The 113,020-nt window shown below is 62.9% G+C and carries 112 protein-coding genes, 1 tRNA gene and 1 riboswitch (1 of these 114 cut by a window edge); of the genes, 48 read left to right on the forward strand and 65 right to left on the reverse strand.

What is annotated here, in order from left to right:
- Positions 1-124 precede the first annotated feature (124 nt).
- Positions 125-901: an enoyl-CoA hydratase gene (locus JMY24_RS29215; protein ID WP_128585933.1), complete on the reverse strand. Its 777-nt coding sequence runs from the start codon at positions 899-901 to the stop codon at positions 125-127.
- A 132-nt stretch (positions 902-1,033) separates the two neighbouring features.
- Here JMY24_RS29215 and paaN point away from each other — a divergent pair, with 132 nt between their 5' ends.
- From paaN to paaK, 5 genes are all read left to right on the forward strand, one after another.
- Entirely contained in the window at positions 1,034-2,734 is a 1,701-nt protein-coding gene (gene paaN / locus JMY24_RS29220; protein ID WP_128595877.1) for a phenylacetic acid degradation protein PaaN, read from the forward strand.
- Between the two features lie 123 nt (positions 2,735-2,857).
- Positions 2,858-4,060, forward strand: a complete 1,203-nt coding sequence (gene pcaF, locus JMY24_RS29225; RefSeq protein ID WP_201703391.1) for a 3-oxoadipyl-CoA thiolase — start codon at positions 2,858-2,860, stop codon at positions 4,058-4,060.
- 53 nt (positions 4,061-4,113) lie between these two features.
- Positions 4,114-4,905, forward strand: a complete 792-nt coding sequence (gene paaG, locus JMY24_RS29230; RefSeq protein WP_128595878.1) for a 2-(1,2-epoxy-1,2-dihydrophenyl)acetyl-CoA isomerase PaaG — start codon at positions 4,114-4,116, stop codon at positions 4,903-4,905.
- Between the two features lies 1 nt (position 4,906).
- Entirely contained in the window at positions 4,907-5,395 is a 489-nt protein-coding gene (gene paaI, locus JMY24_RS29235; RefSeq protein WP_128585930.1) for a hydroxyphenylacetyl-CoA thioesterase PaaI, read from the forward strand.
- A gap of 208 nt (positions 5,396-5,603) precedes the next feature.
- Positions 5,604-6,908, forward strand: a complete 1,305-nt coding sequence (gene paaK, locus JMY24_RS29240) for a phenylacetate--CoA ligase PaaK (RefSeq protein WP_128585929.1) — start codon at positions 5,604-5,606, stop codon at positions 6,906-6,908.
- A 151-nt stretch (positions 6,909-7,059) separates the two neighbouring features.
- Here the strand turns inward: paaK and mltA are convergent, their stop codons facing one another.
- Positions 7,060-8,292, reverse strand: a complete 1,233-nt coding sequence (mltA, locus tag JMY24_RS29245; RefSeq protein WP_128585928.1) for a murein transglycosylase A — start codon at positions 8,290-8,292, stop codon at positions 7,060-7,062.
- On the opposite strand from mltA, the gene JMY24_RS29250 reads away from it, so the two are divergent.
- Positions 8,213-8,392: a hypothetical protein gene (locus tag JMY24_RS29250; RefSeq protein WP_128585927.1), complete on the forward strand. Its 180-nt coding sequence runs from the start codon at positions 8,213-8,215 to the stop codon at positions 8,390-8,392. The genes mltA and JMY24_RS29250 overlap by 80 nt on opposite strands.
- Before the next feature lie 67 nt (positions 8,393-8,459).
- On the opposite strand, the gene apaG is transcribed toward JMY24_RS29250, so the two are convergent.
- Positions 8,460-8,834, reverse strand: coding sequence for a Co2+/Mg2+ efflux protein ApaG (gene apaG / locus JMY24_RS29255; RefSeq protein ID WP_128585926.1), 375 nt, complete (start codon positions 8,832-8,834; stop codon positions 8,460-8,462).
- A gap of 288 nt (positions 8,835-9,122) precedes the next feature.
- On the opposite strand from apaG, the gene rpe reads away from it, so the two are divergent.
- From rpe to JMY24_RS29295, 8 genes are all read left to right on the forward strand, one after another.
- The gene (gene rpe / locus JMY24_RS29260; RefSeq protein WP_027779421.1) at positions 9,123-9,806 is read left to right on the forward strand and encodes a ribulose-phosphate 3-epimerase; all 684 of its coding nucleotides are present in this window, start codon (positions 9,123-9,125) and stop codon (positions 9,804-9,806) included.
- 12 nt (positions 9,807-9,818) lie between these two features.
- Entirely contained in the window at positions 9,819-10,535 is a 717-nt protein-coding gene (locus JMY24_RS29265; RefSeq protein WP_128595879.1) for a phosphoglycolate phosphatase, read from the forward strand.
- 365 nt (positions 10,536-10,900) lie between these two features.
- Positions 10,901-12,394 (forward strand): anthranilate synthase component I, encoded by a 1,494-nt coding sequence (gene trpE / locus JMY24_RS29270; protein ID WP_128595880.1) that lies wholly within the window; start codon positions 10,901-10,903, stop codon positions 12,392-12,394.
- 13 nt (positions 12,395-12,407) lie between these two features.
- Entirely contained in the window at positions 12,408-13,001 is a 594-nt protein-coding gene (locus JMY24_RS29275) for an aminodeoxychorismate/anthranilate synthase component II (RefSeq protein WP_128585923.1), read from the forward strand.
- A 17-nt stretch (positions 13,002-13,018) separates the two neighbouring features.
- On the forward strand, positions 13,019-14,050 hold the full coding sequence (trpD, locus tag JMY24_RS29280; protein WP_027779424.1) for an anthranilate phosphoribosyltransferase: 1,032 nt from the start codon (positions 13,019-13,021) through the stop codon (positions 14,048-14,050).
- Positions 14,051-14,080: 30 nt separating this feature from the next.
- A complete protein-coding gene (gene trpC / locus JMY24_RS29285) occupies positions 14,081-14,878 on the forward strand; it encodes an indole-3-glycerol phosphate synthase TrpC (RefSeq protein WP_128585921.1) in 798 nt (265 codons plus the stop codon).
- Positions 14,879-14,920: 42 nt separating this feature from the next.
- Positions 14,921-15,547 (forward strand): CYTH domain-containing protein, encoded by a 627-nt coding sequence (locus tag JMY24_RS29290; RefSeq protein WP_128595882.1) that lies wholly within the window; start codon positions 14,921-14,923, stop codon positions 15,545-15,547.
- A 94-nt stretch (positions 15,548-15,641) separates the two neighbouring features.
- Entirely contained in the window at positions 15,642-16,484 is an 843-nt protein-coding gene (locus tag JMY24_RS29295) for a uracil-DNA glycosylase (RefSeq protein ID WP_128595883.1), read from the forward strand.
- A 233-nt stretch (positions 16,485-16,717) separates the two neighbouring features.
- Here the strand turns inward: JMY24_RS29295 and JMY24_RS29300 are convergent, their stop codons facing one another.
- The 4 genes from JMY24_RS29300 to JMY24_RS29315 form a co-directional block, all read right to left on the reverse strand.
- Entirely contained in the window at positions 16,718-17,314 is a 597-nt protein-coding gene (locus JMY24_RS29300) for an FMN-dependent NADH-azoreductase (protein ID WP_128585918.1), read from the reverse strand.
- Positions 17,315-17,463: 149 nt separating this feature from the next.
- Positions 17,464-19,260, reverse strand: a complete 1,797-nt coding sequence (locus tag JMY24_RS29305; RefSeq protein WP_201703417.1) for a M61 family metallopeptidase — start codon at positions 19,258-19,260, stop codon at positions 17,464-17,466.
- A gap of 94 nt (positions 19,261-19,354) precedes the next feature.
- Complete coding sequence (locus tag JMY24_RS29310) at positions 19,355-20,080, reverse strand: DsbC family protein (protein ID WP_128585917.1); 726 nt, start codon at positions 20,078-20,080, stop codon at positions 19,355-19,357.
- A gap of 167 nt (positions 20,081-20,247) precedes the next feature.
- Positions 20,248-21,420: a UbiH/UbiF family hydroxylase gene (locus tag JMY24_RS29315; RefSeq protein WP_201703392.1), complete on the reverse strand. Its 1,173-nt coding sequence runs from the start codon at positions 21,418-21,420 to the stop codon at positions 20,248-20,250.
- Positions 21,421-21,678: 258 nt separating this feature from the next.
- On the opposite strand from JMY24_RS29315, the gene ychF reads away from it, so the two are divergent.
- The 8 genes from ychF (at position 21,679) to JMY24_RS29355 (ending at position 31,450) form a co-directional block, all read left to right on the forward strand.
- Positions 21,679-22,773, forward strand: coding sequence for a redox-regulated ATPase YchF (ychF, locus tag JMY24_RS29320; RefSeq protein ID WP_128595887.1), 1,095 nt, complete (start codon positions 21,679-21,681; stop codon positions 22,771-22,773).
- Positions 22,774-23,391: 618 nt separating this feature from the next.
- Positions 23,392-24,726: a sn-glycerol-3-phosphate ABC transporter substrate-binding protein UgpB gene (gene ugpB / locus JMY24_RS29325; RefSeq protein ID WP_128588298.1), complete on the forward strand. Its 1,335-nt coding sequence runs from the start codon at positions 23,392-23,394 to the stop codon at positions 24,724-24,726.
- Between the two features lie 149 nt (positions 24,727-24,875).
- A complete protein-coding gene (gene ugpA, locus JMY24_RS29330) occupies positions 24,876-25,760 on the forward strand; it encodes a sn-glycerol-3-phosphate ABC transporter permease UgpA (protein WP_114197645.1) in 885 nt (294 codons plus the stop codon).
- The gene (ugpE, locus tag JMY24_RS29335; protein WP_128588296.1) at positions 25,757-26,602 is read left to right on the forward strand and encodes a sn-glycerol-3-phosphate ABC transporter permease UgpE; all 846 of its coding nucleotides are present in this window, start codon (positions 25,757-25,759) and stop codon (positions 26,600-26,602) included. Before ugpA ends, ugpE begins: the two co-directional genes overlap by 4 nt.
- 88 nt (positions 26,603-26,690) lie before the next feature.
- Positions 26,691-27,779, forward strand: coding sequence for a sn-glycerol-3-phosphate import ATP-binding protein UgpC (locus tag JMY24_RS29340; protein ID WP_201703393.1), 1,089 nt, complete (start codon positions 26,691-26,693; stop codon positions 27,777-27,779).
- Positions 27,780-27,812: 33 nt separating this feature from the next.
- On the forward strand, positions 27,813-28,112 hold the full coding sequence (locus JMY24_RS29345; protein ID WP_201703394.1) for a DUF3761 domain-containing protein: 300 nt from the start codon (positions 27,813-27,815) through the stop codon (positions 28,110-28,112).
- Between the two features lie 272 nt (positions 28,113-28,384).
- Positions 28,385-30,052, forward strand: coding sequence for an energy-dependent translational throttle protein EttA (gene ettA, locus JMY24_RS29350; protein WP_128595888.1), 1,668 nt, complete (start codon positions 28,385-28,387; stop codon positions 30,050-30,052).
- Between the two features lie 273 nt (positions 30,053-30,325).
- A complete protein-coding gene (locus tag JMY24_RS29355) occupies positions 30,326-31,450 on the forward strand; it encodes a DUF748 domain-containing protein (protein WP_128595889.1) in 1,125 nt (374 codons plus the stop codon).
- A gap of 133 nt (positions 31,451-31,583) precedes the next feature.
- On the opposite strand, the gene JMY24_RS29360 is transcribed toward JMY24_RS29355, so the two are convergent.
- The 3 genes from JMY24_RS29360 to JMY24_RS29370 are packed head-to-tail and all read right to left on the reverse strand — an operon-like array spanning position 31,584 to position 34,353.
- A complete protein-coding gene (locus JMY24_RS29360) occupies positions 31,584-32,207 on the reverse strand; it encodes an HAD family hydrolase (protein ID WP_128595890.1) in 624 nt (207 codons plus the stop codon).
- A gap of 48 nt (positions 32,208-32,255) precedes the next feature.
- Entirely contained in the window at positions 32,256-34,070 is a 1,815-nt protein-coding gene (locus JMY24_RS29365) for an aminopeptidase P family protein (RefSeq protein ID WP_201703396.1), read from the reverse strand.
- A gap of 19 nt (positions 34,071-34,089) precedes the next feature.
- A complete protein-coding gene (locus tag JMY24_RS29370) occupies positions 34,090-34,353 on the reverse strand; it encodes a hypothetical protein (RefSeq protein ID WP_128595891.1) in 264 nt (87 codons plus the stop codon).
- Between the two features lie 201 nt (positions 34,354-34,554).
- Between JMY24_RS29370 and JMY24_RS29375 the strand changes: the two genes are divergently transcribed.
- The 7 genes from JMY24_RS29375 to JMY24_RS29405 all read left to right on the forward strand — a co-directional run bounded on the left by JMY24_RS29375 (position 34,555) and on the right by JMY24_RS29405 (position 40,786).
- On the forward strand, positions 34,555-35,265 hold the full coding sequence (locus JMY24_RS29375) for a response regulator transcription factor (protein ID WP_128587798.1): 711 nt from the start codon (positions 34,555-34,557) through the stop codon (positions 35,263-35,265).
- 65 nt (positions 35,266-35,330) lie between these two features.
- Entirely contained in the window at positions 35,331-36,617 is a 1,287-nt protein-coding gene (gene hemA / locus JMY24_RS29380; protein ID WP_201703397.1) for a glutamyl-tRNA reductase, read from the forward strand.
- A gap of 119 nt (positions 36,618-36,736) precedes the next feature.
- Positions 36,737-37,819, forward strand: a complete 1,083-nt coding sequence (gene prfA / locus JMY24_RS29385; protein ID WP_128587803.1) for a peptide chain release factor 1 — start codon at positions 36,737-36,739, stop codon at positions 37,817-37,819.
- A 6-nt stretch (positions 37,820-37,825) separates the two neighbouring features.
- Positions 37,826-38,695 carry a peptide chain release factor N(5)-glutamine methyltransferase gene (prmC, locus tag JMY24_RS29390; RefSeq protein WP_128595892.1) on the forward strand — a complete coding sequence of 290 codons (870 nt, stop codon included), beginning with the start codon at positions 37,826-37,828 and terminating at the stop codon, positions 38,693-38,695.
- 138 nt (positions 38,696-38,833) lie between these two features.
- Positions 38,834-39,145, forward strand: coding sequence for a Grx4 family monothiol glutaredoxin (gene grxD / locus JMY24_RS29395; protein ID WP_006052757.1), 312 nt, complete (start codon positions 38,834-38,836; stop codon positions 39,143-39,145).
- Positions 39,146-39,185: 40 nt separating this feature from the next.
- On the forward strand, positions 39,186-39,785 hold the full coding sequence (locus tag JMY24_RS29400) for a UbiX family flavin prenyltransferase (RefSeq protein WP_201703398.1): 600 nt from the start codon (positions 39,186-39,188) through the stop codon (positions 39,783-39,785).
- Positions 39,786-40,000: 215 nt separating this feature from the next.
- The gene (locus JMY24_RS29405; RefSeq protein WP_201703399.1) at positions 40,001-40,786 is read left to right on the forward strand and encodes a DODA-type extradiol aromatic ring-opening family dioxygenase; all 786 of its coding nucleotides are present in this window, start codon (positions 40,001-40,003) and stop codon (positions 40,784-40,786) included.
- Between the two features lie 121 nt (positions 40,787-40,907).
- Here JMY24_RS29405 and JMY24_RS29410 read toward each other — a convergent pair whose 3' ends face one another.
- Positions 40,908-42,503, reverse strand: coding sequence for an APC family permease (locus tag JMY24_RS29410; RefSeq protein WP_128595893.1), 1,596 nt, complete (start codon positions 42,501-42,503; stop codon positions 40,908-40,910).
- Positions 42,504-42,932: 429 nt separating this feature from the next.
- On the opposite strand from JMY24_RS29410, the gene JMY24_RS29415 reads away from it, so the two are divergent.
- Positions 42,933-43,136, forward strand: coding sequence for a cold-shock protein (locus JMY24_RS29415; protein ID WP_007180251.1), 204 nt, complete (start codon positions 42,933-42,935; stop codon positions 43,134-43,136).
- Positions 43,137-43,250: 114 nt separating this feature from the next.
- On the opposite strand, the gene JMY24_RS29420 is transcribed toward JMY24_RS29415, so the two are convergent.
- Positions 43,251-44,501, reverse strand: a complete 1,251-nt coding sequence (locus tag JMY24_RS29420) for an Hsp70 family protein (RefSeq protein WP_128595894.1) — start codon at positions 44,499-44,501, stop codon at positions 43,251-43,253.
- A 262-nt stretch (positions 44,502-44,763) separates the two neighbouring features.
- Here JMY24_RS29420 and JMY24_RS29425 point away from each other — a divergent pair, with 262 nt between their 5' ends.
- Complete coding sequence (locus tag JMY24_RS29425; protein ID WP_128595895.1) at positions 44,764-46,239, forward strand: MFS transporter; 1,476 nt, start codon at positions 44,764-44,766, stop codon at positions 46,237-46,239.
- A gap of 70 nt (positions 46,240-46,309) precedes the next feature.
- Here the strand turns inward: JMY24_RS29425 and JMY24_RS29430 are convergent, their stop codons facing one another.
- Complete coding sequence (locus JMY24_RS29430; RefSeq protein ID WP_193425174.1) at positions 46,310-46,903, reverse strand: nitroreductase family protein; 594 nt, start codon at positions 46,901-46,903, stop codon at positions 46,310-46,312.
- A gap of 166 nt (positions 46,904-47,069) precedes the next feature.
- Complete coding sequence (locus JMY24_RS29435) at positions 47,070-48,353, reverse strand: MFS transporter (protein ID WP_128595897.1); 1,284 nt, start codon at positions 48,351-48,353, stop codon at positions 47,070-47,072.
- Positions 48,354-48,505: 152 nt separating this feature from the next.
- Here JMY24_RS29435 and JMY24_RS29440 point away from each other — a divergent pair, with 152 nt between their 5' ends.
- On the forward strand, positions 48,506-49,192 hold the full coding sequence (locus JMY24_RS29440; RefSeq protein WP_128595898.1) for a TetR/AcrR family transcriptional regulator: 687 nt from the start codon (positions 48,506-48,508) through the stop codon (positions 49,190-49,192).
- A 193-nt stretch (positions 49,193-49,385) separates the two neighbouring features.
- Positions 49,386-49,940 carry a DUF1415 domain-containing protein gene (locus JMY24_RS29445; RefSeq protein WP_128595899.1) on the forward strand — a complete coding sequence of 185 codons (555 nt, stop codon included), beginning with the start codon at positions 49,386-49,388 and terminating at the stop codon, positions 49,938-49,940.
- A gap of 1 nt (position 49,941) precedes the next feature.
- Here the strand turns inward: JMY24_RS29445 and JMY24_RS29450 are convergent, their stop codons facing one another.
- Positions 49,942-50,784 (reverse strand): class I SAM-dependent methyltransferase, encoded by an 843-nt coding sequence (locus JMY24_RS29450; protein ID WP_128595900.1) that lies wholly within the window; start codon positions 50,782-50,784, stop codon positions 49,942-49,944.
- Between the two features lie 384 nt (positions 50,785-51,168).
- Between JMY24_RS29450 and JMY24_RS29455 the strand changes: the two genes are divergently transcribed.
- Positions 51,169-51,489, forward strand: coding sequence for a type II toxin-antitoxin system HicA family toxin (locus tag JMY24_RS29455; protein WP_013589753.1), 321 nt, complete (start codon positions 51,169-51,171; stop codon positions 51,487-51,489).
- Between the two features lie 115 nt (positions 51,490-51,604).
- Here JMY24_RS29455 and JMY24_RS29460 read toward each other — a convergent pair whose 3' ends face one another.
- Positions 51,605-51,814: a DUF1059 domain-containing protein gene (locus JMY24_RS29460; RefSeq protein WP_128591236.1), complete on the reverse strand. Its 210-nt coding sequence runs from the start codon at positions 51,812-51,814 to the stop codon at positions 51,605-51,607.
- A gap of 832 nt (positions 51,815-52,646) precedes the next feature.
- Between JMY24_RS29460 and JMY24_RS29465 the strand changes: the two genes are divergently transcribed.
- Positions 52,647-53,942: a TIGR03862 family flavoprotein gene (locus tag JMY24_RS29465; RefSeq protein ID WP_128595901.1), complete on the forward strand. Its 1,296-nt coding sequence runs from the start codon at positions 52,647-52,649 to the stop codon at positions 53,940-53,942.
- A 32-nt stretch (positions 53,943-53,974) separates the two neighbouring features.
- On the opposite strand, the gene JMY24_RS29470 is transcribed toward JMY24_RS29465, so the two are convergent.
- The 8 genes from JMY24_RS29470 to JMY24_RS29505 form a co-directional block, all read right to left on the reverse strand.
- Positions 53,975-55,102 (reverse strand): methyltransferase, encoded by a 1,128-nt coding sequence (locus JMY24_RS29470; protein WP_128595902.1) that lies wholly within the window; start codon positions 55,100-55,102, stop codon positions 53,975-53,977.
- A gap of 358 nt (positions 55,103-55,460) precedes the next feature.
- Positions 55,461-55,536: transfer RNA gene (locus JMY24_RS29475), tRNA-Thr, on the reverse strand.
- A gap of 19 nt (positions 55,537-55,555) precedes the next feature.
- Complete coding sequence (locus JMY24_RS29480; protein WP_128595903.1) at positions 55,556-56,074, reverse strand: ClpXP protease specificity-enhancing factor; 519 nt, start codon at positions 56,072-56,074, stop codon at positions 55,556-55,558.
- A gap of 70 nt (positions 56,075-56,144) precedes the next feature.
- The gene (locus JMY24_RS29485) at positions 56,145-56,756 is read right to left on the reverse strand and encodes a glutathione S-transferase N-terminal domain-containing protein (protein WP_006052302.1); all 612 of its coding nucleotides are present in this window, start codon (positions 56,754-56,756) and stop codon (positions 56,145-56,147) included.
- A 96-nt stretch (positions 56,757-56,852) separates the two neighbouring features.
- Positions 56,853-57,608 carry a cytochrome c1 gene (locus JMY24_RS29490; protein WP_201703400.1) on the reverse strand — a complete coding sequence of 252 codons (756 nt, stop codon included), beginning with the start codon at positions 57,606-57,608 and terminating at the stop codon, positions 56,853-56,855.
- 23 nt (positions 57,609-57,631) lie between these two features.
- Positions 57,632-59,011 carry a cytochrome b gene (locus JMY24_RS29495; RefSeq protein WP_128595904.1) on the reverse strand — a complete coding sequence of 460 codons (1,380 nt, stop codon included), beginning with the start codon at positions 59,009-59,011 and terminating at the stop codon, positions 57,632-57,634.
- Complete coding sequence (petA, locus tag JMY24_RS29500; RefSeq protein ID WP_020070659.1) at positions 59,011-59,631, reverse strand: ubiquinol-cytochrome c reductase iron-sulfur subunit; 621 nt, start codon at positions 59,629-59,631, stop codon at positions 59,011-59,013. Before petA ends, JMY24_RS29495 begins: the two co-directional genes overlap by 1 nt.
- Before the next feature lie 230 nt (positions 59,632-59,861).
- Positions 59,862-60,608, reverse strand: coding sequence for a Nif3-like dinuclear metal center hexameric protein (locus JMY24_RS29505; RefSeq protein WP_128590040.1), 747 nt, complete (start codon positions 60,606-60,608; stop codon positions 59,862-59,864).
- Positions 60,609-60,627: 19 nt separating this feature from the next.
- Between JMY24_RS29505 and JMY24_RS29510 the strand changes: the two genes are divergently transcribed.
- The gene (locus JMY24_RS29510; protein WP_128590043.1) at positions 60,628-61,842 is read left to right on the forward strand and encodes a Do family serine endopeptidase; all 1,215 of its coding nucleotides are present in this window, start codon (positions 60,628-60,630) and stop codon (positions 61,840-61,842) included.
- Between the two features lie 185 nt (positions 61,843-62,027).
- On the opposite strand, the gene tatC is transcribed toward JMY24_RS29510, so the two are convergent.
- The 29 genes from tatC to JMY24_RS29655 all read right to left on the reverse strand — a co-directional run bounded on the left by tatC (position 62,028) and on the right by JMY24_RS29655 (position 84,322).
- On the reverse strand, positions 62,028-62,807 hold the full coding sequence (gene tatC, locus JMY24_RS29515) for a twin-arginine translocase subunit TatC (protein ID WP_027779461.1): 780 nt from the start codon (positions 62,805-62,807) through the stop codon (positions 62,028-62,030).
- A gap of 34 nt (positions 62,808-62,841) precedes the next feature.
- Complete coding sequence (tatB, locus tag JMY24_RS29520; RefSeq protein WP_128595905.1) at positions 62,842-63,360, reverse strand: Sec-independent protein translocase protein TatB; 519 nt, start codon at positions 63,358-63,360, stop codon at positions 62,842-62,844.
- Positions 63,361-63,399: 39 nt separating this feature from the next.
- The gene (tatA, locus tag JMY24_RS29525; protein ID WP_128588598.1) at positions 63,400-63,636 is read right to left on the reverse strand and encodes a Sec-independent protein translocase subunit TatA; all 237 of its coding nucleotides are present in this window, start codon (positions 63,634-63,636) and stop codon (positions 63,400-63,402) included.
- A 223-nt stretch (positions 63,637-63,859) separates the two neighbouring features.
- A complete protein-coding gene (locus JMY24_RS29530) occupies positions 63,860-64,225 on the reverse strand; it encodes a histidine triad nucleotide-binding protein (RefSeq protein WP_128588600.1) in 366 nt (121 codons plus the stop codon).
- Between the two features lie 89 nt (positions 64,226-64,314).
- Entirely contained in the window at positions 64,315-64,710 is a 396-nt protein-coding gene (locus tag JMY24_RS29535; RefSeq protein ID WP_128595906.1) for a DUF4870 family protein, read from the reverse strand.
- Positions 64,711-64,816: 106 nt separating this feature from the next.
- The gene (locus JMY24_RS29540) at positions 64,817-65,209 is read right to left on the reverse strand and encodes a phosphoribosyl-ATP diphosphatase (RefSeq protein ID WP_128595907.1); all 393 of its coding nucleotides are present in this window, start codon (positions 65,207-65,209) and stop codon (positions 64,817-64,819) included.
- The gene (gene hisI, locus JMY24_RS29545) at positions 65,206-65,616 is read right to left on the reverse strand and encodes a phosphoribosyl-AMP cyclohydrolase (protein WP_193414856.1); all 411 of its coding nucleotides are present in this window, start codon (positions 65,614-65,616) and stop codon (positions 65,206-65,208) included. The genes JMY24_RS29540 and hisI overlap by 4 nt, the downstream gene beginning before the upstream one ends.
- 1 nt (position 65,617) lies before the next feature.
- Entirely contained in the window at positions 65,618-66,391 is a 774-nt protein-coding gene (gene hisF, locus JMY24_RS29550; RefSeq protein ID WP_020070649.1) for an imidazole glycerol phosphate synthase subunit HisF, read from the reverse strand.
- A gap of 237 nt (positions 66,392-66,628) precedes the next feature.
- Positions 66,629-67,381 carry a 1-(5-phosphoribosyl)-5-[(5-phosphoribosylamino)methylideneamino]imidazole-4-carboxamide isomerase gene (gene hisA, locus JMY24_RS29555; protein ID WP_020070648.1) on the reverse strand — a complete coding sequence of 251 codons (753 nt, stop codon included), beginning with the start codon at positions 67,379-67,381 and terminating at the stop codon, positions 66,629-66,631.
- Positions 67,382-67,595: 214 nt separating this feature from the next.
- Complete coding sequence (gene hisH / locus JMY24_RS29560) at positions 67,596-68,237, reverse strand: imidazole glycerol phosphate synthase subunit HisH (protein ID WP_128588606.1); 642 nt, start codon at positions 68,235-68,237, stop codon at positions 67,596-67,598.
- A complete protein-coding gene (locus JMY24_RS29565; RefSeq protein WP_020070646.1) occupies positions 68,234-68,854 on the reverse strand; it encodes a MarC family protein in 621 nt (206 codons plus the stop codon). Before JMY24_RS29565 ends, hisH begins: the two co-directional genes overlap by 4 nt.
- A 51-nt stretch (positions 68,855-68,905) precedes the next feature.
- Positions 68,906-69,493, reverse strand: coding sequence for an imidazoleglycerol-phosphate dehydratase HisB (gene hisB / locus JMY24_RS29570; RefSeq protein ID WP_006052285.1), 588 nt, complete (start codon positions 69,491-69,493; stop codon positions 68,906-68,908).
- Between the two features lie 77 nt (positions 69,494-69,570).
- Positions 69,571-70,641, reverse strand: a complete 1,071-nt coding sequence (gene hisC / locus JMY24_RS29575; protein ID WP_201703401.1) for a histidinol-phosphate transaminase — start codon at positions 70,639-70,641, stop codon at positions 69,571-69,573.
- Positions 70,642-70,940: 299 nt separating this feature from the next.
- Complete coding sequence (gene hisD / locus JMY24_RS29580; RefSeq protein ID WP_201703402.1) at positions 70,941-72,263, reverse strand: histidinol dehydrogenase; 1,323 nt, start codon at positions 72,261-72,263, stop codon at positions 70,941-70,943.
- A gap of 61 nt (positions 72,264-72,324) precedes the next feature.
- Positions 72,325-73,023, reverse strand: coding sequence for an ATP phosphoribosyltransferase (hisG, locus tag JMY24_RS29585; protein ID WP_128588609.1), 699 nt, complete (start codon positions 73,021-73,023; stop codon positions 72,325-72,327).
- On the reverse strand, positions 73,020-74,282 hold the full coding sequence (murA, locus tag JMY24_RS29590; protein ID WP_128595911.1) for a UDP-N-acetylglucosamine 1-carboxyvinyltransferase: 1,263 nt from the start codon (positions 74,280-74,282) through the stop codon (positions 73,020-73,022). Before murA ends, hisG begins: the two co-directional genes overlap by 4 nt.
- Before the next feature lie 111 nt (positions 74,283-74,393).
- Entirely contained in the window at positions 74,394-74,633 is a 240-nt protein-coding gene (locus JMY24_RS29595) for a BolA family protein (RefSeq protein ID WP_006052280.1), read from the reverse strand.
- Between the two features lie 14 nt (positions 74,634-74,647).
- The gene (locus tag JMY24_RS29600; protein ID WP_128592149.1) at positions 74,648-75,412 is read right to left on the reverse strand and encodes an ABC transporter permease; all 765 of its coding nucleotides are present in this window, start codon (positions 75,410-75,412) and stop codon (positions 74,648-74,650) included.
- Positions 75,409-76,341 carry an ABC transporter ATP-binding protein gene (locus JMY24_RS29605; RefSeq protein WP_128595909.1) on the reverse strand — a complete coding sequence of 311 codons (933 nt, stop codon included), beginning with the start codon at positions 76,339-76,341 and terminating at the stop codon, positions 75,409-75,411. Before JMY24_RS29605 ends, JMY24_RS29600 begins: the two co-directional genes overlap by 4 nt.
- Before the next feature lie 195 nt (positions 76,342-76,536).
- Complete coding sequence (locus JMY24_RS29610; protein ID WP_128595910.1) at positions 76,537-76,830, reverse strand: STAS domain-containing protein; 294 nt, start codon at positions 76,828-76,830, stop codon at positions 76,537-76,539.
- The gene (locus tag JMY24_RS29615; RefSeq protein ID WP_201703404.1) at positions 76,827-77,459 is read right to left on the reverse strand and encodes an MlaC/ttg2D family ABC transporter substrate-binding protein; all 633 of its coding nucleotides are present in this window, start codon (positions 77,457-77,459) and stop codon (positions 76,827-76,829) included. The genes JMY24_RS29610 and JMY24_RS29615 overlap by 4 nt, the downstream gene beginning before the upstream one ends.
- A gap of 114 nt (positions 77,460-77,573) precedes the next feature.
- Positions 77,574-78,629 carry an MlaA family lipoprotein gene (locus JMY24_RS29620; RefSeq protein WP_201703405.1) on the reverse strand — a complete coding sequence of 352 codons (1,056 nt, stop codon included), beginning with the start codon at positions 78,627-78,629 and terminating at the stop codon, positions 77,574-77,576.
- A gap of 11 nt (positions 78,630-78,640) precedes the next feature.
- Entirely contained in the window at positions 78,641-79,183 is a 543-nt protein-coding gene (mlaD, locus tag JMY24_RS29625; RefSeq protein ID WP_128592100.1) for an outer membrane lipid asymmetry maintenance protein MlaD, read from the reverse strand.
- 87 nt (positions 79,184-79,270) lie between these two features.
- The gene (gene mlaE / locus JMY24_RS29630; RefSeq protein ID WP_128595913.1) at positions 79,271-80,038 is read right to left on the reverse strand and encodes a lipid asymmetry maintenance ABC transporter permease subunit MlaE; all 768 of its coding nucleotides are present in this window, start codon (positions 80,036-80,038) and stop codon (positions 79,271-79,273) included.
- 8 nt (positions 80,039-80,046) lie between these two features.
- Positions 80,047-80,868 carry an ABC transporter ATP-binding protein gene (locus JMY24_RS29635; protein WP_128592102.1) on the reverse strand — a complete coding sequence of 274 codons (822 nt, stop codon included), beginning with the start codon at positions 80,866-80,868 and terminating at the stop codon, positions 80,047-80,049.
- 93 nt (positions 80,869-80,961) lie between these two features.
- Positions 80,962-82,074 carry a thiamine phosphate synthase gene (gene thiE / locus JMY24_RS29640; RefSeq protein ID WP_201703406.1) on the reverse strand — a complete coding sequence of 371 codons (1,113 nt, stop codon included), beginning with the start codon at positions 82,072-82,074 and terminating at the stop codon, positions 80,962-80,964.
- Positions 82,071-82,886 carry a thiazole synthase gene (locus tag JMY24_RS29645; RefSeq protein WP_201703418.1) on the reverse strand — a complete coding sequence of 272 codons (816 nt, stop codon included), beginning with the start codon at positions 82,884-82,886 and terminating at the stop codon, positions 82,071-82,073. Before JMY24_RS29645 ends, thiE begins: the two co-directional genes overlap by 4 nt.
- Before the next feature lie 36 nt (positions 82,887-82,922).
- Positions 82,923-83,120, reverse strand: coding sequence for a sulfur carrier protein ThiS (gene thiS, locus JMY24_RS29650; RefSeq protein ID WP_020070630.1), 198 nt, complete (start codon positions 83,118-83,120; stop codon positions 82,923-82,925).
- A gap of 71 nt (positions 83,121-83,191) precedes the next feature.
- Positions 83,192-84,322 carry an FAD-dependent oxidoreductase gene (locus tag JMY24_RS29655; RefSeq protein ID WP_201703407.1) on the reverse strand — a complete coding sequence of 377 codons (1,131 nt, stop codon included), beginning with the start codon at positions 84,320-84,322 and terminating at the stop codon, positions 83,192-83,194.
- 218 nt (positions 84,323-84,540) lie between these two features.
- A riboswitch (TPP riboswitch) is annotated at positions 84,541-84,664 on the reverse strand.
- A gap of 350 nt (positions 84,665-85,014) precedes the next feature.
- Between JMY24_RS29655 and JMY24_RS29660 the strand changes: the two genes are divergently transcribed.
- From JMY24_RS29660 to JMY24_RS29680, 5 genes are all read left to right on the forward strand, one after another.
- Positions 85,015-86,766: an ABC transporter ATP-binding protein/permease gene (locus JMY24_RS29660; RefSeq protein WP_128595915.1), complete on the forward strand. Its 1,752-nt coding sequence runs from the start codon at positions 85,015-85,017 to the stop codon at positions 86,764-86,766.
- Positions 86,763-87,638, forward strand: a complete 876-nt coding sequence (locus JMY24_RS29665; RefSeq protein WP_201703408.1) for an SDR family NAD(P)-dependent oxidoreductase — start codon at positions 86,763-86,765, stop codon at positions 87,636-87,638. Before JMY24_RS29660 ends, JMY24_RS29665 begins: the two co-directional genes overlap by 4 nt.
- Before the next feature lie 237 nt (positions 87,639-87,875).
- The gene (locus tag JMY24_RS29670) at positions 87,876-88,337 is read left to right on the forward strand and encodes a hypothetical protein (RefSeq protein WP_128595917.1); all 462 of its coding nucleotides are present in this window, start codon (positions 87,876-87,878) and stop codon (positions 88,335-88,337) included.
- Between the two features lie 85 nt (positions 88,338-88,422).
- Complete coding sequence (locus tag JMY24_RS29675) at positions 88,423-89,064, forward strand: hypothetical protein (RefSeq protein WP_193414915.1); 642 nt, start codon at positions 88,423-88,425, stop codon at positions 89,062-89,064.
- A gap of 101 nt (positions 89,065-89,165) precedes the next feature.
- Positions 89,166-89,909: a response regulator gene (locus JMY24_RS29680; RefSeq protein ID WP_128592005.1), complete on the forward strand. Its 744-nt coding sequence runs from the start codon at positions 89,166-89,168 to the stop codon at positions 89,907-89,909.
- Positions 89,910-90,021: 112 nt separating this feature from the next.
- Here the strand turns inward: JMY24_RS29680 and JMY24_RS29685 are convergent, their stop codons facing one another.
- From JMY24_RS29685 to JMY24_RS29695, 3 genes are all read right to left on the reverse strand, one after another.
- Complete coding sequence (locus tag JMY24_RS29685; RefSeq protein WP_128592007.1) at positions 90,022-90,690, reverse strand: flagellar basal body L-ring protein FlgH; 669 nt, start codon at positions 90,688-90,690, stop codon at positions 90,022-90,024.
- A gap of 66 nt (positions 90,691-90,756) precedes the next feature.
- The gene (locus tag JMY24_RS29690) at positions 90,757-91,506 is read right to left on the reverse strand and encodes a hypothetical protein (protein ID WP_201703409.1); all 750 of its coding nucleotides are present in this window, start codon (positions 91,504-91,506) and stop codon (positions 90,757-90,759) included.
- 3 nt (positions 91,507-91,509) lie between these two features.
- Positions 91,510-91,677, reverse strand: coding sequence for a DUF6726 family protein (locus JMY24_RS29695; RefSeq protein ID WP_328809285.1), 168 nt, complete (start codon positions 91,675-91,677; stop codon positions 91,510-91,512).
- A 269-nt stretch (positions 91,678-91,946) separates the two neighbouring features.
- Between JMY24_RS29695 and JMY24_RS29700 the strand changes: the two genes are divergently transcribed.
- From JMY24_RS29700 to JMY24_RS29710, 3 genes are read left to right on the forward strand one after another with little or no spacing between them, the layout of a single operon-like run.
- Positions 91,947-92,300 (forward strand): hypothetical protein, encoded by a 354-nt coding sequence (locus JMY24_RS29700; protein ID WP_128595921.1) that lies wholly within the window; start codon positions 91,947-91,949, stop codon positions 92,298-92,300.
- Between the two features lie 56 nt (positions 92,301-92,356).
- Positions 92,357-93,097: a response regulator gene (locus JMY24_RS29705; RefSeq protein WP_128595922.1), complete on the forward strand. Its 741-nt coding sequence runs from the start codon at positions 92,357-92,359 to the stop codon at positions 93,095-93,097.
- A complete protein-coding gene (locus JMY24_RS29710) occupies positions 93,094-94,416 on the forward strand; it encodes an ATP-binding protein (RefSeq protein WP_128595923.1) in 1,323 nt (440 codons plus the stop codon). The genes JMY24_RS29705 and JMY24_RS29710 overlap by 4 nt, the downstream gene beginning before the upstream one ends.
- A gap of 241 nt (positions 94,417-94,657) precedes the next feature.
- On the opposite strand, the gene JMY24_RS29715 is transcribed toward JMY24_RS29710, so the two are convergent.
- Positions 94,658-95,602 carry a tyrosine-protein phosphatase gene (locus JMY24_RS29715; protein WP_128595924.1) on the reverse strand — a complete coding sequence of 315 codons (945 nt, stop codon included), beginning with the start codon at positions 95,600-95,602 and terminating at the stop codon, positions 94,658-94,660.
- 348 nt (positions 95,603-95,950) lie between these two features.
- Here JMY24_RS29715 and JMY24_RS29720 point away from each other — a divergent pair, with 348 nt between their 5' ends.
- Together JMY24_RS29720 and JMY24_RS29725 are read left to right on the forward strand one after the other, a co-directional pair.
- Positions 95,951-97,210 carry an MFS transporter gene (locus JMY24_RS29720; protein WP_128595925.1) on the forward strand — a complete coding sequence of 420 codons (1,260 nt, stop codon included), beginning with the start codon at positions 95,951-95,953 and terminating at the stop codon, positions 97,208-97,210.
- A gap of 55 nt (positions 97,211-97,265) precedes the next feature.
- Positions 97,266-98,558, forward strand: a complete 1,293-nt coding sequence (locus JMY24_RS29725; RefSeq protein WP_128595926.1) for a D-amino acid dehydrogenase — start codon at positions 97,266-97,268, stop codon at positions 98,556-98,558.
- Positions 98,559-98,765: 207 nt separating this feature from the next.
- On the opposite strand, the gene JMY24_RS29730 is transcribed toward JMY24_RS29725, so the two are convergent.
- The 3 genes from JMY24_RS29730 to JMY24_RS29740 all read right to left on the reverse strand — a co-directional run bounded on the left by JMY24_RS29730 (position 98,766) and on the right by JMY24_RS29740 (position 106,074).
- On the reverse strand, positions 98,766-100,235 hold the full coding sequence (locus JMY24_RS29730) for a glutamate synthase subunit beta (protein ID WP_128595927.1): 1,470 nt from the start codon (positions 100,233-100,235) through the stop codon (positions 98,766-98,768).
- A gap of 132 nt (positions 100,236-100,367) precedes the next feature.
- Complete coding sequence (locus tag JMY24_RS29735) at positions 100,368-105,071, reverse strand: glutamate synthase-related protein (RefSeq protein ID WP_128595928.1); 4,704 nt, start codon at positions 105,069-105,071, stop codon at positions 100,368-100,370.
- Between the two features lie 295 nt (positions 105,072-105,366).
- Positions 105,367-106,074, reverse strand: a complete 708-nt coding sequence (locus tag JMY24_RS29740) for a transposase (RefSeq protein ID WP_110405672.1) — start codon at positions 106,072-106,074, stop codon at positions 105,367-105,369.
- 187 nt (positions 106,075-106,261) lie between these two features.
- On the opposite strand from JMY24_RS29740, the gene JMY24_RS29745 reads away from it, so the two are divergent.
- Entirely contained in the window at positions 106,262-106,987 is a 726-nt protein-coding gene (locus tag JMY24_RS29745) for an OmpW/AlkL family protein (protein WP_128590950.1), read from the forward strand.
- A gap of 354 nt (positions 106,988-107,341) precedes the next feature.
- Positions 107,342-107,722, forward strand: coding sequence for an ElaB/YgaM/YqjD family protein (locus JMY24_RS29750; protein ID WP_020070608.1), 381 nt, complete (start codon positions 107,342-107,344; stop codon positions 107,720-107,722).
- A 486-nt stretch (positions 107,723-108,208) separates the two neighbouring features.
- Here JMY24_RS29750 and JMY24_RS29755 read toward each other — a convergent pair whose 3' ends face one another.
- The 5 genes from JMY24_RS29755 to pilO all read right to left on the reverse strand — a co-directional run.
- Positions 108,209-109,414, reverse strand: a complete 1,206-nt coding sequence (locus tag JMY24_RS29755) for a deoxyguanosinetriphosphate triphosphohydrolase (protein WP_128595929.1) — start codon at positions 109,412-109,414, stop codon at positions 108,209-108,211.
- 70 nt (positions 109,415-109,484) lie between these two features.
- Entirely contained in the window at positions 109,485-110,561 is a 1,077-nt protein-coding gene (gene aroB / locus JMY24_RS29760) for a 3-dehydroquinate synthase (RefSeq protein ID WP_164853615.1), read from the reverse strand.
- An 8-nt stretch (positions 110,562-110,569) separates the two neighbouring features.
- Positions 110,570-111,121, reverse strand: a complete 552-nt coding sequence (locus JMY24_RS29765) for a shikimate kinase (RefSeq protein WP_128595931.1) — start codon at positions 111,119-111,121, stop codon at positions 110,570-110,572.
- A 106-nt stretch (positions 111,122-111,227) separates the two neighbouring features.
- Positions 111,228-112,946, reverse strand: a complete 1,719-nt coding sequence (locus JMY24_RS29770; RefSeq protein ID WP_201703410.1) for a type IV pilus secretin PilQ — start codon at positions 112,944-112,946, stop codon at positions 111,228-111,230.
- Positions 112,946-113,020 carry the end of a type 4a pilus biogenesis protein PilO gene (pilO, locus tag JMY24_RS29775; RefSeq protein WP_128595932.1) on the reverse strand. Its footprint extends 870 nt past the window's final position, so only the last 75 of its 945 coding nucleotides appear in the window; its start codon lies off the right edge, out of view; it ends in the stop codon at positions 112,946-112,948. Before pilO ends, JMY24_RS29770 begins: the two co-directional genes overlap by 1 nt.

The following is a 113,020-nucleotide window of genomic DNA, read 5'->3' on the forward strand; positions in this document are numbered from 1 at the left end:
GCGACCGCTGGAAGCCTTGCCACTGCTGGCTCTCCCGCTTCCCGTGCCCCGGCGTCCGGAGCACGAAAGAGCGAGATTCTAGCGAGCCGACCAGCGCCTTGCAAGCGTTATTTTGACAAGCATATTAACGGTGCTTAAAAGCCGGTTTGCGCTTTTCCACGAACGCCGCCATCCCCTCCTTTTGATCTTCCGTGGCAAAGAGCGAATGGAAGAGGCGACGCTCGAAATGCACGCCTTCTGCAAGCGTCGTTTCGTATGCCCGATTGACCGACTCCTTCACCATCATGACTGCCGGCAGCGGAAACTCCGCGATCGTCGCGGCGGCGGCGATCGATTCGTCTATCAAAGACGCGGCGGGAATGACGCGCGACACCAATCCTGCGCGCTCGGCTTCAGCGGCATCCATGAAACGCGCCGTCAAGCACAGGTCCATTGCCTTGGCCTTGGAGACTGCGCGCGGCAGGCGCTGCGTGCCACCAGCACCTGGCATGATGCCTAGCTTGATTTCCGGCTGGCCGAACTTCGCCGTGTCTGCAGCGAAGATCATGTCGCACATCATCGCCAGTTCGCAGCCGCCGCCAAGTGCAAACCCCGCGACCGCTGCAATGATCGGCTTACGAATGGAGCGAACCGTCTCCCAGTTGCGCGTGATGTAGTCGCCTTTGTACACGTCCATATACGTGTAGGTCGACATCATCCCAATGTCGGCGCCCGCCGCGAACGCCTTTTCGCTGCCCGTCAACACGATCGCGCCGATCGCGTCGTCCGCGTCGAACTCGCGCAGCGCCGCCCCAAGTTCGTCCATCAAAGCATCGTTCAAAGCGTTCAATGCCTTCGGACGATTCAACGTGACGAGGCCCACCCGCCCCCGCGTTTCGACCAGAATGTTCTCGTAAGCCATGCCGCCTCCTAGTGGTTAATCGAACGCGAAAACGCTTCGCGCCGCCATCCTAATAATGCTAACATTCCCCAACCAACCGGTCGGTCAATTATTCGACAGGCTTTTCCCCAACGTACAGCCACGCCCTCTGCCATGACACATCCGTTATTCACCAAGCACGAAGACACGCTGCAAAAGGCGCTCGCCGCGGTCGAGACGCGCGGTTACTGGAGCCCTTTCGTTGAAATGCCCAGTCCGAAAGTGTACGGGGAAACAGCCAACGCGGACGGTGAAGCCGCATTCAAAGCGCATCTGAACGCCACCTTCGAGTTAGATCAGCCGTCCACCGGAGAATCCGTTGGCGCCGAGGTATCGCCGTTCGGGTTTCCGCTCGGCATTCGTTACCCCAAATCAGATCCCGGCGCCCTGCTCGCAGCCGCCGCGACCGCGCAACGCGAGTGGCGCGCCGCGGGCCCGCAAGCCTGGATCGGCGTATCGCTCGAAATTCTCGCGCGGTTGAATCGAGCCAGCTTCGAGATCGGCTATAGCGTGATGCACACAACCGGCCAGGCCTTCATGATGGCCTTCCAGGCTGGGGGCCCGCACGCGCAGGACCGGGCGCTCGAAGCCGTCGTGTACGCGTGGGACCAGTTGCGTCGCATCCCCGCCGACGCCCACTGGGAAAAACCGCAAGGCAAGAACCCGCCGCTCGCCATGCACAAGCGCTACACGATCGTACCGCGAGGCACCGCCCTCGTCCTCGGCTGCTGCACCTTCCCGACGTGGAACGGCTATCCGGGCCTGTTCGCCGACCTCGCGACTGGCAACGCCGTGATCGTCAAGCCACATCCCGGCGCGATTCTGCCGCTCGCCGTGACCGTGCGAATTGCGCGCGACGTTCTACGTGAAGCCGGGTTCGATCCAAACGTCGTCACGCTGCTGGCAACCGAACCGAACGACGGCGCGATCGTCCAGAGCCTCGCCGTGCATCCGGAGATCAAGCTGATCGATTTCACCGGCAGCACGCAAAACGGCACGTGGCTCGAACGCAATGCGCATCAGGCGCAGGTCTACACCGAGAAAGCCGGCGTGAATCAGATCGTGATCGATTCGGCCGACGACATCAAAGCCGTGGCTCGCAACATCGCCTTCTCACTCGCGCTCTACTCCGGCCAGATGTGTACCGCACCGCAGAACATCTACGTGCCGCGCGGCGGCATCCGGACTGCGGACGGCACGCTCACGTTCGACGAAGTCGCGCAGGCCATCGCCGGCGCCGTGCAGAAACTGGTTGCCGACCCGGCCCGTGCCGTGGAACTGCTGGGCGCCATTCAGAACGAAGGCGTCGCCCAGCGCATTGACGAAGCCGCCGGGCTCGGCTGCGCGCTGGTCGAAAGCCAGGCGCTCGAGCACCCGGCTTTCCCGGGTGCCCGCGTACGCACTCCACTCGTGCTGCAACTCGACGCCGCAACCGACCGCGAGCAGTTCACCAAGGAATGGTTCGGCCCGATATCGTTCGTTATCGCGACCGACTCGACCGCTCACTCGCTCGATCTCGCCGGTGACATCGCAGCCAAGCACGGCGCACTTACCCTGTCGGTATACAGCACCGACGAAGCCGTGCTCGACGAGGCGCACGAGGCGTCGATCCGCGGCGGCGTCGCGCTATCAATCAATTTGACGGGCGGTGTGTTCGTCAACCAGTCGGCAGCCTTCTCTGACTTTCATGGCACCGGTGCGAATCCGGCTGCGAACGCGGCGCTCGCCGATGCCGCCTTCGTCGCCAATCGCTTCCGTGTAATTCAGAGCCGCGTTCATGTTGAACCGAAAGCCGCGCCGGCGGTAGCTGGCTGAACGTCATAAGACAGAAGCACGGCTCTCGTCCTATGCCGTTTGGCCGAATGGACCACGCCGTGCGCGCCAACTAACATGAGACATCGGATCGGCCCACCCGCCGGTCCTCCCAGCAGGAACTATATGAACGACGCCTTTATCTGCGACGCGATTCGCACTCCCATTGGCCGCTATGGCGGCGCCCTGAAAGACGTCCGGGCCGACAACCTCGGCGCCGTGCCGATCAAGGCATTGATCGAGCGTAATCCCGGCGTGGACTGGCATGCCGTGGACGACGTGATCTACGGCTGCGCCAATCAGGCCGGCGAAGACAATCGCAATGTCGCTCGCATGTCGGCGCTGCTCGCGGGGCTGCCTGCAGACGCGCCCGGCGCGACGATCAACCGGCTGTGCGGCTCTGGCATGGACGCCGTCGGAACAGCCGCGCGCGCCATCAAGGCAGGTGAAGCGCGACTGATGATCGCCGGCGGTGTCGAAAGCATGACTCGCGCGCCGTTCGTCATGGGCAAGGCGGCGAGCGCTTTCGCGCGGCAAGCGGAAATCTACGATACGACGATTGGCTGGCGTTTCGTCAATCCGTTAATGAAACGCCAGTACGGCGTAGATTCAATGCCTGAGACCGCGGAGAACGTGGCTGTGCAGTTTGGGATCAGCCGTGCCGATCAGGACGCGTTCGCGTTGGCCAGCCAGCAAAAGGCGGCCCGCGCGCAACGCGACGGTACGCTGGCGCAGGAGATCGTCGGCGTTGAAATCGCACAGAAAAAGGGCGATGCGATTCGTGTGACGCTCGACGAACATCCGCGTGAAACTTCGCTCGAAAGCCTGGCCAGGCTCAAGGGCGTCGTCCGTCCGGACGGCAGTGTGACCGCAGGCAATGCGTCGGGAGTGAATGACGGCGCTTGCGCACTGCTCATCGCCAATCAACAAGCCGCCGACCAATATGGCCTGCGCCGCCGCGCACGTGTGGTGGGCATGGCAACGGCGGGCGTGGAACCGCGCATCATGGGCATTGGGCCGGCACCGGCCACGCAAAAGCTGCTCAAGCAACTCGGTATGACGCTCGATCAATTGGACGTGATCGAGCTGAACGAGGCGTTCGCGTCGCAAGGCCTCGCGGTTCTGCGCATGCTCGGTCTGCGCGACGACGACCCGCGCGTCAATCCCAACGGGGGAGCAATTGCGCTCGGCCATCCGCTCGGCGCATCGGGCGCGCGCCTTGTCACGACCGCGCTGTACCAGCTGGAACGCAGCAACGGCCGATTTGCGCTTTGCACGATGTGCATCGGCGTCGGCCAAGGCATCGCGCTCGTAATCGAACGGCTCTAACCTCTCGCATAAGCGCTGCAGTCCGGCGAAAAGAGACTTTGAGGAGACACCCAATGTCATATGAAGCGATCGGCCTCGACATCGACGCATCGAGCCGCGTAGCAACCATCACGTTGAACCGCCCGGACAAGCTGAACAGCTTCACGCGCGCGATGCATCAGGAGTTGAACGCGGCGCTCAGCGAGGTCGAAACGTCCGGTGCCCGCGCTCTTGTTCTGACCGGCTCGGGGCGCGGATTCTGCGCGGGACAAGACCTCGCCGACCTGGACTTCACGCCCGGCGCGATGACCGATCTGGGCGAATTGATCGACTTGCATTTCAACCCGTTGATCCGCCGTCTGCAAGCATTGCCGTTGCCCGTAATAGCGGCAGTCAACGGGACGGCCGCGGGCGCCGGTGCAAACCTCGCGCTCGCTTGCGACATCGTGCTCGCGGCCCGTTCGGCCAGCTTTATCCAGGCTTTCGTAAAGATCGGCCTCGTGCCGGATTCGGGCGGCACGTGGTTCCTGCCGCAGCGGGTCGGCATGGCACGCGCATTAGGGCTCGCCATCACCGGCGACAAACTCAGCGCGGAAAAAGCCGAAAGCTGGGGACTCATCTGGCAAGCGGTCGACGATCAGGAACTCGCGGGAACTGCCGCCAAACTGGCGGCGCAACTCGCGCAGCAACCCACGCGCGCCATCGCCGCAATCAAGCAGGCCATGCGCGCCGGCGCAACCCAAACGCTCGATCAGCAACTGGATCTCGAACGCGATCTGCAACGTGAACTGGGTTCCTCGCACGACTACGCAGAGGGCGTGCAAGCCTTTGTCGAAAAACGCGCACCGCGTTTCGAGGGCCGCTGATATGTCGACGCAACCTTTGTATCCCGCCGAAATGACGCCCGACGAACTCGCCCGTGCAACCGCCGCCGCGATGTACGAAAACGATGCGTGCAGCCGCGCGCTCGGTCTCGAAATCATGGAAGTGCGCGCCGGCTATGCGCGTTTGCGCATGGCCGTACGCGACGACTTCCTGAATGGTCATCAGATCTGCCATGGCGGCCTGATATTTACCCTCGCTGATTCGACCTTTGCGTTTGCCTGCAACTCGTACAACCTGAACACGGTCGCGTCCGGCTGCTCAATCGAGTTTCTGCGCCCCGTGCATGGTGGCGACGTGCTCACCGCAGAGGCGGTCGAGCAGACATTGAACGGGCGCACGGGAATTTACGATATTCGCGTAACCAATCGCGCGGGCGATACAGTCGCGATGTTTCGCGGCAAATCGGCGCAAATCAAAGGTAGTGTGATCCCGCCGATAGCGTCCGGCACGGCAGCGACGTCACGGGAGTAAGGCGCTGGAGCGTCGACACGACAGACAAAGAGGCGCACGCCAGGCGCTCCCCGCGAGACTCGTGAGTCGCAGCACCTTTGAGCGGTGACACCGGTAACCGAGCCACCGCAGAGGGGCCAGCCGGCGAACGCCGCACCGCCGCACCAAGCTTCGCGCGTGAGCACAACGCATATCAGACCCAAGCATTGAAGCAGCAAGGAGACATTCGATGACCACCGCCCTTCCGCTCGATCCGATCGAGACCGCCAGCCGCGACGAGCTATGCGCGCTTCAACTTGAACGGCTCAAATGGTCGCTGAACCACGCGTACGAAAACTCGCCGGTCTATCGTCGCAAGTTCGACGAAGCCGGCATTCACCCGAGCGAACTGACCACGCTTGCGGACCTCGCCCGCTTCCCGTTCACGACGAAAAAAGATTTGCGTGACAGCTATCCGTTCGGAATGTTCGCCGTGCCGCAAGACCGAATCTCGCGCATTCATGCTTCGTCGGGCACGACCGGCAAGCCCACCGTGGTGGGCTACACCGCTCGCGACATCGACACATGGGCAAATCTGGTTGCGCGTTCAATTCGCGCCGCCGGCGCCAAACCCGGCGACAAGGTTCATGTGAGCTACGGTTACGGTCTGTTCACGGGCGGCCTCGGCGCCCACTACGGCGCGGAGCGCGCGGGCCTTACCGTCATCCCGTTCGGCGGCGGGCAGACGGAAAAACAGGTGCAACTGATCCAGGACTTCCGGCCCGACATCATCATGGTGACGCCGAGCTACATGCTCTCGATCGCCGACGAACTCGAACGCCAGGGCGTCGACCCGGCCAATTGTTCGCTCCGTATCGGCATTTTCGGCGCGGAGCCGTGGACCAACGACATGCGTCACGCAATCGAAAAGCGCATGGGCATCGACGCTGTCGACATCTACGGCTTGTCGGAAGTGATGGGCCCCGGCGTGGCGTCGGAATGCGTCGAGACGAAAGACGGCCCGACCATCTGGGAAGATCATTTCTACCCGGAAATCATTGATCCCGAAACCGGCGAGGTGCTTCCGGACGGCGAACTGGGCGAACTGGTGTTCACGTCGCTGACCAAGGAAGCTTTGCCGATCATCCGTTACCGGACGCGCGACCTCACGCGCCTTTTGCCGGGCAGCGCGCGCACCATGCGTCGCATGGAAAAGATCACCGGCCGCTCAGACGACATGATGATCGTGCGCGGGGTCAACGTGTTTCCCACGCAGATCGAGGAACTGCTGCTGAAGCAACACGCTCTTGCGCCTCACTATCAGATCGTACTAACCAGGGAAGGCCCGCTCGACGTTTTGACACTGAACGTGGAGCCTTGCCCGGAAACGGCGCCGGATACGTCCGCGCTGAACACGGCTAAGCAGGCGCTGGCCTATGACATCAAAGCGTTGATCGGCGTCAGCGCCGTGGTGAATGTGCTTGCGGTGAACGGGATTGAACGGTCGGTGGGCAAGGCCCGCCGGGTAGTCGACAAGCGCAAGTCGGGGCTTTGAGCCGAGGCCGGGGGACACCGCGAGGCTACGCGGCGGTAAAAGCGGCGGTCAGCCGGGCCGCCGCACGACCGCCACATGCGCCACATGCGCCACATGCGCCACATGCGCCACATACGCCACCTCCGCCACGCCTCGCGCCCCGTAGCCCAGGTCAAGAATTCGGCAGCAACAACCACATCCGGCCGCCCTGCTTCATCTTGCCGGCGAGATCACCGGCGTCGTCGCCGAGACCCCAGAAGTAGTCTGCGCGCACTCCGCCCTTGATCGCGGAGCCGGTGTCCTGCGCAAACACGAGACGGTTCATCGGCGAGTTCGTCAGCGGGCGCGTGGTCTGCAAAAACACCGGTGTACCGAGAGGAATCGAAGTCGGATCGACGGCAATCGAGCGCTCCGGCGTCAGCGGCACACCCAACGCGCCGATAGGACCATCGGCGCCGCCTTTCGGCACGTTCTCTCCTGACGGCATCTCGCGGAAAAACACGAAGCGCGGGTTCGTATCGAGCAGCGCATCCACGCGAGTCGGGTTCGCGCGCGCCCATGCCTTGATGCCTTGCATGGTGGCCTGCGCGGGTGTGAGTTCGCCGCGATCCAGCAGCCACCGTCCGATGGATTTATACGGCTGGTTGTTGGTGCCGCCAAAGCCGAGGCGCATCACACTACCGTCTTCCATCACGATGCGCCCGGAGCCCTGCACTTGCAGGAAGAACGCTTCGATCGGGTCGTCCACCCACACGAGTTCATTGCCGTTGAGCACGCCCATGCGTTCGAGCTGGGCCCGCGGCGGCATCGCCGCGCCAGGGCGATAGCTGGAAGGCCAGCGATACAGCGCCGTTTGATACACGCCGTGGCGCGTGCGCGAGCCGCGCAGCAACGGCTCGTAGTAACCGGTGACGAGTCCGTCGAGCGTGCCGTCGTTATTCGCTAGCTGAAAAGGCGTGAAATACGCTTCAAAGAATGCGCGGGCGCTAGTGGCGTCGAGATCGTCGAGTTGCGCCGCCGCCGCGCATGCCCGCGCCCAGTTCGCTTGACGCGCAAGCCTCACGCAGTTCTGCCGCAAAGCGGCTGTTGCGCCGATCAGCGAATCGTCCTGCCAGCCGGGGACCTGCTGCCAAGCCACCGCCGTGAGTCGCGTCGCGGCGATCTGGCCAGGAATGATCGCCGCGCCCGTGGGCGGCGAAACCACAGGCCGAACCGCGCCGCCGCCACCGCAAGCGGCCAGTATTGCCGCAACTGAAAGCGCGCTGAGCCAGGCTCCGGTCGCGCGGACAAAACGCCTACAATGTTCGTTCTTGATGGAAACCGCCATGTCTGATCTGTTCGACGAATACCCAATGCTCATCTTCGCGCTGGAATCGCTTCTCGCGCTGTTCCTGCTCGTGTTCATCGTCGTGTGGACGTCGTCTGGTAAAAAGAAAGCGGCACGCGCCAGCAGCCAGGAAACACCCAGCAGCAAGGAAACACAGAAGCCGCAACAACCGCACTGAGCGGCGCCGGTTCACGCATTCCACGGCGCGCATAGAACCGTTAAAGACCGTGGACCGCGCTCACGGTTCAATGCAATGTGCGCGGCATGCGCAGAATGAACTCCGGCACGGGCGCGTCGAAACGCTCACCGTCCTCGGCCACGCAGAAATATTCCCCGCGCATCGTGCCGACCGGCGTGGCAATGACCGCCCAACTCGTATATTCGAACTGCTCGCCGGGTTTGAGCAACGGCTGGTGCCCAACCACGCCCAGACCCTTCACTTCCTGCACGGTCTTGTCGCTATCCGTGATCACCCAATGCCGCGCGATCAATTGCGCGGGCACCTGACCGGTGTTGCGGATGGTCAGCGTATAGGCGAACGCGTACTGGCGGCGCTCCGGGTCCGACTCTTCGGGCAGGAATTGCACCTGCGACGCCACGCTGAATTCGTACTGGCTCATCCTGATTCCAATCTGGTGACACGGGGCGACAAAATCGCTGGAAAGCCCGAGTGCCAATGACTTAAGCGGCCATTGGCGACGCAGCGCCATGGTTTGGCATTCTGCGTCATGCGCGACACGCCCGCAACCGGACATATCCTTTGGCCAAGGACGCTTAAGGCGTTTTGTCGTCCTCGCGGCTCAAACCCGAGGCTGCGCTGCGCATCGTTCGGGCACCCGCCGCCGCTTCGCGCGTGCGCAGCACAAAACGGTAAAATGACGGTTTCCCGCTTGCATCCGCCCGCCGCCATGACGCAATTCCGAATCGCCCCCAGCATTCTGTCCGCCGACTTCGCCCGCCTCGGCGAAGAAGTGCGCAATGTCGTCGCCGCCGGCGCCGACTGGATTCATTTCGACGTGATGGACAACCACTACGTGCCGAACCTGACCATCGGTCCGCTCGTGTGCGAGGCCATCCGTCCGCATGTGGACGTGCCCATCGACGTGCATCTGATGGTACGCCCCGTCGACCGCATCGTGCCGGACTTCGCGAAGGCGGGCGCGAATCTGATCAGCTTCCACCCGGAAGGCTCGGACCACATCGACCGCACGCTGTCGCTGATTCGCGATCACGGCTGCAAGGCGGGCCTCGTGTTCAACCCCGCCACTTCGCTGAACTATCTCGATCACGTGATGGACAAGCTCGACCTCGTGCTGATCATGTCGGTGAACCCGGGATTCGGCGGCCAGTCGTTCATTCCCGAAGCGCTGAACAAGCTTCGCGAAGCGCGCAAGCGTATCAACGCGTACAAGGAGCGCACCGGCCGCGAGATTCACCTGGAAGTGGACGGCGGCGTGAAAGTGGACAACATCGCCGAAATTGCGGCCGCAGGCGCGGATACCTTCGTGGCTGGCTCGGCGATCTTCGGCCAGCCGGATCACAAGGTCGTGATCGACAAGATGCGCGCCGCGCTCGCCAACATTCAGCACTGACAACCGCGCCACATGACTGCTCCGTTCCCCGCCCCGACTTTCAACGGCCCGCGCCTGCAAGCCGCGATCATCGACCTTGATGGCACGATGATCGACACCGCCGACGACTTCACCGCCGGCCTGAACGGCATGCTCGCGCAACTCGACGCAGTTGAAACCTCGCGTGAAGAAGTGGTCGGCTACGTCGGCAAAGGCTCCGAGCATCTGATCCGCAGCGTGCTGGCGCCGCGCTTCGAAGCGGAGCACGCGCAAGACCGTTTCGACGAAGCGCTTGCCATTTATCAGGCCGAGTACGCGAAGATCAACGGCCTGCACACGCGCGTTTATCCAGATGTGGAAGCCGGCCTCGCCGCGATGCGCGACGCCGGTCTGAAGCTCGCGTGCGTGACCAACAAGCCGCATCGCTTCGCGCTCGAACTGCTGCAGCAATATGGGCTCGCACAATATTTCAGCGTCGTCCTCGGCGGCGACAGTCTGCCGAAGAAGAAGCCGGACCCGCTGCCCATGCTCACGGCCGCAGCGCAACTCGGAGTGGAACCGCGCGCCACGGTCGCCATCGGCGATTCGGAAAACGACGCGCTTGCGGGCCGCGCGGCAGGCATGGCGACGCTCACCGTCCCCTATGGCTACAACCATGGGCAAGCTATACAAACAATAAAATCCGATGGTATAGTTGCCTCGCTGCTGGGCGCCGCCAAGGCGATCGCAGCGCACCAATCCACGACTTGAAAAGTCCTTCATCCTCATGTTTCTGAATAAAAAACGGAGTCTGATTAGCATCGACCGGGGAGCCTGGCCCTGGCGTCGCTGGTCGCGCTAACCTCGCCTGAGGTACGCTGAAGCTCGTCTTCGGCAACCGTTTTTTACTTCACTGCGCTCACGCGTTTTTCCATCGTTTTGTTTCGCTGCATCGGCTGATTCCGCCTGCGTGTACCCACAAGGTACGTCTGTGGCTAGAACTCCGTGCTCGCGTCGATGGGAAAATCGCGCCGGTCGGTTCATCATCGAAAAAACGCACGAACGCCTGACCGGCCGCGCAATGCCCCGCTTTGTCCGACGCACGCTGCCGCCGGACCTACGTACAGGATCGGAACATGACCGAACTCGAATTTCAGTCCCTCGCCAACGAGGGCTTCAACCGCATTCCGCTGATCGCCGAAGCGCTCGCCGACCTCGAAACGCCGCTCTCGCTGTATCTGAAGCTCGCGCAGCCCGAGCGCAACGGCGCGAACTCGTTCCTGCTGGAGTCGGTAGTGGGTGGCGAGCGCTTTGGCCGCTATTCGTTTATCGGTCTGCCGGCGCGCACGCTGCTGCGCACCCGTAACGGCGTGTCGGAAGTGGTGCGCGACGGCAAGGTTGTCGAAACGCACGAGGGCGATCCGCTAGAGTTCATCCAGCAATTCCAGGGCCGTTTCAAGGTCGCGCAGCGGCCCGGCTTGCCGCGTTTCGCCGGCGGCCTCGCCGGTTATTTCGGCTACGACGCGGTGCGCTACATCGAGAAAAAGCTCGCTCATACCGCGCCGAAAGACGATCTGAATCTGCCGGACATCCAGTTGCTGCTGACCGAAGAAGTCGCGGTGATCGACAACCTCGCGGGCAAGCTGTACCTCGTGATCTACGCCGACCCGACGCAGCCCGAGGCGTACACGAAGGCGAAGCAGCGCCTGCGCGAACTGCGTCAGCGTTTGCGCGCAACAGTCGAGCCGCCGGTCACCTCGGCGAGTGTGCGCACCGAGACGTACCGCGAGTTTGCGAAAGACGATTACCTGACCGCCGTGCGCAAAGCGAAGGAATACATCGCCGCGGGCGAACTGATGCAGGTGCAGGTCGGTCAACGTCTGACGAAACCGTATCGCGACAACCCGCTGTCGCTGTATCGCGCGCTGCGTTCGCTGAACCCGTCGCCGTACATGTACTACTACAATTTCGGCGACTTCCACGTGGTGGGTGCGTCGCCGGAAATTCTCGTGCGCCAGGAAAAGCGCGGCGAAGATCGTATCGTCACGATTCGTCCGCTCGCCGGCACGCGTCCGCGCGGCAACACGCCCGAACGCGACGCCGAGCTCGCCACCGAACTGCTGAACGACCCGAAGGAAGTCGCCGAGCACGTCATGCTGATCGACCTCGCGCGCAACGACGTAGGCCGCATCGCGCAGATCGGCTCGGTGGTCGTAACCGACAAGATGGTGATCGAAAAGTACTCGCACGTGCAGCACATCGTGAGTTCGGTTGAAGGCAAGCTGAAGCCCGGCACGACCAATTTCGACGTGCTCCGCGCCACCTTCCCGGCCGGCACGCTGTCGGGCGCGCCGAAAGTTCGCGCAATGGAATTGATCGACGAGCTCGAACCCGTGAAGCGCGGCCTCTACGGTGGCGCAGTCGGCTATCTGTCGTTCACCGGCGAAATGGATCTGGCAATCACGATCCGCACCGGCGTGATCGCGAACGGCAATCTGTATGTGCAGGCGGCAGCGGGTGTCGTCGCGGATTCGGTGCCGGAATCCGAATGGCAAGAGACCGAGAACAAGGCGCGCGCCGTGTTGCGCGCGGCCGAGCAGGTCCAAGACGGCCTCGATAGCGACTTCTGACCGGAGACACACCATGCTGCTCATGATCGACAACTACGACTCGTTCACTTACAACCTGGTGCAGTACTTCGGCGAACTCGGCGAAGACGTGCGCACCTATCGGAACGACGAAATCACGCTCGACGAAATCGCGAAACTCAACCCCGAGCGCATCTGCCTGTCGCCCGGCCCGAGCAATCCGCAACACGCCGGCATCACGCTCGACGTGCTGCGCGAGTTCTCCGGCAAGACGCCGATTCTCGGCGTGTGCCTCGGCCATCAGGCGATCGGCGAAGCGTTCGGCGGCCGCGTCGTGCGCGCGCAAACCATCATGCACGGCAAGGTCAGCACGATCGAGACCGATTGCAAAGGCGTGTTCGCGGATCTGCCGAAACATTTCGTCGTGACGCGCTACCACTCGCTTGCGATAGAACGTGAATCGCTGCCCGACTGTCTCGAGGTGTCGGCATGGACCGAAGACGGCGAAATCATGGGCGTGCGTCACAAGGAACTGGCCGTCGAAGGCGTGCAGTTCCATCCGGAATCGATTCTTTCCGAACACGGCCACGCGCTGCTCGAAAACTTCGTGAAGCAGTCAAAAACGAAGCCGGCCCAACGCACCGCCTGATGAAGCGAGACGACATCATGACAATCACGCCGCAAGAAGCGCTGCAACGGACCATCGAGCACCGCGAGATTTTCCACGACGAAATGCTGCATCTGATGCGGCTCATCATGCGCGGCGAACTTTCGCCGGTCATGGCCGCCGCGATCATTACAGGCTTGCGCGTCAAAAAAGAGACCATCGGCGAAATCACCGCCGCCGCCACGGTGATGCGTGAATTTGCCCGGCACGTGGAGGTGCAGGACAACTCGAACTTCGTCGATATCGTCGGCACCGGCGGCGACGGTTCGCATACCTTCAACATCTCCACGGCGACAATGTTCGTGTCCGCCGCAGCCGGCGCGAAAGTCGCGAAGCACGGCAATCGCGGCGTCTCGAGCAAGTCGGGCAGCGCGGACGTGCTCGAAGCGCTCGGCGTGAATATCGACCTGCAGCCGGAACAAGTGGCGGCTTCGATTGCCGAAACCGGCATGGGTTTCATGTTCGCGCCGAATCATCATCCGGCGATGAAAAACATCGCGCCGGTGCGCCGTGAACTCGGCGTGCGGACCATCTTTAACATTCTGGGTCCGCTCACGAATCCGGCCGGCGCGCCGAATCAACTGATGGGCGTGTTCCATGCGGACCTGGTCGGCATTCAGGTTCGCGTGATGCAGCGCCTGGGCGCAAAGCACGTGCTCGTGGTGTACGGTATGGACGGCATGGACGAAGTGTCGCTCGGGGCGGCCACGCAAGTCGGCGAGTTACGCGACGGCGAAGTCCGCGAGTACGAGATTCATCCGGAAGACTTCGGCATGCAGATGGTGTCCAATCGAACGCTGAAAGTAGCGGACGCCACGGAATCGAAAGCGATGCTGCTCGAAGCGCTCGATAACAAACCGGGCGTCGCGCGCGAGATCGTCACGTTGAACGCGGGCACGGCGCTGTATTCGGCGAACGTGGCGTCGTCGATTGCTAACGGCATCGAGCTTGCACGCGAAGCCATCGCCAGCGGCAAGGCTCGAGCAAAAGTCGACGAACTGATCCGCTTCACGCAGCAATTCAAGCACTAATCAGGTAGCAACCAACGTAGCGAGATTCTTATGAGCGACATCCTCGACCGTATCATCGCGGTCAAACGCGAAGAAGTCCGCGCAGCCGAACAAAGCGCGCCGCTCGAAGAGCTGCGCCTCGAAGCGTCCTCGCGCGATATTCGCGATTTCGTCGGCGCTTTGCGTGCAAAGCATGCAGCCGGACTCGCCGCGGTGATCGCAGAGGTGAAGAAAGCGAGTCCGTCCAAAGGCGTCCTGCGCGAGAACTTCGTCCCTGCGCAAATCGCGCGTTCGTATGAAACGCACGGCGCGGCCTGTCTGTCCGTATTGACCGACGTGCAGTTCTTCCAGGGCAGCGTCGCGTATCTGGAACAGGCGCGCGCCGCGTGCCAGTTGCCGGTGCTGCGCAAAGACTTCATCGTCGATCCTTATCAGATCGTCGAAGCACGCGCGATGGGCGCCGACGCGATTCTGCTGATTGCCGCCGCGCTTGAAACCTCCCAGATGCAGGACCTCGAAGCGCTCGCGCATTCGCTTGGCCTCGCGGTGCTCGTCGAAGTGCATGACAGCGACGAGCTGATGCAGGCGCTCACGCTAAAAACGCCGCTGATCGGCGTCAACAATCGCAATCTGCGCACTTTTGAGACGTCGATTGAAACCACCATCGGCATGCTCGAAGCGATTCCCGACGACCGCATCGTGGTCACCGAATCGGGCATTCTGTCGCGCGCCGATGTCGAAAGGCTGCGCGCGATGGACGTGAATACGTTCCTCGTCGGCGAGGCATTCATGCGCGCGGACGAGCCGGGCGTGGAGCTTGCCCGCATGTTCTTTCCAGGCGCGGCGTGAAGACGCCGCAGCGCATCTAGCGCCCAGATAGCGGAGCACAACATGGCCATGGAACGCGAGATCAAGTTGCTGCTGCCGGCCGCGCAAGTGAAAGCGGCCGCGCAGTGGTTCGTCGCGCGCACCGGCAACGAAGGCCGCGCGATCAAGCTGTCGAATATCTACTTCGACACACCGCAACTCACATTGGCAGCTTCAAAAAGTGCGCTCCGCCTGCGCCATACACCCGACGGCTGGCTGCAAACGTTCAAGACGGTAGGCAGTGCGGCAAACGGTTTGCATAGCCGTCACGAATGGGAAATGCCCGTCGCGGGCGAGGCGCTCGAAATTGACGCGTTGCTGCGCGAATGCGACGAGCCGACCGCCGCGCAAGCGTTGCGCGAAGCAGCGCCGCAATTGATCGAACTGTTTCGCACGGACTTCACGCGCACGCTGTGGCAAGTGAGCGTCGACGGCTCGGAAGTCGAAGCCGCAATCGACCAGGGCAACGTGCTGGCCAAAGTGAACGGCGAATTGCGCCGCGCGCCTATTTCGGAAATCGAACTCGAACTGAAGTCCGGCGACGAAGCCGCGCTGCACGCGCTCTCGAGCGAACTCGGCAAGCAGATCTCCGGCCTCGCGCCCGAGAACATCAGCAAGGCACAGCGCGGGTATCAACTGCGGGCGGGCTGAGCGTGGGTCGCGTCATCGCCGCGCGTTTTCAGAGCCTACGGTGCGCGCCGCCTCGGCTTGAGTCACACCGCGTTTGCTGCGACACTTCTGCGCCATGACTACTGCATCCCGCCCTCGCTCAGCGCCATCACAGGCATCGTTATTCGGCGACGCCGTGGCCCCGGCCGGTTCTATCTCTGCCGAGAGACAGCCGCAATCCCGTCAAGCACCCGACACGCCGCCCACGCTAGAAGCGCAGTTCGCCGCGCTGCCGGCCGAATGGCGAGCGCACCTGAAGCCCTTCGTTGAAAGCGACGCGTACGCGCCGCTCTGCCGTTTCGTCGACGGTGAGCGTGCGGCGGGCAAAACTGTTTATCCCGCCGACGTGTTCCGCGCGCTGCGGCTTACGAGCCCCGATGAAGTGAAGGTCGTGATTCTCGGCCAGGACCCGTATCACGGCGAAGACCGCGGCACGCCGCAAGCTCACGGGCTCGCATTTTCAGTCGCCCCGAACGTGCGCACGCCGCCGTCGCTGCGCAACATCTTCAAGGAAATCGCCGCAAGTCTCGGCCACGAGCCGCCCCGTCACGGTTGCCTCGACACGTGGGCGAAGCAAGGCGTGCTGCTGCTGAACACGGTGCTGACCGTGGAGCGCGACTCAGCCGCCAGCCACGCGAAGCGCGGCTGGGAAAAATGCACGGACACGCTGATTCACGAACTCGCGATGCGTCACGACGGTCTGGTGTTCATGCTGTGGGGGGCACATGCGCAGGCGAAGCGCGCGCTACTCGGCGGCAAGTCACATTACGTGCTGGAAGCGCCTCATCCTTCGCCGCTGTCGGCGCATCGCGGCTTTCTCGGCTGCGGACATTTCGCGAAGGCTAACGAGTATCTCGTCGAGCATGGCCGCAAACCGATCGACTGGCGCCTGCCCGACGAAGCGCAAATGCTGGCTTAACGGCATGCCTGTCTGCAAACCGGAGCAGAATCAGCGGGCAACAGCGGGCAAAAAACAAAAACGCCACGGAATCTAACTCCGTGGCGTTTCAGTTTTCAATGCTTGCGATGCTTGTCCGCTCGATGCGTTAACGCAGCCAGCCTTTGGCGCGGCAAGCGGCGCGAATACGCGCCACGGGAAGCGGCGCGATCGGCTTAACGTGCGAGCCTAAGCAGCAAACGTCAACTGCGATCTCAAGCAGCCGCGATCGCTTCGCGCGCCGCAGCCAGCGCCGCGCCCGCTGCGTCCGGGCCCATATTCAAACCTTCGGCGTAGATGAAGTTGACATCCGTCATGCCGAGGAAACCAAGGAAGCTCTTCAGATACGGCGTCTGGCTGTCGTTCGGCGTGCCCGCATACTTGCCGCCGCGAGCGGATACGACGTAGACCTTCTTGCCCGTCACGAGACCTTCGGGACCGTTAGCGGTGTAGCGGAACGTGATGCCGGCGCGGGCGATGAAGTCGAAGTAAGTCTTCAGTTGCGACGAGATTCCGAAGTTGTACATCGGCGCGCCGATCACGACGATGTCGGCGGCTTGCAGTTCGGCGATCAGCGCTTCGCTGCGCGCGGCGATCGCGGCTTGCTCGGCGGTACGCTGGTCAGCCGGCGTGAAGAACGCGCCCAGGATGGCGTCGTCCAGGTGCGGCAGCGGTTCGGCTTGCAGGTTACGGACGACGACTTGCGCGCCCGGATTCGACTGTTGCAGCTTTTCGGTCAGCTCGTTGAGAAGCAGCGTCGAGTTCGCGCCTTGCGAGCGGGCTGCCGAGTTGATTTGCAGGATCGTGGTCATGGTTGACTCCAGTGGGGGGCGCGCTGTGTTGCGCGAGTGGAGCCATTGTGTTTTTTTACCGATCCGGGAAAAAGCCATCCGGCAGCGACGGATTGTTGCAGTGGTAGAACAATCCGCCGCCCGGCGACGTCAATTGACGTCGGTGCGGATTACGATCCGCTTGTCAGCCAGCGCTCGCGCGCCTTACGCGGGGCGGATCGCTGGTCGCTGACGGTGAGTTTGTAGCGCGACACTTCTGGCCCCTCCAGCTTGAGCTGCGCGGTGCGCAGCTCATCGCGGCGAAATGCGTGAACTTCCACTTTGGCTCCCGCCTGATAACGTCCTAGTAATGTGTCGAGATTCGAGCCCGTCACGCGCAGGCCGTCGAGCGCGATCAGCACGTCGCCGGCGGAGAGCCCCGCTTTCTGCGCGGCGCTACCTTCATGCACGGCCGTCAGCGTACATTCGGCGCCGCCGCGCACCCGCGCGCCGAGCGACGGTTTGCCGCTCTTGTCGGCTTCCGGCGCGAGCGTGACGCCGAACGGTTCGAGCAGTGTTTCGAGCGGCAAGTCTCGCGTGCCATGCACCGCTTGCGCAAACAGCTCGCCCAGGTGCACGCCGGTCGCTTCGGCAAACAGCGCTTCGACCTCGCTTTCGTCGACGCCCACCGGCTTGCCGCGGTAAAAATCGCGGCCGAAGCGCTGCCAGAGCAGACGCATCACGTCGTCGAGCGACTTCCTATTGTTGGTCTGCGCGCGGATCGTCAGATCGAACGCGAGCGCAACGAGCGAGCCCTTCGTGTAATAGCTGACGATTGCATTCGGCGCGTTCTCGTCCTGCCGGTAGTATTTGACCCACGCGTCGAACGAGCTTTCCGCGACGCTCTGCTTCAGACGCCCGCTGCCGCGCTGCACGCCGCCGATCACCTTGCCGAGCATGCCGAGATAATCGTCGACTGAAATCAGGCCGCTGCGCACGAGAATCAGGTCGTCGTAGTAAGAGGTGAAGCCTTCGAACAGCCACAGCAGCGACGTATAGTTCTCGACGGAAAGGTCATACGGCGCAAAGACCGCGGGCTTGATCCGCTTCACGTTCCACGTGTGAAAGTATTCGTGGCTGCACAGACCGAGGTACGTCCGATAGCCTTCCGTGAGCGCGTCGCGGCCTTGTACGGGCAGATCGCCGCGATTGCAGATCAGCGCCGTCGACGCGCGGTGTTCGAGCCCGCCATAACCGTCGGTGACGGCTTGCGTCATGAACACATAGCGATCCACAGGCGCTTTCTTCGACTTCGGCTCGAAGAGCGCGATTTGCGCTTCGCAAATGCGCTTCAAGTCGGCGCTGAGCCGCGCCATGTCCAGCCCGATCACGCGCCCCGCAATCACAACATCGTGCGGCACACCGTGCGCGTTGAACGTCGCCAATTCGAATTTGCCGAGCGTGACCGGATGATCGATCAGCTCATCGTAGTTCTGCGCGCGATATTCCCCGAAGCCGTAACGCTTCGTGCCGCGCGCTTCTGGCAGCGCCGTCGCGACGCGCCAGTTGCGATACGCCGCGCCCTCCGGTTTCTGGATATCGACCACGCACTGCGCCTCCTCGTGACCGAGCGGTGACAGAAACACGCTCGTGCCGTTGAAAAAACCCGTGGTGTCGTCCAGGTGCGCCGCGCGCACCGACAGATCCCAGGCATAGACCTCGTAGCGCAGCGTCAGCGCGCCCTTCACCGGGGCGGCCTGCCACGTGTGCTTGTCGGTTTTCTCGACACGCACCTTGCGGCCCGCATCGTTGAAGGCGCGCAGCGTGACGATGTTGCGCCCGAACTCACGCACCATGTAGCTGCCCGGAATCCATACCGGCAGCATGAAACGCTGGCCGGCCGGATCGGGATCGGCGACGGTTACGGTGACTTCGAACAGATGGGCGGCGGGTTGCTTGGGAACGATGGTGTAGCGGATCGGCTTCATCGGCGGCGATTGGATGGTTTTGGCGGAATGTTGAGGGCTTGATGCGAAAGGAGGCGCCATGTGCGCCTCCTTCTGTTGATATGTGCCGCGTGTGTCAGTGCACCGCTGCCATTTCCTTGTCGAGCCGGTCGGCCGGCACCGCGCCCGGCAGGCGGCGGCCGTCGGCGAGGAATACGGTAGGCGTGCCTTCCACGTTCATCGCATGCCCGAGCGCGAGATTTTTGTCGATCGCGGCAGTGTCGCAAGTGCCGGCGGCCGTGGGCGCCTGATGGTCCTGCATCCACGACTCCCACGCCTTCGCGCGATCGGTCGAGCACCAGATCGACTTCGACTTGGCGGTCGAATCCGGCGACAAAACCGGGTACAGGAACGTGTAAACCGTCACGTTGTCGATCGACTTCAGCGTGGTTTCGAGCTGCTTGCAATACGGGCAGTTCGGGTCGGAGAACACCGCGATCTTGCGCGAGCCGTTGCCCTTCACCACCTTCACCGCGTTGGCGAACGGCAGACTCGCGAAGTCGATGCGGTTGGTTTCCGACAGGCGCGCTTCGGTCAGATTCTTGCGCGTCTTCGTGTCGACCATATCGCCGAGCAGCACGTAGTCGCCGCTGGCGTCGCTGTAGACAATCTGGCTGCCGAGGTTCACTTCATACAGGCCGGCAATCGGCGACTTGGTCACGCTCTTGATCGTCACGTCCGCGAGACGCGTTTGCAGTGTGGCCTTGAGTTTGTCGGTGGCCTGATCGGCTTGCGCGGAGCAGCCGATGGTGACAGCGGCAATCGCGAGCATGGCGGCCGCCATGCGGAAGGTTTTTTTCATGCTGAATTCCTGGTTCAATCGCGCGTTGCGCGCGTTGGGCGTTCATGCCGTTGCCCTTCCTTTGCTTGGGGAGGCAGCGGCATCTGTGCGTTCATGATACCTGTCTCACCGACGCGGCATGCCGCGCCGAGTTGAAGCCGGGTTGAAGCGGGGTTGCAGTCCGCCTTTCAGCCGAGCGCGGCCGACACGAGCCAGCGCTTGATGAACGGCTGTGCGCCGACGAAGGCCATGCCGCTATTGCGCACGATTTTGGCCAACGGGCCGGGCACGGAGAAAAGTTTCTGCAGGCCGTCGGTGGCGATCATCAGTGCACGAATGTCTTCGCGGCGCGCGCGTTCGTAGCGCCGCAGCAGCACCATGTCGCCGAGATCGCGAAACGACTCCTTGGCCGCGACGGTATCGGCAAGCGCGGCAACGTCGCGCAAACCGAGGTTCATGCCCTGCCCCGCGAGCGGGTGGATCAGATGCGCGGCGTCGCCGACCAGCGCGACGCGCGGCGCCACCAGGCGGTCCACGGTTTGCAGCGCGAGCGGAAAGCCTTGTGCCGGCGTCACGCAGTCGAGGCCGCCAAGCTGGCGCCCCGTGACGCGCTCCACTTCTGCTGCGAGCTGGGCCGGATCGAGCGCGATCAGTCGCTCGGCGTGCTCCGTGCGCGCCGACCACACGAGCGACACGTGACCGTCAGGCATCGGCAGCAGCGCGATGATTTCGCCGTCTTTGAACCATTGATAAGCGGTCTCGCCGTGCGGTTTCTCGGCCTTGAAGTTCGCGACGACGCCGGTCTGCCGGTAGTCGCGCCGGTTCATCTTCGAGCCGATCTGAGCGCGCACCCACGAATGCGCGCCGTCCGCGCCGACCAGCAGATCCGCCGCGAGCACGCTGCCGTTCGCGAGACCGACGCTCGCGCTGTCGGCGGTGAAATCGAGCGCCTGGGCGCGGCTGTCGATCCACGTGAGGTTCGGCTGGAAGCGCAGCGCCGCATCGAGCGCGCGCTCGATCACCGACGACTCGACGATCCACGCCAGTTGCGGCACCGAAGCCTGAAACGCGGAGAAATGCAACTCGGCGTGGGCGTCGCCGAAGACGCGCATGTCGTAGACGGGACCGAGCCGCGCCAGGTCGAGTGCCTGCCAGACGCGCAAGCGTTCGAGCAACGCCTGAGAACTCGACGACAACGCATACACCCGCGAGTCGAACGAAGCGCCGGCGGGCAGCGACGCGCAGGGCTGCGCGAGCAGCGCAACGCGCAGTCCGCCTTGCGTGAGCGCAAGCGCCGCGGTCTTGCCGACCAACCCGCCGCCGATCACGGCGGCATCGAAAGTCTGATGGTGTGCGTTCATCCGCGCATTATAGCTGCGGGGTTGCGGGGGACGGACCGGGCGCGCAGCTTTCTGAAGCCACGTCAAGAAGCCGATTGGAACGGGTTACAATTACGTTTTCCGTGACAAAACTCGCCCAGAATCGTCGAGGCAACGCCCGCTCTGGTGTCGCGTCCCGCTCCGCTGCGTTTCCCTTTGCCGCCAAACGCGAAGGCTTCCCGAATCCTGCACACAGCGTCGAGCGCATCACGCAATTTACTGAATCACTGAAGGATTTCCATGAGCCTCAAATGCGGCATCGTCGGCTTGCCTAACGTCGGCAAGTCCACTCTGTTCAACGCGCTGACCAAGGCGGGCATCGCTGCCGAGAACTATCCGTTCTGCACGATCGAGCCGAACGTCGGCATTGTCGAAGTGCCGGACGCGCGCCTGAAGGCGCTTGCCGAAATCGTCAAGCCCGAGCGCATTCTGCCTGCGGTCGTCGAATTCGTGGACATCGCCGGTCTGGTGGCGGGCGCGAGCAAGGGCGAAGGCCTCGGCAACCAGTTTCTCGCGAACATCCGCGAAACCGATGCGATCACGCACGTTGTCCGCTGCTTCGAAGACGAGAACGTGATTCACGTCGCCAACAAGATCGATCCGCTGTCGGATATCGAAGTCATCAACACCGAATTGGCGCTCGCCGACCTCGCAACGGTCGAAAAGGCGCTCGCGCGTTATTCGAAGGCCGCCAAGTCGGGCAACGACAAGGAAGCCATCAAGAACGCCGCCGTGCTCGAAAAGGTGCGCGCTCAACTGGATCAGGCCAAGCCGGTCCGCGCGCTCGATCTGTCGGACGAAGAAAAGGCAACGCTCAAGCCGTTCTGCCTGATCACGGCGAAGCCGACCATGTACGTCGCGAATGTGAAGGAAGACGGCTTCACGAATAATCCGCATCTGGACGCGGTTGCGAAGTTCGCAGCGTCGGAAAACGCACCGGTGGTCGCCGTCTGCGCGGCAATCGAAGCAGAAATCGCCGACCTCGAAGAAGCGGATATGGAAGTGTTCCTCGCCGACATGGGCATGGAAGAGCCGGGCCTGAACCGCGTGATTCGCGCCGGCTTCAAGCTGCTCGGCCTGCAAACCTACTTCACGGCTGGCGTGAAGGAAGTGCGCGCATGGACCATTCATGTCGGCGACACGGCGCCGCAAGCTGCGGGCGCGATCCACACGGACTTCGAGCGCGGCTTCATTCGCGCGCAGACCATTTCTTTTAACGACTACATCGCCTATAAGGGCGAGCAAGGCGCGAAAGAAGCCGGCAAGATGCGCGCCGAAGGCAAGGAATATGTCGTGCACGACGGCGACGTGATGAATTTCCTGTTCAACGTGTAAAGTCCAGCGCTCGCCCGCGAGCGTCTGGCAACCGATAGCTGGCCCGGCCGCCGCGCGCGGCTCCCGCCTGGTATGTATGTCACAAAGCCCGCTTCGCGCGGGCTTTGTGCTTTTTGCGGGCTGTGGGAGTGTCTGCCAACGCTCTGCCGTCCGTCCTGAGCGCGCTTGCATTCGCTTGCGGGTCCAGCTATCGCCTCGGGCTCACCTCAAGCCGTCGAGTGTCGGATTCATCCGCAAATGTTTCAATTTCATGACATGCGATGTTAAATTGCGGCATCCGGCGCCACAGTAAAAGCGACGTCGGACTGTCATCGAACACAAATAGAATCGCGCGATTCGCAATTGCGCCCCTTCCGTACCATCGTTCATGGATGGGAGTAAGCGCCAAAGCGCCAACTCCCATCGACCGCTTTGCATGGGACGGGAGTAGGCGCTAAAGCGCCAACTCCCATCGACCGCTTTGCATGGGATGGGAGTAGGCGCTAAAGCGCCAACTCCCATCGACTGCTTTGCATGGGACGGGAGTAAGCGCTAAAGCGCCAACTCCCATCGACTGCTTTGCATGGGACGGGAGTAAGCGCTAAAGCGCCAACTCCCATCGACACAGGAGACTAATCGATGAGTTTGAAGCCGCTGTTCCGTTCGCTTTCCGTTGCCGCCGTGCTGAGCGCGGGCATTATGGGCACCAGCCAGACGGCCCAAGCCGCCACGGAAATCCAGTTCTGGCACGCAATGGAAGCCGCACTGGGCGAACGTCTGAACGACATCGCCAACGCATTCAATGCGTCGCAATCGGATTACAAGATCGTGCCGGTATTCAAGGGCACCTACGACCAGACGCTTGCCGCCGGCATCGCCGCATACCGGAGCGGCAACGCGCCGGCCGTGCTGCAAGTCTACGAAGTCGGCACGGCGACCATGATGCAGGCGAAGAAGGCTGTCATTCCCGTATCGGAAGTGTTCAAGCAAGCCGGCGTGCCGCTCGACGGAAAAGCGTTCGTGCCGACCATCGCCAGCTATTACAGCGACGCCAAAAGCGGCCAGTTGCTCTCGATGCCGTTCAACAGCTCGACGCCGGTTCTCTACTACAACAAGGACGCGTTCAAGAAAGCCGGCCTCGATCCGAACCAGCCGCCGAAGACATGGGCCGAATTGCAGGTCGACGCGCAGAAGCTCAAAGCCTCTGGCATGGCGTGCGGCTATTCGTCGGGGTGGCAAAGCTGGATCCAGTTGGAGAATTACAGCGCGTGGCATGGCGCGCCGTTTGCGTCGAAGAACAATGGTTTTGACGGCGCCGACGCGCAACTCGAATTCAACAAGCCGTTGCAGGTCGAGCACATCCAGTTCCTGCAGAACATGCAAAAGGAAGGCACGTTCACCTACGTCGGCCGCAAGGACGAACCGGTCTCGAAGTTCTACAGCGGCGATTGCGGGATCATCACCAACTCGTCGGGCTCGCTTGCCACGATCAAGAAGTACGCGAAGTTCAACTTCGGCACCGGCATGATGCCTTACGACGCGAACGTGAAGGGCGCGCCGCAGAACGCGATTATCGGCGGTGCGAGCTTGTGGGTGTTGGCGGGCAAGGACCCGGCTGTCTACAAGGGTGTGGCGAAATTCCTGTCGTATCTGTCGTCGCCGCCGGTCGCCGCAAAGTGGCATCAGGACACGGGCTATCTGCCGGTCACGACCGCCGCTTATCAGTTGACGCAGCAACAAGGCTTCTACGAGAAGAACCCGGGCAGCGACACCGCCATCAAGCAGATGCTCAACAAGCCGCCGCTGCCGTACACGAAGGGCTTGCGTCTGGGCAACATGCCGCAGATCCGCACGATCATCGACGAAGAACTCGAACAGGTGTGGGCTGAGAAGAAAACGCCGCAACAGGCGCTCGACTCAGCGGTTTCGCGTGGCGACGAGTTGCTGCGGCGCTTCGAAAAAGCCGGCAGTTAAGCGCAGTAGCGGCCAGGGCAGCCCATGCAGCCCATGCGGCAATAAGGGCGAACAACCGCGACCCGGCGCAAAAAAAGCATAAAGCCAGTCGGCAGGGTTTCGGCGCAGTCGCGTCGAAACCCGCTTGCAGCACACCTTGGGAATCTCCGATGGAAAAGCGCTCCCGCTTCGGCACCAGTCTGCTGCCCTACCTGCTCGTCGCGCCGCAACTGGCGATCACGGCGCTGTTCTTCCTGTGGCCCGCAGGCGAAGCGCTGTGGCAATCCACGCAAAGCCAGGACGCGTTCGGCACGTCGAGCGAATTTGTCGGGCTCGCCAACTTCCGGCAACTTTTCGCCGATCCGCTCTACCTGTCATCGTTCAATACGACGCTGATTTTCTGTGCGCTCGTCACCGTGTCCGGCCTCGTCATTTCACTGCTGCTGGCCGTCTGCGCCGACCGCGTCACGCGCGGCGCGAAGGCTTATCAGACGCTGCTGATCTGGCCGTATGCGGTCGCGCCGGCAATCGCAGCCGTGTTGTGGTCGTTTCTGTTCAACCCGAGTATCGGCCTTGTCACATTCGCGCTCGCAAAGTACGGCATCGTGTGGAATCACGCGCTCAATGCGGGACAGGCGATGTTTCTCGTCGTGCTCGCATCGGTCTGGAAGCAGGTCAGCTATAACTTCCTCTTCTTCTATGCGGGCTTGCAGGCAATTCCGCGCTCGTTGATCGAAGCCGCGGCCATCGACGGCGCCGGTCCCGTGCGGCGCTTCTTCGGCATCGCGCTGCCGCTGTTGTCGCCGACCAGCTTCTTCCTGCTGGTCATCAACATCACCTACGCATTCTTCGACACGTTCCCCGTGATCGACGCCGCGACCGGCGGCGGTCCCGCTCAGTCGACCCGCACGCTCATCTACAAAATTTTCGCGGAAGGCTTCCAGGGACTCGACATCGGCAGTTCCGGCGCGCAGTCGGTGATCCTGATGGTGATCGTCGTCGCGTTGACGGTCGTGCAATTCCGCTTCATCGAACGCAGGGTTCAATACTCATGATCGAAAACCGCCGCGGTTTCGACCTCTTCTGTCACGCGGTGCTGATACTCGGCGTCGCGTTGGTGGTGTTTCCGGTGTACGTCGCGTTCTGCGCGGCGACCATGAGCGAGCACGAAGTGTTCACCGTGCCGCTCTCGCTCGTGCCGAGTTCGCATCTCTTCGAAAACGTCGCGACGGTCTGGGCGCACGGCAGCGGGAACGCGGCGGCGCCGTTCGGCCGCATGCTGTTCAACAGCCTCGTCATGGCGCTTGCCATTGCTATCGGCAAGATCGCCGTGTCGATGATCTCCGCTTTCGCGATCGTGTTTTTCCGCTTTCCGTTTCGCAATCTGTCGTTCTGGCTGATCTTCATCACGTTGATGCTGCCGGTCGAAGTACGCATTTTTCCGACCGTGCAAGTCGTCTCGTCGATGCACCTCAGCAATACGTATAGCGGTTTGACGTTGCCGCTGATCGCCTCGGCCACTGCAACGTTTTTATTCCGCCAGTTCTTCATGACCTTGCCCGATGAGTTGATGGAAGCCGCGCGCATCGACGGCGCGGGCGCCATGCGCTTCTTCTGGGACGTCGTGCTGCCGCTGTCCAAAACCAACATGGCGGCGCTTTTCGTGATCACTTTCATTTACGGCTGGAATCAATATTTGTGGCCGATTCTGATTACGAGCCAACAGTCGCTGACGACCGCCGTGGTCGGCATCAAGAGCATGATCGCGTCGGGTGACACCGCGACGGAATGGCATCTGGTGATGACGGCGACGCTGCTTGCCATGCTGCCGCCGCTCGCCGTCGTGCTGACCATGCAACGCTGGTTCGTACGCGGACTCGTGGATGCGGAAAAATGATCTCGCCGCGCCAGCGCATCAACGCATCAATGCACTGACGCCGCACAGGCAACAGATAAACGACACGCAAACGAAGGGCTAAAACCGCATGGCTGCACTGACACTGCAAGGCGTTAAAAAAACCTACGACGGCAAACAGTTCGTGTTGCACGGCATCGACGTCGACGTGAACGACGGCGAGTTCGTCGTGATGGTCGGGCCGTCGGGTTGCGGCAAATCCACATTGCTGCGGATGGTCGCGGGGCTCGAGCGGATCTCCGAAGGGAGCATCTCGATCGCCGGCAAAGTGGTCAACGAGCTGGAGCCGAAAGACCGCAACATCGCGATGGTGTTTCAGAACTACGCGCTCTATCCGCATATGAGCGTGGCGGAGAACATGGGCTACGCGTTGAAGATTGCGGGCGTCGACCGGGCGCAGATCGCGCAGCGCGTGAACGCCGCCGCGCAGATTCTCGAACTCGAGCCGCTGCTGCAACGCAAGCCGCGCGAGCTGTCGGGCGGACAGCGTCAGCGTGTGGCGATGGGCCGCGCCATCGTGCGCGAACCCGCCGTGTTTCTGTTCGACGAACCGCTATCCAATCTCGATGCGCGTCTGCGCGTGCAAATGCGGCTCGAAATCCAGCGTCTGCACGCGCGGCTCGCGACCACGAGTCTGTACGTGACGCACGATCAGATCGAAGCAATGACGCTGGCACAGCGTGTGATCGTGATGAACAAGGGTCACGCCGAGCAGATCGGCGCGCCAACCGAAGTCTACGAGCGACCCGCAACGGTGTTCGTCGCCGGCTTCATCGGTTCGCCCGGCATGAATCTGCTGGAAGGCCGCGTGTCCGACGACGGTTCCACTTTCGACGTGGCGGGCAACGGTCCGCAACTGCCGCTGGCCGGCGTCGCGTCGATTGGCCGCGAAGTCGCCAAAGGACGCGAGTGGACGCTCGGCATTCGTCCCGAGCACATGAGCCCGGGCCAGGCCGGTGCGCCGCATGCAACGCTCACCGTCGATTCATGCGAGTTGCTCGGCGCGGACAATCTCGCGCACGGACGCTGGGGCAAGCACGACGTGACGGTGCGATTGCCGCACGCGCACCGGCCGGCGGCCGGCGAAGCGCTGCAGGTCGCGCTGCCCGCCCCGCATCTGCATTTCTTCGATCCGGCAAGCGGGCGGCGGGTCAACTGACACGCGCGGCCATAACAACAATCCATAAAAATCATGCAACACATTGGCTTGAAAACCGCTCGCTGCAGCGTCGCTGTTCTGGCCGCGCTGCTGGTCGGCATGTCGCCGGCATTCGCGTATATGGCGCCGGGTACGACGCCCAACGAAGCCGATCTCAGCAATCACAACACCTACACCAATCGCGACGGCAACACGGTCCATGCGCCGGCCCGGTCGCTGTCGGGCAAGGCGCCTGAAGGCGCGACGGCGCGCTGCCGCGACGGCAGCTACAGTTTCAGCCGGCATCACAGCGGCACGTGCTCGCGACACGGCGGTGTAGCCAGCTGGCTGTGAATCGCGCAGAGCCCGGCAGGAATTCGCAACCGCGCGAGCCCCGCTGCCGCCGCGCGCTCATGCCGAAGTACAATGCCATCTGCACACGGCCCGCGCGCGGCCGTCGGTGAGCAGGACACTGCGCTTGGACACCGCGCTCGACACCGCGCCGGCCGGCGCCGGGCACTCCGCCTGGTCATGACATCGCCGTAACACCGCCGTGGCACCGGTTACCTATCCACCCACGACTGCCCGCCCCCTCGCGGCCGGCGTCGCCAACGTCTCGCAAGCAAATGGCCCAATACGTCTTCACCATGAATCGGGTCGGCAAGATCGTGCCGCCCAAGCGTCAAATCCTGAAAGACATCTCGCTGTCCTTTTTTCCCGGCGCGAAGATCGGCCTGCTCGGCCTGAACGGCTCGGGCAAGTCGACGCTGATCCGCATCATGGCCGGTGTGGACAAGGACATCGAAGGCGAAGCCACGCCGATGCCGAACCTGAACATCGGCTATCTGCCGCAGGAACCTCAGCTCGACCCGAACAAGACGGTGCGCGAAACCGTTGAGGAAGGTCTGGGCGACGTGTTCAACGCGCAGAAGAAACTCGACGAAATCTACGCGGCCTACGCGGAGCCCGACGCCGACTTCGACGCGCTCGCCGCCGAGCAGGCAAAGTACGAAGCGATTCTCGCGACAACCGACGGCGGCAGCGCCGAACAGCAGATCGAAATCGCCGCCGACGCGCTGCGCCTGCCGGCGTGGGACGCGAAGATCGAACATCTGTCGGGCGGTGAAAAGCGCCGTGTCGCACTGTGCAAGCTGCTGCTCGAAAAGCCGGACATGCTGCTGCTGGATGAGCCGACCAACCACCTCGACGCCGAATCGGTCGACTGGCTCGAACAGTTCCTCACGCGCTTTCCCGGCACCGTCGTCGCGGTCACACACGATCGCTACTTCCTGGACAACGCGGCCGAGTGGATTCTCGAACTCGACCGCGGCCACGGCATTCCGTGGAAGGGCAACTACAGCAGTTGGCTCGATCAGAAAGAAGAACGCCTGAAGCAGGAAGAGTCGTCGGAATCGGCACGTCAGAAAGCGATCAAGAAGGAACTGGAGTGGGTGCGCCAGAACCCGAAGGGCCGTCAGGCGAAGTCGAAGGCGCGTATCGCTCGCTTCGAGGAACTGAACAGCCAGGACTACCAGAAGCGTAACGAAACGCAGGAGATCTTCATTCCGGTCGGCGACCGCCTCGGCAATGAAGTGATCGAATTCAAGAACGTCACCAAGTCGTATGGCGACCGTTTGCTGCTCGATGACGTCAGCTTCAAGATTCCGGCTGGCGCGATCGTGGGCATCATCGGTCCGAACGGCGCCGGTAAGTCCACGCTGTTCCGCATGCTGACCGGCCGCGAAGAACCCGATTCGGGCGAGATCGTGAAGGGCCCGACCGTGAATCTCGCTTACGTCGACCAAAGCCGCGACGCGCTGGACCCTTCGAAGACAGTGTTCGAAGAAATCTCCGGCGGTGCGGATGTGCTGACGGTCGGCAAGTACGAAACGCCGTCGCGTGCGTACATCGGCCGCTTCAACTTCAAGGGCGGCGATCAGCAGAAGATCGTCGGCAATCTGTCGGGCGGCGAGCGCGGCCGTTTGCATCTCGCGAAGACGCTGATCGCGGGCGGCAACGTGCTTCTGCTTGACGAACCGTCGAACGACCTCGACGTGGAAACGCTGCGCGCGCTTGAAGACGCATTGCTGGAGTTCGCCGGCTCAGTGATGGTGATCTCGCACGATCGCTGGTTCCTCGACCGCATCGCCACGCACATTCTCGCGTTCGAAGGCGATTCGCAAGTCACGTTCTTCGACGGCAATTACCAGGAGTACGAAGCGGACAAGCGTGCGCGCCTTGGCGAAGAAGCCGCTCGTCCGAAGCGTCTGCGTTACAAGCCGATTACGCGCTAAGGCTTGCCGCGTAAAAAGCAGCTGCGCCTGCTCGTCGGGAGACGGGCGGGTTGCTTCAGGTGGGCTGCTTCACGCGGCCCGCGTCGGCAGCACCCCGATTCGCTTGGCAGCAAATATCGGCTCTATAGCAGCCACAAACGCCACACGTCGGCGGCCTGGCGACGGGGCACAGCCATTGCTTCCCTGGGCGTGCTACGTGTCGTTTCGCGCAACGCGTCACGACGCGCGCATCCGTGACAGCCACGCCGCGCACACGGCGACGAGGAGGCAAGCATGGCAATGTCGAAGGGCCAACGCTGGATCGTTGCCGTGGGCAGCGTGCTCGTCGTGCTCGTCGTCATTGCGCTCGGCGGGCTGCAATACGCGCAGCATGAAGTGAAAGAGCGCGTGGTAACGGCGCTCGGTCCGCTGGGCAGCGCGCAAAGCATCGACGTCGGCCTGACCTCGGTCCATCTCACCAACGTACGGTTGAAGGCGCCGCCGGGCTGGCCGGCCGGCGATCCATTGAGAGCCGACGAAATCATTCTCACGCCGGACATCCGCGACCTGCTTGCGCGGCGCATGCATGTTCGCAGTGTCGTCGTACGCGGTTTCGATATTGCGGTGCTGCGCACCCAAACCGGCACGATCCGCCTGCTGCCAAATTTGCGACAGTCGGTCAGCAACGCCAACGACGAGGCGAGCGGTGCCGCCGCGCACTCCACGCCGCGCGAAAAACAGGTCGATCACATCAGCCTGGAGCAGGGTCGCTTCCATTTCTACGACATGACCGTCGGTCCGCCCGCCTACAAGGTGACGGTGAGCAACGCAAATGCGACGGTCGACAACGTTCATCTGCCGGCCCTCACCGAGCCGACCAACGTTAATGTCCGCGGCTCGATCAAAGGGCCGTCGCACACGGGCACGGTCACATTTGGCGGATGGATCAAGATCGCCAGCAAGGATTCGCAAACGACAAGCACACTGCGCGGCGTCGACGTCGTGATGCTCGATCCTTATCTCGTGAAGAAAGCCGGGGCCGAGGCGCGAGTGACGGGCGGCACGGTTGATCTGAGCATCGAGTCGTCGGTGCGCAACTATCAGCTGCATGCGCCGGGCACGATCACGGTACACCAGCTGCAACTCGCGGACACCGGCAGTCCGCTCGATACGTTCATGTCCATTCCGACGAAAGCCGCGGTCGCCGCACTGAAGGCCCGCAACGGCGACATCACGCTGCACTTCGTGCTGGACGGCAACTTACGCGATCCGAAATTCTCAGTACAGGAAGGCTTGACGACTCGCATCGCCGCAGGCTTCGCGAAAGCGCTGGGCGTCAGTGTGGAAGGCGTGGCGAAAGGCGCGGGAGAAACCGTGAAGGGATTGGGTAACGCTTTGAAGAATTTGCTCGGGCAGTAGACTTCGCGCAAGAAGAAGCGCGGTACTGGTGAGGGCCGAAGCTGAGACCGAGACCGACGCCCGCGCGACTCGCGGCGGCAAAACCGCTAACGCAAACCGCGTACTGCCTGGAGCGCGAGCGGCACCTACCTCGTCAGACCGGCAAACCCAGTTCGCGCAGTTTCGCTTCTGTTTGGGGGGCGTTCGTGTGATGCACGCTATGCCAGCCGAGTGCGGTGGCGGCTGCGGCGTTCTTCGGGTTGTCGTCGATAAACACTAATTCGCCCGGCTCGACGCCAGGCAGTTGCGCGTCGATCCGCTCGCGCATTGCCGCAAAAATCGCCGGATCGGGTTTCACCAGCCCCACGCGACCGGAGACGACAATGTCTCGAAAGCGCCGCAGCACCGGGTAGTGCTCCCACGCATACGGAAAGGTCTCAGCCGACCAGTTCGTCAGACCGAAAAGCGGGACCGCCGCGGCTTCGAGCTTTTCCATGATCGCCACGCCGTCTTCCAGCACGCCGGCCACCATCTCGTGCCAGCGCTCATAGAACGCGCGGATCAGCGCTTCGTGATCGGGAAACCGGGCGACGAGTTCTTCCGTCGCCTCGACGATCGGCTGGCCGCCGTCCTGACGAATCACCCAATCCATCGAGCAGACGTGTGTCAGGAACCAGCGTCGCTCGGCTTCGTCCGGAATCAGTTGCCGGTAAAGATATTCGGGACTCCAGTCGATCAGCACGCCGCCGAAATCGAACACGACTGCCTTGATGGCCATGCGCTCTCCGTAGCTATGCGGTTGCGGTTGCGGTTGCGGTTGCGGCCCTTACACCGGCTGCGTGCGCAGCTCGAGCCACGCCTTCGCGTCACCGGAAACATGCGGCGACAGACGCGCGCGCACCGTCTCGTGATAGTCGTTCAGCCACGCGCGCTCGTCGTCGCGCAACAGCGACAGGTCGAGACAACGCGTGTCGATCGGGCAAAGCGTCAGCGTCTCGAACTTGAGGAAGTCGCCGAATTCCGTCTGGCCGGCGGGCACGTTCAGCACGAGGTTCTCGATGCGCACACCCCACTTGCCCGGCCGATAAATGCCCGGTTCGACCGAGGTGATCATGCCTTCTTCCATCGCCGTCCACGATTCGGCAGGCGCGTAGTGCGAGATCACCTGCGGGCCTTCGTGCACGTTCAGGAAATAGCCGACGCCATGACCGGTGCCGTGACCGTAATCGGCGCCCGCTTCCCAGATCGGCGCGCGAGCGATTGCGTCGAGCATCGGCGAACGGATGCCGCGCGGAAACCTGGCGCGCGACAACGCCATGGTGCCTTTGAGCACGATCGTGAAATCGCGCCGCTGTGCGTCGCTGACGGTGCCGATCGGCACGACCCGCGTGATGTCGGTCGTGCCGCTCAGATACTGCGCGCCGGAGTCGATCAGCAACAGGCCGTTGCCTTCGATCACCGCATGCGACTCGTTGGTGGCGCGATAGTGTGGCATCGCACCGTTCCCGTTGAAGCCGGCAATGGTCGCAAAGCTAAGCGACACGAAGCCGGGACGACGCGCGCGCGCCGCGGTCAGACGTTCGTCGATAGTGAGCTCGGTGATCGTCTCACGGCCCAGTGCGCCTTCGAACCACGCGAAGAATTCCGCGAGCGCGGCGCCGTCCTGCTCCATGGTTTCGCGCACGTGCCTGGCCTCTGCCTCGGTCTTGCGCGACTTGAAGAACGTGGACGGGTTGACTGCCTCGACTACTTTTACCGTCGACGGCACCGATTGCAGCGAGCCATATGTAATGCGGCGCGGATCGATTAGCAGCGTGCTGCCGCCGGGCAGCGCAGCGAGTGCCTCGGCGGCTTTCGCATACGGCTCGACGCTGACGCCGTCGCGTGCAAGTGCCTCGGCGAGCGCCTGCGGCACCTTGCCGTCGGCAATGAAAAGCGACGCTCGGTTTTCGCCGATCAGAGCGTGGGCCACGAAGACCGGGTTATAGCTGACGTCGGCGCCGCGCAGATTCAGCAGCCACGCGAGGTCGTCGAGCGTGGAAATGAAGTGCCATTGCGCGCCCTTCTCCGCCATTGCCCGGCGGACCTGCGCAAGCTTTTCCGAACGCGCGACGCTTGCATGCGGCGCCGCGTGCTCGAACACCGCTGCAGCCGGCAGCGACGGACGCTGCGGCCAGATCGCGTCGAACAGATCGACGTCGGTGCGCAGCTTCACTCCGCGCGCCGTGAGCGCCTGGGTCAGGGCCCGCGCTGCCGCCACGCCGAGCACGGCGCCGTCCACACCGACCGCGCCGCCGGGCGCGACATTCTGCGCGAGCCATTCGAAATGCGGCGCGGTTTGCTGACCGCCCGTCATTTTCATGAGCTGAACGCCGGTGCCGGCCAGTTGCGCGTTGGCCTGCTCCCAATAGCGGCTGTCCGTCCAGACGCCCGCGAAGTCTGCGGTGACGACGAGCGTGCCCGCCGAGCCGGTGAACCCGGAAAGCCATTCCCGCCCCTGCCAACGCCCAGGCAGATATTCGGACAAATGCGGATCCGCCGACGGCACCAGGTAAGCAGCGACGCCTTCGCGCGCCATCGCGCTGCGCAAGGTGGCGAGCCGTTCGGGGATGGGAGAGGTATGGGGAAGTCGGGCATTCATGGAAGTCACCTGCAAATATTCATCGACGGGAAAGCAAGCCGACCGTCACGGCGACGGCGATCATGGCGACGGCCGTGCAAACAGGCCATTCGAGCGTCTCACCGTCATGGAAAAGGCCAATTACATAGCCGGCCATACGCGCGACGCTCGCGCCCACTATCCCGGCAAGTACCGCCACCCACAAGCGGGCGCGGCTCGAGCGGTTCAAGCGGCGCAGCGGATGCAACCACCACCCCGCGAAACCGATTGCTGCTCCCAGCACTACGATTCCGGGCCAGCCCATTAGCGGCCGGTCTCGCGCAGTTTCGGATTTGTCTCATGGGCGCGAGGCTCGACGACAGCTAGCATTTTTGTCTCTTTCTTAAAAAAATCAGCACGGCGCTTTCCGCACAGCGGTTGAGTTTAGGGGTCGGGGTGACGTTAGGCAAGCTGTAGGCCTTACGGAAAAGCCTGGTTCCCGGCCGTCGTCGAGCTCAACGCGCCCATGCGAATCGCCCTTATCGAGCCGGATACGAGTCACGCCAAACTGGTCACACGGCTTGTTTTCGCCGGCGGCCACGTGTGTCAGCACTTCACGACCAGCGCCCCCTTCCTCGAACAGGCCGCAGATCAGTTCTTCGATCTGCTGATCACCGAAAACTGGGCCGGCGATCATTCAGCCGAAGACGTAATCGCGCACGCCCGCGCGATCCTGCCAAGCCTGCCGGTTATCGTGTTGATGACGGAGCCGCGCGAAAGTCAGATCGTCGCCGTGCTCCACGCGGGCGCCGACGACTGCGTGACCAAACCGGTCCGTGGGCCCGAGACGCTCGCGCGAGTAGACGCGCTGCTGCGACGCGCGGGACTGCGCCGGCCGCCCAATCGCCGGCACGACGTGATTCGCGGCTATGAGTTTGATACCGCGAACTTCGCCGTCACGTTCCGTCACCGCACGGTTACGCTGACGCCGAAGGAATTCCGTTTCGCGCTGCTGCTGTTCTCCAATCTGTCGAGGCCCGTGTCGCGGGCGCACATCCTCGAAACCGTGTGGGCGCGCCGCCGCGACGTAAAGTCGCGCACCGTAGACACGCATGCGTCGCGCGTACGGTCGAAGCTGGAACTGCGCCCGGAACTCGGCTATTCGCTGACACCGCTGTACGGCTACGGCTATCAACTGGACGCATTCCCGCCGGAAGCAGTTGCCACGCCCGGCTGACCGCGCGTCACAATGTAAGAATCGTGAAAACGCTATAATATCGAGCTAAACCATAGCTCCCCAGAATGCAGCTCCTAACGATCGGAATCAATCACCACACTGCGCCTGTCGCCTTGCGCGAACGCGTGGCGTTTCCGCTCGAACAGATCAAGCCTGCATTGGACACTTTCAAAAGCGTCTGGCTCGGAGCCACGGCCCGCACGGCGCCTGAAGCGGCAATTCTGTCCACCTGCAATCGTACCGAACTCTACTGCGCGACCGACGACCAGGCCGTGCGCGAAGCTGCGATCCAGTGGCTGTCCCGTTACCACAACCTGCCCATCGAGGAACTCGCGCCGCACGTCTACGCGCTGCCGCAGTCCGAAGCCGTGCGCCACGCGTTTCGGGTCGCTTCGGGCCTTGATTCAATGGTGCTGGGTGAGACGCAAATCGTCGGACAAATGAAGGACGCCGTTCGCACGGCATCTGAAGCCGGCGCGCTCGGCACCTATCTGAACCAGTTGTTCCAGCGCACGTTCGCCGTCGCGAAGGAAGTGCGCAGCACGACCGAAATCGGCGCGCAGTCCGTTTCCATGGCCGCAGCCGCCGTCCGGCTAGCGCAGCGCATCTTCGACAAGGTGTCGAACCAGCGCGTGTTGTTTATCGGCGCCGGCGAAATGATCGAGTTGTGTGCCACGCACTTTGCCGCGCAGCAACCGCGCGAACTCGTGGTCGCCAACCGCACGGCTGAGCGCGGCACGCGGCTCGCCGAGCGCTTCAACGGCCGCGCCATTCCGTTGTCCGACCTGCCGACTCGCATGCACGAGTTTGACATCATCGTGTCGTGCACGGCTTCCACGTTGCCGATCATCGGTCTCGGCGCAGTGGAGCGCGCGGTGAAAGCGCGCCGCCATCGGCCTATTTTCATGGTCGATCTGGCGGTTCCGCGCGACATCGAACCGGAAGTCGGCAAGCTGGAAGACGTGTTCCTATATACCGTCGACGACCTCGGCGCAATCGTCCGCGAAGGCAATGCGTCGCGGCAGGCCGCGGTTGCGCAGGCCGAAGCGATCATCGAAACGCGCGTGCAGAATTTCATGCAGTGGCTCGAGGCGCGCAGCATCGTGCCGGTGATCCGTCATATGCATACGCAAGCCGACGTGCTGCGCCGCGCCGAAGTCGAACGCGCGCAAAAAATGCTCGCGCGTGGTGACGATCCGGCCGCGGTGCTGGAGGCGCTGTCGCAATCGCTCACCAACAAGCTGATCCACGGTCCGACCCACGCGCTGAACCGCGCGAGCGGCGAGAACCGCGACACGCTCATCGAGTTGATGAGCGGGTTCTACAAGCACTCCGGCTCCACCGAGCGTTAGCGGCGCGCACGCCGCCTGTCCGCGCCACCCGCAAGTGGCCCGCGACGTGCTTCTGCCCCGGGCATCCGCCCACTTCCCTAGTTGTCGTCCCTGCCGGAGCCCGCTCCGATACCCGCCTGATGAAAACGAGCATGCAACGCAAGCTCGACCAGCTGACTACCCGGCTGGCCGAACTTAACGACCTGTTGAGCCGAGAGGACATCACAGCGAACCTCGACCAGTATCGCAAGCTCACGCGCGAACACGCCGAGCTAGGGCCGGTTGTCGAGCAATACGCGCTCTGGCGCCAGGCCATGCACGACGCTGCCACCGCACAGGAACTGCTGTCGGATGCTTCCATGCGCGAGTTCGCCGAAGAGGAAATTCGCGCGGCCCGCGAGCGGATGGAACAACTCGGCGGCGAATTGCAGAAAATGCTGCTGCCGAAAGACCCGAACGACGACCGCAACATCTTCCTCGAAATTCGCGCGGGGACGGGCGGCGACGAGTCCGCGCTTTTCGCCGGCGATCTTTTGCGTATGTATCTGCGTTATGCCGAGCGTAATCGCTGGCAGGTCGAAATGATGTCGGCAAGCGAATCGGACCTGGGCGGTTATAAAGAAGTGATCGTGCGAATCGCTGGCGAAGCCGCCTATTCGAAGCTCAAGTTCGAGTCCGGCGGCCACCGCGTTCAGCGGGTGCCGGCAACGGAAACGCAGGGCCGCATTCATACGTCCGCGTGTACGGTGGCCGTGATGCCCGAGGCGGACGAAATCGGCGAGGTCGAAATCAATCCGGCGGATCTGCGCATCGACACGTTCCGCGCGTCCGGCGCCGGCGGTCAGCACATCAACAAGACGGATTCCGCCGTGCGCGTTACGCATTTGCCGACGGGGATCGTCGTCGAATGTCAGGACGACCGCTCACAGCACAAGAACAAAGACCGCGCACTGAAAGTGCTGGCGGCCCGCATCAAGGACAAGCAGTCGCACGAGCAGCAGGCAAAGGAAGCCGCCACCCGGAAGAGCCTGATCGGCTCCGGCGATCGCTCCGAGCGGATTCGCACCTACAACTTCCCGCAAGGACGTCTGACAGACCATCGGATCAATCTGACGCTGTATCGCCTCGACGCGATCATGGACGGTGACCTCGACGAACTGATCGGTGCACTCGTCAGCGAGCATCAGGCCGAGCTGCTCGCCTCGCTCGGCGACGCGGACTAAGCACCCATGACGTCGAACGCGCCAGCCGATCGCGACAGTGCGGCCACGCCCGCCGCGCTGTTGCGCGCCTCGCCGCTTCCGCCGCTGGAAGCGCGGATTCTGCTCACGCATGTGCTCGGCTGGCGGCAAACGCAATTGATCACGCGCGCCGACGAAGCGCTCGATAGCGCATCTGTTCAGCGCTTTCTGGCATTGCAAGCGCGTCGCGTAGCGGGCGAGCCGGTGGCGCAACTCGTCGGCATCCGCGAATTTTTCGGGCTTGAATTCGAGGTCACGCCGGATGTGCTGATTCCCCGTCCCGAAACCGAATTGCTGGTCGAAACGGCACTCATCGCGATGGAAAACCTCGCACGCCCGCGCGTGCTCGATCTCGGCACCGGCACAGGCGCGATTGCGGTGGCGATCGCGTCGATGCGTCCCGACGCACAAGTCAGCGCGCTCGACCGTTCGGCGGAGGCACTCGCCGTCGCCGCGCGCAACGCCGCTCGTCTGCTCGATCCGCAACGGCCAGGCGGCGCCGTGACATTCGCACAAAGCGACTGGTACGACTCGCTCGACGCGTCACTTCGGTTTGACGTGATAGTCAGCAATCCGCCGTATATCGCGAGCGGCGACCCCCATCTGTCGCAGGGCGATCTGCGCTATGAACCGCGCGGCGCGCTCACCGACGAAGCCGACGGCCTCAGCGCGATCCGTGCGATCGTCGCTGGCGCGCCTCGTCGTCTCGCCGCGAACGGCGTACTGTGGATGGAGCACGGCTACGATCAGGCTGAAGCCGTGCGCGCGCTTCTGGTCGCGCAAGGTTTCACGCAGGTCCAATCGGAGCGCGATCTTGCAGGCATCGAGCGGATCAGCGGCGGGCGGCTCGCTGACTGACGAAGCCTGGCCTCAGCCGCCAGAGCCGTTGCAATAGCCGCGACGAGCAAATGGACAAAGCGGCCGTCGGCTGGCGCAAGCGAAATCCGCTATCATTTCAGCCTATTCCCTACACATACCGGAACCGCAAGGTCAGTCATGGATACGCAACAACGCATCAAGCAAATCGTCGACGAAAACAACGTCGTGCTCTTCATGAAGGGCAGCGCCCAGTTCCCGATGTGCGGCTTTTCGGGCCGCGCGATCCAGATTCTGAAGGCATGCAACGTCAACGAATTCAAGACGGTCAACGTGCTCGAAGACGATGAAGTCCGTCAGGGCATCAAGCAGTTCTCGAACTGGCCGACCATTCCGCAGCTTTACGTGAAGGGCGAATTCGTCGGCGGCTCGGACATCATGATGGAAATGTACGAATCAGGCGAATTGCAGCAACTGTTTGCCGCAGCCTGAACGTCTACTTCAAAGCTGCTCTGAGAAGGCGCCGCGAGCCATGGAAACACGCGCTGCGGCGCCCCGCCGGCTGATTGTCGCGATCACCGGCGCGACGGGCGCGATTTACGGCGTCCGCCTGCTGCAGACGCTGCGCAAGCTGGGCGGTGTTGAAAGCCATCTGCTGATTTCCAGCGCCGGGTGGCTCAACGTTCAGCACGAACTCAAACTGGGCAAGCAAGACGTCCATCCGCTCGCCGATGTGGTCCACTCGGTGCGCGACGTCGGCGCGAGCATCGCGTCCGGCTCTTTCGCGACGGACGGCATGGTCGTCGCGCCGTGCTCGATGAAAACGCTCGCGAGCGTCGCGCACGGCCTCTCCGACAATCTGATCGCCCGTGCCGCCGACGTCACCCTCAAGGAGCGCCGCCGGCTCGTGCTGCTCGTGCGCGAAACGCCGTTCAATCTCGCGCATTTGCGCAATATGACGGCGGTCACCGAAATGGGCGGCGTGATTTTTCCGCCCTTGCCTGCTTTCTACAACCAGCCCGCCACCATCGACGAGATGGTCGATCACACGGTCGCCCGCGTGCTCGATCTGTTCGCGCTCGGGCCCGCCTTGTCGCCTGCTTGGGCGGGACTGCGCGGCGCTGACGAGTAATTCCCGGCAAGCTTCGCGTACGGACAGGCGGCAGGCAGGTTTTCCAGGCTCCCCAAGACGCGCTTGCCGGAGCGACGGCCCGCAGCGCTTGCTGCCGATGATTGCCAACGACTGGAAGACAATCAAATCCCGTTTGAGCCGTTTATCAAACAACGGTGCGGCTCTATATTGGCAGTAACCGAACTTCCGAGCGCGCCTCGCGGCGCCCCGCTGCCATGAACCGCTTACCGTCGCTTTTCCTTTCCCACGGCGCGCCGACGTTGCCAATCGACCCGTCGCTGCCGTCCGCTGAATTTGGCGTGCTGAGCTCGCAATTGGCGCGTCCTGAGGCCGTGTTGATGTTGTCAGCCCACTGGGGCACGACGCAGCCGGTCGCGAGCACGTCGACAGAACCGGAAACCATCCACGACTTTTACGGGTTTCCGCGCCAGCTGTACGAAATTCAGTACCCGGCGCCGGGCGCGCCCGATCTGGCGCGACGTGCGGCCGTTTTGCTCAGCGATAACGGCATTCACGCCGACGCTCAGCCGCACGGGCTCGACCACGGCGCATGGGTGCCGATGCTGCTGATGTTCCCCGACGCCGATGTGCCCGTCGCACAACTGTCAATCCAGCCGCAACTCGACGCGGAGCATCATTTTCGCGTCGGCCGCGCGTTGCGATCGCTGAGGGACCAAGGCGTATTGGTGATCGGCTCCGGGCAGATCACGCACAATCTGCGCGCCGCTGATTTCTCCGCGCGACCCGAGGATGCCGACCCGCGCGTCGCCGAGTTCACCGACTGGTTTGAAGCGAAGCTCGCTGCGCATGACATCGACGCGTTGCTCGACTACCGCCGTCAGGCGCCGCACGCCGTGCTGATGCATCCGACCGACGAGCACCTCCTGCCGGTATTCGCGGCGCTCGGTGCGGCCGACGACGATTATTCGCTGACGATTCAATCGCTCGGCACGTACCAGCGCTCGCTTGCGATGACGAATTACGTGTTTGGGACCGCCTGAGCGGCGACACGGCCGCTCGCGTCGCAAGACCTGACCGCTGCAAAACGAAAAACCCGCCTGAGCAGAACTCAGGCGGGTTTTTTTGCGTCACGTCGGACCTTGCACGGTCCGGGCAGCATTCTTAATGCGCGCCTATTCCCTCGAGAACTTCGTCGTGCGTCTGACGCTCTTCCAGGTACTCCGACCGGTAGCCGCTGTTCACGCCCCAGTAATAGAACACGAGCGAGAACGCAATCACGACCAGCATATCCCAGCCGTACGGCAGGATGCCGTGGCCGCCGAACTCCTTGCTGCCGATCAGCGACAGAGTCGCCATCACCGGCAGATACGCGACCAGCCACCATGCCGCCTTCAGATCGCGGCCCCAGCCAGCGAAGCCAGACTTCGCCTGGAAGTAGAAGTACACGGGCAGCGCGACGACCATCAACAGGATGATCTCGCCGGTCAGCGGCCATTTGGCCCAGTACAGAATCAGCGACGCGCACACGAACGCGAACGGTGCGATCACCCGCATGCCCGGGATATGCAACGGGCGCTCGAGGTCGGTCGCCGCGCGGCGCAGCGCCATCAGGCTGATCGGGCCGGTCAGGTACGAAATCACGGTCGCAACGGAAATCACCGCCGCGAGCGAACTCCAGCCGCGGAAGAAAAACAGGAAGATGAACGAGACCAGCAGGTTGAACCACATCGCCGGCCGCGGCACGCCGTAGAACGGATGCACGTTGCCGAAAATCTTCGGCATGGTGTTGTTGCGCTCCATCGCGTAGATCATGCGCGTGGTGGTCGCCATGTAGGTCGTGCCGGTGCCGCTCGGGCTGACGAACGCGTCGACGTACAGCAGAATGGCCAGCCAGTTCAGATTCAGCGCGATCGCCAGTTCCGCGAACGGCGAAGCGAAGTTGAAGTGGCTCCAGCCCTTCATTACGTCGCCAGGGCTCACCGCGCCGATATACGCGATCTGCAGCAGCACGTAGATCACCAGCGCGAGCAGAATCGAGCCGATCACCGCGAACGGCACGCTCTTCGCCGGATTGCGCGCTTCACCGGCGAGGTTGATCGGGCTCTGGAAACCGTTGAACGCGAACACGATGCCGCTCGTCGCGACCGCGGTCAGCACAGACGACCAGCCGTACGGCGCGAACGTGCTTGCTTCACCAAAGTTTTCCTTGTGAAAGCCGGTCAGCATCAGGCCGAGAATCGTCGCGCCCGGAATCAGAAACTTGAAGATCGTGATCGCCGAGTTGGCACGCGCGAAGAGTTTCACGCCCCAGTAGTTCAGCAGGAAGTAAATGATCACGAGGGCCGCCGAGAGCAGCAGCCCGTTCGTAGTTAATGAGCCATCGACGAATAGCGCGTGCGCCCAGTCGTACGGCCACGTGCTCATGTATTGAATGGATGCCTCCGCTTCAATCGGAATCACCGAAACGATCGCGATCCAGTTGGCCCACGCGCTAATGAAACCGACCAGCGCCCCGTGCGAATACCGCGCGTAACGCACCATGCCGCCGGACTCCGGGAACATGGCGCCGAGTTCGGCGTAGGTCAGTGCGATAGCGAGAATCACGACAGCGCCGATAATCCATGCGCAGATCGACGCCGGGCCCGCGATTTTCGCGGCCTTCCAGGCGCCGAACAGCCAGCCGGAGCCGATGATCGAACCCAGGCCGGTCAGCATGAGTGCGAACGGCCCGATGTTCCGTTGTATAGAACTTTTCACGTCTTCTCCTGTTTCAGAACCATGTCGGCACCCCATGACCGGCGCTCGTGGCGCTGAAAACGGGTGACACGCATGTATGCGCGACGGTTATCCAACGGGTGCAACCGGCGCGGGCGCGTAGTTTAACGGTTGCACCCGGCGCCTGCAGCGAATTTAAGGGTTCTCCCTAGCAAAAAAGACACCCGTCCAGCAAGCTTTGTAAGCAACTTTTCATCGCGCTATCGCGAATTTTTGTAAAGTTGTCGGCGGAGTGTTGACCTTCTCTCGAAATCGCCGTATAACGTTCGGGCAGGATTTCAAGCGGCGAGTGAATTGGTCTTTCGTAGTTCGCCCATCAACGGTACTCCGGTTGGTCCCATTACCCCCTTCCTTGATTTTCATGCACCCATTGGGCTTCGGCCTTATTTACCATCTTTAGGAACAAGTAATATGGAAACCGGTACCGTCAAGTGGTTCAATGACGCAAAGGGCTTCGGCTTTATCACGCCTGACGGCGGCGGCGAAGATCTGTTCGCGCATTTCTCGGAAATTCGCACGGAAGGCTTCAAGACGCTGCAAGAGAACCAAAAGGTTACGTTTGAAGTGAAGACGGGCCCGAAGGGCAAGCAAGCTGCTAACATCAAGCCGGTGTAAGCGCTACGCTGCTTCCTTCTGGACGCGAAAAACCCCGCCAAGGCGGGGTTTTTTTATATTGGTCGGCTTTGCAAACGGTGATTATCTTCGCAGTATGCGAGCAGTGACTCGCGGTTATGCGAACACGCGTTGCGCGTGAATACCAAGTCCAGTTGCGACACTCGCAAGACGATCGCCGAATACTGCTTCTGCATCCGGAAATGCCTGCGCCAATGCGCCGGATAGAAACGCGAGCCCGGTCGAGCCGCCCGTGAAGTAAATCGCGCTCACGTCGCGAGTCGAAACACCGGCGGCCTGCACCGTATCGCGCGCGGCCGCTACGATACGGCGCGTTTCGTCCTGACCCGCTTCGATAAGCTGCGCCTCGTCGAATGCGAGACGCAGATCGTCTTCCACTTCGTCCAGGTCGATCACGGTTTCGCCGCCCGCCGCGACGCCGATCTTCGCTTCTTCCGCATGGGCCGCGAGCGCGTGCCCAAGGCGCCGCTCCACCACGCGCATCAGACGGTCATGGTGCTTGACCTCGGTGAACAGGTGCCGCATGAGCCCCAGTTCGCTGACGCGCTTCGGCGCATAAACGGTGTTGATCAGATGCCAGGTCGCGAGATCGAAATAGACGCGGTTCGGAATCTCGCGGCCTTCCGGATCTAGCGTCTGATAGCCGAGTTCGCGCAGAATCGTCGTCAACTCGACGCGGCGGTCGAAGTCCGTGCCCGCGACGTGCACGCCGTGGTGAGCGAGCACATCGTCCTTGCGCTCGACACGCTTCATTCGGTCGGGGCCGACGCGCACCAGCGAAAAGTCCGAGGTACCGCCGCCGATGTCGGCCACCAGCACCAGCCCTTCTCGCGTGAGACGCGATTCGTAGTCGAATGCGGCGGCGATCGGCTCAAACTGGAAGTGAATGTCCCGCAAACCGACCGCGCGCGCCGCCGTTTCTAGCTGTTTCTGCGCCATCTGATCGGCGCGCGGATCGTCGTCGACGAAGAAAACCGGGCGGCCCAACACCGCGCGATCAATCGGCGCCCCGACGCTTTTTTCCGCAGAGCGCTTCAGATGGTCGAGGAAAATCGCGATCACGTCTGTGTACTTGATCGCGGAGCCGTCGCCGAGATCCGTCGAGTTGTCGGCGAGCGGCGAGCCCAGGATGCTTTTCATCGAGCGCATCAGCCGGCCGTCGAAACCGTCGATGTACGCCGCGAGCGCCGCACGCCCGAACTCGCGGGTGTCTTCGTCGGTATTGAAGAAAACCGACGTAGGCAGCGTCGTATAGGCGCCTTCGACCGGCGCGAGCCTGAGCGCCGTGCCGTCGGGAACGGCTACGGCCGAGTTGGAAGTACCGAAGTCAATCGCGCAATAGTTCATGGCAGGAATCGCCGCTAACGGCTGGCGCGGACAGGAAGGGGGAGCGGCTTTGTATCACGAAAGCCGGACCAGCATCAACTTGCCAATAGAACCACAACCCGGAGTTGGCGGAATACAAATTGCTGACTCCTGCTGCTTGGTTGCCGAACTCAGGCGCCGGACTCAGGCGCCAAACTCAGGCGCCACACTTAGTTGCTAGCTCAACCCTTAACTCACCGGCAAGTGTAGCCACTAAATATCGCCACTATGGAGACCCCAAGCAATGAGCGCGCCGCCTCTCGCTGATGTCGAGCGCAAAACCGCAGGGACCATCGAAACGGATTTGCCGTCGCGGCTCGACCGGCTGCCTTGGGGGCGCTTTCACACGCTGATCGTCCTCGCGCTAGGCGTGACATGGCTGCTCGACGGACTCGAAGTGACGCTTGCCGGGGCTGTCGCGAGCGCGCTCAAGGCGAGCCCGGCGCTGCGTTTCACCAACGCGGACGTGGGTCTCGCCGGCAGCGCTTACATCGCCGGCGCCGTACTTGGCGCGCTCGGGTTCGGCTGGCTCACGGACCGGCTAGGACGTCGCAAGCTGTTTTTCATCACGCTCGCGTTGTATCTTGCCGCGACCGCCGCGACCGCGGTTTCGTGGAATCTCGCCAGCTTCCTGCTGTTCCGTTTTTTGACGGGCGCGGGCATTGGCGGCGAATACACCGCGATCAATTCGACGATTCAGGAATTCACGCCGCCTCGCGTGCGCGGCTGGGTCGATCTGGCGATCAACGGCACCTTCTGGATCGGCGCGGGGCTCGGCGCGGCGGGCTCGCTTATTCTGCTCGATCCTCATATAGTGCCGGGCGACTGGGGCTGGCGTGCGTGCTTTTTCATCGGCGCGGCGCTCGCGCTGATCGTGCTGCCAATGCGTATATGGGTCCCCGAAAGCCCGCGCTGGCTGCTCACACACGGCAACGAGCGAGACGCGCACGCGATCGTCGACGGAATCGAAACGCGCTTTCGCAACGAGGGCCACACGCTCTCCACGCACGGCCTCGCGCGTCTGCGTCTGCGCGCGCGCGGACACACGCCGTTGCGCGAGGTGTTTCACACTTTGTTCAATGTGCACCGGCGGCGAGCGCTGGTCGGCCTGTCGCTGATGACCGCGCAGGCGTTCTTCTACAACGCGATCTTTTTCACCTATGCGCTGGTGCTGACGGATTTTTACGGCGTGCCGGGCGACCACATAGGCTGGTACTTGCTGCCGTTCGCGCTCGGCAACTTTCTCGGACCGTTGCTTCTTGGCCGGCTGTTCGACGTAATCGGCCGACGCAAGATGATCGCGTCGACCTACGCTATTTCGGCGATTTTGCTGACAATCAGCGGCTACCTGTTCGAGCAGCACATGCTGACGGTCGTCACGCAGACGATCGCGTGGATGGTGATTTTCTTTTTCGCGTCGGCCGCGGCAAGTTCGGCCTATCTGACGGTCAGCGAATCGTTTCCGCTGGAGATCCGCGCGCTCGCAATCGCCGTGTTCTATGCGTTCGGCACGGCGCTCGGCGGGATTGCCGGGCCGGCGTTCTTCGGACGGCTGATCGACACGCATCAACGCAGCGAAGTGTTCTCGGGCTACCTGGTCGGGTCGGCGCTGATGCTCGCGGCGGCCATAATCGCGGCGGTGTGGGGCGTGGACGCGGAGCGCAAATCTCTCGAACACGTGGCGGCGCCGCTTTCGAGCGTAACCGACGACGCGCCGTAGACCCGCTCACGACAAAACGCGCGGTCTGCGCCGCGCGTTCCTGTAAAACGATTGACGCTCGGAGCCCCGCTCAGAACGCCTTCTTCCAGCCGCCGCCGTAGGCGATTTCCGCAATCGGCAGACGCTGCCGCACCGACTTTTCGCGTTCGCGCAAAACCGGATCGAGTTTCTCGACATCGCCGAAATGGCCCAGCGAAATGAAGGCGATCGGTTCGACGTCGTTCGGCAAGTCGAAAGCCTTGCGGAACGCGTTCGGGTCGAAGCCACTCATCTGATGCGCGGCCAGGCCGAGCGCGTGCGCCTGCAATACGAGCGCCATGGCGGCCGCGCCTGCGTCGTATTGAGCACAGCGGTTCACCTCGCCCTTGCTGGTGCGCGTAAGTGTAGTAACGGCGATCAACACGGGGGCGGGCGCGTTCCAGGCCTGGTTGAACGGCACGAGGGTGGCGAACGCCTGCTTGAACGCGACTTCATCGACGCTGCGGTCGAACACAAGAAAACGCCACGGTTGAGCGTTATACGACGAAGGCGCCCAGCGTGCCGCTTCCAGCACAGCGTGCAGGTTCTCGCGGCTCACCGGCTCGCTCGAATATGCGCGCGGGCTCCAGCGACCGGCAATCAGCTCGTGAATGGCAACTGCGGAAGGGGCGGGTTTGTGGGTCATGCGCTTCTCTCGGTAGAAATTCATGATCGCGGGCGGCTGCCCGAGGGTCACATAGCATAACCGGGGTTCGGCGCGCGCGCTGCATGAAGCGAGCGGATAGATTTTCCGTAGCGTGGAAAGACGCGGGCGCGCCGTCGCGCGGCCCAGCGTCGTTCCGTGTGGCGCTCTAGACCGCCTGCGGCTGCGGCGCCCTGGCCGGCCGATTGATCCGCAACACGATGAAGGCGGCCACGAGGCACAGACCGCCGGAAATCATCGACGCCACGGTATAGGTGCCAAGGCTCGCGCGCAGCATGCCAGCGCCGAGCGCCGCGAACGCAGCGCCGAGTTGATGCCCGGCGACCACCCAGCCAAACACCACGGGAGCCGCCTCCTTGCCGTAGACGTCAGTCGCGAGACGCACGGTCGGCGGGACGGTCGCAATCCAGTCGAGCCCGTAGAACACGGCGAAGAGCGGCAAACCGAAAAAGTCGATGCCGAAGGCGTGCGGCAGATACATCAGCGACAAGCCGCGCAGCCCGTAGTACCAGAACAGCAACACGCGGCTGTTGAAGCGATCGGACAGCCAGCCGGAGAGCGTCGTGCCGAACAGATCGAAGATACCCATCGCGGCGAGCAGCGACGCGCCCTGCACTTCCGACATGCCGTAATCGCCGCACATCGCGATGAGGTGCGTGCCGACATAGCCGTTCGTGCTCGCCCCGCAAATGAAAAAGCTGAAGAACAGCAGCCAGAAATCGCGTGTTTTGCTCGCCATGGCGAGTGTGCCGAAGGCGATCGCAAGCGGATTCTGTTTTGTCGCCGTCGCGGCCACCGGCGCGTCGTGCGGCTCGCCGTAAGGGCGCAACGCTACATCCGACGGCCGCTCAGGCAGCAGGAACGCAACCAGCGGCAGCACGATCGCCGCAGCCGCCGCGACGACCCAGACCACCTGGCGCCAGCCGTAGTGCTCGACGATAGCCGCGAGCATCGGCAGGAACACGAGTTGGCCAGTCGCGGAACTTGCGGTCAGAATCCCCATGACGAGCCCGCGATGCGTGGTGAACCAGCGCGTCACGACGGTCGCCGACAACGACAGCGCTGCCACGCCCGTCGAACCGCCAACCATCACGCCCCAGATCAGGATCATCTGCCAAGGGTGCGTCATCAGCGACGACAAGGCGACGCCCGCCGCCATGGTGCCGAGCGCGATGAGCAGCGTGGGGCGCACGCCGAAACGCTGCATCGCCGCTGCCGCAAACGGCCCCATCAGCCCGTATAGGGCGATGTTCACGGAGATTGCCAGCGAAATGGTGCCGCGGCTCCAGCCGAATTGATGCTCGAGCGGCACCATCATCACGCTCGGCGTAGCGCGCGTGCCCGCCGCCGCCAAAAGCACCAGAAACACCACGGCCACGGTCAACCACCCGTAATGAAAACGCCTGCCTATCAGTCTCGCTGCCCAGTTCATCGGCTCTCCTATCGGCGTGGTTCGACTCGCCCCGCCGTTCGCATTATTACGGTTTCGGTAAAGGACTTGTGACAGATCAGTCACAATTGGTGTTGCGATATTAGTTACCGGTCGGTAACATGTCAAGGCGTCAATCGAATTCGGGGGCACCTATGTCTGAAAGCGAAACCTCCAAGCGAGGCTCTGCGGCGGGGAGTTCGACGTCGGCTAATTCGCCTGCTTCGTCCCCCTCGCGGCGAGCGCGCGGTGGCCACACAAGCGGGCCGGAGGCACAGCAACACCTGCTGCGCGCGGCGGATGACCTGTTCTACCGTGAGGGCGTGCGGGCGGTCGGCGTGGATGCGGTCGTCGAGCGCGCCGGCGTCAACAAGATGAGCCTGTACCGCCAGTTCTCGTCGAAAGACGACCTGGTGATGGCTTATCTGGAGCGCAAAGACGCTCAGTTCTTCGGCTACGTCGAGAAGAGCTTCGCGAAACACTCTGGAGAGCCGGCAAAGCAGCTTCAGCAATATTTCGACGATCTCGCCGCGCGGGCGTCGCTGGAAGGCTATCGCGGCTGTCCGTTTGTGAACGTCGCGGTGGAGTTCCCCGATACCGCGCATCCTGCCCGGCTATTCGTGTTCCGAAACAAGGAGCGGTTGCTGGCGCGCCTGACGGAGCTGGCAAGCGCCGCGGGCGCCGACGATCCCGAGATGCTCGCCGGCGCGCTGGCTTTGCTGATCGAGGGCGTGTATGCGGCTAGCCAGACCTATCGCGCGGGATCGAGCCCGGTGCTCGCGGCGCCGAAAGCCGCCGCGCAGCTGATCGCCGCGGCGTGTGGGGGGAAATCGGGGCGTTAAGGGGTAACGGGTTGGGTTTGGCTTGGGTTTGGCTTGGGTTTGGCTTCGCTTGCGGCTTTTTTTGCGGTTTTTTTGCGGCTTCGTTGTCCCGTTTCCTTCTGCCGCTTCTTTTTGCGGTTGTGCTTGAGGTAGTTGCGCACTGGCCTGCCGCACGCGCCGTTAAAATGGCTTTTTGCCCTTTTCGCAGCCTGCCATGCCGTTGTCCTCCGAATCGCACGACGCTGTCGTGGCCGCCACCCGTCACTGGCTGACCGAAGCCGTGATCGGGCTCAATCTGTGTCCGTTCGCCAAGGCCGTCCATGTGAAGGGACAAATCCGCTACGCGGTCAGCAATGCGACCGATCTGGAAGGCGTACTAGCCGATCTTGAAACCGAGCTCAACCTCCTCACCGCCGCAGATCCCGCCGCGGTGGACACCACGCTATTAATCCTGCCTCAGGCGCTGGAAGATTTTCTGCAGTATAACGACGCACTGTTCTTCGCAGAAAGAATGCTCAAGCAGCTTCGCCTGACAGGCATTATCCAGATTGCCAGCTTTCATCCTTTTTATCAGTTTGAAGGCACTGAGCCGGACGATATCGAGAATTACACCAATCGCGCGCCTTATCCGATTTTTCATTTACTCAGAGAAGACAGTATTGAACGCGCGGTTCAGGCATTTCCCGATGCCGAAGCAATTTATGAACGAAATCAGGAAACGCTTCGGCGGATAGGACTCGTCGGCTGGAATCAATTAATGAAAACCTGATTCACGCGGAGACGAAAAATCTCTCTTTCAGCTCCTCGATACCGAGCGTTTGCATGACCTCGTTGAGCCGCTCGGCCGGGCGCCGCCGCGGCAAGTCCTTGAATTGTGCGATGATCAGCTCGTTTTTCATCGAATGTTCCCAGCCCACGAGTTCGGTTACGCTGACCTGATAACCGTGCGCCTCCAACTGGAGGCAGCGCAGCACATTGGTAATCTGGCTGCCGAATTCCCGGGTATGCAATGGATGCCGCCAGATTTCCGTCAACGCACTGGCGAGCGATTTACTTTTGTTTTGACGTAAAACACCTGCCACCTCCGCCTGACAGCACGGCACGACCACGATGTACTTTGCGCTCTTTTCGAGAGCGAAGCGAATCGCGTCGTCCGTTGCGGTATTGCAGGCGTGCAGCGCGGTGACGATATCGATCCGGGCCGGCAAGCGGTCGGACGTAATCGATTCCGCTACCGACAAATTCACGAACGACATGCCCTTGAAGCCGAGGCGCGCCGCCAGTTCCTCCGACCTCGTGACGAGCTCCTCGCGCGTTTCGATGCCGTAAATGTGCGACGCCCCACCTGCGACATCCTGAAACTCCTTGAAGAACAGGTCATAAAGGATAAAACCTAGATATGACTTGCCCGCGCCGTGATCGACGAGGGTGACCGCCCCCTGCTGGTCCTTCAGATCCTTGAGGAGCGGCTCGATGAACTGGAACAGATGGTAGACCTGCTTGAGCTTGCGGCGGCTATCCTGGTTCATCTTGCCGTCGCGCGTCAGGATGTGAAGCTCCTTGAGCAATTCGATGGACTGGTTCGGGCGAATTTCGTGGGTTTTGCTGGACATCGTGGGGGACCGTCGTCGATTGCAACGCGAACGTGCGTCAGGTGACGGAAAAAGGAAGAAGTTGCTGCCAGTTTACCCAAACCGCGGCCCGCTCACCGAAGAGCCGCGAAAAACTGCAGGAAGTGCCGCAATCCTGGAACACTTCCTGCTCGCAAAGGCACGACGCGGGACGTTTCTCGTGCGGCGCAGAACCGTTTAGCGCCGCACGAGTCCCAAAAGCGGAAGCCGTGGTACCTATAACAATAAGCTGTCGGTCGTGGTCACGAACACACGGCCCGGATGCAAGTGGGGAAGGCGGCTCAGTGATACGAGCCGAACGTTACGTCACCGGCAGCGCGCCGCGATTTCAATTGAACGTGCGCCCGGATAATAGAAGAGGCAGCAATGGATACGGTACCCAACGGAAACGTCGAACAGAAGTTCCAGGAGATGATGGCGAAGCTCACCGCCATGCCCGCCTGGTCCGAAAAGCAGCAACTCGAACTGGAGATGGCCCGCGACATCTCCACCGAAATGCTTCGCCTCGCGGAAGTGATGCGGGACGGGAGTGTCGACATGGAAACGTGTTTGACGCTGCTCAAGTACGCGAAAGTGCTCGACTTCGTGATGACCACGCTGGCTTCACGGCGCGATATCAAACCGCAAACGCTGCGGGTCATCTTCAAGCTTGCAGGCCTCAAGGTAGACGAGGCTTATCCGAGCTGAGGTGCGGCGAGGAATCGCGCACATATCGAACCACGCCGCGACTCGCGCGAGCGGCCTCCCGCCGCTCGCTTCCCCCGCGAGTCACCGCGGCGGCTCCTTTTCCAAAACGCTCAAATCAGGCGCGCGGCGCTTCCACCGGCGGCGTGCCTTCATGGAAGAGCGTCCTCAATTGCTGGCGCAGTTCAGGCGAATCGTCGTGTTTGTGCACGCTGACGGCATGTTGCACGGCTGCGTTGAGCAGCTCGTCTTCGTTATCGGCCGAGATCGCAACCGTGCAATTCGTTTCGCTCGGGAACTCGCGGCAGTCGATATATTTGCGGGTCATGGCAGTCTCCTTGATCGATATGTGTGAACATCCACGCTGGCACAAGGCGCAAACCGAAGCTCACCGATCCCGATGCCACGGCGTGCGGCGTCTGGACAACGCGGTCGCTCGTATTGACGCGGGAATGACGCGAATGCGCCCAATGGAATGTGTCCAAAAATTATAGTTGGCGATGCTGACTAACGAAGCGATGGACCGGACAAGCTTGGGAGCTAGCGCGCCTGAATGTAGAGTTCTGACGCCCGATTAGCGGCGGGCGCGTTTGCTCCGTGCTGGATGCGGTGTGAGAATAGCGGGCTTCGTGGGGTGTGAGGGCTTGGGCGCTTTTCTTCGCGTTGGGCGTGTGGGCGTGTTCTGCGTCTTGGGCGTCTTGGGCGTCTTGGGCGTCTTGGGCGTCTTGGGCGTCTTGGGCGTCTTGGGCGTCTTGGGCGTTTGGGCGTTTGGGCGTTTGGGCGTTTGGGCGTTTGGGCGTTGGGCGTTGGGCGTTGGGCGTTTGGGCACTTGGGCGTTTGGGCGTTTGGGCACTTGGGCACTTGGGCACTTGGGCACTTGGGCACTTGGGCACTTGGGCACTTGGGCACTTGGGCATTCGGGCACTTGGGCACTTGGGCACTTGGGCACTTGGGCACTTGGGCACTTGGGCGCAACCGCCGCGTTCTGCCGCACCGGGCGCGTTCCTGCGCTCTGGCGCATTCAGCGTGTTCGACGCTCTGCTGCACCTCCAGGATCCGGCGCCCTCACAGCGCCGCTATAGCCGTCTTTCACACCCTTCGCGCCGTCCACGCACCATTGCTGCCGGCGCGCCGCCTCTTTAGCTCATCTGCAGGCCCGCATGTCATCTTCGTTCGATTCCGCCCGCGTCGCCGTCATCGGCGGCGGACCCGCTGGCCTGATGGCCGCCGAGGCGCTTTCCCTGCAAGACGTACAGGTCGACGTCCACGACGCGATGCCTTCGGTTGGCCGCAAATTCCTGATGGCCGGCAAAGGCGGCATGAACATCACGCATTCGGAGTCGCTCGAGCCGTTTCTCGATCGCTACGGCGCGCGCCGCGAATGGATTGCACCGCTGCTGGAGACGTTCGGGCCGGACGCGTTGCGCGCCTGGTTGCGAGAACTTGGGGTCGAGACGTTTGTCGGCAGCTCGGGACGCGTTTTCCCGGCCGACATGAAAGCGGCGCCGATGCTGCGCGCCTGGCTGCATCGACTGAGGGAAACGGGTGTGCGCTTCCACATGCGGCACAAATGGATCGGTTGGCAGACTGGAGAGGAGACCGCTGCTGACGCGCCCGCGCCGGCCCACCAGCCGCATACCCTTTTGTTCGCCACGCCGGACGACGAGCAGACCGTAACCTACGACGCCGTCGTGTTGGCGCTCGGTGGCGCAAGTTGGCCTCGCCTAGGATCGGACGCGGCCTGGGTGCCGTTGATCACGGCCCGCGACGTGCCCGTGCGCCCGTTGCAACCCGCAAACTGCGGCTTCGACGCGGACTGGAGTCCTTACCTGCGCGAGCGTTTCGCCGGTCAGCCGGTGAAATCCATCGCCATTTCACTCACCGATGTAGACGAAAAAGTCCACAATCGACAAGGTGAAATACTTTTGACAGAAACGGGCCTCGAAGGGAGTCTGATCTATGCGCTTTCGGCCGCGATTCGCGAGCGAATTCTGGCTGACGGCGAACTCACGATCACCCTGGATCTGGCGCCCGGCTTGCCTTTGGAGCGAGTGATATCGGAAGTCACGAGGCCGCGCGGCTCGCGATCGATATCGAGTCATCTGCAGGGAAGAGTTGGGATTAACGGTGTGAAACTGGCGTTATTGCACGAGATGCTGCCGAAGGACGTTTTCGCCGATGCCACGCGTCTCGCGCACGCCATTAAGGCGCTCCCGGTGAAACTCTTGCGCGCCCGACCGATTGCAGAAGCGATCAGCAGCGCGGGAGGCATTCCCTTCGAGGCGCTGGACGAGCATTTGATGATCGAGCACTTGCCCGGTGTTTTTTGCGCGGGCGAAATGCTCGATTGGGAAGCGCCGACAGGCGGTTATCTGCTGACTGCGTGCTTTGCGAGCGGTCTGGTCGCCGGGCGCGGCGCCGCAGCGTTTGTAGAGGCGCGCGGCGCGTTCCGGTAAAACGCGGGCCCCGCGCCCTGGCTCACAGCGCTTCAGGCGCGCGCCTTCAGCCGCCAGAGCGACGTAACTTCCGCCACCCGCGCTGCGTGCAACGGATCCGTCTCGTCGGTGGACTTTGGATGCCTCGGACGAATATCCTCGCGCCCGATCACAGTCAACCCGGCTTCGTCGATCGCGGCAAGCAGCCACTCGCGCGTGCGCAAGCCCAGATGCTCCGCGAAGTCCGACAGAATGAGCCAGCCTTCGCCGCCCGGCGACAAATGCTCGGCTAGGCCGTTGAGAAAGCCGAGCAGCATTCGGCTTTCCGGATCGTAGACCGCATACTCGATCGGCGATGCGGGCCGCGCCGGCAACCACGGCGGATTGCAAACCACCAGCGGCGCGCGTCCTTCAGGGAACAGGTCCGCTTGCACGACCTCGACCTGTTGTTCGTACCCGAGACGCGCGATGTTCTCCCGCGCGCAAGCAAGCGCTCGCGGGTCCTGGTCGGTGGCGACAATCTTCTTCACGCCGCGCTTTGCCAGCAACGCCGACAGCACGCCCGTGCCGGTGCCGATATCGAACGCCTTATTCAACGAAGGCAGCGGCGTCCGCGCGACGAGATCGACGTACTCACCGCGCACCGGCGAAAACACGCCGTAATAGGGATGAATGCGATCGCCGAGCGCAGGAATCTCGACGCCCTTTTTGCGCCACTCATGCGCGCCGATCAGTCCGAGCAGTTCGCGCAGCGACACGACCGACGCCTCATCGGTCGGCGGTCCATAGGTTTCGATGCACGCCTGTTGCACGTCGGGCGCGCGGCGCAGCGGAATTACGTAAGCGGCGTCGAGCGGAATCAGGATCATGCCGAGCGTACGCGCACGTTGTGACTGCGTCTGCCGGTGCAAGTTGAACGCCTCGAGCGGCGTTGCGCCCTGCTTGCGCGGCTTGCGTTCCAGACGTCGCGTCACCGCCTGCAACAGTTGCCGGGCGTTCTGGAAATCGCCGTTCCACAGAAGCGCGGTACCTTCGCACGCAAGCCGGTAGGCGGAGTCGGCGGTGGTCCGGTCATCGGCGACGATCACGCGTTTGGGCGGCGGCGCCGCCGCTTCTGAGCGCCAACGCGCGGTGCGAGGGCCGTCGGCTTCGGGCCAGGTGATGCTTGCAGGGCTGGTCATGATGAGGTGGGTCGTATTGCGGGAGCGACGCGGTAAGACGTGGCTTGGTGTGGCGGCGCTATGCGCCGATGTGCGCGCGGGCGGCGTGCATGAGAGCACAGCAGTGCCGGCCGACGCCCGAATAGTACCCTCTGCCGCCTTGCCTCGCGGCATCGTTTCGCCGCGCTGTTCACAATGAAAAGTAGACAGTTTAGTCCACGAGCGACAAGGTGAAAGAGATATGGCGAATTTGAGCCTCGAAAGCACTCACCGACCGGCGCAAAGCGGTGTGGGACGGCTAGTGCGGCCGAGACCCGCGCAATATCCACCCAATAAAAAACGGGGTTCCTGACTGAACAGAAACCCCGTTTCGTACTACTGGTGCCGGCTGCAGGACTCGAACCCGCCACCTCATGATTACAAGTCAAGCGCTCTACCTGATGAGCTAAGCCGGCATGAGGCCGTGATTCTACTTCATTTTACGATCTTGAGGCGAGCCCTACCGCCACCTTTTGAACCGTCGTCGTCGGGCTGGTCGCCCTCCGGCGCGTGGTCCGCTTTGGCGGTGCTATCGGCAGCGGACGGATTTTCGACGGCACGTGGCGCACTGGGCGCAACCGGCGCGGCGGTCGGCTCGACTGTTTCGGCGTCGGCGCCCGAATCCTGCGCTTCACCGCCCGTCGACTCGACCGGAAATGCCATGCCCTGCCCGTTTTCGCGCGCATAGATCGCGAGGATGTTGGCGACCGGCACCTCGATCTTGTGCGACTTCCCGGAGAAACGCGCGCTGAATTCGACCCACTCGTTGCCCATCTGCAACTGGCTGGTGGCCTCGAAGCTGATGTTCAACACAATCTCGTTGTCGCGCACGAATTGCCGCGGCACACGCGTCTGATTGTCGACGCGCACTGCGATGTGCGGCGTATAGCCGTTATCCGTGCACCATTCGTACAGCGCCCGCAGCAGATACGGCTTGGTGGAAATCTCTTGCATCAGCAGTCCTCTTACCGGGCGCGGAGCCGCGCGCGTCGAGCCGCGCGGAGCCCGCAACCCACAGCCAAACTCAACGACGCATCACCTTTTCCGACGGCGTCAGCGCCTCGATATAAGCCGGACGGCTGAAAATGCGCTCGGCGTACTTCATCAGCGGTGCCGCGTTCTTCGACAGTTCGATGCCGTAGTGATCCAGACGCCACAGGAGCGGCGCGATCGCGACGTCGAGCATCGAGAACTCTTCGCCGAGCATGTACTTGTTCTTCAGGAAGATCGGCGCGAGTTGCGTCAGGCGGTCGCGGATCGCGAGGCGCGCTTTCTCGTGGTTCTTCTCCGCGGCCTTGCCCTTTTCGTTCTCGAGCGTGCCGACGTGGACGAACAGTTCCTTCTCGAAGTTCAGCAGGAACAAACGGGCGCGCGCGCGCTGTACCGGATCGGCCGGCATCAGTTGCGGATGCGGAAAGCGCTCGTCGATGTACTCGTTGATGATGTTCGATTCGTACAGAATCAGGTCCCGTTCGACCAGAATCGGCACCTGACCATACGGATTCATCACGGCGATGTCTTCCGGCTTGTTAAACAGGTCGACGTCGCGGATCTCGAAGTCCATGCCCTTTTCGAACAACACCAGCCGGCAACGCTGGGAGAACGGGCAAGTTGTGCCGGAATACAGAACCATCATGATTTACGTTTCCTCAAAAAGCTGAAGGGCCAGCGCGCGGAAAAACCGTTCAACAGGTTTTTCCTGGCGCCGGCCCCACGCCGTGTAGCGGCGTGATTATTTGATATGTTTCCAGTACGCGGCGTTCAGTCGCCAGGCGAAAAAGCTCAGAATACCGAGGAACATCAGCACCCACACGCCAAGCTGTTTGCGGGTTTTCTGAGTCGGCTCGGACATCCAGGACAGATACGACACAAGGTCGGCCACAGCAGAATCATAATCTACCGGCGACATCGTCCCCGGAGTGACCTGCTGGAAACCCACAAATTTGTGCACCTTTTCGCCCGTTTTTTCGTCGACTTCGTCACTGAACTTCGCGGTACGTTGCCCCTGAAGCTGCCACAACACGTGAGGCATGCTCACGTTTTCATACACCAGATTATTCCAACCGGTCGGCCGCGTATTGTCGCGATAAAAGCTGCGCAGATACGTGTAAAGCCAGTCCTTGCCGCGCGCCCGCGCTTCCACTGACAAATCCGGAGGACTTGCGCCGAACCACGCCTTTGCGTCGTCCGGGCGCATTGCCACGGTCATCGTGTTGCCGACCTTGTCGGTGGTGAACAGCAGGTTCGACTGAATTTCGGTCGGCGCAATGCCGAGATCGGTCAGCCGGTTGTATCGCACCAGATTCGCGCTGTGGCAATTCAGGCAGTAGTTTACAAACAATTGCGCCCCGTGCTGCAAAGAAGCGAAATTGTCCGCGTTATCCGGCGCGCGGTCGAGATGTACATTCTCGTCCGCATACGCCGGGCCGCTCAGCACCGCGAGCAGTGTCGCGCCGATCAGCGCGCACGTCGAAAGCAGTTTCTTCATCTTCGTGTTCTCCTCGCTCGCCATTAGTGGGACTTGAACCGCACCCGCTCGGGCGGCTGCTTGAACGTGCCAAGCCTCGTCCAGAACGGCATGCCGAGGAAAAACGCGAAGTAGATCAGCGCGCACACCTGCGCAATCAACGTGGCGGCCGGCGACGGCGGTTTAGTGCCGAGGAAGCCCAACGTCAGGAAAGCGAGCACGAAGATCCCGTAAAACACCTTGTGGAAGAACGGCCGGTAGCGGATCGACTTGACCGGCGAGCGGTCCAGCCACGGCAGGAAAAAGAGCGAAATCACCGCGCCGCCCATCACCACCACGCCCCAGAACTTCGATTCGGTGAAGGCCATTGCCAGAATCACGAGCACCGCGAGCACCGGCAAACCCAATTTCCACTTGCCGCGCGCGCGCACCAGCGCGAGCAGGCCGAGCAGCGCGATCACGACCATCAGCACGATCTTGAACGGATCGGTGGTGGCGCGCAGCATCGCGTAAAAGGCTGTGAAGTACCACACCGGCGCGATTTCCTGCGGTGTTTGCAGAGGATTCGCCGGGACGAAGTTGTTGGCCTCGAGGAAGTACCCGCCCATTTCCGGCGCGAAGAAAATAATCGCTGCGAAAATCATCAGGAACACCGACACGCCGAAGAAATCGTGCACCGAGTAGTACGGGTGAAACGGGATGCCGTCGAGCGGAATGCCGTCCGGGTCTTTCTTCGCCTTGATCTCGATGCCGTCCGGGTTGTTGGAACCGACTTCATGCAGCGCGACCAGGTGAGCGACGACGAGCCCAAGCAGCACGAGCGGAATCGCGATCACATGGAACGCGAAGAAGCGGTTCAGCGTGACGTCCGACACCACGTAGTCGCCGCGAATCCACAACGACAGATCCGGCCCGATGAACGGAATCGCCGAGAACAGGTTGACGATAACCTGCGCGCCCCAGAACGACATCTGGCCCCACGGGAGCAGGTAGCCGAAGAACGCTTCGGCCATCAGGCACAGGAAGATCGCGCAGCCGAAAATCCATACGAGTTCGCGCGGCTTGCGGTACGAACCGTACATGAGGCCGCGGAACATATGCAGATACACGACGACGAAGAACATCGACGCGCCCGTGGAGTGCATATAGCGGATGAGCCACCCCCACGGCACTTCACGCATGATGTACTCGACCGACGCGAACGCGAGCGTCGCGTCGGGCTTGTAGTTCATCGTGAGGAAGATGCCCGTGACGATCTGATTGACCAGCACCAGCAGCGCGAGCGAACCGAAGAAGTACCAGAAGTTGAAGTTCTTCGGTGCGTAGTATTCGGAGACGTGCTTTTTCCAGGTGGACGTTAAGGGGAAGCGCCGGTCGATCCAACCGACCAGCCCGGTCGTTTGTACTTCGTGTTCGATCGCCATTACGCTTCTCCTTTCTCGTCCTTGCCGATCACGAGCCCGTTGGCTCCCGTGAACATGTAAGGCGGGATGTCGAGGTTCTGCGGCGCAGGTTTGTTCTTGAAGACGCGGCCGGCCATGTCATAGGTCGAACCGTGGCACGGGCACAGAAAGCCGCCTGGCCAGTCGTCTGGAAGATTGGGCTGCGCGCCCTCCATGAAGCGCGGCGTCGGCGTGCAGCCCAGATGGGTGCACACGGCAACGGCGACAAATATGTTCTTGCGGTCGGTGCGTGCGCGGAATTCGTTGTTGCAGTACTCCGGCAACGGCATCGAAAAGACGTTCTTGCTGTGGGGATCGGCTACTTCGTTATCGGCTTTCTGGACATCGGCGAGCATCTTGTCGGTGCGGTTGATGATCCAGACCGGCTTGCCGCGCCATGCAACGGTCATCATGTCGCCGGGCTTCAGATTGCTGATGTCCACTTCGACCGGGGCACCTGCTGCCTTGGCCTTTTCAGATGGTGCAAACGAACTAACAAAGGGTACGACAGTGGCAACGCCTCCTATGCCACCTGCTACGGTCGTCGCTATCAGCCAGGTACGGCGGCTGCCGTCGACGCGTTCATCTTCCTTGTCTCGCATCACACGCCCCACTTCTGAGTTGGATTTTTCCTTCACGTCGCTTCTACCGCCGCTAGTTTGCTCGAATGGAGTCGCCATTTACAAGGGCCGATTGCCAAAAACCGTGCGAAGCCCTTGATAGCTAAGGGTTTCTCCGTACGAATCGCAAACTTTTTCGCAGCTCCTTTTAAGTGTCCCCTCCGTTATTCGTGCCTTTTGCTCAGCTAATGCGCATTTGATAATTCAACGAATCAAACCGGATTAGGGATATCGATAAAGAGGTGTTCGATATCGAACTGCTCGGACAGATGCTTGCCCACCGCCTGCACGCCGAGGCGCTCCGTTGCATGATGCCCCGCCGCGAGAAACGCGACGCCGCTTTCCGCCGACGTGTGCATGACCGACTCCGACACCTCGCCGGTCAAATAAACGTCGGCGCCGGCGTTGATCGCCGCGTCGAACATGCCTTGCGCAGCGCCCGTACACCATGCGACGCGGCGCAGACTGCGATCCGGGTCGCCGAACACGAGCGGCGTGCGGCCGAGCGTCTGCTCGATCTCGGCGGTGAAGTGCGCGAGCGTGATCGGCATCGCAAAAGTGGCGAGCCAGCCAAGGTCGTTCTCGCCGAAGCGCGCGTCGCTGATCCAGCCCATCTTCGCGCCGATCTGCGCGTTGTTGCCGAATTCGGGATGGTCGTCGAGCGGCAAGTGATAAGCGAACATGTTCAGGTCGTTCGCGAGCAGCAGCTTCAGGCGCGCGTATTTGCGGCCGGTGATCTGCGGCGCCTCGTTGCGCCAGAAGTAGCCGTGATGGACCAGCACGGCGTCCGCGCCCCAGTCCAGCGCGGCTTCCAGAAACGCCACCGACGCGGTCACGCCCGTTGCGAGCTTGTTGATCTTGCGACGCCCCTCGACTTGCAGACCATTGGGGCAATAGTCCTTGAAGCGCGCGGTTTCAAGGAGATTGTTCAAGTACAATTCAAGTTCGATCCGATCCATATAAACCTCTAGTCTTCAGATGCTTAGACGCTTTTGGCTGTTCTTTGCCCAAGCGGTGACTGTGCTGTTGGCGCTGATGTTCATCATCGCGACCCTCAAACCGCAGTGGCTCCAGCGTCAAGGGCAATTCGGCAAGCAACTTGCCGAACCGATCGTCGCCTTGCGGGAAGTGGCGCCTGGCATCGGTAGCGGGCCCGCAACGGCGTCTTATGCAGACGCCGCTCAAAAGGCCATGCCTGCGGTCGTCAATGTGTTTTCCAGCAAAGATGGCTCACTGCCGCCAGATCCGCGCGCGAAAGACCCGCTGTTCCGCTACTTCTTCGGCGACAAGAACAATCGCAAGCAGCGCGAGCAACCTGCCGCGAACCTCGGCTCCGGCGTGATAGTGAGTTCGGAAGGTTACATTCTAACGAACCAGCACGTGGTCGACGGCGCCGATCAGATCGAAATCGCGTTGGCCGACGGCCGCACCACGAATGCCAAGGTGATCGGTATCGATCCGGAAACGGATCTGGCCGTGCTGAAGGTCAATATGACCAACCTGCCCACCATCACCTTGGGCCGCATGGAACAGACCCGCGTGGGCGACGTCGTGCTCGCGATCGGCAATCCGTTCGGCGTCGGGCAGACGGTGACCATGGGCATTGTCAGCGCGCTCGGTCGCAATCATCTCGGCATCAATACGTTCGAAAACTTCATTCAGACCGACGCGGCGATCAATCCCGGCAATTCGGGCGGCGCACTGGTCGACGTGAACGGCAATCTGCTCGGCATCAACACCGCCATTTATTCGCGCTCTGGGGGTTCGCTCGGCATTGGCTTCGCGATTCCGGTCTCGACGGCGCGCAGCGTGCTCGAGAGCATCATCACCACGGGTTCGGTCACGCGCGGCTGGATTGGCGTCGAGCCGCAAGATGTGACACCGGAGATTGCCGAGTCGTTCGGGCTCGAGCAGAAGTCGGGGGCGATCGTTGCGGGCGTGCTGAAGAATGGTCCGGCCGACCGTGCCGGTATCAAGCCGGGCGACATTCTGATGAGCGTGAACGGCCAGGAAATCACCGACACTACCCGTCTGCTGAACGTGATTGCGCAGATCAAGCCGGGCACGGCCGCGAAGGTGCATCTGGTGCGCAAGAACCGCGAGCTCGATCTCGACGTGACCATCGGCAAGCGCCCGCCGCCGCCGAAACAACCGGTCGAGGACAGCGATCAGCAGGACGACGACGGCGGTTAAAGGTCCGGCCGGTGGCAAGTCCATGCTGGCTTGAGGCAGAACGCAGAAGGCAAAAAGGGCAGTCCATGACGGACTGCCCTTTTGTTTTAGCCGCGCGGCGTAATCACTGACGTGGGATTGCCGCGAAATCACCGCCCCCTTGCCACCGAGCTGAAGAGCCGCGCAAACACCGCAGCGCGCTCACATCAAGCCGGCGGAGTCGCGTCTTCGACAACTGCCGGCTGTTTGCCGACGATCAACCGCGCGGCGATGATCCCCGCCTCGTACAGCACGATCAGCGGAATGGCCAGAATAAGCTGCGAGAACACGTCTGGCGGCGTGACCACCGCCGAAATCACGAACGCGCCGACGATCACATACGGCCGGATCTCCTTGAGCTTCTTCAGCGTCACTACGTTCATGCGCACCAGCAGCACGACGACGATGGGCACTTCGAACGTCACGCCGAATGCAATGAACATAGTGAGCACAAAGCTCAGGTAATTGTCGATATCGGTCGTCATCTCTGCGCCCAACGGCGCGTTGTAATGCGCCATTACGCGAAAGATAGTCGGGAACACCACGAAGTACGCGAACGCCATGCCGCACAGAAACAGCGTATAGCTGCTGCCGACCAACGGCCCGACCAGTTTCTTTTCATGCTGATAAAGACCCGGCGCGACGAACGCCCAGATCTGATAAAGCACAATGGGCAGCGCGATCACGAAAGCCACCAGCATGGTCACTTTCATCGGCACGAAAAAGGAGCCGGTGACGTCGGTGACGATCATCTTGCCGTCTTTCGGCAAGTTCTGCATCAGCGGGCGCGCCAGCAGCCGGAAGATGTCCGGCGCCCAATACACCAACCCGACAAACACCACGATGACGGCAAGGCCCGCGCGGATGATGCGGTCGCGCAATTCAACGAGGTGAGAAATGAAGGTCTCTTCAGCGCCTTCGTCCTGACTTTTCTGGGGGTCGCTCACACCGGCCCTCGGTTAGAGATTGTCGTTCTGGTCATCAGAAAAACCGCGTCGGACGACGCATGCTGGCAGGCGTATGCCGCGCGACGCGCGCCGCGCCCGACTGCACGCGCGTGCGGCGCGTGGTTGCGCGCTTGTACCAGGTTGGCATTGCGGTTTGCTTGACGCGCCAGTTCTTGCGCTTGGGCGCCCCAGCTGGCGTGCTGCCTTGCCACGAAGTATTGACGGCGTCTTCGACCGCACCGCCGGCAATGCTCGGCGACACCGACGTGCCGCTGTTCCACGCGTCGTTCAGTTCGGCCTCATGCTTGCGCAGGTTCTCCTGAACGGAGGTCTGGACATTGGTGGCCGCCGTTTCGAACTCGGTTTTCATGCGACGCAATTCGTCGAGTTCGATTTCCCGCGTGACTTCCGACTTGACGTCGTTGATATACCGCTGAGCGCGACCGAACAGCGCGCCGGCCGTGCGGGCAACGCGCGGCAAGCGCTCAGGGCCGAGCACGACTAGCGCGACGACGCCAATCAGCGCCATCTTGGTTAGACCGAGGTCCAGCATGGAGGGAAATGTCCGTCAGTAACGCGGTTGGCCCGCGGCTTAGCGGTAATCGCCCGAACGCGGGGCCTTTTCCTTTGCTTCCACATCGACGGCGCCGTTGCGCGGCAGTTCGCGCTGCTGCGCGTCGGCCGGTGTTTCACCTTCCTTCATGCCTTCCTTGAAGCCCTTTACAGCGCCACCCAGGTCGCCGCCGATATTGCGCAGCTTCTTCGTGCCGAACACGAGCGCCACGATCAGCAACACGATCAACCAATGCCAAATACTCAACGAACCCATGACTACTCTCCTTAACCCCGACGCCGCACGTGATGCGGCAAAAATCGTCTGCCTTGCGGCGTGAATCGAAGCGCATGCGCTTCTTCTACGTTACAGCGGCAATGCCGCCCTCGCCGCCGACGCCACGACACAGGCCGTATTGTGGCCATGCAATCGCGTCGCCGAAATTACAACGCAGCAAAAACAACGCCGACCCGATGGGCCGCTCGCCCAAACTGCGCAGTCAGCCCATGCGCTGCCACGGACGCGGCCCCGCCAGTATGTGCGCGTGCAGGTGATAAACCTCTTGCCCACCGCCCGGTCCGGTATTGATGACCGTGCGGAAGCCTGTTTCGCCACCTGTGTACGCCACGCCCAACTGGTCGGCAAGACGCGCCGTTAAAACGAGCATTCTACCAAGCAGCGGCGCATCGCTCTCGGTGCAGTCAGTAAGAGTGGCAATGTGCTTGCGCGGGATGACCAGCACATGGGTCTCGGCCGCCGGACGGATGTCGCGGAAGGCGACGAACTCGTCGTCTTCGTGGACTTTGGTCGACGGAATCTGGCCGGCGGCGATCTTGCAAAAGAGGCAGTTCGGGTCGTGACTCATCGTATTCCTGACACGGTAGGGCTACAGCGTAAAGCGTGACTGGACGCGGTGCGGCGCGGTTCCGCCGCTGTCCTTAACATCGGACGAATTCAGAACCACGAACGCGGATTCGCGAGCGGCTTGTTATCGTACAGATACAGCCACCCTTTGATAATACGGTACAACATCCAGATGCTCACGGCCCACAGCACCGGAATACCGATCACCACGAACAGCAGCAGCCCGCCTATCGCATAACCCAGCAGGCCGATCCAGAACGTGCGGATCTGCCACTCGAAGTGCGCCTCATACGGCGTGCCTGCCGCGTCGCTCCGCTTCACGTAATTGATGATGATCGCGACGATGATCGTCAGCCCGCCCGTCAGCCAGTGGACCGCATACAGCGCGTACAGCACATGCGTCAGGGTGCGCAGGCTGCGTTCCCGCTCCGGCTCGATTGCGTGGCGATACGCGGGCCGCGGATAACTCTCGTGCGACTGTTCCATGCTTGCGTCCTCCAGAGGATGCGTTTGCGATGCGTTCAGTGCAATGTGGGCTCCGGCGCTCGACACTTCAAGGCAATGCGGGCAAACACCAACGAAAAAACGCGCGTCAGTCGCCGTTCTGCTCGCGTTCGCGGCTCTTGCGCAGCGCCTTTTCTTCGATGCCGGACATACCTTCGCGACGCTCGAGTTCGGCGAGCACGTCGGCTGGGCTCAGATCGTAGTGCGAGAGCATCACGAGGCAGTGAAACCACAAGTCCGCGACCTCGCCGACGAGCGCCTTCGTCTCGCCGCCGTGGCGCGTGTCCTTGGCGGCCAGCACGACTTCGGTGGCCTCTTCGCCGATCTTCTTGAGCACCGCGTCGTCGCCTTTGTGGAACAGGCGCGATACATACGACACGTCGGGATCGCCGCCCTTGCGGCTGTCGATGATCGCCGCAAGGCGCATCAGCGTGTCGGTGGTGGACAGCGTGGAAGGCATGGCTTGCGTGGTCTGCGTCATTTGTAGATGTGTTCGGGGTCTTTCAGCACGGGATCGACGGCGACCCAGTCGCCATCTTCCGCCGTGCCTTCGAATTTCTGGAAAAAGCACGAGTGGCGGCCGGTGTGGCACGCAATGCCGGACACCTGCTCCACCTTCAGCAGCACGACGTCTTCGTCGCAATCGAGCCGCACTTCATGCACATGCTGCACGTGGCCGGACTCTTCGCCTTTGAACCACAAGCGCTGGCGCGAGCGCGAGAAGTACACCGCGCGGCCCAGCTCGATGGTCTTTGCCAGTGCCTCGCGGTTCATCCACGCGAACATCAGCACGTCGTTCGTCGACGCTTCCTGCGCGATGACCGGCACGAGGCCGTTCGCGTCCCATTTGACCTTGTCGAGCCAATTGACTGCCGTTGGATTCACCACGTCACAACCTCACCGAAATGCCTTGCTCGGCCATGAAGCGCTTGGCCTCGCCCACCGTGTGCTCGCCATAGTGGAAGATGCTCGCGGCAAGCACGGCGTCTGCGTGGCCGCTCGTGATGCCGTCGGCGAGATGCTGCAGATTGCCGACGCCGCCCGAGGCGATCACCGGAACCGGCACCGCGTCGGACACCGCGCGCGTGAGCGCGAGGTCAAAGCCGCTCTTTGTGCCGTCGCGATCCATGCTGGTCAGCAGGATTTCACCCGCGCCGAGTTCGGCCATCTTGCGCGCCCATTCGACCGCTTCAAGGCCGGTGGCCTTGCGTCCGCCGTGCGTGAAGACTTCCCAGCGCGGCGTCTCGCCGTCCGCGGAAACGCGCTTGGCGTCGATCGCGACGACAATGCACTGCGAGCCGTACTTGTCGGTGGCGTCTTTCACGAGTTGCGGATTCGCGACCGCCGACGAGTTCATGCTGATCTTGTCCGCGCCCGCGTTCAGCAGACGCCGCACGTCTTCGACGGCGCGCACGCCGCCGCCGACCGTCAGCGGAATAAAGACCTGCGAGGCAACCGCTTCGATGATCGGCAGGATCAGATCGCGCTGATCCGACGTAGCGGTGATATCGAGGAAAGTGAGTTCGTCCGCTCCCTGATCGTCGTAACGACGCGCGATTTCGACCGGGTCGCCCGCGTCGCGCAATTCGACGAAGTTGACGCCCTTGACCACGCGGCCAGCGGTGACGTCGAGACAGGGGATGATGCGTTTAGCTAGAGCCATGATCTTGCAATTCTGCCAATACCGCTGATGAGGCCGCTCATTTCAACGTGAAGCGAGCGGCATGGTCCGGCGCGGGAGGCCGCGCCACGCCGGAAGTGTTTCGCGCAACCGAAACTGGAACCGCTACGGGAGCGCGCCGCCGGAACACGCCGCCATGAGCGCTCGAGTGCCAGAAGCGATCCGGGCGCGATCGAGTCAAACCCGCCAGTCGCACCGCGACGAAACTGGCGCCAGGGTTTAAGCGTCGTCCGATTCGCGCAGCCGGTCCGCCAGTGTTTGCGCAGCCGCAAAGTCGAGGTCGCCCGAGTAAATTGCCCGGCCGCAGATCACGCCTTCGATGCCTTCGTCCTCGACTTCGCACAGCGATTCGATGTCGGTCAGGTTCGACAGCCCGCCGCTCGCGATCACCGGAATCTTCACCGCGCGCGCAAGACGCACGGTCGCTTCGATGTTGATGCCTTGCAGCATGCCGTCGCGGCCAATGTCCGTGTAAATGATCGACTCGCAGCCGTAATCTTCGAACTTGCGCGCGAGATCGGCGACTTCGTGGCCCGTCAGCTTGCTCCAGCCGTCAGTCGCGACCTTGCCGTCTTTGGCATCCAGACCGACGATGATATGGCCGCCGAACGCCGTGCACGCGTCCTGCAAGAAGCCCGGATTCTTCACCGCCGCCGTGCCGATGATCACGTACTCCAGACCGTCGTCGAGATAGCGCTCGATCGTGTTCAGGTCGCGGATGCCGCCGCCGAGCTGCACGGGAATCTCGCCGCCCACTTCCTCGATGATCGCGCGAATCGCCTCTTCGTTCCTCGGCTTGCCGGCGAACGCGCCATTCAGGTCGACGAGGTGCAGACGGCGCGCTCCGCGCTCGACCCAATGTCGGGCCATAGCCGCCGGTTCCTCGGAGAATATCGTCGCCTGGTCCATATCGCCTTGTTTGAGGCGTACACACTGACCGTCTTTCAGGTCGATGGCGGGGATCAGCAGCATAGCAATCGGGTGTTGTGTGGGAAGGGGTTGAAGGTCGGCGGCAGCGGCTGGTAGGTCAGTCCGCGAGAACGCCGTCTCGCTAGTTTAGTACAACTCTTTCGGCGGCCTTGCGTACCGGCAGAGTCGCGCGAAATCGGGGTGCAAAAGCTGTGGCGCGCGGCGAACGTCCCGCTCGTGGCGGAACGACGCACGGCAACGGAACAGAAAAAGGCGCTCACGGGTTCCAGTGCACGAAATTGCGATACACGCGCAGCCCTGCGTCGGCGCTCTTTTCCGGGTGGAATTGGGTCGCGAAGATGTTATCCCGCGCCACCGCCGAGGTAAAGGGCACACCGTACACAGTTTCGCCGGACGTATGCGCGGCATTCTCCGGCACCACGTAGTAGCTGTGCACGAAGTAGAAGAACGCGTTGTCCGCCACGCCGTCCCACAGCGGATGCGGCCGCGCCTGACGCACGCGGTTCCAGCCCATTTGCGGCACCTTGAAGCGCGAGCCGTCGTCCTGCACCTGGCCTTCCAGATCGAAACGCAGCACCTTGCCCGGCAACAGTCCGAGTCCCGGCGTATCGCCCTCCGCGCTCCAGTCGAACAGCATCTGTTCGCCGACGCAGACGCCCATCAGCGGCTTCACGCGCGACGCTTCCACGACTGCTTCCTGCAAGCCGGACTCCGCGAGACTGCGCATGCAATCGGGCATCGCACCCTGGCCCGGCAACACCACGCGGTCGGCAGCGCGAATCGCTTCGGGCTTGTCGACGATCGCCACGTCCGCTTCCGGCGCGGCTTTGCGCAATGCCTGCGCCACCGAGCGCAGGTTGCCCATTCCGTAATCCACAATCGCTATCGAAGTTTTCATTTCAAGTTAGGCAGCAAAGCCTTCAATCCATCGACGATGAATTCCACCGCCAGCGCCGATAACATCAAACCCATGAGCCGCGTGCCAATATTGATACCCGTGCGACCGACCCAGCGGGCAATCGGTTCGGCAAGACGCAGCGAAAAAAAGCAGATCGCCGCCAACACCGCGCCGATCACGATCAGGCTGATCCGGTCGTACCAGTGCGGCGAGCCGGCTGCATAAATGATCGTGGTGCTGATCGCGCCCGGGCCGGTCAACAGCGGAATCGCCAGCGGCACGACCGCGATGTTGTCCTTCTGCTCCGCCTCGTGGCGTTCTTCGGGCGTCGAACGGCTATTGCCGATCTGCGCGTTCAGCATGTTGATCGCCATCAGCAGCATGATGATCCCGCCGCCCACTTCGAGCGAACCGACCGAGATGCCGAAGAAGCTGATGATCTGCTGCCCGAGCATCGTGGTTATCGCAATCACGCAGAACACCGAAATCGCCGCGATCCGAATGGTCCTGCGCCGCTCGACGTCGCTCTGATTCGCCGTCAGGCTCATGAAAAACGGAATCGCGCCGATCGGATTGATCAGCGCGAGCAGCGAGATAAACGACTTCAGAATATCCATTGAACACCGGGCGCGCGCACTGCGCGATCCCGGTCCTGGTAAATGCGTCGCTTAAAGGCTGCCCTTGGTCGACGGAATCTGTCCCGCCGCGCGTTCATCCAGCTCCACAGCCATGCGCAGCGCACGGCCGAAAGCCTTGAACACCGTTTCCATTTGATGGTGAGCGTTCAGGCCGCGCAGGTTGTCGATATGCAGCGTGACGCCCGCGTGGTTCACGAAGCCGCGGAAAAATTCGATCGACAGATCGACGTCGAACGTGCCGATGCGCGCGCGCGTGAACGGCACATGAAATTCGAGTCCCGGACGGCCGGAAAAGTCGATCACGACACGCGAAAGCGCTTCGTCGAGCGGCACGTACGAGTGGCCATAGCGGCGAATGCCCTTGCGGTCGCCGATTGCTTTTGCCACAGCCTGACCGAGCGTGATGCCGGTGTCTTCGACAGTATGGTGGTCGTCGATATGCAGGTCGCCATGCGCTTCGATGTCGAGATCGAACAGGCCATGCCGCGCGATCTGGTCGAGCATGTGGTCCAGAAACGGCACGCCGGTGGCCAGCTTTTGCTGACCGGTGCCGTCCAGATTGATCTTGACACGGATCTGCGTTTCGCTGGTATTGCGAACGACTTCCGCAAGGCGCATGGTAATTCCTCGAATCTAGCTGTGAAGCGATAGTAGTGTGGGATGGGAGCGGCGAGCCGCTGCTTGTCGCAGTTCGCTCAGTGCAGCACGAGTTTCAGTGCGGCGAGCAATTGGGCGTTTTCTTCGGGAGAACCGACGGTCAAACGCACGCAATTGGCGAGCAGTGCATGCATTTTACTCACGTTTTTGATCAAAACCCGCGCGGCGAGCAGGGTTTCGAACAGAACCGAAGCGTCGGGCACGCGCACCAGCAGAAAGTTGCCGGCGCTCGGGAACACTTCGGCACCCGGCAATTCGGCCACGGCCTGCGCGAGCTTCGTGCGCTCGTCGCGCAATTGCGCGGCTTGCGAGTCCAGCACGTCGACGTGATCCAGCAGGAAGTCCGCCGCCGCCTGGGTCAATACGTTGGTGTTGTAGGGCGGGCGCACCTTGTCCAGTTCGGTCAGCCAGGCGGGCTTACCCACCAGATAACCGAGACGGATGCCGGCCAGACCGAGCTTCGACACCGTGCGCATCACGACGACGTTGTCGAACGCGTCGGCGCGCGGCAGCCAGCTACGCTGCGCGAACGGCTGGTACGCTTCGTCGATCACCACGAGACTTTTCGTCGCCGCGGCGATAATGCGCTCCATGTCGGCGTCGTCGAATAACGTGCCCGTGGGGTTGTTCGGGTATGCGAGATAGACGACCGCCGGCTCGTGTTCGGCGATTGCCGTGAGCATGGCTTGCGTGTCGAGCGTGAAATCGGCCTTCAGCGGCACACCGACGAACTCGAGGTTCGCCAGCTTGGCCGACATCTGATACATGACGAAGCCCGGCACCGGCGCCAGCACCTTGGCGCCCGGCTTCGCGCACGCGATCGACACCATACTGATGATCTCGTCGGAGCCATTGCCGAGCAGCACGTCGCAGCCGGCCGGCACGCCCATTACGCGTTTGATTTTCTCTATCAGCGCTTCCGGGCGCGGCGCCGGATAACGGTTCAGCGCGACACCCGCCAGATGCTCGCCAAGATGCGCGGCCAGCACGGGCGGCAGCGCAAACGGGTTTTCCATTGCGTCGAGCTTGATGTAGCCGGTCGCGTCCGGAACGGGATAGCTCGTCATCGCGAGCACGTCGCGGCGGATGATGTCTTGAGGTGTCGTCATAGGTCAGTTGGCCGGCCGCGCGCGCCGCATGCATCTGGCGCATGGAACGCATCGGACGCGCCTCGTTTCGCAGCGGGTTCGCCGCGTCAGGTTGGTCTGCGTTGTCGATATTGGATACGAATTCGTCAAACGGGAGTTGCGCGGTAAGTGGCGGACCGTGCGGCATCAATGCATCGGCTTGATGCCGGTCCCTTCGTGCGGCGGTTCGCGGCGCCGGGCACTCGAACTGCCTGGGCCGCCCGGATCGCCCGGCTGGTCAGCTGGTTGGCCGCGTAGCCGCTTTGCCGCTCCAGCCGCGCTCAGCCGCTATGCCGCATCCGGTACTCGGCGCTGCGCGCGTGCGCCTGCAAGCCCTCGCCATAAGCGAGTTCGGCGGCGATCTCGCCGAGCGTCTGCGCGCCTTCCGCGCTCACTTCGATCACGCTCGAGCGCTTGAAGAAATCGTAGACGCCCAACGGCGACGAGAACCGTGCGGTGCGAGACGTGGGCAGAACGTGGTTCGGCCCCGCGCAGTAGTCGCCGAGACTCTCGCTCGTATAGCGGCCGAGGAAAATTGCGCCCGCATGGCGAATCAACTGCCCCCACTGATGCGGCTCCAGCGCCGAAATTTCGAGGTGTTCCGGCGCGATGTCGTTGGCGATCGCGCAGGCTTCCGCCATGTCGCGCACCTTGACGAGCGCGCCGCGCCCTTCGAGCGACGCCTGGATCACGTCCCGGCGCGGCATGGTGGGCAACAGTTCGTTGATCGCATCGCTCACGCGGCCGATGAACGCGTCGTCCGGGCACAGCAGAATGGACTGCGCGAGCTCGTCGTGCTCGGCTTGCGAGAACAGGTCCATCGCGACCCAACGCGGATCGGTCGTACCGTCGCACAGCACGAGGATTTCGGACGGCCCCGCGATCATGTCGATGCCGACGGTGCCGAACACGCGCCGCTTGGCCGACGCCACATACGCATTGCCGGGACCGCAAATCTTGTCGACAGCGGGCACGGTTTGCGTGCCGTACGCAAGCGCGCCGACGGCCTGCGCGCCGCCGATCGTGAACACTCGATCCACGCCGCCGAGCAAGGCCGCCGCGAGCACGAGCGGGTTCTTCACGCCGTCCGGCGTGGGCACCACCATGACGATTTCGCGCACGCCGGCCACGCGCGCCGGAATCGCATTCATCAGCACCGACGACGGATACGCTGCCTTGCCGCCCGGCACGTAGATACCCGCGCGATCGAGCGGCGTGACCTTCTGGCCGAGCACGGTGCCGTCGGATTCCGTGTATTGCCAGCTATGGCTGCCGCACTCGATCTTCTGCTTCTCGTGGTAACCGCGCACGCGCGCCGCCGCGGCTTCCAGCGCCGCGCGACGCTTCGGCTCGAGACCTTCGAGCGCCGCATCGAGTTCAGACATCGGCAGCTCTAACGCCGCAACGCTGTTCGCGCTCAGACGGTCGAAGCGGTTCGTGTATTCGAGCACCGCCGCGTCGCCGCGCGCCTTGACGTCGCTGAGAATCTGCGCGACCGAGCGCTCGATTGCTTCGTCTTCGCTCGCCTCGAACGCGAGCACCGCGTGCAGCGACTTGTGGAAGTCACGAGCGGTGGAATCGAGTTTGCGAATCTTGATAGACATACGGGTATCCGTTTCGGTAAGGCGCGCTTTAGAGCCAGGTCACACGGGCTCGATCCAACTGTCAGACCGCGGCAAGGCCGGCTTTCGTCGCGCGTTCGAACGCGTCGAGAATCGGCCGCAATGCGGCGCGCTTGAGCTTTAGCGCCGCCTGGTTCACAACGAGGCGCGACGAAATCTGCATGATCTCCTCCACCTCCACGAGATTGTTAGCACGCAACGTGTTGCCCGAACTGACCAGATCGACGATCGCGTCCGCGAGACCGACGAGCGGCGCCAGTTCCATGGAACCGTACAACTTGATCAGGTCGACGTGAACACCCTTGGCGGCAAAATGCTCACGTGCGGTCTCGACGTACTTGGTTGCCACGCGCAAGCGGGCGCCCTGGCGCACCGCGTTCGCATAATCGAAACCCGCCGCGACCGCGACCGACATGCGGCAGCGCGCGATATCCAGATCCACCGGCTGATACAGCCCGCTGCCGCCGTGTTCGAGCAACACGTCTTTGCCCGCCACGCCGAAGTCGGCCGCGCCGTATTCCACATAGGTCGGCACGTCCGTCGCGCGAACGATGATCACGCGCAGATTGGCGTCGGTGGTCGGCAGAATCAGCTTGCGCGAAGTCTCCGGGTCTTCGGCTACTTCGATGCCGGCTGCGGCCAGTAGCGGCAGCGTTTCCTCAAAGATACGCCCCTTCGACAAAGCAAGCGTAAGCGGCGCGCTGACCGCCGGCGAGCTCGACGTTTGCGGCATCGAACTCATGCCTGGCTCCCGGCGATGCGGCGCACCTTTGCGCCGATCGCGTTGAGCTTGGCTTCCATGCGGTCATAGCCGCGGTCCAGGTGATAAATGCGGTCGATCAGCGTCTCGCCTTCCGCGCGCAATGCAGCGATCACGAGACTGGCCGACGCGCGCAGGTCGGTTGCCATCACCTTGGCGCCTGAGAGCTTGTCGACGCCGGTCACGAGCGCGGTCTTGCCGTCCGTTGTGATGTTGGCGCCGAGGCGGTTCAACTCCTGCACGTGCATGAAGCGATTTTCGAAGATCGTTTCGACAACCTGCGCCTTGCCGTCCGCCACCGTATTCAGCGCCATGAACTGCGCCTGCATGTCGGTCGGAAACGCCGGGTACTCGGACGTGCGGAACGACACGGCATTCGGACGCTTGTCCATGCGCACGCGCATCCAGTCATCGCCTTCTTCGATTGTCACGCCCGCTTCGCGCAATTTGTCGGTCACCGCTTCCAGAATCTGCGGACGCACATGGCGCAAGGTGACGTCGCCGCCCGCCGCGGCCACCGCGCACAGGAACGTGCCTGCTTCGATCCGGTCCGGAATCACGGTGTGCTTCGCGCCATGCAGCTTGTCCACGCCCTGAATGACGAGGCGGTCAGTGCCGATGCCCTCGATCTTCGCGCCCATCTGCACGAGCAGATGCGCTAGGTCGCCGACTTCGGGTTCGCGCGCCGCGTTTTCGATGACCGTCTCGCCATCCGCAAGCACCGCTGCCATCAGCAGGTTTTCGGTTCCGGTCACCGTGATCATGTCGGTGATGATGCGTGCGCCCTTCAGACGCTCGGCGCGCGCTTCGATGAAGCCGTGCTCGATGGTGATCTCAGCGCCCATTGCCTGCAGGCCCTTGATGTGCTGATCCACCGGGCGCGCGCCGATCGCGCAACCGCCGGGCAGCGACACGCGCGCGTGGCCGAAACGCGCGACCAGCGGGCCGAGCACGAGGATCGACGCGCGCATGGTCTTCACCATCTCATACGGCGCGACGAGGTTGTCGACCTTCGATGCGTCGAGCGACACGCGCCCGTTGCCGCTTTCGATGCGCACGCCCATCTGGCCGAGCAGCTTGAGCATCGTGCGCACGTCCTGCAAATCGGGCACGTTATCCAGTTCCACCGGCTCCGCGCTCAGCAGACTCGCGCACAGGATCGGCAACGCCGCGTTCTTCGCGCCCGAGACAACGACCTCACCCGACAGCGGGTAGCCACCTTCAATGACGAGTTTGTCCATGCCTGTCTGTTCCTGATCGACCCGGACTTCAGCCGGGACTGCTTTGATTGTGTTCGACGCGCCGCTGCCGGCGTCGCGCCCTTCCTGAGTAATTCGCACTAAATTTCCAGATTACGCGTTCTGCCATTCGGCGGGCGTCAGCGTTTTCATGCTGAGCGCGTGGATTTCTTCGCGCATGCGGTCGCCGAGCGCCGCATACACGAGTTGATGACGCTGGATCAGCCGCTTGCCCTCGAAGCTCGGGGAAACGATGGTCGCAAAGAAATGCTGACCGTCGCCTTCGACTTCGAGATGCTGGCAAGCGAGTCCAGCGGCGATGTATTGCTTGACCTGTTCGGGAGTCGGCAACATGAGAAAAGCTCCTGTCAGTGGCGCAGTTTGTAGCCGGACGCGAGCATGCGCATCGCCACCACGGCCAGCACCACGAAGAAACCGGCGACGATCGCGAGGCTCACGAGCGGATTGATATCCGACATCCCGAAGAAACCGTAGCGAAAGCCGTCGATCATGTAGAAAAAAGGATTGAGCCGCGACACTTCGCGCCATACCGGCGGCAGCGTATGTGTGGAGTAGAACACGCCCGAGAGAAACGTGAGCGGCATGATCAGAAAGTTCTGGAACGCGGCGAGCTGGTCGAACTTCTCGGCCCAGATGCCCGCGATCAGACCGAGCGTGCCGAGAATCGCAGCGCCGAAAATGGCGAACAGAATGATGTAGAGCGGCGCCGTGAAACTGATCGGCACGAACCAGATCGTCACGATGAACACGCCGAAGCCGACCGCGAGCCCACGCGCGACCGCCGCGAGAACGTAAGCACCGAACATCTCGTAATGCGACAGCGGCGGCAACAGCACGAACACCAGATTACCGGTGATTTTCGACTGGATCAGCGACGACGAACTGTTCGCAAACGCGTTCTGCAGCACGCTCATCATCACGAGTCCAGGAATCAGGAAGCTCGTATATTCGACGCCCGGATAAACCTGCACATGGTCGCGCAATGCGTGGCCGAAAATCGTCAGATACAGCAGCGCGGTGATGATGGGGGCCAACACCGTCTGGAACGACACCTTCCAGAAGCGCAGGATTTCCTTATAGAACAGCGTGCCGAAACCGCTATAGCCGCTCATGCGAGCCCCTCGATCACTTCGGGACCGTTCATCACCTGAACGAAAACGTCTTCGAGGTCGGCTTTGCGGACCTCGATTTCTTCGAATGTGCAACCCGCCGCGCGGCATTGCGCAAGAATTCTCTCGACCTCGTCATAGCTCGTGAGACGCAGCAAGTGCTGACGGCCATTGCCGTTGCCCGCGCCGCCCTCGGCTTCGAGCGGCCGCAGTTCGGCCGGCAACACGCCTTGCGCGAAGCGCACGAACAACTGCATGCCGGCGAAGCGTTGCAGCAAGGTGCTCGTGCGATCGAGCGCCACCACTTCGCCGCGACGCAGCATCGCGATGCGGTCGCACAGCGATTCGGCCTCTTCCAGATAGTGCGTGGTCAGCACGATGGTGTGACCTTCCCGATTCAGGCGCGAGATGAATTTCCACAGCGTCTGGCGCAATTCGACGTCGACGCCGGCGGTCGGTTCGTCGAGCACGATTACCGGCGGGCGGTGCACCAGTGCCTGCGCAACCAGCACGCGGCGCTTCATGCCGCCCGACAGTGCGCGCATGTTGGCGTCGGCTTTGTCGGTGAGATCGAGATTGGCCATGATTTCGTCGATCCACGCGTCGTTGTTGCGCAACCCGTAATAACCGGACTGGATACGCAACGTTTCGCGCACGGTGAAGAACGGATCGAACACGAGTTCCTGCGGCACCACGCCGAGTGCGCGGCGAGCCGCGCGGAAGTCGCCGACCACGTCGTGGCCGCGCACGGCGATGTTGCCCTCGTCCGCGCGCGCAAGGCCCGCGAGAATGCTGATGAGCGTTGTCTTGCCCGCGCCGTTCGGACCCAGAAGCCCGAAGAACTCGCCTTCTTCCACTGAGAGGCTGACGCCCTTGAGCGCCTGCAAGTCTTTGTAGCGCTTTTTGACGTTACGAATTTCTATGGCTGACATGACAGTGCGCCGCGTGCGGCGCGGCGCTTAAAGGAGCCCTGGGCGGGCGCACGAATGCGGGAAAGAAACGGAATTGGGGCCGGTTAGGCGGTCCGAACCGCGCCCCAAAAAACGCTTGATTATAGGGCAAAAAGCAGAGGCCCTATCTCAGTAGCGGGGAGTGCGGAGCGGCGCGATGAACGCGTCAGGCGAGCGTCAATGTCGCGCCGACAACAGCGTATCGACGCCGTAGGCTTGCGCAAGACTGGCAAGGCCAGCCGGCAGATTGAGGATCTGGAGGGCGGCGCCGCGAGCCTGAGCGGCTCGCTGCCATGCGAGGAGCACGGCGAGCGCCGACGAATCGAACTGCGTAAGCGGCGCGCAATCCACCGCGCCCGCGCCAGCGGCGATCCGCTCGAGACCCGCCGCAAGCGCGGCATTCGCGCTCGCATGGGTGAGCGTCGCGCCGCTCGCGAAGCGATTGACGACGGGGCTCAGCACTTCGCTCACGACTGCTTGCCCGCGGCGAGCTGCTGGTTGCGCTGCGTGAGGAACTGGATCAGCCCGTCCACGCCCTTCTGCTGGATCTGCTCGTTGAACTGCTGCTGATACGCCTGGATCAGCCACGCGCCGAGCACGTTGATGTCATAAACACGCCAGCCTTGCGGCGTCTTGTAGAGACGATAGTCGAGCTGGATCGGCGAGCCGTTGTTCATCACGACGGAGCGAACCACCGTGTCGGTGTCGTCAGGGTTCATGCGGAACGGCTTGTACTGGATCTGCTGGTCGCGCACCTGAGCAAGCGCGCCCGAATAAGTGCGGATCAGCAACATCTTGAACTGCTCGACGACCTGGTTCTGCTGCTCAGGCGTCGCCGTGCGCCAGTTGCGGCCCATCGCCAGCTGCGTGGTGCGGCGGAAATCCGTGTACGGCAGGATCTTCTGGTTGACGAGCAGAGTGATGTGCGAGATGTCGCCCTGCTGGATCGACTTGTCCGCGCGCACCGCGTCGATCACCTGCTGCGTGACCGTTTTGATCAGCACGTCCGGCGCGCTACTGTCGACGGTTTGCGCGGATGCACCAACACTTGTGAACGAGAACAGCGCAGCAAACAACGGAATCAGGAAAAATTTTTTCATATCGAGCCTTGCGTAAAAAATAGTGCAACCGTTTGAACCGACATTAACACGCGAGTTCAGCGGCAATCCATGCGCAAACTGCGAGAGTCGTATCGATCTGTTACGGCCACGCTGTCAGCGCAATTTGAATGACGGGATGTTGAACCGCGTGGGCGGCACAAGCTGGCCCGCCGGGATCTGCGTAGTTTCCGGGCCGCCGTTCAGATCGAGCGGCGGAGTTTCCATGCTGCCCGAAGCGGACTCGGGCGCGGCGGCGTTGTTAGCCGTTCCGGTTCCCGAAGCGGCTTGCGGCGGCGTCGCGGCGCTTGCACCCGACGCGGCCGACGCCTTTGCGGCAGCACCGCTCGTTCCAGCAGCGCCCGCCGTTCCTGTCACCGCGCCTGCCGGCGCACCGGCGGCCGTGCCGTCGACGTCTTCGTATTTCGGCAGCGGCGCTTCGTCGCCATAGTTCGGTAACGCCTGCGACTGCTTGCCGTCCGACAGCAGATACTGACGCCGCTGCAAATATGCGTTACGCACGAACGAATACTTGTCGAGCGCGGCGCCTTCCAGCACGTCGCTCGCGTTAAGCAGATTCGCGCGCGTATTGACGATGTTCAGGCCATACAGCGCCCAGCTCAAACCCGCCGGATCGATATAACTGAGCGGATTCACATAGTAATTGCCGATGGAACCCACCGCGTCGCGCACCGTGCTCGGCCCGAACAGCGGCAGCACCAGATACGGACCTGCCGGCACGCCATAGTGGCCGAGAGTCAGGCCGAGGTCGTTGTCGTGCTTGGGCAGCTTGGCGAGCGTCGCCACGTCGAACAGACCGCCGACACCAAAGACCGTGTTGATCACGATCCGCATGATGTCCTGCACGCCGTCGGTGATCTTCAGCTGCAGCAGGTTGTTGGCCGCGATGTAGACGTCGCCGATATTCGAGAAGAAGTTCGTTACGCTGTCGCGAATCGGCTGCGGCGTGATGAACACGTAACCCTTGGCGACCGGCTTCAGCGCGTACTGGTCGAGCTTGTCGTTGACCGTGAAGATCGTGCGATTCAAGCCTTCGAGCGGATCGCCCTTGGTGGGCGTCTGCACCGTGGTACAACCGGCGAGCAGCGCGGCGGCGACGGCCAGTTTGGCCGCCCGGAAGGCGCCTGCGCTCCCAGCGTGTGAGGTCTGCATTATTGTTCTCCTTATTGACCGGCCGAGCCGGAAGCGGGTAAAGCCGCCGCCGGCGCCGGAGCAGGTGCCGCGGATCCCGCGCCCGGCTTGGACGCCCCCGAATCAGCCGCTTTGCTATAGAGGAACTGCCCGATCAGGTTTTCCAGCACGATTGCCGATTGCGTCATCGAGATCGTGTCGCCAGCTTTAAGCATCTCGGAGTCGCCGCCCGGCTCCAGCCCAATGTATTGCTCGCCGAGAAGGCCCGAGGTCAGGATCTTTGCGGACGTGTCTTTTGGAAACTGGTACTGCTTGTCGATGTCGATAGTAACGACCGCCTGATAGGCGTTGCTGTCGAAACCGATCGAGCCGACGCGGCCAACCGTCACGCCCGCGCTCTTCACGGGCGCGCGCGCCTTCAATCCGCCGATATTGTCGAACTTGAGCTTGACCGGGTAGGTTGCCTGGAACGACAGCGAGCTCATGTTGCCGGCCTTGAGCGCGAGAAACAGCAACGCCACAAAACCCAGCACCACGAACAGGCCGACCCAGAAGTCGAGAGCAGTCTTTTTCATCGTCATCCCAAAGTGAATCTGCCGCGCCGCCGTTACTCCGCCGCGCGCGCCACTGACGCGCCGCAGCCGAAAACATGCAGCGCAGTCTTAGCTGAACATCAGCGCGGTCAGCAGAAAATCGAGGCCGAGCACCGCAAGCGACGCGTACACGACGGTCTTCGTCGTGGCGCGCGACACGCCTTCCGGCGTCGGCTTGGCTTCATAGCCCTGAAAGAGCGCCACGAACGTCACCGCGAGACCGAACACCACGCTCTTGACGACACCCGCGCCCACGTCGCGCCAGACGTCCACGCCGCCTTGCATTTGCGACCAGAACGCGCCGGCGTCCACACCGATCAGCAGCACGCCGACCACGTAGCCGCCTGCAATGCCTACCGCGCTGAAAATCGCGGCGAGAATCGGCATGGCGATAATGCCGGCCCACAGGCGCGGCGCTACCACGACCTTGACCGGGTCGACCGCCATCATTTCCATCGCGGTCAATTGCTCGCCGGCCTTCATCAGGCCGATTTCTGCGGTGAGCGAGGTGCCCGCGCGACCGGCGAACAGCAGCGCCGTGACTACAGGCCCGAGTTCGCGCACGAGCGATAGCGCGACCAGCAGCCCAAGCGCCTGCTCGGAGCCGTAGCGATTCAACGTGTAGTACCCCTGCAGACCGAGCACGAAGCCGACGAACAAGCCCGACACCGCGATGATCACCAGCGAATAATTACCTACGAAGTGGATCTGCTTCGTGACAAGACGCGGGCGGCGCAGCAACGGGAAAAACTCGAGCACCAGGCGCATGAAAAAGCGTGTCGCATAGCCGGCCGTGCCGAGCCCGTCGAGCACCGAGCGGCCGAGCGAGCTGATCAGTGAACCGATCATGACTGACCTCCGCCGACGCCAAAATCCGCCGCCAGCGGCGTCTTGCTCGGATAGTGAAATTTGAACGGGCCGTCTGGCGCGCCGTCGATGAATTGCCGCACCGTCGGGTCATTGGACGCACGCAGTTGCGCGGGCGTGCCCTCGGCGTGGACGCCGCCGTTTGCCAGAAAATAAACGTAATCGGCGATGGCGAACGATTCCGGCACGTCGTGCGTCACCAGAATAGACGTCGCGCCGAGCGCCTGATTGAGCGCCCGGATGAGGTTAGCCGTGATGCCGAGCGAGATCGGATCGAGACCGGCGAACGGCTCGTCGTACATCATCAGTTCGGGGTCGAGGGCGATGGCGCGCGCGAGCGCCACGCGCCGTGCCATGCCGCCCGAAATTTCCGACGGCAGCAGGTCGCGCGCGCCACGCAGGCCGACCGCGTTGAGCTTCATCAGCACGAGGTCGCGGATGAGTTCCTCGGGAAGCTCGGTATGCTCGCGCAGCGCGAATGCGACGTTCTCGAACACCGACATGTCTGTAAACAGCGCGCCGAACTGGAACAACATGCCCATCTTGCGGCGCAGTGCGTACAGGCCTTCGCGCGTCTGTGCGCCGACGTTCTCGCCGTCGAACAGAATCTCGCCGCGCTGGGCGCGCACCAGACCGCCGATCAGCCGTAGCACCGTGGTCTTGCCGCAACCCGAGCCGCCCATGACCGCGACGACCTGACCGCGCTTGAAGCGCAGGTTCAGGTTCGACAGGACGAGCCGGTCGCCGTAACCGAAGTCGACATTGCGCAGCTCGAGTAAGGTCTCGGAGGGGGAAGACACTGACTGACAGTCCTTTTACACGGAAGGCCGAATTATAGGGCCATCATGCAAAAGTTGCCGTGAGGTGCCCTGTCCCTTAACGAATCATCCGGATTATCGCGTAAACCCTTGCTGCAGTGCGGAAACTGCGGCAGCGGGATCGGCTGCTTCTGTCACGGCGCGCACGACCGCGGCGCACCCTACACCGGTTGCGAGCACTTGGGGCAGCACCTGCAGATCAATCCCGCCGATGGCGACCAGCGGCACGACGCCGTCCAGCAGACGGACATAGCGCGCGAGGCGCTTGAGGCCCTGCGGCGCAGTGGGCATCACCTTGGTCGTGGTCGGAAACACCGCGCCCAATGCGATGTAACTAGGACGAAAATGCAACGCCTTCAGAATTTCGTAGAAACCGTGAGTTGAGAGTCCAAGCCGCACGCCGGCCGCGGCGAGCGCCGACAGATCCGCCGTATGCACGTCTTCCTGGCCCAGATGCACGCCGTAAGCGCCCGCATCGAGCGCGGCCTGCCAGTGGTCGTTGATGAAAACCTGCGCGTCGTGCTGGCGCCCCGCAGCCACGCAGCGGGCGATTTCTCGCTGAAGCTCGTCGGCGGGATGGGCGGACTTCCGGCGCAACTGCACCGTTTTCACGCCGAAGCCAGCCACCCGTTCGACCCACTCCGCGCTCGGCAGAACCGGATACAGCCCAAGCCGCTCCGGGCAGCGCGGAAAGGCCTGCGCCGGCGCCTGCGGCAAACCGGCAAGGCGCGGGAAAGTCGCCAGATCGCAGGGGAAAGCGTCACCGTCGGCGTTGGTCCGCGTTTCGTCGCCGTCGCGCCACGCGAGCGCCAGCACGAGCGCGTCGTGCGGATCGAAACCGCAATCGAGAAATGCGGCCAGCGCGGGAATCCAGTCTTCCGCGAGATGCCCTTCAAGACGATATTTTTCGCCGCCCAAGTGCAGCGTGGCCTTGTTCTCGGCGGCTTCGACCACCGCCGCGCCCCTTACCAGCCAGTGCGCCATCTGCTCGCCGTGGCGCGCCGCGTCGGCGAGCACTATCAGGTCGCCGCCGTTCGGCTCGTCCGGCGCGGTCAAACAGATACGCCACGGCGCGTGAGTAGGCGGCCAGTCGCCGAGGCGCGCGCGGATGCGCTCAGTCGCCTCAGTGAGTTCGTCGGCGGGCGGCCAGAACAGGTCGCGGTCTTTCAGAGCCAATGTTTGCGTCATGCGGCGCTCCCGTCCTGATGCCAGAACGGCATGCCGACCACCGGCGTGCTCGCGTGCGCGCTCTCGCGCTCGGCCATCGGTCCCGCCAGAAACGCCTGGCGCCCCGCTTCGACGCCCAGCGCGAAAGCGCGCGCCATCGCGTCCGGATGCGTGGCCTGCGACACGGCCGTGTTCAGCAGCACCCCGTCGAAGCCCCATTCCATCACCTGCGCCGCATGGGACGGCACGCCAAGTCCGGCGTCGACGATGAGCGGCACGTCCGGCAGCCGCTCGCGCAGCACGCGCAAGCCGTACGGATTGATGACGCCCTTGCCGGTGCCGATCGGCGCGCCCCAAGGCATCAGCGCTTCGCAACCGGCATCCAGCAGACGGCGGCCGATCACGAGGTCTTCGGTGCAATACGGCAGCACCTTGAAGCCGTCTTTGACGAGCTTCGCGGCCGCTTCGATCAGACCGACCGGATCGGGTTGCAATGTGTAGTCGTCGCCGATCAGTTCGAGCTTGATCCACTCGGTTTCGAAGATTTCGCGTGCCATGTGCGCGGTCGCCACAGCCTCGCCGACGGTCAGGCACCCTGCCGTATTGGGCAGCAACGGCACGCCATGGCGCTTGAGCAGATCGAAGAAGCCGGCTTCGGCGCCGCCTTCGTTCATCTGCCGGCGCAGCGCGACCGTCACCATGCCGGGCTGGGCGGCGTCAATGGAATCCGACAGCGATTGCAGCGACGGGTAACGCGACGTGCCAAGCAGCACGCGGCTCGCGAAGGGTTGGCCGTACAGCGTGAGCGCGTCGGCGGCCTGTGGGGTAGTCATTTGCATGGTCCTGGTCTCCTGCAATGCGTGGCGGCTTTAGCCGCCGGCCACGGGTTGCACGACATCGAGCTTGTCGCCCGGTTGCAGCGCGCGCGCCGCGTGCTGCGCGCGCGCGACGAAATCGCCGTTCAGCGCGACGGCGAACGGCGGCCGCGCGCCGTAAGCGGCGAGCGCATCGGCGACAGTCGCGCCTTCGGGCAGCGACAGCGGCTTCTGGTTGATGTGAATGTCCATGATGTTCGAATACGTTTCAGTCGATGGCTAAAGCACAAGCGTGCTAACGGCACTGCGGCACGGTTTGGCGCTCATGCCGGCTCCCGCGCGCAGTCGTGCTGGAAAAGCTCGCTCCAGCGCGCGCCGCGCTGCCAGTCCGCGAACGCGTCGGCGTTGCCGATGCGCCCGTCCAGCAGCGCCGCTGCGAAGCGCACGGCTTCGTCGGCGACTTCGGGCACGATCATGTAGCCGTGCCGATAAAGTCCGTTCACGCGCATTGTCTGCGCGCCGTCCCAAAGCAACGCCGGCCGATGATCGGGCAAGGTCGGGCGGCACTGCGAATTCAGCTCGAGAATGCGAGCCTCGCCAAAGCCCGGATGCACGGAAAACGCCGCACTCAGAAGCTCCAGCGCGGAACGCACGCTGACGGGCGACATATCCTCGCCCTCCACCTCGGTCGCGCCGATCACGTAGAGGTCGTCCTGCTTCGGCGCGATATAGAGCGGATAGCGCGGATGCAGCAGCCGCACCGGGCGCGTCAGGTTGATGCCCGGCGCATGCACGCGTGCGACTTCACCGCGAATGCCGCGCAGCGTCGGCAGCACGGGTTTGGCGCCGAGTCCGCGGCAGTCGATCGTGACGCGTGCGGGCGGCAGCGCGCCGTCGCTGACGGGCGTATTCCAGTGGGTCTGAACGCCGCGTTGAGCAAGCCCCGCCGCAAGCGCGCGAAGCACCTGACGGTTGTCGAGCTGGCCCTCGCGCGGCAGGAGCCAGCCCTGGTTGAAGCGTCCCGCCAGCGCGGGCTCGGCCGCGCCGAGCTGGGCTCCGGCCAGCGTGACGAAGCCGCCCTCCAGCAATTCGGCCGGCGCGTTCGAACGCACACGTCTTTCGAACAACGGCGCCTCGGTGCGATCCGCGTGATGCCAGACGACGAGCGTGCCATTGCGCTGAAAGAACACCGGTTCGGGCAGTTCAGCCAGCACTTGCGGCCAGGTATCGAGCGAGGCCGCGCCCAGTCGCGTGATCAGAAGTTCGGCACTCGCGGCTTCGGCAAGCGGCGCCAGCATTGCTGCGGCGACCCACGCGGCGGCTTGCGAACCGGCTGCGTCGCCGCGCTCATAGAGCGCGACGCGATGCCCTTGCCCAGCAAGCCGCCACGCGACGAGACGCCCGCACAGGCCGCCGCCGAGCACCGCGAAATCGGGTTGTGCGGCGTGGCTCATCGTGCGCGCTCCAATTCGATGCAACGGGCAATGGCAATGCAGTGCACGCCACCGGCGACGCGACAAGGAGCAAGAAACATAACTGAAGAATAGGCGGTCATCGAGTCCTTTCCGTACGGCTAAAAAGAAGCGCGTACCCAGGACGAAACCGGCGGGCAAGGCCGGCCAGGCAATAGCGCGCTCCAATGAAGTACGCCGCCCGGCGGGGAATGGAAGACTGGCTGCTTCCGGAAACTTCCCGCGCCGGTATTACCCGGATCGGGTGCAAAGGGTCTCTCTCAGCCTCGCTGCCGCAGCGTGAAAATCACGCCGCTCAAGTGCGAAGCACCCCTGTTTCGTCGAAGGTCATTAGACCATAAAAGGCGCGGCGCTCGCAAACGAGCGGCGCGCGATATCGCACGCGCCTTGATCCGGCACCGCGTTTGGCGTCACCGATATCGGCGGCGCGGCGCTCTGGCACAATGCCAGCAGAGATGGCGCGGCGAATGCGGCAGTACGCCGGGCCCGGCGGCGCGTTGCGGCAACGCATGCACAACACCCGCAGCGTGATCGTCGGGAAAACTTGCGCCGATCATTAATTTTCGCTTAAGGGCTTCGCGCCAGAATCGGCGATCGTACCGGCGGCGCTCGCCGGATGTCGCGACCCGCACAGGCACAACAGCCCGAATGGAACAGCAATCCTCAGGACGCTCATGACAACGAATACATCCGTCAGCCCCGCGCTGCCGCCCGACGAGAAAGTCTCCGCATGGAGCCTGATCAAGCCCTACTGGGTGTCGGAAGAACGCAAGACGGCGTGGGCGTTGCTCCTCGCGATCATCGTGATGAATCTGCTGGTCGTGTGGATCAACGTCCGGCTCAACCGCTGGAGCGCGGACTTCTACAACGCGCTGCAAACCAAGAACGTGCGGGACTTCCCGCATCTGCTGATGGTGTTTTCAGGGCTCGCGTTCGGCTACATCATTCTCGCGGTCTACGGGCGTTATATGCGGCAGATGCTCGGGTTCCGCTGGCGTCAGTGGCTCACCACGCGCTATCTGAACGAGTGGCTGCACGACAGCGCGTTCTACCGGATCGAGCGCGACCGCCTCGCCGACAACCCCGACCAGCGGATCAGCGACGACCTTCAGTCGTTCGCCACCACCACGCTGTCGCTCACGCTCGACCTGCTGTCCACTGTCGTCACGCTGGTGTCGTTCATCACGATCCTGTGGTCGCTCGCCGGCGCACTGACCATCGCGCTCGGCGGCGTACCGCTGCACATCCCCGGCTATATGGTGTGGGCGGCCGCGCTTTACGCGGTGGTCGGATCGCTCGTGATCCAGAAAGTCGGCCACCCGCTCGTGCCGATCAACTATCAGGCGCAGAAAGTCGAGGCGGATTTCCGTTTCGGCCTGATCCGTCTGCGTGAAAACGCGGAGCAGATCGCCTTCTACAACGGCATGGACACGGAGAAGAAAAACGCGCATTCGCTGTTCGGCCGGATCCGCGACAACTGGTGGCAGGTCATGAAGTACACGAAGCGGTTGACCTTCGTGCTGAGCTTTTACGGCCAGATCGCGATCATTTTCCCGCTCGTCGTGGCCGCGCCGCGCTACTTCGCGGGCGCCTTCACGTTCGGCGTGCTGATGCAGATTTCGAGCGCGTTCGGCACCGTCAGCGATTCGTTCTCGTGGTTCATCAACAGTTACTCGACGCTCGTCGAGTGGCGCGCGACCGTGAACCGGTTGCGCGAATTCAAGCGGGTCGTGCATGCGCCGCGTCTGAAGGAATCGGTCTCGCCCGCCACCGCGCACGGCGGCATCAACCTCCATTTCGTCGATGCCGACTCGCTCACCACCGACGGCCTCAAGCTCGCGCTTCCCAACGGCAGTCCGCTGTCGCGCATCCGCGATATCGCGATCGAACCCGGCTCACGGTGGCTCGTGCGCGGCGCATCCGGCTCGGGCAAGAGCACGCTGATGCGCGCGCTCGCGGGCCTCTGGCCGTTCGGCGACGGCTCGATAGACGCGCCGGTCAACGCGCGCATGATGTTCATCCCGCAGGTCAGCTACATGCCGATCGGCACGCTGAAGGCAGCGCTCACCTATCCGTCGGCAGCCGACACTTATACCGACGACGAATGCCGCGAGGCGCTCGTCACCTGCCATCTGTCGCACTACGCGGACCGTTTGCAGGAATCGGGGCACTGGACGCGCATGTTGTCGCCGGGCGAGCAACAGCGTCTCGCCGCCGCACGCGTGCTGCTGCACAAGCCGGACTACCTGTTCCTCGACGAAGCGACGAGCGCGCTCGACGCCGAAAACGAAGCGCGGCTCTATCGCCTCTTCACCGAGCGCCTGCCGAAGGCGGCGATTGTCAGCGTCGCGCACCGCGAATCGCTTGCTGCGTTCCATGACGAGACGCTCGAAGTCGAGCGCTCCAGCGAAGCGGTCGCCGCATGATTTCCGACAGCGACGCGGCGAGCGGCGGCAGCGCGGCTTTCGAGCGCGTCGTACTGATCACCGGCGCGGGGTCGGGAATTGGGGCGGCGCTGGCCCGGCGGCTCGCTGCCCCGCGCACGGCCGCCTTCCAGATGGCCGCTCCGGGGGCAGGCGCCACGCCGAGGGCCGCGCCCTTGACCGGCACCCCACGCATTGCGCTGATGCTGCACGCACGCGGCGCCGATCACGAATCGCGTCAGCGTCTCGCCCAGGTTGCCGCCGATTGCAGCGCGAACGGCGCGGCCTGCGCCACCGTCTTCGGCGACCTCGCCGAGCGAGGCGCGGCCGAACATGTGGTGCACCAAACGCTCGCAACCTTCGGCGCGCTCGATCAACTGGTCGCCAACGCAGGTCACGCGCAACGCCAAACCCTGCAGACACTCGACCCCGACACGCTGAGCGCAGCGTTCGCCGCGATGCCGGCCGCGTTTGCAGCGCTTGTGAAACGCGCCACGCCGGCACTGGAAACGTCGAGGCGCGGACGCGTGATCGCGCTCAGTTCGTTCGTCGCACACCGGTATCGCGCCGACGCGCCGTTTACCGCCACAGCGGCCGCCAAGGCGGCGCTGGAATCGCTCGCGAAAACCGCGGCTGCCGAACTCGCGCCGCATGGCGTGACCGTCAATTGCGTCGCGCCCGGCTATACGCGCAAGGATCGCGGGCCGAGCGCCGATAACGCCGCCGTGTGGACGCACGCGGCCGAGTCGACGCCGCTTGGCCACATCGCCGAGCCGGCCGACGTCGCGGCGCTGATTGCATTTCTGCTTTCCGACGAAGCCCGTCACATCACCGGCCAGGTGATTCACGTCGACGGCGGATTGACCTTGGGTTGAACCACCGAGTCGAACGAGGGACGCGAGCAACTCGCCGGAACTACGGTCGCAAACAACGAAGCGGGCGACACGCGGGCAGCACAACGGCAAGATCCGGAAACACGCGAGAACAGTTCGAAAGCATTTGCGAAGCGGGCGAGCTTTTCCGCCCTTTGAAAAGAGTCCACTACAGCGACGATAGTCGTGCGAGCCCTCCCCTTGGCCCGCAGCCATTCACTGCTAACGGACTCTTCGCTCATGTCACTCGATCGCCGCTCTCCTCATTACACTCACCGCCTCGCGCTTGCTCTCGGCACAGCCATGCTGCTCGCGAGCGCCGCACAAGCAGCACAAACCACTCCGCCGAACGAGCCGGCTGACGTTTGCCCCGCGCTCAGGCACATCGTCGAGGCGTCCGACTTCAAGCAGTTGCATACGCAACCGGCCGCACAACTGCCGGGCGTCGCAAGTGCCGAAGATTGCCGCTCCAACGCGCACGCGTACGATTGCCACTGGCGCGCGCATTGGCAGGCCGACGGAGTGGTCAACGATCCGCTCGAAGAAATCGGCGCGGACATCGCCGCGTGCTTTCCGAACGTCGTGCACGACGTCAATACGCCGACACGCCAGCACTTCGTCGTCACGACCGCCGAGCGCCGCGTCAACGTGACGGCGAGCGTGCAAGGGCAAAACGAATTGCGCCTGCGCGTCACGCGCTAGGCGTCGGGACGATGCGCGTCTTCCTGCGTCCCGCGCATACGGTTGATCTCTGTTGCTCGTCCTCATCGCCACCTGGCTCTGCTTCATGACCTTCCTGCCCGGCACACGCGCTAACGCGTTCACGCAAGCCCCTCGCGCGGCCTGGGTCAGGTTGCGGCGGCCGAGCGCACGGCTCGTCGCCTGTACCACGCTGACAGTGGGACTGAACGGCTGCGCGTGGACGCTGATCCAGGCAGCCGACGCCACCGGCTCCGTGATCCAGGCCGGCTACGCGATTGCCGCCAACTATTCGTCGCCGACCTTTGTGAACGGCCGTCCCGCCGACGTGCGCCATGTTTGCATTGAAGTGAATCAGACGGTGTCGGTGGGCGACTTCGTGCCGGCGCTGCAACTCGCGCTGGATCGGCGCGGCATTCGTTCGGACGTCTACAATCCCGGCACTTCGCCCGCCGGCTGCGAGGCGCGCCTCGTCTACAACGCCGCGATCGACTACGGCCGCCGTTCGTTCAGCGACGAGTCGATCCAGTACCTGTCGATCATCGACCTGACGCTCGTGCAGAACGGCCGCATTCTCGTCACCGCCCGCTATCAGACGGGTGGCCTGAACACCGACCGTTTCTCTTCGGCGTCGACCAAGCTCAATGGACTCATCGACAAGATGGTCGTCGATCAGACCGACTTCAGCCGCCAGACGCTGCAAACGATTCAGACCTCGCAGGTTAATTGAACCGAGCTCATTGCTCTCTCTCATTTCTCTCCTTACGCAGGAAAGGTTTGGAAAGCATCAGCCGCTTTGCTGCGCACGCGCCGATCACTAAGATGATCTGAATGAACCAATCCATTCTGGTCGTCGACGACGACCCTGTCGTACGTGAGCTCGTCAGCCAGTATCTGGAAGGGCGCGGCTTCAAGGTCGCCACGCTCGAGCACGGCATGGCGCTACAGCGCAAGCTTCAGGACGAGCGCCCGGCGCTGATCGTGCTCGACATCATGATGCCCGAGCTCGACGGCATCAGCGCGCTGCGCGCGTTGCGCGTCGCGGGCGACGATATTCCCGTGATCCTTCTCACTGCGCGCGCGGATCCGATCGACCGCGTGATCGGCCTCGAACTCGGCGCCGACGATTACCTCGGCAAGCCATTCGAACCGAGTGAACTGGTCGCCCGGATTCGGACGGTGCTGCGGCGTCGCGGCTCGATTGCGCCGAGTGCACCCGAGCAGCGTGCGCCGTATCGCTTTGGCCGCTTCGAAGTCAACTTCCCGGCGCGCGAACTGCGCCTCGACGGCGAGCGCATCACGCTGCGTTCGAGCGAATTCGCGATGCTCAAAGTGTTCGTCACGCACGCGATGACAGTGCTCACGCGCGCGCAGTTGCTCGAGAAACTGCACGGCAACAGCGAGGCGCATCGCAATCGCAGTCTCGATGTGTCGATCTGGCGCTTGCGCCGTCTGATCGAAGTCGATCCGTCAGAGCCGCGCTATGTGCAAACGGTGTGGGGGCGCGGCTACGTGTTCGTCCCGGACGGCGAAATCGGCGCGGCTGAGCGCGGTCCAACTGCGCTTTCGCAGTAAGCGTGGCGAGAGCGTGGCAAGCGCCGCGGCAACCCGCGGCTCGACTCGGACACGGCGCAGACATAAACAGAGGCGGCGCAAACACGGCGCGCCGCATTGCGCCGTGTCCACGTCAAAAAGTCAGCACGCTGAGAAACATTCGTTGCAGCCAACCCATGGTCGTCGCATCGGAGATCATCCCCACGCCCGCCTGTTCGATGCGCGCATTCGCGACCTTGCTCGAAGCCACGTAGTTACCTGCTTCGATATCCTTAGGATTGATGACGCCCGACAGACGCAGGCGGTCGCGGTTTCCGCTCATCGAAATGATCTTTTCACCCGACACCACCAGGTTGCCGGTGGGCATCGTGCCGATCACCGTGACGGCAAGCGTGCCGGTCATGCCGCTCGCGTCGGTGAGGCTGCCTTGCCCTTTGAACTCGGTGCTTGCTGAGCCGACGTTGAAGAGCCTCGCGAGCCGGGCGGCGGCTCCGCTTGAATGATCGGCGGCATCAGCAGTGATGCTGCTTGCGCGGCTCGCCGCTGCCGTCGAGCTATTGTTGCCGCTATATGACTCCGACAGTCGGATCGTGAGCACGTCGCCAATGTGCTGCGCGCGGGGCGTCTCGTACAGCACCATCAGCGTGCCGGCCTGGTAGATGGCGCCCTGCGTGTTGACGTTCAGCGGCGCGGACACGAGTGGCGGCGCCATCGGCGTTTCGACGATCGACTTCTGTCCGCCGGCGCAAGCCGATAGACCCATCACCGCGCACATGGCGACGGCAAAACGAAGCGTAGGCATTGTTTGACTCCCTGGCCTGATCGGCCTCATCTTCGAGTGCATTGGCTGTAAAGGCCGCATGGCGCATCAACCGGCTTCCGCATCGCTTGCCTGCCACTGCCGCACGACCGACTTGACCCACGCGTCCGAACCCTTGAGCAGGTAAGTCAGCGTGCCGTTGCGAGTGCCCGGCAAAAAACACAACGTGATCGAACTGACCGCGTTTTCCCATACGTAGACCGGCAGCGCGCCCGGCGCCGACACGTTCTGCGTCGCGTGACGCGGCGGGCCGTAGCGCTCCGCGAGCGCCTCGCGCAAGTCCTCGGCGGTGACCTCGTCGATCACGAAGGAGATTTCGTAGAGACGCAGCGCGCTTTGCTCTTCGCGCTGTCCTTCGCTCCGACCTTCGCCTCGTCCCGCGATACGCGCGAAGCGCAGCACGTGCTCGGCTGCCGGCGCGCCGTCGACCACTGCTTGCGACAACGCCCAACCGTTGTCGTCGCGATGTGCCCAGCGGCACGCGACTGTCAAACTCTCGTGCGACTTCAGCCGCATGCCGAGCACGCCCGCCTGCACGTCCGTCTCGCAGACCGGCACACTGCCGATCGGCGTCGCACGCACCTTCGAGCCCGCGCGGAATTCGTCGAGCGTGATGCCAAGCGCAATGCCGCGGAAAGCGAACGGCGTGTCCTGCGCACGCCGCCGCGCGTCGGCCAAAGCGTCCTTCGATGCGGGAGCCGCCGCGCTCGCTTCGCGCGCCGCCGGTTGCGCCGGCGCGGTCAGCGAAAACGTGCTGCAAACGAGCGCCAACGCGCAGGCAATCCGTTGGGGAGTCATGATTCAGTCGATCGCGGATGAACACATGTCGAACGGGCTGGCCGCCGCATGGCCGACGACCGGGATGATTTTCAGCGTGGCTGAAGTGAGCCGGCAGGGCAGCGCGGCAACGGCGCAGCCGTTGAGCGGCAGCAGCACCGCGCCAAGCGCGAGCCACGCAGCGGCGCGGATGAAACGCTCAAGGAGTCTTGGAGTCGACACGCGAGCCTCGGCAGGTCAGGCCGTCGTGTTGACATGGTGGCCGACAAGGCCCGCGGGCATCGAGGGCTGGGGCTGCGTTGCGGAGCTCTTGGCTTGTGCAGTGCCGGCGGCACTTGCGGAACTGCCCGTAGACGCGGGCTTTTCCGTCGCTTGAGTGGGCGCGACTGCAGAAAAGCGGGTGGAAGTGAGGTTGCTTGGAACGGTCATGATGAGCCTCGCGTGGTTGGCGGATATCGGTCTTGCGCCGTCTTTCCCGGACACAGCTGTTGGGCTTTGCCGGCGTGCGGCGCAACGTATTGCAGGACGAATCATCCCGCCGCCGGGGCCGCCGCGATGCACGAAGAAAGACGCGCTTTTCGGCGGTTCTTACGACCGGTTTCGAGCGATTTCCACTACTTCCTGTTGCGCGCAAATTGTTTCCGAAAGGCGGCCCGCGGCATGAGAATGCCTTCGACGCAATGCGCGACGTTGGTGGCCGCATAGCCACCGCGTTGCCAACCGCGTTGCCAAATATGGCAGGGGTGAAATATGCTGTGAGCCTTGGGGGACGGGACTTGCGCGCCAACGCGCCGAATCCGCGCAGCGCCGGGTAAGCATTGGTAAGAAAACAGTCGGCCGCGCGTTGCGCGCGTCAGTCTAGAATTTCGCCATGAATCCACAGGTCCTTATCGTCGACGACGATCCGGTCGTACGCGATCTGCTTTGCAAGTTCTTGCAGTCGAACGGCTTCGACGCGTCGGTGCTGCATGACGGCACCCATCTCCAGCGCCGGCTCGAGCGCGAACGGCCATCGGTCGTCGTGCTCGACATCATGATGCCGAACACCGACGGCCTACGCGCGCTCACCGCGCTGCGCGCCGCCGGTGACGACATTCCGGTGATCTTCGTCACGGCGCGCGGCACGGTGGCCGACCGCATAGTCGGGCTCTCGCTCGGGGCAGACGACTATCTGACCAAGCCGTTCGATCCGCGCGAACTGCTCGCGCGCATCCACACGGTTCTGCGCCGCCGCGGCCCGTCGACCACGAGCGCGCCGGAAGCGCGCAAACCATACAGGTTCGGCCCGTTCGAACTGGACTTCGCCACGCGCTCGCTGTCGCGTGCGGACTCGAAGCTCCCGTTGCGCGACAGTGAGTTCGCGCTCCTGAAGATCTTCGTGAACAATCCGTATAAGGTGTTGTCGCGCGTGCTGATTCACGACCTCGTGCATCGCGACAATCTCGCATTCCGCGACCGCAGTCTCGACGTGCCGATCTGGCGGCTGCGCCGCGTGATCGAGGACGACCCGTCCAATCCGTGCTACGTGCAAACGGTGCGCGGCAAGGGTTACGTATTCGTGCCCGATGCGGACGGCACGCCGTTCTCCGACGAGGCCGCCTCGAACGCATGAGAAACCCGCTGAACACGCTGTTCGGCAGAATGGCGTTGCTTTCGACGGCGGTGCTATTCGCGATTCAGGCCGGCTGGTTCGTTCTCGTGGTGATGCAGCCGCCGCGCCATGAAATCGACGGCTTCGCGCGCGGCATCGTGCTGGTGCTGCAGGCGATCAACGGTGAGCCGATCAAGGGCGCCGCGCTCGCGCCCGCCATGCGCGTGCATCTCGTTCCGACCTGGAACATGCCGCCGAGCATCCATTTGCACGAACCGACGGAACATCTCGTCGTCGAATTGGCGCGGCACCTGCGTGACAATCTCCCGCCCGGCACGCAGATCGCCGTCGACGACCTGCGTCCGCCGCAACTGTGGGTGTTGTTTCCCGGCAAGTCGAACTGGGTGGTGTTGCCGGTCGACCTTCCGCCGCCGCCGCGCTTTCTGATTGAATCCATTTCGATGCTGGCCGCCGCGCTGATCCTGTCGCTGTTCGCGGTCTGGCAGATGCAGCGCCCGCTTTCGCGCGTCGCCGACGCCGCGCGTGAGTTCGGTTCGGGCGTCCGGCCGGAGCCCGTCACGGTGCAAGGCCCGCGCGAACTGCGCGATCTGATTGGCTCGTTCAACGACATGATGCGGCGCCTGAACGAAGCCGGCGACGATCAGGCCGTCATGCTCGCCGGTGTCGCCCACGACCTGAAAGCGCCGCTCACGCGCCTGAAGTTGCGCGCGAGCGTGCTGGTAGAGGAAAGCGAACGTGCGGGCTTGATACGCGATGTGGACTCGCTAACGAACATCGTCCAGCAGTTTCTCGAATTCGCCGGCCAATCCGCCGACGCGGGGCCTGCAGTAGAGGTCGACGAGTTCCTGCGCGAACAGTTTTCCGCCAGCGACAGCGTCGCCGAACATACGGACAGCGGCGACACCATGGACAGCACTTCCAGCACCGACGAGACGCCGCTCTTCGCGCTCGATCTGCGCGCGGGCCCGTCGTTCACGCTGCCGCGCACGCTGCTTGACCGGCTCGTGACGAACCTCGTAGATAACGCTTTGGAACACGGCGCGCCGCCCGTCGACATCGCCACCGAGCGCAGCGACGGACATTGGATCATCAGAGTGCGCGACCATGGCGCGGGCATTCCCGACGAGCGCATTGCCGCGGCGATGAAACCATTCGTGCGGCTCGACGCCGCGCGCGGCGGCGAAGGCCATTGCGGCCTCGGCCTCGCGATCGTCGCGCGGCTTGCGCACGATCGCGGCGGACGTTGCCATGTACGCAATCACACGCAAGGCGGTCTGGAGGTGTGTATCGAACTGCCGGCGGCGTCGGCGTCCACATAAGGCACTGGCACTGGCTGATGCCGCAAACGAGCGCCGCCGCCGATGCGCTTGATGCGCTTACGTCACCTTACCGGATCGTCTATCGCGTGGCCTGCGGCCGTATAGTTGGCCCCGGCAACCTCGATGCCGCCCTTCTCAGTCCGCCCGCTTATTCGGGGCGGATTTTTTTTGCACGCGGTTTTATGCGCGGGTTCTATGCGCGGGTTTTTCCGGCTCTCAGGAAGGACCTTTCCCTGCGCCGTCAGACGACAAGCCGGCTACGCAGACTTTCAATAGCCGACTCCGACACGCCAAGGCCTTCGGTCAGATAGCGCGTCATCGTGCCGTAGCTTGCCTGCACCTGATCGAAGCCCGCCTGCAGAAAGCTCTCCTGAACGCCGAGCAAGGGCTCCTGGATCGCGGCGAGCGCATCGCCGTCCTGCGCACGCAAAGTTTCTTTCTGCGACCTGATCGCCTGTGCGCGATAGACGTTGCTCAACAGGTAGTCCTGCATGATGACGTCGAGCGGCACGTTAGCAATGCTCTGCAGCAACGCGGCAACCCAACCCGCGCGATCCTTACCGGCGTTCGAATGGAAGAGTTGCGCGCCCGTGCCGTCCGCCAGCTGGCGCAGCAGCGCGCCGTAGTTCGCCCGCTGCGCGCCGCCGGTTACATAGGCGCGAGCCTCGGACTCCATGAACGCCGCCGCGCCGCCCGCCGAATTGAAAGCTGGCGTGATGAAGTCGCGCACGCCAAGTACGTTCAACGTTTGCGATACCGTGGCACGAGGCAAGTTATCTGCCGTCCGCTCGATCTCGCCTGGGGTGCGCAAATCGAAGACGCTGGCAATGCCGAGACTTTCGATCTCCGTCTGGTCAGCCACGCTGAGCGCGAGCACGTTGGCGCGAAAGAACACGCCCCGGCGCATCGTTTTCCCGTCGACGGTCGGATAGCCTGCGGCTGCGCCCGCGACATCGCGGAAATTGTCGACCGAGGCCAATCGCGGCGTTTCGCCCTGCTCGTTATCGAGGTTGCCGCCGCCGCATGCGGAGAGCAGCGAACCGCTGATGCCGGACACCAGCAGCACGCTTGCGGAACGCTTCAGAAACGTCCGGCGCGACCCGCACGCGGCAAGTTGGCGCACGGGCGCGGCCGCGCGCGCAAAGCGGCGGCGAGGTTCCGGGCAGATTTTCGCGGTGGCGGACATTAGGCGATTAGATGTAGCAGGCGCAAGTGTGAGCAAATAATGTGCAGCCGATGCGCTGCGCGCGCAGTGTAACGGTGTTCATTATTCTTTTGGTTACGGCGTATTAGTTCGTAAGCAACGGCTTTCGCGGGATTTCGTCGTCCTGCATGCGTTGGTCGGTACGCAGTCCGGGATGCCATCGCCAGATCCGTTTCTTACGCATCTCGTCTGTTATCTGCTGCTTACCGCTTGATGCCATGTTCGCTGCCAATTTTGACCACAACTGGCCGCATCTTGCCTCGTCCCCGTAGAATAGAACTACCTCCCACGAGCCGCTGGCACACAAAAAACCAGGAGAACACAACAAACATGCCCTCTCTCCAATGGTTCACCGAACTGACGCAGCGGGAACGCCGCACCCTGTACGCCGGTTTCGGCGGCTATGCGGTCGACGCGTTCGATTTCATGATCTACTCGTTCCTCATTCCGACGCTGATCGCGACGTGGGGCATGACGAAAAGCGAAGCGGGCATGATCGCCACGAGTTCGTTGATCTCGTCGGCGCTCGGCGGCTGGCTTGCCGGGATTCTGGCCGATCGGTACGGCCGCATCCGCGTGCTTCAATGGACGATCGCCACCTTCGCGCTATTCACGTTTCTGTCGGGCTTCACGCATTCGTTCTGGCAGCTGCTCGCCACGCGCACGCTGCAAGGAATCGGCTTCGGCGGTGAATGGTCGGTCGTGACGATCATGATGGCGGAGACGATCCGCTCGCCGCAGCATCGCGCGAAAGCCGTGGGCACCGTGCAAAGCAGCTGGTCGTTCGGCTGGGCAGCGGCGGCCATCGTCTACTGGGCGTTTTTCGCGTTGCTGCCGGAACAGTATGCGTGGCGCGCGTGCTTCTGGATCGGTCTGCTGCCCGCGGCCTGGATCATCTACATTCGCCGCAACGTCAGCGATCCCGACATCTATCTGCAGACGCGCCGTGCGCGTGAGAGCGGCTTTGAGACTACGCATTTCCTGCAGATTTTCTCGGGGCCGCACTTGCGCACCACACTGCTCGGCAGCGTGTTGTGCACCGGCATGCTCGGCGGTTACTACGCGATCACCACGTGGCTGCCCACCTATCTGAAGACCGTGCGTCATTTGTCCGTGTTCAACACGAGCGGCTATCTGATCGTGCTGATCGTCGGCTCGTTTACCGGTTATATCGTCGGCGCGATCTTGTGCGACAAGATTGGACGGCGCGCGTCCTTCATTCTGTTCGCGATCGGCTCGTTCGTGCTCGGCATGGTCTACACGATGTTGCCGATCACCGACGGCATGATGCTTGCGCTCGGATTTCCGCTCGGCATAGTCGTGCAAGGGATTTTCGCGGGCGTGGGCGCCTATTTGTCGGAGCTATACCCCAATGCGATTCGCGGCTCCGGGCAAGGCTTCTGCTACAACCTTGGGCGCGGCTTCGGCTCGTTCTTTCCGATTCTCGTCGGCACACTTTCGCAGGGCATGTCTCTGGTGAAGGCAATGGGCATCGTCGCCGGCGCGGGTTATCTGCTGGTGATCGTCGCCGCATTGTGCCTGCCCGAAACGAAGGGCAAGGTACTTGGTTCGGCCAGTCCTGCCGTCTGAGCGCGCGGCTGATTTTTGTCGCTGACATTGCCGCTGACTTTTCCCGTCTACGCACATGAAAACGATTGTTCTGGGAGGCGGCGTGATCGGCGTCGCTACCGCTTTCTACCTGCGCCAGCAAGGCTGCGAGGTCACGGTGATCGAGCGGGAGCCGGACGTCGCGCTCGCCACGAGTTTCGGCAACGCGGGCGTCATCGCGCCCGGCTACGTGACGCCGTGGGCCGCGCCGGGCATGCCGGCCAAGATCCTCAAGTATCTGTTCAAGCCGGCGTCGCCGCTGATCTTCCGTCCGTCCTTCGACCCGGCTCAATGGCGCTGGATCGCGCGCTGGTTGCGCGAATGCGACCTCGAACGCTTTCGCGTCAACAAGCAGCGGATGCAGCGCATCGCCTATTACAGCCGGGACTGCCTGCACGAATTCCGCGGCCGTCATCCGTTCGATTACGGGCGCAGCCAGGGCTATCTGCAACTCTTTCGCAGCGAGTACGACGTCGAACTCGCGCAACCGGCGCTCGCTGTGCTGCGCGACGCGGGCATCGCGTATCGGGAAGTGAGCCCCGCGCAATGCGTCGATATCGAGCCGGGCTTGCGCTGGGCGCGCGCGACTCCCGTGTCGGGTATTCATCTTCCCGACGACGAAGCCGGCGACTGCGCCCGCTTCACGCGCGAGTTGCGAGCTATCTGCGAGCGCCACGGCGTGCAATTTCGCTTCGATACACGCGTGACATCGCTCGACGTGCAAGGCGGCGCGGTGCGCGGTGTGCGTGTGGAAAGTGAAGCCGGTGGAGAACCGCGCGGCGCAAACGGCGCCGCTGAGATCGTGCCGGCCGACAGCGTCGTAGTGGCGCTGGGTGTCGACAGTGCGGCGCTGCTTGCACCGGTCGGCGTGAAGGTGCCGCTCTATCCGGTGAAGGGGTATTCGGCGACGCTGCCCGTCATCGATCATGAGAAAGCCCCGCGGGCCGCGCTCATGGACGAGTCGCTAAAGACAGCGATCACGCGCTTCGGCAACAACCTGCGGGTGGCGGGCACCGCGGAACTGGGCAACCGGCAGACCACACTGCGCGAGCAGGCGCTACAAACGCTGATGAAAGTGCTGGATGACTGGTTTCCGCACGCCGCCGCGCCGACGTCCGCGCACTTCTGGGTGGGTCGCCGCCCAATGACGCCCGACGGCGCGCCATTGCTCGGACCTTCGGGCATCGACAATTTGTGGCTCAATCTAGGCCACGGCTCGACCGGCTGGGCGATGTCGATGGGCTCCGCACGTGTCGTTGCCGATCTGATCACGCAGCGCAAGCCGCAAATCGATCTCGACGGGCTGACGTTGGCACGTTATGGGAAGTGACGTCGCGGGCCGGATCTCGCAAGGCGCACGTTAAAAAGCCGGGTCGCCCTCTCGGGCGCCCGGCTCTGTTTTACCGCCTTGACGTGCCGCTTGATGCATCACTTCATGCACCACTCAACGGGGCACGTCGTCGTCTCCACCTCTTCCTGCAAACATTAACCGGCTTGCGCATCACGAACAGCCGTTGCGGCAAACCGGCAGCCACGCTTAGCGCGGCAGGTCCGAATGACCCATCAGGAAAGCGTCGACCGAACGTGCGCACTGACGGCCTTCGCGAATCGCCCACACCACGAGCGACTGGCCGCGGCGCATATCGCCGGCAGTGAACACCTTGTCGACCGAGGTGTAGTACGCCTTGTCGCCTTCGGTGGTGGCCCGCACGTTGCCGCGCGCATCCTTGTCGACGCCGAAGGCTTCCAGCACCGGCGACACCGGCTGCGTGAAGCCCATGGCGAGCAGCACGAGGTCGGCCTTCATTTCGAACTCGGAGCCCGGCACTTCGACCATCTTGCCGTCCTTCCATTCGACGCGCGCCGCGATCAACTTCTCGACCTTGCCGTTCTTGCCTTCGAGGCGCTTGGTGGCGACAGCCCAATCGCGCGAGCAGCCTTCTTCATGCGACGATGACGTGCGCAGCTTGATCGGCCAGTACGGCCACACGAGCGGCTTGTTCTCTTCTTCCGGCGGTTGCGGCAGCAGTTCGAACTGCGTGACGCTCTTCGCGCCGTGTCGGTTCGACGTGCCCACGCAGTCCGAACCGGTATCGCCGCCGCCGATCACCACGACGTGCTTGCCCTTGGCGAGCAATTGGTTCGGGACTTTGTCGCCGGCATTGACCTTGTTCTGCTGCGGCAGGAATTCCATCGCGTAATGGATGCCTTCCAGCTCACGGCCCGGCACCGGCAGATCGCGCGGCGTTTCCGAACCGCCTGCAACCACGACCGCGTCGAAGTCTTCCTTCAACTGGTCCGGCGTGATGGTTTCCTTCGCGGTGTTGGCGATGTAGGCCGGCAGCGAATCCGCCTTACCGACGAACACGTTGGCGCGGAACGTCACGCCTTCGGCTTCCATCTGGCGCATGCGGCGATCGATCAGCCACTTCTCCAGCTTGAAGTCGGGAATGCCGTACCGCAGCAGGCCGCCAACGCGGTCGTTCTTCTCGAACACCGTCACATCGTGACCGGCGCGCGCGAGTTGCTGAGCGACCGCCAGACCGGCAGGACCGGAGCCGACCACGGCAACCTTCTTGCCGGTCTTGTGCTTCGGCGGCTGCGGGGCGACCCAACCTTCGGCCCATGCCTTGTCGATGATCGCGTGTTCGATCGACTTGATGCCGACCGGGTCGTCGTTGATGCCGAGCGTGCATGCCGCTTCGCACGGCGCCGGGCAGATTCGGCCCGTGAACTCCGGGAAGTTGTTCGTGGAGTGCAAGACCTCGATCGCCGTCTTCCAGTCCTGTTGGAATACCAGGTCGTTGAAGTCCGGAATGATGTTGTTTACCGGGCAGCCGTTGTTGCAGAACGGAATGCCGCAGTCCATGCAACGTGCGCCTTGAATCTTCGCTTCGTCGTCGGTGAGTGCCGCGACGAATTCCTTGTAGTGCTTCACACGCGTGAGCGGAGCTTCGTACGCCTCGTGGCGGCGCTCGAACTCGAGAAAACCGGTTGCCTTGCCCATGTGGTTCTCTTCTCTATCTGTATCTAGGGGGTGATCTGAACCCGCCGCAGCGTGCCGTTGAACGGTCGCGCGCGGCAGGTACGGCTAAAGGTGACGTCTACTGTGCGAGAGCAGTCGGCTAGCGATCTGCGCTCAGGCGGCGAGAACTTCGTTATTCGCCTTCTTCGCTGCCATTTCGCCCAGCGCGCGCTTGTATTCGGTCGGGAACACCTTCACGAATTGACGGCGCGACGCGTCCCAGTTTTCGAGCAGCGCTTTTGCACGCGGCGAGCCCGTGAACTGGAAGTGACGTTCGACGAGACCCTTGAGCAGCGCTTCGTCGGTCGTGCCGGCGTGCCACAGGCTCTTGTCGACCGTGCGCTCCTGTTCGGCCTGCTGCAGAACCGGATCGAGCGCAACCATCGACTTGTTGCACTTGCCCGCGAACGTGTTGTCCGGGTCGTACACGTAGGCGATGCCGCCCGACATGCCGGCCGCGAAGTTACGGCCGGTTTCGCCGAGCACGATGACCGTGCCGCCCGTCATGTATTCGCAGCCGTGGTCGCCCGTGCCCTCGACAACCGCCGTCGCACCCGAGTTACGCACGCAGAAACGCTCGCCCGCCACGCCGCGGAAGAATGCTTCGCCTTCGATCGCGCCGTACATCACCGTGTTGCCGCAGATGATGTTCTCTTCCGACTTGCCGCGGAAATCGTTCGTGGGACGGATGATGATGCGCCCGCCCGACAAGCCCTTGCCGACGTAGTCGTTGCCGTCGCCGACCAGATCCAGCGTGATGCCCTTCGCGAGGAATGCGCCGAAGCTCTGACCCGCCGTGCCCTTCAACTGGATGTGAATGGTGTCGTCGGGCAAGCCGTCATGGCCGTACTTCTTCGCGATCGTGCCGGACAGCATAGCGCCGACCGTACGATTGACATTGCGCACCGGCTGGATGAACGAGACGTGCTCGCCCTTCTCGATGGCCGCCTTCGCTTTTTCGATCAGCGTGTGGTCGAGCGCGCGGTCCAGACCGTGGTCCTGCTCGTCCACATGCTTGCGCGCGACTTCAGCCGGCACTTGCGGCAGATAGAACACGCGCGAAAAGTCGAGACCCTTCGCCTTCCAGTGCTCGATGCCCTTCTTCGTGTCGAGCAGTTCGGCGTGACCGATCAGGTCGTCGAACTTGCGGATACCCAGTTGCGCCATGATTTCGCGCACTTCTTCGGCAACAAAGAAGAAGAAGTTCACGACGTGTTCCGGCTGGCCATTGAACTTGGCCCGCAGCACCGGATCTTGCGTCGCGACGCCGACCGGGCAGGTGTTCAGATGGCACTTGCGCATCATGATGCAGCCTTCGACGACGAGCGGCGCCGTCGCAAAGCCGAACTCGTCAGCGCCGAGCAGCGCGCCGATCACGACGTCGCGGCCGGTCTTCATCTGACCGTCGGCCTGCACGCGGATACGCCCGCGCAACTGGTTGAGAACCAGCGTCTGCTGCGTTTCGGCGAGACCGAGTTCCCACGGCGTGCCAGCATGCTTGAGCGACGACAGCGGCGACGCGCCGGTGCCGCCGTCGTGGCCTGCGATCACGACGTGGTCGGCCTTCGCCTTGGCGACGCCCGCGGCAACCGTGCCCACGCCCGACTCCGACACCAGCTTCACCGAGACGCTAGCCGCCGGATTCGCGTTTTTCAGGTCGTGAATGAGCTGCGCCAGATCTTCGATCGAATAGATGTCGTGGTGCGGCGGCGGCGAAATGAGACCGACGCCCGGCACCGAGTAACGCAGCTTGCCGATGTACTCGGACACCTTGTGGCCCGGCAACTGGCCGCCTTCGCCCGGCTTCGCGCCCTGCGCCATCTTGATCTGGATCTGGTCGGCCGAGGCGAGGTATTCCGCCGTCACGCCGAAACGGCCCGACGCCACCTGCTTGATCTTCGAGCGCAGCGAATCGCCATCCTTCAACGGGATGTCGACGATCACTTCGTCGCCGATCACGGACTTCATCGTGTCGCCGTTCTTGATCGGAATGCCGCGCAGTTCGTTGCGGTAGCGGTTCTCGTCCTCTCCGCCTTCGCCGGTGTTCGACTTGCCGCCAATGCGGTTCATCGCGACAGCCAGCGTGGCGTGCGCTTCCGTGCTGATCGAGCCGAGCGACATTGCACCGGTGGCAAAACGCCTGACGATTTCCTTCGCCGGTTCCACCTCGTCGAGCGGAATTGCCCTGGTCGGGTCGAGCTTGAATTCGAACAGGCCGCGGAACGTCATGTGACGTTTCGTCTGGTCGTTGATCAGATGCGCGTATTCCTTGTACGTCTGATACGAGTTGCTGCGCGCCGAGTGTTGCAGCTTGGCGATCGCATCCGGCGTCCACATGTGTTCTTCGCCGCGCACGCGGTAGGCATACTCGCCGCCCGCATCGAGCATGTTCGCGAGAATCGGGTTGTCGCCGAACGCGTCGCGATGCAGACGGATCGCTTCTTCGGCGACGTCGAAGAGACCAATGCCGCCGACCTTCGACGAGGTGCCCTTGAAGTACTTCTGCACGAGATCTTCAGCGAGGCCGACGGCTTCGAAAATCTGCGCGCCGGTATACGACATGTAGGTCGAAATGCCCATCTTCGACATGACCTTCTGCAAGCCCTTGCCGACTGCCTTCGTGAAGTTGTAGACCGCCTTCTCCGGCGACAGGTCGCCCTTCAGGCCGGCTGCGAGCTGGCCGAGCGTTTCCATTGCCAGGTACGGGTGCACGGCTTCCGCGCCGTAGCCCGCGAGCAGCGCGAAGTGATGCGTTTCGCGCGCTGAGCCCGTTTCCACGACGAGACCCGTGCTCGTGCGCAGACCTTGCTGCACGAGGTGCGTGTGAATCGCGGCGGTGGCGAGCAGCGCCGGGATCGCGACGTTGTCGCGGTCGGTCTTGCGGTCGGACACGATCAGCATGTTGTAGCCGGACTTGACGGCGTCGACGGCTTCCGCGCACAGCGACGCGAGACGCGCCTCGATGCCTTCCTTGCCCCACGCGACCGGATAGCAGATGTTCAGTTCGTACGAGCTGAACTTGCCGCCGGTGTACTGATCGATCGCGCGGATCTTCGCGATATCCTTGAAGTCGAGCACCGGCTGCGACACTTCCAGACGCATCGGCGGGTTGATGTTGTTCGTGTCGAGCAGGTTCGGCTTCGGACCGACGAACGACACGAGCGACATCACCATGTTTTCACGGATCGGGTCGATCGGCGGGTTCGTGACCTGCGCGAACAGCTGCTTGAAGTAGTGATAGAGCGTCTTGTTCTTGTTGGACATGACCGCGAGCGGCGAGTCGTTGCCCATGGAGCCGACCGCTTCTTCGCCGGCTTGCGCCATCGGCGCCATCAGGAACTTGAGGTCTTCCTGCGTGTAGCCGAACGCCTGCTGGCGATCCAGCAAAGCAGCGGCTTCGCGGCGCTCCGTCGCGACGTCTTCGGCCTTCGGCTCAATTTCGTCGAGCTTGATGCGCACGGCGTCGATCCAGCTCTTGTACGGCTTGGCGTTCGCGAGGTTGTCCTTCAGTTCCTTGTCGTCGATGATGCGGCCGTGTTCCATGTCGATCAGGAACATCTTGCCCGGCTGCAGACGCCACTTCTTGACGATCTTCGACTCAGGAATAGGCAGCGTGCCGGCTTCCGACGCCATGATGACCAGGTCGTCGTCGGTGACGATGTAGCGCGCCGGACGCAGACCGTTACGGTCGAGCGTCGCGCCGATCTGGCGGCCGTCGGTGAACGCGATGGCAGCGGGGCCGTCCCACGGCTCCATCATCGCGGCGTGATATTCGTAGAACGCGCGGCGGTTGTCGTCCATCAGCGTGTGCTGTTCCCAGGCTTCCGGGATCATCATCATCATTGCGTGGACGAGCGGGTAGCCGGCCATCACCAGCAGTTCGAGACAGTTGTCGAACGAGGCGGTGTCCGACTGGCCCGGATAGATCAGCGGCCACAGCTTCGGCAGGTCGTCGCCGAGTACGTGCGACGCGATTGCGCCGGTACGCGCGTTCAGCCAGTTGACGTTGCCCTTCACCGTGTTGATTTCGCCGTTGTGGGCGATCATCCGGTACGGGTGAGCCAGTTCCCACGCCGGGAACGTGTTGGTCGAGAAGCGCTGGTGCACGAGCGCGAGCGCCGAAACGGTGCGCTCGTCCTGCAGGTCGCGGTAGTAGACGCCGACCTGACCTGCCAGCAGCAGGCCCTTATAGACGACGGTGCGCGCCGAGCATGACGGCACGAAGTATTCCTTGCCGTGCTTGAGCTTGAGCGCCTGGATGCGGTGACTCGCGGTCTTGCGGATCACGTACAGCTTGCGCTCCAGCGCGTCGGTCACCATGATGTCCTTGCCGCGGCCGATGAAAATCTGGCGGATCAGCGGCTCGCTCGCCTTGACGGTGGGCGAGATCGGCATGGTGTGGTCGACCGGCACGTCACGCCAGCCGAGCACCACCTGGCCTTCGGCCTTCACCGTGCGCTCCAGTTCCTGTTCGCAGGCGAGACGCGACGCGTGTTCCTTCGGCAGAAACACCATGCCGACGCCGTATTCGCCGGACGGCGGCAACGTCACGCCCTGCTTTGCCATTTCCTCACGATAGAAACCGTCCGGAATCTGGATGAGGATGCCGGCACCGTCGCCCATCAACGGATCTGCGCCGACGGCGCCCCGGTGATCGAGGTTTTCGAGAATCTTCAGGCCCTGCTCGATGATCTCGTGGCTCTTCTTGCCCTTGATGTGGGCAACGAAGCCGACGCCGCAGGCGTCATGTTCGTTTTGCGGGTCGTACAACCCTTGCGCGGCGGGAACCGGATGAGCCGGTTGCTGGTGATCGTTCATGGGGACACCGTCTGTGAGGGGCCGACAGGCCGTTAAACCGTTTTTCTATTGCCGCACGTGCACACCCGCGACGGCCGAGACGCTTTTTGACGCTGTGAGCTACGCATATCAAAAACGCCGGAATTCGGAATATACGCGACGAATCAACGGAATAGCAAATAAAACGTTATGGTCGAACCCCAATTATCAGTTTGGTGCATTGCGGCTATTTTTTATTGGTTCCACATCAAAAAGGGGCAAAATAAAACGGCATGTCGGGATGCCGTTTAAAAGACAAACTATTGATTCAACTCGCTTATTGCGCCTGCGGGGTCTCCCGGACCTTGCGAGGCCGCCCACGGGGCAGCGGCGATACGCGCCTGTTCGCCGCGCGGGCCGCCCATTCACGGTATGTGTCGCTGCCGAGCACCCAGCCTTTTAGCGTGGCCTGCTGAAGCTGGCTTGCCTCGCGTTCGTCGAGCGGCTGCTCGCACAGTTCACGGTACGCGCGCTGCCGCTCAAACGGCGTATTGCCGAGTGACCAGTAGAGCGGATGGTCGGTGATCAGGCTGTCGAGTGTGAGACCGATGTGATGACGGTAGCTCGACCAGCGGTAGTCTTCTGGCGCGCTCGCGATCTGCATGCGCACCGGACACATTTCGACGACGCGGCTCGCCAGCAGAAAATACCGCTCGCCCTCGATCACCGTGGCGCGATAGCGCCCTTCCCACAACGTGCCGCGCCGCGCGTAACGGCGGTTGAAGTGCGCTACGTAGCGACGCCCGACCGCCTGCATCGCTTTCGGCAGGCTCGACTCCTCCGTTGGAGTGACGAGCAGTTGGACCGCGCCCGGCATCAATGCGTAAGCGTGGATCGATAAGTGATGATCGCGCGAAGCCGCTTTCATACAGTCGATGAACAACTCGTAGTCCTGGTCGTCGACGAACGCAGGCTGCTGATCGAGTCCGCGGAGGATGACGTGCTGCGGCTGGTCAGGAACATAAAGACGTGCAAGCCGTGCCATGCTGAAGTATCCGATAGTCGCGTTGGTACATACCCGAAGGTCCGAGGAGCCGCATGCGCCGGAGGTTCGACGCGGCGCGGCCAGGCCAGGAAGCGCGCCCGGCTTAGGGAGAAAGCTCTAACCGGCGCGTATGGTTAGTTTCAAACGTTGTGGTCATAATGAGCGGGCCTTTTTTGGAGGAGCACATATGAAATTAAAACAGGCCGTAACGGGGATCGCAGTGCTAGCCAGCATGACAACAGCAGCACATGCGCAATCGGCCGGTAGCTTTTTCGTCTCAACAGGCTGGTTCCATCTTGCGCCTCAATCGAGTAGCGAGCCCCTGCGAGTGACGAGCATCGGCGGCAGCCCGACCAACATCACAGAAGCCAATACCGGAGCCTCACTTGGTTCAGCCGACACCATCGGTGTGACCGCGGGCTACTTCGTCACCGATCACATCGCGGCCGAATTCGTGATTGGCTACCCGCCTACGTTCGACCTGAACGGCACCGGCAGCCTCGAACAATTCGGCAAGCTGGGTCAGGCGAAACAGTGGAGCCCAACTCTGCTGTTCAAGTATTACTTCAACGCTCCCACCGCCACATTCCGTCCGTATCTCGGTATCGGCGTGAGCCGTATCTGGTTCACCGACGAGAAGATCACCAACGGAACATTCCAGGCGAACGTCCTGCATGGTCCGACCAGCGTCACTACGGATAGTTCGTGGGAGCCGGTGTTTAATGCGGGTTTCACTTACGCGTTCAACCAACACTGGTTCGCGGGCGTGTCCGTGTCGTACCTGCCGCTCAGCACGACGGCCAAACTGAACACCCAGGCGCAGACGCCAGTCGGTACGCTCAACGTGCAATCGCAAACCAAGATCAAGCTGAACCCGATCGTTACCTACGTCAATATCGGTTACCGCTTCTAACACGGCTTCTCACGCGTGATGGAACAGTGCTGTGGGTTTAGGGTAGTCGAATTCGCCGGGCTTGAACAACGCCGTCATTCATCCAATGGCGGCGTTTTTTATTTTGTGCGCGCAGGAAGGCACCGCGCCGCCTTTACCGATGCAGTGCGCAGCAGAGCCGGCGTGTTTGTAAAACTGACCCGCAGGCGTTGTGCTTCGTGCAATATCTGCTGACCAATCTGGCTGGACGGCTCCGTCTGCCGGGCATTTGGGTTTGGCACCGAAGTTGCGTCCTGCTGGTGTTTCCTGCGTTGCGATGTGGTTTAAGCGTAACCGTGAACGTGGGCCTTTTTTACCCTCATCGACGGAGCGACTATGACAGCACTTCCGAATACGCGAGATGCCCTCGGCGAATCCTGGACCAGCACGAGCCGCCGCGCGCGGCGTATTGCCCGCCACAGCCGCGATGCGGCCGAAGACATCGCAGGCGAACTGCGCACGCTAATGTCCGAGTTGGAATCCACGCTGGCCGAAGGAACCCAGGCCGATGCAGTAGCGCTGCGCGGCAAACTGCGCAAGCAGCTCGACAATGCGCGCGCCCGCATGAACGACACGCGTGAGGCCGTACGCGAACGCGCGAACGTAGCGCTCTCCGACGCGGACGACTATGTGCATGAAAATCCGTGGCAGACGCTCGCGATAGTTGGCGGCGTCGCGTTGATCGCAGGGGCGTTGTTCGCCTCGCGCATGCGCTGAACATTGCGCTGAATCGCGCTTGAGCTTGCGCGGAGAAGAGCGCTGGCTCAAGCGCGCGGCCGGGCTGCATGGCGTTGCCGTCTGGTTGTGTTGACGCTGCGCAGCCCGGTGCGCATGCGGTGACTGGTGTGCGTGTCGGGATCATTATCCCAGGCGGTTGCCGTGCCTCGTGTGCCGGGCCTCGTGTGCCGTGCCTCGTGCGCCGTGCCTCGTGCGCCGTGCCTCGTGCGCCGTGCCTCGTGTGCCGTGCCTCGTGCGCCGTGCCTCGCGCGCCGTGCCTCGCGCGCCGTGCCTCGCGCGCCGTGCCTCGCGCGCCGTGCCTCGTGTGCCGTGCCTCGTGTGCCGTGCCTCGTGTGCCGTGCCTCGTGTGCCGTGCCTCGTGTGCCGTGCCTCGTGTGCCGTGCCTCGTGTGCCGTGCCTCGTGTGCCGGGCTCGCCCCGCCACGCTCCTTGCCCGTGGCCCCAGCTTGCCCCGGCCCGTGCTCGCTCAGTTATCGTCGATCACGAAGAGACGCTGATACTCCTTCAGCGCGTACCTATCCGTCATGCCTGCGATGTAATGCGCGATGAGCCGTGGTTGCTGCGCGGCGTCGGTGGACTGGTAACCCGGCGGCAGCAGCCGCGGATCTTCGGTGAACGCGTCGAACAGACCGACAACCACGCGGCGCGCCTTGTTGGCCATACGCATCACGCGGTAATGGCGGTAGAGGTTCTTGAACAGAAAACGCTTGAGCGCCGCAGCCTGAGCCGCGACTGCTTCGCTATGCGCGACCAGCGCCGGCGCGGCGCGCACGGCGTCGAGCGAATCCGGCGCGTGACGGACCAGATTCAGTTTCGTGGTGTCGATCAGATCGACGATCAGCGTGTTGATGATGCGCCGCACCGTCTCGTGGATCAGCCGGCGGCCTTCGATGCGCGGAAAGTCGCACCGCGCGGCTTCATAGTGTGTTTGCCAGAGCTCGACTTCGGCGAGTTGCTCGACGGTGAGCAAGCCGGAGCGCAAGCCGTCGTCGACGTCGTGATTGTTATACGCGATCTCGTCGGCCACGTTCGCGATCTGCGCTTCGATGGACGGCTGACGTCCTTCCAGAAAACGCTCGCCCAGAGCACCCAGCCGCCGTGCATTCTCGCGGGAGCAATGCTTGAGAATGCCCTCGCGCGTTTCGAAACACAGATTCAGGCCGTTGTACGCGCCGTAGTGCTCCTCGAGATCGTCGACCACCGCGAGGCTTTGCAGATTGTGCTCGAAGCCGCCGTGCTCGCGCATGCATTCGTTCAGCGCATCCTGGCCCGCATGCCCGAAAGGCGTGTGGCCGAGATCGTGCGCAAGTGAAATGGCTTCGACGAGGTCTTCATTGACCCGCAGGTTGCGCGCCACGGAACGCGCAATTTGCGCGACTTCGAGGCTGTGCGTAAGACGCGTGCGAAACAGGTCGCCCTCGTGATTCACGAATACCTGCGTCTTGTATTCGAGCCGGCGGAACGCCGTCGAATGAACGATGCGGTCGCGGTCGCGCTGGAATTCGGTGCGTGCGCTCGGCGGTGCTTCCGGATAGCGGCGCCCGCGCGAGTGCGCCGAATGCGCCGCATACGGCGCGAGGTGCGCTTCGAGCGCTTCCTGCGTCGGGACGCCGAGCGCTGCGGCCTGTGCCGCGGGTTCCTGCTTTACATCGTCGCTGCGCCTGTCTGTCACCGGGTTCTCCGAAACATGGGCGGCGCCGGTCGACGCCGTGCGCGGCGCCTCGCTGCTAAAGCCGGCCTGGTCAGACGGCGGCGGCCAGCGTGGCGTGCACCTCGGCGTCGGGCGCCTGGGTGATGAGCGTCTCACCGAAACGCTTCAGCAGAATGAATTTGATCGCGCCGGCTTCCGCTTTCTTGTCGACCTGCATCAGTTCGACATAGCGCGATTCGCCGAGCGCCGGCGCGCGGGTCGGCAAATGCGCGGCGACGATGACGTCGACGAGCCGCTTGCGCGACGCTTCGTCCAGATAGCCGAGGCGCACCGACAGGTCCGCTGCCATCACCATTCCGCAGCCGACCGCCTCGCCATGCAGCCACTCGCCGTAGCCGAGTCCGGCTTCGATCGCGTGGCCAAACGTATGGCCGAAATTGAGAATGGCGCGCAGTCCGCCTTCGCGCTCGTCCTGCGCGACCACTGACGCCTTGATTTCGCACGAGCGCTTGACCGCTTCGGCGAGCGCTTCTGGCTCGCAGCGATTCAAAGCCTCGACATTGGCTTCGATCCAGCGGAAAAAGCCGGCGTCCGCAATAGCGCCCGTCTTGATGACCTCGGCCACGCCCGCCGCCAGTTCGCGCGCGGGCAGCGTGCGCAACGCGCCGATGTCGGCGATCACGGCCTGCGGCTGATAAAACGCGCCGATCATGTTCTTGCCAAGCGGATGATTGATGCCGGTCTTGCCGCCCACCGACGAATCCACCTGCGAGAGCAGCGTGGTCGGCACCTGAATGAACGGCACGCCGCGCATGTAGCAGGCAGCCGCGAAACCCGTCATGTCGCCGATCACGCCGCCGCCCAACGCAATCAGCGTGGTCTTGCGGTCGGCGCGCGAGCCGAGCAGCGCGTCGAAGATGAGGTTCAGCGTTTCGAGGTTCTTGTGGGCCTCGCCGTCCGGCAACACCACAGTGGACACCTGCTTGCCGAGCGGCGCGAGCGAGGCGCGCAGCGTGTCGCCGTAAAGCGGGTCGACGGTGGTATTCGTGACGATGGTGACCGAGTTGCCGGCGATGTGCGGCGCGAACAATGCGGTCTGACCGATCAGATCGGCACCGATATGAATGGGGTAGGCGCGTTCGCCGAGTTCGACATTGACGGTAATCATACGGCCCATTATGACGCAGGATGTTTGGCGACGCCGGCCATCTCGAGCTGCATCAGAACCATATTGACGAGTCCGTTGACCGAAGGCCGGCCGGTTTCGATCACGAAATGTGCGCATTCGCGGTAGAGCGGATCGCGTACTTCGTAAAGCGCTTCGAGGCGCGCTTTGGGGTCTTCGGTCTGCAAAAGCGGGCGATTTTTGTCGCGCCGGGTTCGCAACCACAGATCGTGCGGATTGGCGCGCAAATAGATCACCACGCCCCGGCTTTGCAGCGCCTGCCGGTTTTCCGGCCGCAGCACCGCGCCGCCGCCGGTCGCCAGCACGATTTCGTCGCGCCCGGTGAGCTCCGAAATGACGCTCGCCTCACGCTCGCGAAAGCCCGCTTCGCCCTCCAGCTCGAAGATCACAGGGATGCGCGCGCCCGTGCGCGCTTCGATTTCGTGATCCGAATCGAAGAACGGGCGATCGAGACGGCGCGCAATGGCCCGGCCCACGGTGGTTTTTCCTGCCCCCATGAGCCCTACAAAAAATACATTGGCGTGTGCGTCCCGCGCTTGCAACGGTGTCCTCTGGCTAATCCGGTATGGTTCGTGCCGCAGCTTACTGGCAAAGCGGCTGCCTTGTCGAGCCTGCGCGCCGCCGCGTTCCAGCGGCGGCAGCGTCTCCCTAATTCGTATGAACGACGCGCGGCGTGATGAAAACGGCCAGTTCGCTGCGCTGGTCGCGATGAGCCCGATGGCGGAACAGCGCGCCTAGAATCGGTATTTTGCCCAGGACCGGCACCCGAGTCACATCGTCCCGGCCGTCGGTCGCGTAGATTCCACCAATCGACACCGTACCACCGTCTTCCACCTCGACGCGCGTCTGCACGTGCTTCGTGTTGATCGCAGGCCCGGCGTCGGTCTGTTCGCCGACGCTGTCCTTCGCAACATCCAGGTCCAGCACCACGCGGCCGTCCGGCATGATCTGCGGCTCGACTTCGAGCTTCAGCGTGGCGCGGCGAAACTGCACACCCGACACGCCCTGCCCGACCTTGGCCTGATAAGGCAACTCGGTGCCTTGTTCGACCACAGCCTTCATCCGGTCCGCGGTGACGACGCGCGGACTGGAGACGATTTGGCCGCGCCCCTCGGCTTCCAACGCGCTCAGCTCGACGTTCAGGAGCCGCGTCGCGCCAGCTGCGAACAGCGTCAACCCGGCCGTCGCCGCGTCGAAACCCGCAATCGGCCGTGCCGACAGATCGTAGACGAGACCGTCCTTGCCGCCGCTCAAGCCTCGCGTGGTGCCGTCGGCGTTCGTACCGGCCATCGAGAGCCGCACGCCGAGATTGCGAGAAAAACCATACTCACCTTCGACGATGCGCGCCTCGATCAGCACCTGGCGCGTCGGCCGGTCGACGGAAGCAAGCAGCGCGGCAATCTGCGCGAGGCGTCCCTCCAGATCCGTCACGAACAGAAGATTGGTGCGCGGATCGGCGGTCACCGCGCCGCGCTTGGACAACACCCGCTGGTTGCCCGAGCCTGTCAGCAGGCGCCGCACGTCCTCGGCGCGCGCGTAGTGCAGCTCGAACGTGCGGCTTGCGAGCGGCTCCAGATCGGCGGTTCGCGCATGCGCCTCGAAGCGCTGCCGCTCGCGCGCTGCCAGATCCGCGATCGGCGCAACCCAAACCACGTTGCCGTGGCGCTCCATGGCAAGACCGTTGACATCGAGCAGAGTGTCGAACGCGACGCGCCACGGCACCTTGTCGAGCCGCAGCGAAACGGCCCCGCGCACTCTCTCGCTTGCGACGATGTTCAAACCGGTGAACTGTGCAAACGCGTTCAGCACCGCGCCGAGTTCGGCGCGCTGAAAGTTCAGCGAGATCGGCTTGTCGTCGGCGGCAAGCGACGCGTCGGCGGCAGTTTTCGGTGCGCCGCTCAGGCGCGCGAGCGGAGGCAACGGCACTGGCGGGCCTTCGAGCGCCGACGCGGCCGCTCCCGCCTCCCTGGCGGCGGCAGCCGGTTGCCGGCAAAGAGGCACCGAGCCGTCCGAGTCGTCCATTGCATCGTCTGTGCGGCTTTGCCCGGCCTCTGTCGGCGTGCGCAAGACGGCGGCGGCATCCGCGGAATCCTCGCGAAACGGGTTGGGCGTTTCGGCGATTGCACCGCGAGGCAGCGGCGGCGCATTGTATGGCGAGTCGGACGATGCAACCGCATCGTCCAGCGGCATGTAGGCAGGCAACGGAGGCAGCGATGGAATCACGGCTCCTGCCTCGCCGGTGTTTAACGCCGCGCCAAGAGACAACATCACCGACAGCCCGACGCGAACGCAGGCACGAACGCTCAAGACCGCGGCAGCACCGACAGGTCCACGCCCGTCGACGCGCAGCAGCTCCGTTATGCTCATCACGAAGCCTCCGCGAGTTCAAGCGTCCGCGTTTCAGCGCCTCTGGCGAGCGTAATGCCGAACGTGTCGAAGCG

Source organism: Paraburkholderia kirstenboschensis (assembly GCF_904848585.1).
Lineage (GTDB): Bacteria > Pseudomonadota > Gammaproteobacteria > Burkholderiales > Burkholderiaceae > Paraburkholderia > Paraburkholderia kirstenboschensis.

Coding starts and splice junctions, on each gene's coding strand:
- JMY24_RS29215 (WP_128585933.1), bottom strand. CDS start 901: ATGGCTTACGAGAACATTCTGGTCGAAACGCGGGGGCGGGTGGGCCTC.
- paaN (WP_128595877.1), top strand. CDS start 1,034: ATGACACATCCGTTATTCACCAAGCACGAAGACACGCTGCAAAAGGCG.
- pcaF (WP_201703391.1), top strand. CDS start 2,858: ATGAACGACGCCTTTATCTGCGACGCGATTCGCACTCCCATTGGCCGC.
- paaG (WP_128595878.1), top strand. CDS start 4,114: ATGTCATATGAAGCGATCGGCCTCGACATCGACGCATCGAGCCGCGTA.
- paaI (WP_128585930.1), top strand. CDS start 4,907: ATGTCGACGCAACCTTTGTATCCCGCCGAAATGACGCCCGACGAACTC.
- paaK (WP_128585929.1), top strand. CDS start 5,604: ATGACCACCGCCCTTCCGCTCGATCCGATCGAGACCGCCAGCCGCGAC.
- JMY24_RS29250 (WP_128585927.1), top strand. CDS start 8,213: ATGTCTGATCTGTTCGACGAATACCCAATGCTCATCTTCGCGCTGGAA.
- mltA (WP_128585928.1), bottom strand. CDS start 8,292: ATGAACACGAGCAGGAACAGCGCGAGAAGCGATTCCAGCGCGAAGATG.
- apaG (WP_128585926.1), bottom strand. CDS start 8,834: ATGAGCCAGTACGAATTCAGCGTGGCGTCGCAGGTGCAATTCCTGCCC.
- rpe (WP_027779421.1), top strand. CDS start 9,123: ATGACGCAATTCCGAATCGCCCCCAGCATTCTGTCCGCCGACTTCGCC.
- JMY24_RS29265 (WP_128595879.1), top strand. CDS start 9,819: ATGACTGCTCCGTTCCCCGCCCCGACTTTCAACGGCCCGCGCCTGCAA.
- trpE (WP_128595880.1), top strand. CDS start 10,901: ATGACCGAACTCGAATTTCAGTCCCTCGCCAACGAGGGCTTCAACCGC.
- JMY24_RS29275 (WP_128585923.1), top strand. CDS start 12,408: ATGCTGCTCATGATCGACAACTACGACTCGTTCACTTACAACCTGGTG.
- trpD (WP_027779424.1), top strand. CDS start 13,019: ATGACAATCACGCCGCAAGAAGCGCTGCAACGGACCATCGAGCACCGC.
- trpC (WP_128585921.1), top strand. CDS start 14,081: ATGAGCGACATCCTCGACCGTATCATCGCGGTCAAACGCGAAGAAGTC.
- JMY24_RS29290 (WP_128595882.1), top strand. CDS start 14,921: ATGGCCATGGAACGCGAGATCAAGTTGCTGCTGCCGGCCGCGCAAGTG.
- JMY24_RS29295 (WP_128595883.1), top strand. CDS start 15,642: ATGACTACTGCATCCCGCCCTCGCTCAGCGCCATCACAGGCATCGTTA.
- JMY24_RS29300 (WP_128585918.1), bottom strand. CDS start 17,314: ATGACCACGATCCTGCAAATCAACTCGGCAGCCCGCTCGCAAGGCGCG.
- JMY24_RS29305 (WP_201703417.1), bottom strand. CDS start 19,260: ATGAAGCCGATCCGCTACACCATCGTTCCCAAGCAACCCGCCGCCCAT.
- JMY24_RS29310 (WP_128585917.1), bottom strand. CDS start 20,080: ATGAAAAAAACCTTCCGCATGGCGGCCGCCATGCTCGCGATTGCCGCT.
- JMY24_RS29315 (WP_201703392.1), bottom strand. CDS start 21,420: ATGAACGCACACCATCAGACTTTCGATGCCGCCGTGATCGGCGGCGGG.
- ychF (WP_128595887.1), top strand. CDS start 21,679: ATGAGCCTCAAATGCGGCATCGTCGGCTTGCCTAACGTCGGCAAGTCC.
- ugpB (WP_128588298.1), top strand. CDS start 23,392: ATGAGTTTGAAGCCGCTGTTCCGTTCGCTTTCCGTTGCCGCCGTGCTG.
- ugpA (WP_114197645.1), top strand. CDS start 24,876: ATGGAAAAGCGCTCCCGCTTCGGCACCAGTCTGCTGCCCTACCTGCTC.
- ugpE (WP_128588296.1), top strand. CDS start 25,757: ATGATCGAAAACCGCCGCGGTTTCGACCTCTTCTGTCACGCGGTGCTG.
- JMY24_RS29340 (WP_201703393.1), top strand. CDS start 26,691: ATGGCTGCACTGACACTGCAAGGCGTTAAAAAAACCTACGACGGCAAA.
- JMY24_RS29345 (WP_201703394.1), top strand. CDS start 27,813: ATGCAACACATTGGCTTGAAAACCGCTCGCTGCAGCGTCGCTGTTCTG.
- ettA (WP_128595888.1), top strand. CDS start 28,385: ATGGCCCAATACGTCTTCACCATGAATCGGGTCGGCAAGATCGTGCCG.
- JMY24_RS29355 (WP_128595889.1), top strand. CDS start 30,326: ATGGCAATGTCGAAGGGCCAACGCTGGATCGTTGCCGTGGGCAGCGTG.
- JMY24_RS29360 (WP_128595890.1), bottom strand. CDS start 32,207: ATGGCCATCAAGGCAGTCGTGTTCGATTTCGGCGGCGTGCTGATCGAC.
- JMY24_RS29365 (WP_201703396.1), bottom strand. CDS start 34,070: ATGAATGCCCGACTTCCCCATACCTCTCCCATCCCCGAACGGCTCGCC.
- JMY24_RS29370 (WP_128595891.1), bottom strand. CDS start 34,353: ATGGGCTGGCCCGGAATCGTAGTGCTGGGAGCAGCAATCGGTTTCGCG.
- JMY24_RS29375 (WP_128587798.1), top strand. CDS start 34,555: ATGCGAATCGCCCTTATCGAGCCGGATACGAGTCACGCCAAACTGGTC.
- hemA (WP_201703397.1), top strand. CDS start 35,331: ATGCAGCTCCTAACGATCGGAATCAATCACCACACTGCGCCTGTCGCC.
- prfA (WP_128587803.1), top strand. CDS start 36,737: ATGAAAACGAGCATGCAACGCAAGCTCGACCAGCTGACTACCCGGCTG.
- prmC (WP_128595892.1), top strand. CDS start 37,826: ATGACGTCGAACGCGCCAGCCGATCGCGACAGTGCGGCCACGCCCGCC.
- grxD (WP_006052757.1), top strand. CDS start 38,834: ATGGATACGCAACAACGCATCAAGCAAATCGTCGACGAAAACAACGTC.
- JMY24_RS29400 (WP_201703398.1), top strand. CDS start 39,186: ATGGAAACACGCGCTGCGGCGCCCCGCCGGCTGATTGTCGCGATCACC.
- JMY24_RS29405 (WP_201703399.1), top strand. CDS start 40,001: ATGAACCGCTTACCGTCGCTTTTCCTTTCCCACGGCGCGCCGACGTTG.
- JMY24_RS29415 (WP_007180251.1), top strand. CDS start 42,933: ATGGAAACCGGTACCGTCAAGTGGTTCAATGACGCAAAGGGCTTCGGC.
- JMY24_RS29420 (WP_128595894.1), bottom strand. CDS start 44,501: ATGAACTATTGCGCGATTGACTTCGGTACTTCCAACTCGGCCGTAGCC.
- JMY24_RS29425 (WP_128595895.1), top strand. CDS start 44,764: ATGAGCGCGCCGCCTCTCGCTGATGTCGAGCGCAAAACCGCAGGGACC.
- JMY24_RS29430 (WP_193425174.1), bottom strand. CDS start 46,903: ATGACCCACAAACCCGCCCCTTCCGCAGTTGCCATTCACGAGCTGATT.
- JMY24_RS29435 (WP_128595897.1), bottom strand. CDS start 48,353: ATGAACTGGGCAGCGAGACTGATAGGCAGGCGTTTTCATTACGGGTGG.
- JMY24_RS29440 (WP_128595898.1), top strand. CDS start 48,506: ATGTCTGAAAGCGAAACCTCCAAGCGAGGCTCTGCGGCGGGGAGTTCG.
- JMY24_RS29445 (WP_128595899.1), top strand. CDS start 49,386: ATGCCGTTGTCCTCCGAATCGCACGACGCTGTCGTGGCCGCCACCCGT.
- JMY24_RS29450 (WP_128595900.1), bottom strand. CDS start 50,784: ATGTCCAGCAAAACCCACGAAATTCGCCCGAACCAGTCCATCGAATTG.
- JMY24_RS29455 (WP_013589753.1), top strand. CDS start 51,169: ATGGATACGGTACCCAACGGAAACGTCGAACAGAAGTTCCAGGAGATG.
- JMY24_RS29460 (WP_128591236.1), bottom strand. CDS start 51,814: ATGACCCGCAAATATATCGACTGCCGCGAGTTCCCGAGCGAAACGAAT.
- JMY24_RS29465 (WP_128595901.1), top strand. CDS start 52,647: ATGTCATCTTCGTTCGATTCCGCCCGCGTCGCCGTCATCGGCGGCGGA.
- JMY24_RS29470 (WP_128595902.1), bottom strand. CDS start 55,102: ATGACCAGCCCTGCAAGCATCACCTGGCCCGAAGCCGACGGCCCTCGC.
- JMY24_RS29480 (WP_128595903.1), bottom strand. CDS start 56,074: ATGCAAGAGATTTCCACCAAGCCGTATCTGCTGCGGGCGCTGTACGAA.
- JMY24_RS29485 (WP_006052302.1), bottom strand. CDS start 56,756: ATGATGGTTCTGTATTCCGGCACAACTTGCCCGTTCTCCCAGCGTTGC.
- JMY24_RS29490 (WP_201703400.1), bottom strand. CDS start 57,608: ATGAAGAAACTGCTTTCGACGTGCGCGCTGATCGGCGCGACACTGCTC.
- JMY24_RS29495 (WP_128595904.1), bottom strand. CDS start 59,011: ATGGCGATCGAACACGAAGTACAAACGACCGGGCTGGTCGGTTGGATC.
- petA (WP_020070659.1), bottom strand. CDS start 59,631: ATGCGAGACAAGGAAGATGAACGCGTCGACGGCAGCCGCCGTACCTGG.
- JMY24_RS29505 (WP_128590040.1), bottom strand. CDS start 60,608: ATGGATCGGATCGAACTTGAATTGTACTTGAACAATCTCCTTGAAACC.
- JMY24_RS29510 (WP_128590043.1), top strand. CDS start 60,628: ATGCTTAGACGCTTTTGGCTGTTCTTTGCCCAAGCGGTGACTGTGCTG.
- tatB (WP_128595905.1), bottom strand. CDS start 63,360: ATGCTGGACCTCGGTCTAACCAAGATGGCGCTGATTGGCGTCGTCGCG.
- tatA (WP_128588598.1), bottom strand. CDS start 63,636: ATGGGTTCGTTGAGTATTTGGCATTGGTTGATCGTGTTGCTGATCGTG.
- JMY24_RS29530 (WP_128588600.1), bottom strand. CDS start 64,225: ATGAGTCACGACCCGAACTGCCTCTTTTGCAAGATCGCCGCCGGCCAG.
- JMY24_RS29535 (WP_128595906.1), bottom strand. CDS start 64,710: ATGGAACAGTCGCACGAGAGTTATCCGCGGCCCGCGTATCGCCACGCA.
- JMY24_RS29540 (WP_128595907.1), bottom strand. CDS start 65,209: ATGACGCAGACCACGCAAGCCATGCCTTCCACGCTGTCCACCACCGAC.
- hisF (WP_020070649.1), bottom strand. CDS start 66,391: ATGGCTCTAGCTAAACGCATCATCCCCTGTCTCGACGTCACCGCTGGC.
- hisA (WP_020070648.1), bottom strand. CDS start 67,381: ATGCTGCTGATCCCCGCCATCGACCTGAAAGACGGTCAGTGTGTACGC.
- hisH (WP_128588606.1), bottom strand. CDS start 68,237: ATGAAAACTTCGATAGCGATTGTGGATTACGGAATGGGCAACCTGCGC.
- JMY24_RS29565 (WP_020070646.1), bottom strand. CDS start 68,854: ATGGATATTCTGAAGTCGTTTATCTCGCTGCTCGCGCTGATCAATCCG.
- hisB (WP_006052285.1), bottom strand. CDS start 69,493: ATGCGCCTTGCGGAAGTCGTTCGCAATACCAGCGAAACGCAGATCCGT.
- hisC (WP_201703401.1), bottom strand. CDS start 70,641: ATGACGACACCTCAAGACATCATCCGCCGCGACGTGCTCGCGATGACG.
- hisD (WP_201703402.1), bottom strand. CDS start 72,263: ATGTCTATCAAGATTCGCAAACTCGATTCCACCGCTCGTGACTTCCAC.
- hisG (WP_128588609.1), bottom strand. CDS start 73,023: ATGAGTTCGATGCCGCAAACGTCGAGCTCGCCGGCGGTCAGCGCGCCG.
- murA (WP_128595911.1), bottom strand. CDS start 74,282: ATGGACAAACTCGTCATTGAAGGTGGCTACCCGCTGTCGGGTGAGGTC.
- JMY24_RS29595 (WP_006052280.1), bottom strand. CDS start 74,633: ATGTTGCCGACTCCCGAACAGGTCAAGCAATACATCGCCGCTGGACTC.
- JMY24_RS29600 (WP_128592149.1), bottom strand. CDS start 75,412: ATGAGCGGCTATAGCGGTTTCGGCACGCTGTTCTATAAGGAAATCCTG.
- JMY24_RS29605 (WP_128595909.1), bottom strand. CDS start 76,341: ATGTCAGCCATAGAAATTCGTAACGTCAAAAAGCGCTACAAAGACTTG.
- JMY24_RS29615 (WP_201703404.1), bottom strand. CDS start 77,459: ATGAAAAAATTTTTCCTGATTCCGTTGTTTGCTGCGCTGTTCTCGTTC.
- JMY24_RS29620 (WP_201703405.1), bottom strand. CDS start 78,629: ATGCAGACCTCACACGCTGGGAGCGCAGGCGCCTTCCGGGCGGCCAAA.
- mlaD (WP_128592100.1), bottom strand. CDS start 79,183: ATGAAAAAGACTGCTCTCGACTTCTGGGTCGGCCTGTTCGTGGTGCTG.
- thiE (WP_201703406.1), bottom strand. CDS start 82,074: ATGACGCAAACATTGGCTCTGAAAGACCGCGACCTGTTCTGGCCGCCC.
- JMY24_RS29645 (WP_201703418.1), bottom strand. CDS start 82,886: ATGACTACCCCACAGGCCGCCGACGCGCTCACGCTGTACGGCCAACCC.
- thiS (WP_020070630.1), bottom strand. CDS start 83,120: ATGGACATTCACATCAACCAGAAGCCGCTGTCGCTGCCCGAAGGCGCG.
- JMY24_RS29655 (WP_201703407.1), bottom strand. CDS start 84,322: ATGAGCCACGCCGCACAACCCGATTTCGCGGTGCTCGGCGGCGGCCTG.
- JMY24_RS29660 (WP_128595915.1), top strand. CDS start 85,015: ATGACAACGAATACATCCGTCAGCCCCGCGCTGCCGCCCGACGAGAAA.
- JMY24_RS29665 (WP_201703408.1), top strand. CDS start 86,763: ATGATTTCCGACAGCGACGCGGCGAGCGGCGGCAGCGCGGCTTTCGAG.
- JMY24_RS29670 (WP_128595917.1), top strand. CDS start 87,876: ATGTCACTCGATCGCCGCTCTCCTCATTACACTCACCGCCTCGCGCTT.
- JMY24_RS29675 (WP_193414915.1), top strand. CDS start 88,423: ATGACCTTCCTGCCCGGCACACGCGCTAACGCGTTCACGCAAGCCCCT.
- JMY24_RS29680 (WP_128592005.1), top strand. CDS start 89,166: ATGAACCAATCCATTCTGGTCGTCGACGACGACCCTGTCGTACGTGAG.
- JMY24_RS29685 (WP_128592007.1), bottom strand. CDS start 90,690: ATGCCTACGCTTCGTTTTGCCGTCGCCATGTGCGCGGTGATGGGTCTA.
- JMY24_RS29690 (WP_201703409.1), bottom strand. CDS start 91,506: ATGACTCCCCAACGGATTGCCTGCGCGTTGGCGCTCGTTTGCAGCACG.
- JMY24_RS29705 (WP_128595922.1), top strand. CDS start 92,357: ATGAATCCACAGGTCCTTATCGTCGACGACGATCCGGTCGTACGCGAT.
- JMY24_RS29710 (WP_128595923.1), top strand. CDS start 93,094: ATGAGAAACCCGCTGAACACGCTGTTCGGCAGAATGGCGTTGCTTTCG.
- JMY24_RS29715 (WP_128595924.1), bottom strand. CDS start 95,602: ATGTCCGCCACCGCGAAAATCTGCCCGGAACCTCGCCGCCGCTTTGCG.
- JMY24_RS29720 (WP_128595925.1), top strand. CDS start 95,951: ATGCCCTCTCTCCAATGGTTCACCGAACTGACGCAGCGGGAACGCCGC.
- JMY24_RS29725 (WP_128595926.1), top strand. CDS start 97,266: ATGAAAACGATTGTTCTGGGAGGCGGCGTGATCGGCGTCGCTACCGCT.
- JMY24_RS29730 (WP_128595927.1), bottom strand. CDS start 100,235: ATGGGCAAGGCAACCGGTTTTCTCGAGTTCGAGCGCCGCCACGAGGCG.
- JMY24_RS29735 (WP_128595928.1), bottom strand. CDS start 105,071: ATGAACGATCACCAGCAACCGGCTCATCCGGTTCCCGCCGCGCAAGGG.
- JMY24_RS29740 (WP_110405672.1), bottom strand. CDS start 106,074: ATGGCACGGCTTGCACGTCTTTATGTTCCTGACCAGCCGCAGCACGTC.
- JMY24_RS29745 (WP_128590950.1), top strand. CDS start 106,262: ATGAAATTAAAACAGGCCGTAACGGGGATCGCAGTGCTAGCCAGCATG.
- JMY24_RS29750 (WP_020070608.1), top strand. CDS start 107,342: ATGACAGCACTTCCGAATACGCGAGATGCCCTCGGCGAATCCTGGACC.
- aroB (WP_164853615.1), bottom strand. CDS start 110,561: ATGATTACCGTCAATGTCGAACTCGGCGAACGCGCCTACCCCATTCAT.
- JMY24_RS29770 (WP_201703410.1), bottom strand. CDS start 112,946: ATGAGCATAACGGAGCTGCTGCGCGTCGACGGGCGTGGACCTGTCGGT.